At 61.3% G+C, this 107,650-nt stretch carries 87 protein-coding genes, 1 other RNA gene and 1 pseudogene (1 of these 89 running past the window's edge); 39 read left to right on the top strand and 50 right to left on the bottom strand.

Annotated features, from left to right (window positions below):
* The coding region (locus tag ACZYR5_RS28490; protein ID WP_489092529.1) for a hypothetical protein at nucleotides 1-217 on the bottom strand (217 nt) is incomplete at its 3' end.
* On the opposite strand from ACZYR5_RS28490, the gene recC reads away from it, so the two are divergent.
* The 6 genes from recC (at nucleotide 216) to yfiB (ending at nucleotide 11,879) form a co-directional block, all read left to right on the top strand.
* A complete protein-coding gene (gene recC, locus ACZYR5_RS28485) occupies nucleotides 216-3,665 on the top strand; it encodes an exodeoxyribonuclease V subunit gamma (protein ID WP_489092528.1) in 3,450 nt (1,149 codons plus the stop codon). The two genes, ACZYR5_RS28490 and recC, sit on opposite strands and share 2 nt — an antisense overlap.
* Nucleotides 3,665-7,354 carry an exodeoxyribonuclease V subunit beta gene (gene recB, locus ACZYR5_RS28480; RefSeq protein WP_489092527.1) on the top strand — a complete coding sequence of 1,230 codons (3,690 nt, stop codon included), beginning with the start codon at nucleotides 3,665-3,667 and terminating at the stop codon, nucleotides 7,352-7,354. Before recC ends, recB begins: the two co-directional genes overlap by 1 nt.
* Nucleotides 7,351-9,438 carry an exodeoxyribonuclease V subunit alpha gene (recD, locus tag ACZYR5_RS28475; RefSeq protein ID WP_489092526.1) on the top strand — a complete coding sequence of 696 codons (2,088 nt, stop codon included), beginning with the start codon at nucleotides 7,351-7,353 and terminating at the stop codon, nucleotides 9,436-9,438. Before recB ends, recD begins: the two co-directional genes overlap by 4 nt.
* A 90-nt stretch (nucleotides 9,439-9,528) precedes the next feature.
* Nucleotides 9,529-10,104 (top strand): regulatory sequestration protein YfiR, encoded by a 576-nt coding sequence (gene yfiR / locus ACZYR5_RS28470; protein ID WP_489092525.1) that lies wholly within the window; start codon nucleotides 9,529-9,531, stop codon nucleotides 10,102-10,104.
* Nucleotides 10,101-11,369, top strand: coding sequence for a diguanylate cyclase DgcN/YfiN (dgcN, locus tag ACZYR5_RS28465; protein ID WP_489092524.1), 1,269 nt, complete (start codon nucleotides 10,101-10,103; stop codon nucleotides 11,367-11,369). The genes yfiR and dgcN overlap by 4 nt, the downstream gene beginning before the upstream one ends.
* A 6-nt stretch (nucleotides 11,370-11,375) precedes the next feature.
* Nucleotides 11,376-11,879, top strand: a complete 504-nt coding sequence (yfiB, locus tag ACZYR5_RS28460) for an outer membrane lipoprotein YfiB (protein WP_489092523.1) — start codon at nucleotides 11,376-11,378, stop codon at nucleotides 11,877-11,879.
* Nucleotides 11,880-11,910: 31 nt separating this feature from the next.
* Here yfiB and ACZYR5_RS28455 read toward each other — a convergent pair whose 3' ends face one another.
* Both ACZYR5_RS28455 and ACZYR5_RS28450 read right to left on the bottom strand, forming a co-directional pair.
* Nucleotides 11,911-13,872, bottom strand: a complete 1,962-nt coding sequence (locus tag ACZYR5_RS28455) for a P-loop NTPase family protein (protein ID WP_489092522.1) — start codon at nucleotides 13,870-13,872, stop codon at nucleotides 11,911-11,913.
* A gap of 124 nt (nucleotides 13,873-13,996) precedes the next feature.
* Nucleotides 13,997-14,947: a LysR family transcriptional regulator gene (locus tag ACZYR5_RS28450; RefSeq protein ID WP_489092521.1), complete on the bottom strand. Its 951-nt coding sequence runs from the start codon at nucleotides 14,945-14,947 to the stop codon at nucleotides 13,997-13,999.
* Between the two features lie 149 nt (nucleotides 14,948-15,096).
* Here ACZYR5_RS28450 and ACZYR5_RS28445 point away from each other — a divergent pair, with 149 nt between their 5' ends.
* Together ACZYR5_RS28445 and mmsB are read left to right on the top strand one after the other, a co-directional pair.
* Nucleotides 15,097-16,623, top strand: coding sequence for a CoA-acylating methylmalonate-semialdehyde dehydrogenase (locus tag ACZYR5_RS28445; protein ID WP_489092520.1), 1,527 nt, complete (start codon nucleotides 15,097-15,099; stop codon nucleotides 16,621-16,623).
* 10 nt (nucleotides 16,624-16,633) lie between these two features.
* Nucleotides 16,634-17,521, top strand: a complete 888-nt coding sequence (gene mmsB, locus ACZYR5_RS28440) for a 3-hydroxyisobutyrate dehydrogenase (RefSeq protein ID WP_489092519.1) — start codon at nucleotides 16,634-16,636, stop codon at nucleotides 17,519-17,521.
* Between the two features lie 131 nt (nucleotides 17,522-17,652).
* On the opposite strand, the gene ACZYR5_RS28435 is transcribed toward mmsB, so the two are convergent.
* From ACZYR5_RS28435 to ACZYR5_RS28425, 3 genes are all read right to left on the bottom strand, one after another.
* The gene (locus ACZYR5_RS28435) at nucleotides 17,653-17,997 is read right to left on the bottom strand and encodes a cupin domain-containing protein (RefSeq protein WP_003177747.1); all 345 of its coding nucleotides are present in this window, start codon (nucleotides 17,995-17,997) and stop codon (nucleotides 17,653-17,655) included.
* 104 nt (nucleotides 17,998-18,101) lie between these two features.
* Nucleotides 18,102-18,473 carry a MerR family transcriptional regulator gene (locus tag ACZYR5_RS28430; protein WP_489092518.1) on the bottom strand — a complete coding sequence of 124 codons (372 nt, stop codon included), beginning with the start codon at nucleotides 18,471-18,473 and terminating at the stop codon, nucleotides 18,102-18,104.
* A gap of 46 nt (nucleotides 18,474-18,519) precedes the next feature.
* On the bottom strand, nucleotides 18,520-19,095 hold the full coding sequence (locus tag ACZYR5_RS28425; protein ID WP_489092517.1) for an NAD(P)H-dependent oxidoreductase: 576 nt from the start codon (nucleotides 19,093-19,095) through the stop codon (nucleotides 18,520-18,522).
* Between the two features lie 304 nt (nucleotides 19,096-19,399).
* Here ACZYR5_RS28425 and kynB point away from each other — a divergent pair, with 304 nt between their 5' ends.
* On the top strand, nucleotides 19,400-20,065 hold the full coding sequence (gene kynB / locus ACZYR5_RS28420; RefSeq protein ID WP_489092516.1) for an arylformamidase: 666 nt from the start codon (nucleotides 19,400-19,402) through the stop codon (nucleotides 20,063-20,065).
* Nucleotides 20,062-20,916 (top strand): tryptophan 2,3-dioxygenase, encoded by an 855-nt coding sequence (gene kynA, locus ACZYR5_RS28415; protein ID WP_027619287.1) that lies wholly within the window; start codon nucleotides 20,062-20,064, stop codon nucleotides 20,914-20,916. Before kynB ends, kynA begins: the two co-directional genes overlap by 4 nt.
* A 55-nt stretch (nucleotides 20,917-20,971) precedes the next feature.
* On the opposite strand, the gene ACZYR5_RS28410 is transcribed toward kynA, so the two are convergent.
* The 4 genes from ACZYR5_RS28410 to antA all read right to left on the bottom strand — a co-directional run bounded on the left by ACZYR5_RS28410 (nucleotide 20,972) and on the right by antA (nucleotide 25,370).
* Nucleotides 20,972-22,375: an amino acid permease gene (locus ACZYR5_RS28410; RefSeq protein ID WP_489092515.1), complete on the bottom strand. Its 1,404-nt coding sequence runs from the start codon at nucleotides 22,373-22,375 to the stop codon at nucleotides 20,972-20,974.
* 77 nt (nucleotides 22,376-22,452) lie between these two features.
* Entirely contained in the window at nucleotides 22,453-23,475 is a 1,023-nt protein-coding gene (antC, locus tag ACZYR5_RS28405; protein WP_489092514.1) for an anthranilate 1,2-dioxygenase electron transfer component AntC, read from the bottom strand.
* Nucleotides 23,476-23,487: 12 nt separating this feature from the next.
* The gene (antB, locus tag ACZYR5_RS28400; RefSeq protein ID WP_489092513.1) at nucleotides 23,488-23,979 is read right to left on the bottom strand and encodes an anthranilate 1,2-dioxygenase small subunit; all 492 of its coding nucleotides are present in this window, start codon (nucleotides 23,977-23,979) and stop codon (nucleotides 23,488-23,490) included.
* 2 nt (nucleotides 23,980-23,981) lie between these two features.
* A complete protein-coding gene (antA, locus tag ACZYR5_RS28395) occupies nucleotides 23,982-25,370 on the bottom strand; it encodes an anthranilate 1,2-dioxygenase large subunit (RefSeq protein WP_489092512.1) in 1,389 nt (462 codons plus the stop codon).
* Nucleotides 25,371-25,770: 400 nt separating this feature from the next.
* Here antA and ACZYR5_RS28390 point away from each other — a divergent pair, with 400 nt between their 5' ends.
* The gene (locus ACZYR5_RS28390) at nucleotides 25,771-26,778 is read left to right on the top strand and encodes an AraC family transcriptional regulator (protein WP_489092511.1); all 1,008 of its coding nucleotides are present in this window, start codon (nucleotides 25,771-25,773) and stop codon (nucleotides 26,776-26,778) included.
* Between the two features lie 139 nt (nucleotides 26,779-26,917).
* Here the strand turns inward: ACZYR5_RS28390 and ACZYR5_RS28385 are convergent, their stop codons facing one another.
* Nucleotides 26,918-27,391, bottom strand: coding sequence for an Lrp/AsnC family transcriptional regulator (locus ACZYR5_RS28385; protein ID WP_027619293.1), 474 nt, complete (start codon nucleotides 27,389-27,391; stop codon nucleotides 26,918-26,920).
* Nucleotides 27,392-27,578: 187 nt separating this feature from the next.
* On the opposite strand from ACZYR5_RS28385, the gene kynU reads away from it, so the two are divergent.
* The 3 genes from kynU (at nucleotide 27,579) to ACZYR5_RS28370 (ending at nucleotide 31,714) form a co-directional block, all read left to right on the top strand.
* The gene (gene kynU, locus ACZYR5_RS28380; RefSeq protein ID WP_489092510.1) at nucleotides 27,579-28,829 is read left to right on the top strand and encodes a kynureninase; all 1,251 of its coding nucleotides are present in this window, start codon (nucleotides 27,579-27,581) and stop codon (nucleotides 28,827-28,829) included.
* Nucleotides 28,830-28,931: 102 nt separating this feature from the next.
* The gene (locus ACZYR5_RS28375) at nucleotides 28,932-30,239 is read left to right on the top strand and encodes an OprD family porin (protein WP_489092509.1); all 1,308 of its coding nucleotides are present in this window, start codon (nucleotides 28,932-28,934) and stop codon (nucleotides 30,237-30,239) included.
* Nucleotides 30,240-30,301: 62 nt separating this feature from the next.
* The gene (locus tag ACZYR5_RS28370) at nucleotides 30,302-31,714 is read left to right on the top strand and encodes an amino acid permease (protein WP_489092508.1); all 1,413 of its coding nucleotides are present in this window, start codon (nucleotides 30,302-30,304) and stop codon (nucleotides 31,712-31,714) included.
* Between the two features lie 4 nt (nucleotides 31,715-31,718).
* Here the strand turns inward: ACZYR5_RS28370 and ACZYR5_RS28365 are convergent, their stop codons facing one another.
* Complete coding sequence (locus ACZYR5_RS28365; RefSeq protein WP_489092507.1) at nucleotides 31,719-32,612, bottom strand: LysR family transcriptional regulator; 894 nt, start codon at nucleotides 32,610-32,612, stop codon at nucleotides 31,719-31,721.
* A gap of 86 nt (nucleotides 32,613-32,698) precedes the next feature.
* On the opposite strand from ACZYR5_RS28365, the gene ACZYR5_RS28360 reads away from it, so the two are divergent.
* Nucleotides 32,699-33,463 carry a sulfite exporter TauE/SafE family protein gene (locus ACZYR5_RS28360; RefSeq protein WP_489092506.1) on the top strand — a complete coding sequence of 255 codons (765 nt, stop codon included), beginning with the start codon at nucleotides 32,699-32,701 and terminating at the stop codon, nucleotides 33,461-33,463.
* On the opposite strand, the gene ACZYR5_RS28355 is transcribed toward ACZYR5_RS28360, so the two are convergent.
* Nucleotides 33,453-33,767 (bottom strand): putative quinol monooxygenase, encoded by a 315-nt coding sequence (locus ACZYR5_RS28355; RefSeq protein WP_489092505.1) that lies wholly within the window; start codon nucleotides 33,765-33,767, stop codon nucleotides 33,453-33,455. The genes ACZYR5_RS28360 and ACZYR5_RS28355 overlap by 11 nt on opposite strands.
* Before the next feature lie 203 nt (nucleotides 33,768-33,970).
* Between ACZYR5_RS28355 and mdaB the strand changes: the two genes are divergently transcribed.
* Together mdaB and ACZYR5_RS28345 are read left to right on the top strand one after the other, a co-directional pair.
* Nucleotides 33,971-34,561, top strand: coding sequence for an NADPH:quinone oxidoreductase MdaB (gene mdaB, locus ACZYR5_RS28350; RefSeq protein ID WP_489092504.1), 591 nt, complete (start codon nucleotides 33,971-33,973; stop codon nucleotides 34,559-34,561).
* An 83-nt stretch (nucleotides 34,562-34,644) separates the two neighbouring features.
* Nucleotides 34,645-35,547 carry a LysR substrate-binding domain-containing protein gene (locus ACZYR5_RS28345; protein ID WP_489092503.1) on the top strand — a complete coding sequence of 301 codons (903 nt, stop codon included), beginning with the start codon at nucleotides 34,645-34,647 and terminating at the stop codon, nucleotides 35,545-35,547.
* Nucleotides 35,548-35,589: 42 nt separating this feature from the next.
* Here ACZYR5_RS28345 and ACZYR5_RS28340 read toward each other — a convergent pair whose 3' ends face one another.
* The 5 genes from ACZYR5_RS28340 to ACZYR5_RS28320 are packed head-to-tail and all read right to left on the bottom strand — an operon-like array spanning nucleotide 35,590 to nucleotide 39,521.
* Complete coding sequence (locus ACZYR5_RS28340; RefSeq protein WP_489092502.1) at nucleotides 35,590-36,210, bottom strand: hypothetical protein; 621 nt, start codon at nucleotides 36,208-36,210, stop codon at nucleotides 35,590-35,592.
* Nucleotides 36,207-36,827 (bottom strand): hypothetical protein, encoded by a 621-nt coding sequence (locus ACZYR5_RS28335; protein WP_489092501.1) that lies wholly within the window; start codon nucleotides 36,825-36,827, stop codon nucleotides 36,207-36,209. The genes ACZYR5_RS28340 and ACZYR5_RS28335 overlap by 4 nt, the downstream gene beginning before the upstream one ends.
* Nucleotides 36,824-37,444, bottom strand: a complete 621-nt coding sequence (locus ACZYR5_RS28330; RefSeq protein WP_489092500.1) for a hypothetical protein — start codon at nucleotides 37,442-37,444, stop codon at nucleotides 36,824-36,826. Before ACZYR5_RS28330 ends, ACZYR5_RS28335 begins: the two co-directional genes overlap by 4 nt.
* Nucleotides 37,441-38,061, bottom strand: coding sequence for a hypothetical protein (locus ACZYR5_RS28325; protein ID WP_489092499.1), 621 nt, complete (start codon nucleotides 38,059-38,061; stop codon nucleotides 37,441-37,443). The genes ACZYR5_RS28330 and ACZYR5_RS28325 overlap by 4 nt, the downstream gene beginning before the upstream one ends.
* Entirely contained in the window at nucleotides 38,058-39,521 is a 1,464-nt protein-coding gene (locus tag ACZYR5_RS28320) for a PAAR domain-containing protein (protein WP_489092498.1), read from the bottom strand. The genes ACZYR5_RS28325 and ACZYR5_RS28320 overlap by 4 nt, the downstream gene beginning before the upstream one ends.
* A gap of 260 nt (nucleotides 39,522-39,781) precedes the next feature.
* Between ACZYR5_RS28320 and ACZYR5_RS28315 the strand changes: the two genes are divergently transcribed.
* Genes ACZYR5_RS28315 through ACZYR5_RS28305 form a run of 3 tightly spaced genes read left to right on the top strand, consistent with a single transcriptional unit; the run spans nucleotide 39,782 to nucleotide 42,001 of the window.
* Complete coding sequence (locus tag ACZYR5_RS28315; RefSeq protein ID WP_489092497.1) at nucleotides 39,782-40,090, top strand: hypothetical protein; 309 nt, start codon at nucleotides 39,782-39,784, stop codon at nucleotides 40,088-40,090.
* Between the two features lie 26 nt (nucleotides 40,091-40,116).
* Nucleotides 40,117-41,577, top strand: a complete 1,461-nt coding sequence (locus ACZYR5_RS28310) for an N-acyl-D-amino-acid deacylase family protein (protein WP_489092496.1) — start codon at nucleotides 40,117-40,119, stop codon at nucleotides 41,575-41,577.
* 55 nt (nucleotides 41,578-41,632) lie between these two features.
* A complete protein-coding gene (locus ACZYR5_RS28305; protein WP_489092495.1) occupies nucleotides 41,633-42,001 on the top strand; it encodes a glyoxalase superfamily protein in 369 nt (122 codons plus the stop codon).
* Between the two features lie 649 nt (nucleotides 42,002-42,650).
* On the opposite strand, the gene gliR is transcribed toward ACZYR5_RS28305, so the two are convergent.
* Nucleotides 42,651-43,679 (bottom strand): AraC family transcriptional regulator GliR, encoded by a 1,029-nt coding sequence (gene gliR, locus ACZYR5_RS28300; protein ID WP_489092494.1) that lies wholly within the window; start codon nucleotides 43,677-43,679, stop codon nucleotides 42,651-42,653.
* Between the two features lie 211 nt (nucleotides 43,680-43,890).
* On the opposite strand from gliR, the gene ACZYR5_RS28295 reads away from it, so the two are divergent.
* The 6 genes from ACZYR5_RS28295 to ACZYR5_RS28270 all read left to right on the top strand — a co-directional run bounded on the left by ACZYR5_RS28295 (nucleotide 43,891) and on the right by ACZYR5_RS28270 (nucleotide 53,666).
* Nucleotides 43,891-45,486 (top strand): FAD-binding oxidoreductase, encoded by a 1,596-nt coding sequence (locus ACZYR5_RS28295; RefSeq protein WP_489092493.1) that lies wholly within the window; start codon nucleotides 43,891-43,893, stop codon nucleotides 45,484-45,486.
* Nucleotides 45,487-45,490: 4 nt separating this feature from the next.
* Nucleotides 45,491-47,083: a glycerol-3-phosphate dehydrogenase/oxidase gene (locus ACZYR5_RS28290; protein WP_489092492.1), complete on the top strand. Its 1,593-nt coding sequence runs from the start codon at nucleotides 45,491-45,493 to the stop codon at nucleotides 47,081-47,083.
* A gap of 21 nt (nucleotides 47,084-47,104) precedes the next feature.
* Nucleotides 47,105-48,673 (top strand): FGGY-family carbohydrate kinase, encoded by a 1,569-nt coding sequence (locus ACZYR5_RS28285; RefSeq protein ID WP_489092491.1) that lies wholly within the window; start codon nucleotides 47,105-47,107, stop codon nucleotides 48,671-48,673.
* Between the two features lie 123 nt (nucleotides 48,674-48,796).
* Complete coding sequence (locus tag ACZYR5_RS28280) at nucleotides 48,797-50,089, top strand: phospholipase (protein WP_489092490.1); 1,293 nt, start codon at nucleotides 48,797-48,799, stop codon at nucleotides 50,087-50,089.
* 187 nt (nucleotides 50,090-50,276) lie between these two features.
* Nucleotides 50,277-52,232, top strand: a complete 1,956-nt coding sequence (locus ACZYR5_RS28275; protein WP_489092489.1) for a DUF1302 domain-containing protein — start codon at nucleotides 50,277-50,279, stop codon at nucleotides 52,230-52,232.
* A 60-nt stretch (nucleotides 52,233-52,292) separates the two neighbouring features.
* Nucleotides 52,293-53,666: a DUF1329 domain-containing protein gene (locus ACZYR5_RS28270; protein ID WP_489092488.1), complete on the top strand. Its 1,374-nt coding sequence runs from the start codon at nucleotides 52,293-52,295 to the stop codon at nucleotides 53,664-53,666.
* 145 nt (nucleotides 53,667-53,811) lie between these two features.
* Here ACZYR5_RS28270 and ACZYR5_RS28265 read toward each other — a convergent pair whose 3' ends face one another.
* On the bottom strand, nucleotides 53,812-54,516 hold the full coding sequence (locus tag ACZYR5_RS28265; RefSeq protein ID WP_371920040.1) for a methyl-accepting chemotaxis protein: 705 nt from the start codon (nucleotides 54,514-54,516) through the stop codon (nucleotides 53,812-53,814).
* A 201-nt stretch (nucleotides 54,517-54,717) separates the two neighbouring features.
* Nucleotides 54,718-55,596, bottom strand: a pseudogene (locus ACZYR5_RS28260) (methyl-accepting chemotaxis protein); the annotation flags it as partial.
* Between the two features lie 422 nt (nucleotides 55,597-56,018).
* Between ACZYR5_RS28260 and pmrG the strand changes: the two are divergent.
* Nucleotides 56,019-56,711, top strand: coding sequence for a lipopolysaccharide core heptose(II)-phosphate phosphatase PmrG (gene pmrG, locus ACZYR5_RS28255; protein ID WP_489092487.1), 693 nt, complete (start codon nucleotides 56,019-56,021; stop codon nucleotides 56,709-56,711).
* Between the two features lie 8 nt (nucleotides 56,712-56,719).
* The gene (locus ACZYR5_RS28250; RefSeq protein WP_489092486.1) at nucleotides 56,720-57,553 is read left to right on the top strand and encodes a phosphatase PAP2 family protein; all 834 of its coding nucleotides are present in this window, start codon (nucleotides 56,720-56,722) and stop codon (nucleotides 57,551-57,553) included.
* Here ACZYR5_RS28250 and ACZYR5_RS28245 read toward each other — a convergent pair.
* The 3 genes from ACZYR5_RS28245 to ACZYR5_RS28235 all read right to left on the bottom strand — a co-directional run bounded on the left by ACZYR5_RS28245 (nucleotide 57,532) and on the right by ACZYR5_RS28235 (nucleotide 62,013).
* A complete protein-coding gene (locus tag ACZYR5_RS28245; RefSeq protein WP_489092532.1) occupies nucleotides 57,532-59,388 on the bottom strand; it encodes a CocE/NonD family hydrolase in 1,857 nt (618 codons plus the stop codon). The genes ACZYR5_RS28250 and ACZYR5_RS28245 overlap by 22 nt on opposite strands.
* Before the next feature lie 87 nt (nucleotides 59,389-59,475).
* Nucleotides 59,476-60,918 (bottom strand): YfcC family protein, encoded by a 1,443-nt coding sequence (locus tag ACZYR5_RS28240; protein WP_489092485.1) that lies wholly within the window; start codon nucleotides 60,916-60,918, stop codon nucleotides 59,476-59,478.
* A gap of 192 nt (nucleotides 60,919-61,110) precedes the next feature.
* The gene (locus ACZYR5_RS28235) at nucleotides 61,111-62,013 is read right to left on the bottom strand and encodes a LysR family transcriptional regulator (RefSeq protein ID WP_489092484.1); all 903 of its coding nucleotides are present in this window, start codon (nucleotides 62,011-62,013) and stop codon (nucleotides 61,111-61,113) included.
* Between the two features lie 229 nt (nucleotides 62,014-62,242).
* Between ACZYR5_RS28235 and ACZYR5_RS28230 the strand changes: the two genes are divergently transcribed.
* Nucleotides 62,243-63,463 carry an OprD family porin gene (locus ACZYR5_RS28230; RefSeq protein ID WP_489092483.1) on the top strand — a complete coding sequence of 407 codons (1,221 nt, stop codon included), beginning with the start codon at nucleotides 62,243-62,245 and terminating at the stop codon, nucleotides 63,461-63,463.
* Between the two features lie 3 nt (nucleotides 63,464-63,466).
* Here ACZYR5_RS28230 and ACZYR5_RS28225 read toward each other — a convergent pair whose 3' ends face one another.
* Together ACZYR5_RS28225 and ACZYR5_RS28220 are read right to left on the bottom strand one after the other, a co-directional pair.
* Entirely contained in the window at nucleotides 63,467-64,912 is a 1,446-nt protein-coding gene (locus ACZYR5_RS28225) for an ArnT family glycosyltransferase (protein ID WP_489092482.1), read from the bottom strand.
* Between the two features lie 105 nt (nucleotides 64,913-65,017).
* Nucleotides 65,018-66,427 (bottom strand): DUF2252 domain-containing protein, encoded by a 1,410-nt coding sequence (locus ACZYR5_RS28220; protein ID WP_489092481.1) that lies wholly within the window; start codon nucleotides 66,425-66,427, stop codon nucleotides 65,018-65,020.
* A gap of 156 nt (nucleotides 66,428-66,583) precedes the next feature.
* Here ACZYR5_RS28220 and ACZYR5_RS28215 point away from each other — a divergent pair, with 156 nt between their 5' ends.
* Complete coding sequence (locus tag ACZYR5_RS28215; protein WP_489092480.1) at nucleotides 66,584-67,015, top strand: YciI family protein; 432 nt, start codon at nucleotides 66,584-66,586, stop codon at nucleotides 67,013-67,015.
* A 145-nt stretch (nucleotides 67,016-67,160) separates the two neighbouring features.
* On the opposite strand, the gene ACZYR5_RS28210 is transcribed toward ACZYR5_RS28215, so the two are convergent.
* The 6 genes from ACZYR5_RS28210 to ACZYR5_RS28185 form a co-directional block, all read right to left on the bottom strand.
* Nucleotides 67,161-68,153 (bottom strand): LacI family DNA-binding transcriptional regulator, encoded by a 993-nt coding sequence (locus tag ACZYR5_RS28210; RefSeq protein ID WP_489092479.1) that lies wholly within the window; start codon nucleotides 68,151-68,153, stop codon nucleotides 67,161-67,163.
* Between the two features lie 75 nt (nucleotides 68,154-68,228).
* Complete coding sequence (locus tag ACZYR5_RS28205) at nucleotides 68,229-69,731, bottom strand: glycoside hydrolase family 32 protein (RefSeq protein ID WP_489092478.1); 1,503 nt, start codon at nucleotides 69,729-69,731, stop codon at nucleotides 68,229-68,231.
* Complete coding sequence (locus ACZYR5_RS28200) at nucleotides 69,728-70,873, bottom strand: ABC transporter ATP-binding protein (protein WP_489092477.1); 1,146 nt, start codon at nucleotides 70,871-70,873, stop codon at nucleotides 69,728-69,730. The genes ACZYR5_RS28205 and ACZYR5_RS28200 overlap by 4 nt, the downstream gene beginning before the upstream one ends.
* A gap of 27 nt (nucleotides 70,874-70,900) precedes the next feature.
* Nucleotides 70,901-71,743, bottom strand: coding sequence for a carbohydrate ABC transporter permease (locus tag ACZYR5_RS28195; protein WP_489092476.1), 843 nt, complete (start codon nucleotides 71,741-71,743; stop codon nucleotides 70,901-70,903).
* Entirely contained in the window at nucleotides 71,740-72,702 is a 963-nt protein-coding gene (locus tag ACZYR5_RS28190; protein ID WP_489092475.1) for a carbohydrate ABC transporter permease, read from the bottom strand. The genes ACZYR5_RS28195 and ACZYR5_RS28190 overlap by 4 nt, the downstream gene beginning before the upstream one ends.
* Nucleotides 72,703-72,723: 21 nt before the next feature.
* A complete protein-coding gene (locus ACZYR5_RS28185) occupies nucleotides 72,724-73,998 on the bottom strand; it encodes an ABC transporter substrate-binding protein (RefSeq protein WP_489092474.1) in 1,275 nt (424 codons plus the stop codon).
* A gap of 168 nt (nucleotides 73,999-74,166) precedes the next feature.
* Between ACZYR5_RS28185 and ACZYR5_RS28180 the strand changes: the two genes are divergently transcribed.
* Complete coding sequence (locus ACZYR5_RS28180; protein ID WP_489092473.1) at nucleotides 74,167-75,732, top strand: carbohydrate porin; 1,566 nt, start codon at nucleotides 74,167-74,169, stop codon at nucleotides 75,730-75,732.
* 112 nt (nucleotides 75,733-75,844) lie between these two features.
* Complete coding sequence (locus ACZYR5_RS28175) at nucleotides 75,845-76,753, top strand: carbohydrate kinase family protein (RefSeq protein WP_489092472.1); 909 nt, start codon at nucleotides 75,845-75,847, stop codon at nucleotides 76,751-76,753.
* A 187-nt stretch (nucleotides 76,754-76,940) separates the two neighbouring features.
* Here ACZYR5_RS28175 and ACZYR5_RS28170 read toward each other — a convergent pair whose 3' ends face one another.
* The 15 genes from ACZYR5_RS28170 to ACZYR5_RS28100 form a co-directional block, all read right to left on the bottom strand.
* Nucleotides 76,941-77,876 carry a restriction endonuclease gene (locus tag ACZYR5_RS28170; protein ID WP_489092471.1) on the bottom strand — a complete coding sequence of 312 codons (936 nt, stop codon included), beginning with the start codon at nucleotides 77,874-77,876 and terminating at the stop codon, nucleotides 76,941-76,943.
* A gap of 25 nt (nucleotides 77,877-77,901) precedes the next feature.
* Nucleotides 77,902-79,242 (bottom strand): restriction endonuclease subunit S, encoded by a 1,341-nt coding sequence (locus ACZYR5_RS28165; protein ID WP_489092470.1) that lies wholly within the window; start codon nucleotides 79,240-79,242, stop codon nucleotides 77,902-77,904.
* Entirely contained in the window at nucleotides 79,235-80,785 is a 1,551-nt protein-coding gene (locus ACZYR5_RS28160) for a class I SAM-dependent DNA methyltransferase (protein WP_489092469.1), read from the bottom strand. Before ACZYR5_RS28160 ends, ACZYR5_RS28165 begins: the two co-directional genes overlap by 8 nt.
* Before the next feature lie 342 nt (nucleotides 80,786-81,127).
* Complete coding sequence (hsdR, locus tag ACZYR5_RS28155; RefSeq protein WP_489092468.1) at nucleotides 81,128-84,604, bottom strand: type I restriction-modification system endonuclease; 3,477 nt, start codon at nucleotides 84,602-84,604, stop codon at nucleotides 81,128-81,130.
* A gap of 146 nt (nucleotides 84,605-84,750) precedes the next feature.
* Nucleotides 84,751-85,767, bottom strand: coding sequence for a hypothetical protein (locus tag ACZYR5_RS28150; protein ID WP_489092467.1), 1,017 nt, complete (start codon nucleotides 85,765-85,767; stop codon nucleotides 84,751-84,753).
* A gap of 276 nt (nucleotides 85,768-86,043) precedes the next feature.
* Nucleotides 86,044-86,310, bottom strand: a complete 267-nt coding sequence (locus tag ACZYR5_RS28145) for a hypothetical protein (protein ID WP_489092466.1) — start codon at nucleotides 86,308-86,310, stop codon at nucleotides 86,044-86,046.
* A complete protein-coding gene (locus tag ACZYR5_RS28140; protein ID WP_489092465.1) occupies nucleotides 86,307-87,287 on the bottom strand; it encodes an integrase domain-containing protein in 981 nt (326 codons plus the stop codon). Before ACZYR5_RS28140 ends, ACZYR5_RS28145 begins: the two co-directional genes overlap by 4 nt.
* A 951-nt stretch (nucleotides 87,288-88,238) precedes the next feature.
* Nucleotides 88,239-89,495: an integrase domain-containing protein gene (locus ACZYR5_RS28135; RefSeq protein WP_489092464.1), complete on the bottom strand. Its 1,257-nt coding sequence runs from the start codon at nucleotides 89,493-89,495 to the stop codon at nucleotides 88,239-88,241.
* Between the two features lie 187 nt (nucleotides 89,496-89,682).
* Nucleotides 89,683-90,080, bottom strand: a transfer-messenger RNA (tmRNA) gene (gene ssrA, locus ACZYR5_RS28130).
* 97 nt (nucleotides 90,081-90,177) lie between these two features.
* Nucleotides 90,178-90,450 carry a hypothetical protein gene (locus ACZYR5_RS28125; protein ID WP_489092463.1) on the bottom strand — a complete coding sequence of 91 codons (273 nt, stop codon included), beginning with the start codon at nucleotides 90,448-90,450 and terminating at the stop codon, nucleotides 90,178-90,180.
* 220 nt (nucleotides 90,451-90,670) lie between these two features.
* The gene (locus ACZYR5_RS28120; RefSeq protein WP_489092462.1) at nucleotides 90,671-93,511 is read right to left on the bottom strand and encodes an FAD-binding and (Fe-S)-binding domain-containing protein; all 2,841 of its coding nucleotides are present in this window, start codon (nucleotides 93,509-93,511) and stop codon (nucleotides 90,671-90,673) included.
* Nucleotides 93,508-94,179, bottom strand: a complete 672-nt coding sequence (locus ACZYR5_RS28115) for a LutC/YkgG family protein (protein WP_489092461.1) — start codon at nucleotides 94,177-94,179, stop codon at nucleotides 93,508-93,510. The genes ACZYR5_RS28120 and ACZYR5_RS28115 overlap by 4 nt, the downstream gene beginning before the upstream one ends.
* Nucleotides 94,179-95,633, bottom strand: coding sequence for a LutB/LldF family L-lactate oxidation iron-sulfur protein (locus ACZYR5_RS28110; protein ID WP_489092460.1), 1,455 nt, complete (start codon nucleotides 95,631-95,633; stop codon nucleotides 94,179-94,181). Before ACZYR5_RS28110 ends, ACZYR5_RS28115 begins: the two co-directional genes overlap by 1 nt.
* Complete coding sequence (locus tag ACZYR5_RS28105; RefSeq protein ID WP_489092459.1) at nucleotides 95,630-96,454, bottom strand: (Fe-S)-binding protein; 825 nt, start codon at nucleotides 96,452-96,454, stop codon at nucleotides 95,630-95,632. Before ACZYR5_RS28105 ends, ACZYR5_RS28110 begins: the two co-directional genes overlap by 4 nt.
* A 148-nt stretch (nucleotides 96,455-96,602) precedes the next feature.
* Nucleotides 96,603-98,297: a lactate permease LctP family transporter gene (locus ACZYR5_RS28100; protein WP_489092458.1), complete on the bottom strand. Its 1,695-nt coding sequence runs from the start codon at nucleotides 98,295-98,297 to the stop codon at nucleotides 96,603-96,605.
* A gap of 261 nt (nucleotides 98,298-98,558) precedes the next feature.
* Here ACZYR5_RS28100 and ACZYR5_RS28095 point away from each other — a divergent pair, with 261 nt between their 5' ends.
* Entirely contained in the window at nucleotides 98,559-99,326 is a 768-nt protein-coding gene (locus ACZYR5_RS28095; RefSeq protein ID WP_489092457.1) for a GntR family transcriptional regulator, read from the top strand.
* 51 nt (nucleotides 99,327-99,377) lie between these two features.
* On the opposite strand, the gene smpB is transcribed toward ACZYR5_RS28095, so the two are convergent.
* Complete coding sequence (smpB, locus tag ACZYR5_RS28090; protein ID WP_489092456.1) at nucleotides 99,378-99,860, bottom strand: SsrA-binding protein SmpB; 483 nt, start codon at nucleotides 99,858-99,860, stop codon at nucleotides 99,378-99,380.
* 118 nt (nucleotides 99,861-99,978) lie between these two features.
* Between smpB and ACZYR5_RS28085 the strand changes: the two genes are divergently transcribed.
* Genes ACZYR5_RS28085 through ACZYR5_RS28075 form a run of 3 tightly spaced genes read left to right on the top strand, consistent with a single transcriptional unit; the run spans nucleotide 99,979 to nucleotide 102,131 of the window.
* Nucleotides 99,979-101,382 carry a sodium-dependent transporter gene (locus ACZYR5_RS28085; RefSeq protein WP_489092455.1) on the top strand — a complete coding sequence of 468 codons (1,404 nt, stop codon included), beginning with the start codon at nucleotides 99,979-99,981 and terminating at the stop codon, nucleotides 101,380-101,382.
* Nucleotides 101,383-101,389: 7 nt separating this feature from the next.
* Nucleotides 101,390-101,824: a type II toxin-antitoxin system RatA family toxin gene (locus tag ACZYR5_RS28080; RefSeq protein ID WP_027619337.1), complete on the top strand. Its 435-nt coding sequence runs from the start codon at nucleotides 101,390-101,392 to the stop codon at nucleotides 101,822-101,824.
* Nucleotides 101,817-102,131, top strand: coding sequence for an RnfH family protein (locus ACZYR5_RS28075; RefSeq protein WP_489092454.1), 315 nt, complete (start codon nucleotides 101,817-101,819; stop codon nucleotides 102,129-102,131). The genes ACZYR5_RS28080 and ACZYR5_RS28075 overlap by 8 nt, the downstream gene beginning before the upstream one ends.
* Before the next feature lie 63 nt (nucleotides 102,132-102,194).
* On the opposite strand, the gene ACZYR5_RS28070 is transcribed toward ACZYR5_RS28075, so the two are convergent.
* Nucleotides 102,195-102,719: an outer membrane protein assembly factor BamE gene (locus ACZYR5_RS28070; protein ID WP_489092453.1), complete on the bottom strand. Its 525-nt coding sequence runs from the start codon at nucleotides 102,717-102,719 to the stop codon at nucleotides 102,195-102,197.
* A 97-nt stretch (nucleotides 102,720-102,816) separates the two neighbouring features.
* Here ACZYR5_RS28070 and fur point away from each other — a divergent pair, with 97 nt between their 5' ends.
* Nucleotides 102,817-103,221, top strand: a complete 405-nt coding sequence (fur, locus tag ACZYR5_RS28065) for a ferric iron uptake transcriptional regulator (RefSeq protein ID WP_489092452.1) — start codon at nucleotides 102,817-102,819, stop codon at nucleotides 103,219-103,221.
* Nucleotides 103,222-103,295: 74 nt separating this feature from the next.
* On the opposite strand, the gene recN is transcribed toward fur, so the two are convergent.
* Nucleotides 103,296-104,969 carry a DNA repair protein RecN gene (recN, locus tag ACZYR5_RS28060; protein WP_489092451.1) on the bottom strand — a complete coding sequence of 558 codons (1,674 nt, stop codon included), beginning with the start codon at nucleotides 104,967-104,969 and terminating at the stop codon, nucleotides 103,296-103,298.
* Between the two features lie 249 nt (nucleotides 104,970-105,218).
* Between recN and grpE the strand changes: the two genes are divergently transcribed.
* Together grpE and dnaK are read left to right on the top strand one after the other, a co-directional pair.
* Nucleotides 105,219-105,785 (top strand): nucleotide exchange factor GrpE, encoded by a 567-nt coding sequence (gene grpE, locus ACZYR5_RS28055; RefSeq protein WP_027619341.1) that lies wholly within the window; start codon nucleotides 105,219-105,221, stop codon nucleotides 105,783-105,785.
* Between the two features lie 102 nt (nucleotides 105,786-105,887).
* Nucleotides 105,888-107,650, top strand: the 5' portion of a protein-coding gene (dnaK, locus tag ACZYR5_RS28050) for a molecular chaperone DnaK (protein ID WP_489092450.1). Its footprint extends 154 nt past the window's final position; 1,763 of the gene's 1,917 nt are visible here — the first part of the coding sequence; the start codon lies at nucleotides 105,888-105,890; its stop codon lies off the right edge, out of view.

Genomic DNA, 107,650 nt, shown 5'->3' with positions numbered 1-107,650 from the left:
TCAGCAGTGAAACGATGCATCGCCGATGGTAGTGTGGGGTTTCCCCATGTGAGAGTAGGTCATCGTCAAGATTAAATTCCGAAACCCCTATCTGCGACTGCAGGTAGGGGTTTTGTTTTTGCGCGCGGGAAAGTTGCCGACTTCCTGCGCAGCCACAACCACCTGATAATGCTAAGGTTCGGCCCTGTCTTTGGCATTTCATCAAGGAAGCATTCATGGCGGACGCCTCGCGACTCAGTACTGGTTTCATGGTGGTTCACGGCAATCGCCTGGACGAACTGCGCAGCCTGGTGGTCAGTTGGATGCGGCGCTACCCGCTGGCGCCCCTGGAAAATGAAATTGCCCTGGTGCAGAGCAACGGCATCGCCCAGTGGCTGAAACTGGCCTTGGCCGAAGACCCCGAAGCCGACGACATGGGCGGCTGCGGTATCGCGGCGGCCATTGACGTGCAGTTACCCGGCAGTTTTATGTGGCAACTGTATCGACAGGTGCTGGGTCACGATGAAATTCCCGCCAAGTCCCTGCTCGACAAAGCACCGTTGACCTGGCGCCTGATGCGCCTGTTGCCGGAGTTGATCGACCAGCCGCACTTCGAACCCCTGCAGCGCTTCCTGACCCACGACAGTGACCTGCGCAAGCGCTATCAATTGGCCGAGCGACTGGCCGACCTGTTTGACCAATACCAGGTGTACCGCGCCGACTGGCTGGAAGACTGGGCAGCGGGACGCCATCAGCTGCGCAACGCACGGGGCGAAAGCAACGCCCTGACCCCGGCCAACTGCTGGCAAGCCGAACTGTGGCGCGCACTGCTGCTGGATGTCGGCGAACAAGGCATGGCGCAAAGTCGCGCCGGCGTGCATCAGCGCTTCATGGAAACCATCACTCGTCTCGATGTAGCGCCCGCAGGCTTGCCATCCCGAGTGATCGTTTTCGGGATTTCCTCGCTGCCGGCCCAGGCCCTGGAAGCGCTCGCCGGACTGGCACGTTTCAGTCAGGTGCTGCTCTGCGTGCACAACCCCTGCCGTCACCATTGGGCGGACATCGTCGCCGATAAAGACCTTTTAAGGCACCAATACAAGCGTCAGGCACGCAAAACCGGAATGCCGGTGGTACTCGACGCCGACACCCTGCACCAACACGCCCACCCACTCTTGGCCGCGTGGGGCAAGCAGGGTCGCGACTACATCAACCTGCTCGATAGCTATGACGATCCCAACAGCTACCGCTCGGCGTTTCGCGATGGTCGCATCGACCTGTTCAGCGACAGCCAGCCAGGTTCGATGCTCAACCAATTGCAGGACGACATTCTCGAACTACGGCCGCTGAACGAAACCCGCGAGACCTGGCCAGCGGTCGATCTCGCCAACGACCAGTCGATCCGTTTTCACATTGCCCACAGCGCCCAGCGCGAAGTGGAAATCCTCCATGACCAGTTGCTCGCACGCTTCAGTGCCAACCCGGAGCTGCGTCCGCGAGACGTCATCGTCATGGTCCCGGACGTCGACAGCTATGCGCCGCACATTCGCGCGGTGTTCGGGCAACTGACCCGTGACGACCCGCGCTTCATCCCCTTTACCCTGACCGACCAGGGTCAGCGCGGTCGAGATCCGCTGCTGATTGCCGTCGAGCATTTGCTCAAGCTGCCGGACAGCCGTTTTCCGGTCAGCGAAATTCTCGACCTGCTGGACGTGCCAGCGCTGCGTGCGCGTTTCGGCATCGAAGAACGCGACCTGCCGACCCTGCATCGCTGGATCGAAGGCGCCGGCATTCGCTGGGGCATGGATGCCGAGCAGCGCGCCGGCCTTGGTCTACCGCAGGCGCTGGAGCAGAACAGCTGGCGTTTCGGCTTGCGGCGCATGCTGCTTGGCTATGCGGTCGGCAGCGGACAGGCCTGTGACGGCATCGAGCCCTACGATGAAATCGGCGGCCTTGATGCAGCGTTGATCGGCCCTCTGGTGGCGCTGCTCGATGCCTTGCAGATTGCCCACGATGAACTCACTCAAGCGGCTTCGCCCGAACAATGGGGTCTGCGCCTGCAAGCACTGATGCAGGTATTTTTCCTCGCAAGCAACGAACACGACGACTACGTCCTCGCACAGCTCGAGCTATTAAGGGAAACCTGGCTGGAGACCTGCGAGGCGGTCGGGCTGCATGACGCACTGCCGCTGACCGTGGTCCGTGAAGCCTGGCTGGCCGGGCTCGACCAGGGCCGGCTGTCCCAGCGCTTCCTCGCCGGTGCGGTGAACTTCTGCACCTTGATGCCGATGCGCGCGATCCCGTTCAAGCTGGTGTGTCTACTGGGCATGAACGACGGTGACTACCCCCGTGCACAACCGCCGCTGGACTTCGACCTGATGGGCAGCGACTACCGCCCCGGTGATCGTTCGCGTCGCGAAGATGACCGCTACCTGCTCCTCGAAGCCCTGCTCTCGGCGCGCGACCAGCTCTACATCAGTTGGGTCGGCCGCAGCATTCGCGACAACAGTGAGCGTCCGGCCTCGGTGCTGATCGGGCAACTGCGTGACCACCTGGCCAACGGTTGGAAGCTGGCAGGCGAGACAGAAGGGCTGCTCGAGGCGATGACCCAGGAGCACCCGCTGCAACCCTTCAGCGCGCGCTATTTTCATGAAGGCGACCCGCTGTTCAGCTATGCCCGCGAGTGGCAGTTGCTGCATGAGCAACAGGAACACCCAGCACCCTCGACCCTGCTCGATCCCTACGTTCAGGAAGAACCCCTGAGCCTGGGGCAACTGCAGGATTTCCTGCGCCACCCGGTCCGGCACTTTTTCAGCCAACGGCTCAAGGTGTTTTTCGAAGCCGCGCAGGCGCCGCTGGCTGACGAGGAACCCTTCGTCCTCGATGCGCTGCAGCGCTATAGCCTGAGCGACAACCTACTGGCGGCCGCCCTCAGCGATCTCGACCAGGCCGAGCCGGTATTGCAGGCGCAAGCGCGGCGCCTGCAGGACAGCGGTTTGCTGCCCATGGCCGGTTTCGGGGAGTGCCTGCAACGCGAATTGATCGAGCCGCTGCCGGACCTCCTGCAGCGTTATCAGCAGTTGCTGGTGTTGTGGCCGACGCCGCAGACCAGCGCATTGCCCGTCTCCCTGCAACTGCACGGCGTGAGCCTGGAAGGCTGGATCGGTGGCCTGCATCAGCGCAGCGACGGCGGACTGCTGTCGGTCACCACCATTCCCAACAGCATCGGCTCGATCAAGAGCCGCAAGTGGCATCGCCTGATCCGTCCGTGGGTGAACCATCTGGTGGCCTGTGCCAGCGGCCTGTCATTGACCACCGGGTTGGTGGCCAGTGACGACACCCTGTTGCTCGACCCGCTGGACGAAAGCACCGCCACTCAGATTCTTGGCGACCTGATGCAAGCCTGGCAGGCCGGCATGCGCCAGCCCCTGCCGATCGCGGTGAAGACCGCCTTCGTCTGGCTCGGTCAGAGCGATCCGAACAAGGCCGATGCTGCCGCGCGCAAGGCCTACGACGGCGATGGCCAGAACAGCGAAGGCGAGCGCCGCGAAAGCCCGGCGTTGGCCCGCCAGTTCAGCGACTACAACGCGCTGATCGCCGATGAGACGTTTACCCTCTGGTGCGATGCCCTGTACCGTCCTTTGCACGCAGCGCCCTGGCGCTCATTGACCGGCGAGGAATCGCACTGATGACCGCGACGCTACCCCTGGCCCTGGCGTTTCCGCTGCGTGGCAGCCAACTGATCGAAGCCAGTGCCGGCACCGGCAAGACCTTCACCATTTCCGCGCTGTACCTTCGCCTGGTGTTGGGCCATGGCGACGCGAGCAGTGGCTTCGGGCGTGAATTGCTGCCGCCGCAGATCCTCGTGGTGACCTTCACTGATGCTGCAACCAAGGAGCTGCGCGAGCGCATCCGCACCCGATTGGCGGAAGCGGCACGCTATTTCCGCGACGAGACGCCAGCCCCCGATAGCCTGATTGCCGAGCTGCGCGACGAGTACCAAGCGCAGCACTGGCCTGGCTGCGCCAACCGCCTGGACATCGCTGCACAGTGGATGGACGAAGCCGCTGTTTCGACGATTCACAGTTGGTGCCAGCGCATGCTGCGCGAGCACGCATTCGACAGCGGCAGTCTGTTTACCCAATCGCTGGAGACCGATCACAGCGATTTGCTCGGCGAAGTGGTGCGCGACTATTGGCGCCTGTATTGCTACCCGATGCAGGGCGATGCGCTGAACTGGGTGCGCAATCATTGGGGTGGCCCGGCCGCCTTGTTGGGACGGGTGCGCGGTTTGTTCGACAGCGAGCGCGACAGCGTTGCAGGACGTGAGCCGGCCGAGTTGATCGACGAGTGCCTGCAGCAGCGCCGCGAGGCCCTGGTCTCCTTGAAAGCGCCCTGGACCGACTGGGCTCAGGAGCTGCGTGCGATCTGCCTGCAAGGCATCGCCGACAAGGCGGTCGACGGGCGCAAGATGCAAGCGCGCTACTGCGAGCCCTGGTTCGAGAAAATCAGTGCCTGGGCCGCGGATGAAAGCCTCGAGGAATTGGACATCGGCACCGGCTTCACCCGCCTGACCCCAGACGGCATGGCCGAGGCCTGGAAAGGCCAGGCCCCGGACCATCCGAGCCTGGAAGCGATGGCCGGACTCAAGGCCCGGCTCGACGCATTGCCGACCCCGGATGCGGCGGTGCTCAAGCATGCCGCGCAGTGGATCGGCGCGCGCTTCGAGGAAGAGAAACGCCGGCGTGCGGAAATGGGCTTCGATGACATGCTGCTGCGCCTGCGTGCGGCGTTGCAGGCCGAGGGCGGGGAACGCCTGGCGAGCCTGATCCGCGAGCAGTTCCCGGTGGCGCTGATCGACGAGTTCCAGGACACCGACCCGGTGCAGTACCGGATCTTCGAGAGCATCTACCGCATCGAGGACAACAACCCCGAATGCGGGCTGTTCCTGATCGGCGATCCGAAGCAGGCGATCTACGCGTTCCGTGGTGCCGATATCTACACCTACCTGCGCGCCCGCCAGGCCACCAGTGGCCGGTTGCACACCCTGGGCACCAACTTCCGTTCCAGCCACGGCATGGTCGAGGCGGTGAACCACGTGTTCCTTAGCGCCGAAGTGCGCGAGCAGGGGCGTGGTGCATTCCTGTTCCGCGAGCCGGACGGCGACAACCCGGTGCCCTTTGCCCCGGTGCAATCCCAGGGGCGCAAGGAAGTCCTGCAGATCAATGGCGCGGTCACACCGGCGCTGAACATCTGGCACCTGGCGAGTGAGCAAGCGCTCTCCGGCGCAGTCTATCGGCAACAACTGGCCGCCGCCTGCGCCAGTGAAATCACCGCCTTGCTCAACGCCGGCCAACAGGGCCGGGCCGGTTTTGTCCGTGACGCGCAACCACTCAAGGGCCTGCTGCCGGCGGACATTGCGATCCTGGTGCGCGACGGCAAGGAAGCCCAGGCGGTACGCAGCGAGTTGTCGGCGCGCGGGGTGCGCAGTGTCTATCTGTCGGACAAGGACTCGGTGTTCGCCGCCCAGGAGGCCCATGACCTGCTGAGCTGGCTCAAGGCGTGCGCGGAACCCGACGTCGAGCGGCCGTTGCGCGCAGCGTTGGCGAGCAACACCTTGAACCTGTCGCTGGTTGAACTGGAGCGCTTGAATCAGGACGAACTGGCCTGGGAATCCCGGGTCATGCAGTTCCGTGAATATCGCAGCCTGTGGCGCAGCCAGGGCGTGCTGCCGATGTTGCGCCGCCTGCTGCACGACTTCCGCTTGCCCCAGGCGTTGATCGCGCGCAGCGATGGCGAACGGGTGCTGACCAACCTGCTGCACCTCTCGGAACTGCTGCAACAGGCCGCCGCCGAACTGGATGGCGAACAGGCGCTGATCCGTCATTTGTCCGAGCACCTGGCGTTGTCGGGGCAGGCCGGTGAAGAGCAGATCCTGCGTCTGGAAAGCGACGAGCAACTGGTCAAGGTGGTGACCATCCACAAGTCCAAGGGCCTCGAATACCCGCTGGTGTTCCTGCCGTTCATCTGTTCGGCCAAGCCGGTGGATGGCAGCCGCCTGCCGCTGCATTACCACGATGAACAGGGCAAGGCCCAGGTCAGCCTGAACCCGACGCCCGAGCTGATTGCCCTGGCCGATCATGAGCGGCTGGCCGAAGACCTGCGCCTGCTCTACGTGGCCTTGACCCGTGCCCAGCATGCCTGCTGGCTGGGCGTCGCCGACCTCAAGCGTGGCAACAGCAACAGCTCGGTGCTGCACCTGTCGGCGTTGGGCTATGTGCTCGGCGGCGGTCAGGTGTTGGCTGAGTCGGCGCAGTTGCAACGCTGGCTGCTGGACCTGCAGCAAGGCTGCGCCGCCGTGCACCAGGGGCCGCTGCCGATTGCCACGGACGAGCGCTACCAGCCGCCGCGCAACACCGCGCAGTTGCTGGCGCCTTTGCTGCCAACACGGCGTGCTGCGGAAAACTGGTGGATCGCCTCCTACAGCGCGCTGCGCATCAGCGACAGCCTGGCCCCGGGCAGCGACGAAGCACCGGAAAGCCCGCAGGCGCAGAAACTCTTCGATGACGAACGACTTGACCCCGATGCGCCCCGTGAAATGCTCGCCAGCGGTGGCGATATTCATCGTTTTCCTCGCGGCCCCAACCCCGGGACCTTTCTTCACGGTCTGCTGGAATGGGCGGGCGAGGAACGCTTCAGTGCCGAGCCGAAGTTGATCGAGGATGCCATTGCCCGGCGCTGCAACCGTCGCGGTTGGCAGGGTTGGATCACCACCCTCAGCGACTGGCTGCAGCACCTGGTCCAGCTGCCGCTGCCGGTGGGCCGCGAGCAACCGCCGGTGGTGCTGGGGCAGTTGCGCGAGTACCGGGTCGAGATGGAGTTCTGGTTCGCCAGCCACAAGGTCGATGTGCTCAAGCTCGATGCACTGGTACGCCAGTACACCCACGCCGGCGTCGCCCGGGCGGGGGCCGAGTCGGTGCTGCTCAATGGCATGTTCAAGGGCTTTATCGACCTGACCTTCGAGCATGCCGGGCGCTACTACGTGGCCGACTACAAATCCAACTGGCTGGGCGCCGATGACTCGGCCTACAGCGAGCAGGCCATGGAGCAGTCGATCCTCGACCATCGCTACGACCTGCAGTACGTGTTGTACCTGCTGGCCTTGCACCGTCAGCTCAAGGCGCGGCTGGCCGACTACGACTACGACCGCCACGTCGGCGGCGCCCTGTACCTGTTCCTGCGTGGCACGCGCGCGCCGGGTCAGGGCGCCTGGTTTGCCCGTCCGCCACGGGAACTGATCGAACGCCTGGACCGGATGTTCCAGGGCCAACCAGAGCCCAGGGCCGAAGCCGCCTGGGTGCAGGGTGAACTGCTATGAAACGCTCCTTTGCTGACCTGTTACCGACGCCTTTGACCGACGACAGCCTGGCGCAACTGGCACCGCTGAGCAGCGCCCGGGATTTGTTGCGGCTGCTGGAACGCTGGGTCGAGCGCGGCTGGCTGCGGGCGCTGGACAAGGCCTTCGTCGGTTTCCTCCACGAGCGCGCCCCCGACGGCGATCCGCTGGTGCTGGTGGCGGCAGCGTTGACCAGCCACCAGTTGGGTCACGGTCACGTCTGCCTCGACCTGTTCGAAACCCTCAAGGAACCGGATTTCGCCCTGTCCCTGCCGCCGGAAGGCGACGCACAGAGCGGCGCCCAGTTACTGCCCTCGCAATTGCTCGAGGCGCTGGAAGGCGCGCACTGGTGCAAGGTCCTGGCGAGCAGTCCGTTGGTGGCATTGGCCGCCGATGCCAGCGCCGAAGCCGCGCAACGGCCGCTGATACTGTCCGGCAAGCGCCTGTACTTGCGGCGCTACTGGACCTACGAACGGCGCATCGATGATGCCTTGCGTCAGCGTCTATCAGCCGCTGAGCCGACACCGCCTGACCTGTCCGAGCGCCTTGCCGGACTGTTCGGCGCGGCGCGTGCCGGTGCACCGATCGACTGGCAAAAACTCGCCTGCGCCCTGGCCACCCGTGGTGCGTTCAGCATCATCACTGGCGGCCCCGGCACCGGCAAGACCACCACCGTGGTGCGGTTGCTGGCGCTGCTCCAGGGCCCTGCGGTGGAAGCCGGCACGCCGCTGCGCATTCGCCTCGCCGCACCGACGGGCAAGGCCGCCGCACGCCTCACCGAATCCATCAGTCAGCAAGTGCGCACCTTGCAAGTCGCCGCTGCAGTCAAGGACAAGATCCCCAGCGACGTGACCACCGTCCACCGTCTGTTGGGCAGCCGTCCCGGTACCCGGCATTTCCGTCACCACGCCGGCAATCGCCTGCCGCTGGATGTGCTGGTGGTCGACGAAGCGTCAATGATCGACCTGGAAATGATGGCCAACCTGCTGGACGCCTTGCCGCCCCATGCGCGGCTGGTGCTGTTGGGCGACAAGGATCAGTTGGCCTCGGTGGAAGCCGGTGCGGTGCTCGGTGATCTGTGTCGCGATGCCGAAGCCGGCTGGTACAACCCGCAGACCCGCGCCTGGCTGGAGGCGGTCAGCCACGAGTCATTGGCCGACAGTGGCCTGCACGAGGACCAGGACGGCACTCACCCGCTGGCCCAGCAAGTGGTGATGCTGCGTCACTCGCGGCGGTTTGGCGAAGGTAGCGGCATCGGCCAGCTGGCGCGTTGGGTCAACCAGCAGCAGGCCGATGAGGCACGCAAGTTGCTCGCCGCGCGCAGCCGCGCCGATCTGTTTTCCCTCGCGCTCAAGGGCGAACAGGATCGGGCGCTGGAGCGCCTGCTGCTGGACGGCCATGGCGAGGGGCCGCAAGGCTACCGGCATTACCTCAGTCGCCTGCGCAGCCAACGGCCTTCGGCCCAGGCCGCGGCTGACGACCCGTGCTGGGTCAACTGGGCGCGGGATGTGCTGCAGGCCTTCGACGCGTTCCAGTTGTTGTGCGCAGTGCGCAAGGGGCCCTGGGGCGTCGAAGGGCTCAACCAGCGGATTACCGCAGCGCTGCTCAAGGCCCGGCTGATCGACAGCGACCAGCAATGGTACGAAGGCCGTCCGGTGCTGATGACCCGCAACGACTACGGCCTGGGGCTGATGAACGGCGACATCGGCATCGCCCTGAAATTGCCCGAGCGCGACGCTGAACCGGCGGGGCGCCAGGTGCTGCGGGTGGCCTTCGCCCGCAACGATGGCCAGGGCGGCGTGCGTTTCGTGCTGCCGAGCCGGCTCAACGATGTGGAAACCGTGTACGCCATGACCGTGCACAAATCCCAGGGCTCGGAATTTGCCCACACCGCGCTGATCCTTCCGGATGCGCTGAACCCGGTGCTGACCAAGGAATTGATCTACACCGGCATCACCCGGGCCAAGGATTGGTTCAGCCTGATCGAGCCCCGTGGCGGGGTGTTCGAGGAGGCGGTCAGACGCAAGGTCAAGCGCTTGAGCGGGTTGATGTTGGAACTGCACTAGCCCGCGGAGCAAGCGGCGCAGCCTCGCCGCTGTTTCGGCGCTGTGCTATCGTTGCGGCATCATTTCGCAACGATCAACGAGAATGCCTGCATGAAGCTGACTGTCTTGATGACAGAGTGCATGGTCAGCTGTAGGCGATGGCTGCTGGCAGCCATTCTCTGTTTATCCAGCGTTGCCGCCTGCGCCGAGTCGCCCGCTCCAGTGAGCGTGGCCGAGCAACGTGCCGTGGCGGTCACCCAGGTGGTGCTCGGCATTCTCAGCTACGCCCGCTGGCCGGTTGAGCCTGCGCAACTGCGCCTGTGCGTGATCGGCCCCACCGAATACACCGACGACCTGGTCAAGGGCACGACCCAGGCCACCGGGCGTCCGGTGGTGGTACGACGTTTTCTCACCAGCCATCCGGCGATTGCCAGCGACTGCGAGGCGGTCTATATCGGCAAACTTTCCCCGCAGGAACGCGAGACATTGTTCTCCTCGCTGAGCGGGCATCCGGTGCTGAGCATCAGTGAGGCGGACGATGACTGTACGGTCGGCAGCCTGTTCTGCCTGCGAGTCAGCGACGCCCATGTGGCGTTCGACGTCAATCTCGACTCGGTGGCACGCAGTGGCGTGCGCATCCACCCGAGCGTCCTGCAACTCTCGCGTCGCAAAACGGCGGCGCCATGAAGCTATTCAACAAGGATGGCCGAGCGACGCTGCGTTCGGTGATTGGCCGCGGCAACCTGATGATTGCCCTGGTGGGTGTGACCATGACCAGCCTGTCCCTGACCCTGCTCGGGGTCCTGGCCTTGCGCGCCTACGCCGATCACAACCTGGAACTGATCGCCCGCTCGATCAACTACACCGTGGAAGCGGCGGTGGTGTTCAACGACAACGTGGCGGCGACTGAAGCACTGGCGTTGATCGCCTCGAATGAGGAAGTGGCGGACGCTCAGGTATTCGACAGGCGAGGGCAGTTGCTGGCGCGCTGGCAGCGTCCGGAAACCGGCTGGGTGTCGCAACTGGAGATGCAGTTGGCGCGGGCGGTGCTGGAAAAACCCATGCGCCTGCCCATCGTCCACGAGGGGCGTGAAGTCGGCAGCATCCTGGTGGTCGGCCACGGTGCGAGTCTGCTGCGCTTTCTGCTCAGCGGACTTGCCGGGATCATCGCCTGCGCCGCCATCAGTGCCTGGGTCGCGCTGTACCTGGCGCGTCATCAACTCAAAGGCATCACCGGCTCGCTGCGCCGGTTGGCGCAGGTGGCGCATGCGGTGCGCAGCGAACGGGCTTTCGATCAGCGCGTGCCACCGGCACGGATCGCCGAACTGGATAACCTGGGCAATGACTTCAATGCCCTGCTCGATGAACTCGAGTCGTGGCAGACCCACCTGCAAAGTGAAAACGAATCCCTCGCCCACCAGGCCAGCCACGACAGCCTGACCGGCCTGCCCAACCGGGCATTTTTTGAAGGCCGCCTGATGCGCACCCTGCGCACGGCGAAAAAGTATGACGAGCGAGTGGCGGTGTTGTTTCTCGACAGCGACCGCTTCAAGGCGATCAACGACCAGCATGGTCACGCCGCCGGTGACGCGGTGCTGATGGCGGTGGCGACTCGGGTGCGCGCGCAGTTGCGCGAGGAAGACCTGGTGGCGCGCCTGGGTGGCGATGAGTTCGCCGTGCTGCTGACGCCGCTGCACAAGCGCGAAGATGCCGAACGCATCGCCGACAAGATCATCAGCAGCATGCAGGCACCGGTGCAATTGGCCGACGGCCAGACGGTGCAGACCTCGCTGAGTGTGGGGATCGCGATCTTTCCGGATCACGGCGCCACACCCGGCGACCTGTTGCATGCCGCGGACGCGGCCATGTACCAGGCCAAACGCCTCTCTCGAGGCGGGCAATACACGGCAACGTCGGAGCACCTTGCCGCCCCTTTGAAAAACAGGAGCTAACCCCCCGTGTCCCCAGTTTCCCAGCGTTCCCTGCGCTTTTTCATGTTCTCCCTGTTCATGGCCATGCTCGCCCTGGGCGGCTGTCAGACCGCCCCGCAAAAAGGCCTCAGCCCCGCGCAGATCGCGGTGCTCAAACAGCAGGGCTTCGAGCTGACCGACGGAGGCTGGGAGTTCGGCTTGTCGGGCAAGGTGCTGTTCGGCAGTGACGACGACAGCCTCAATGCGCAGAGCAGTGCCATCGTCCAGCGCATCGGCAAGGCCCTGCTGGGTGTCGGCATCGATCGGGTGCGGATCGACGGCCACACCGATGCCTCGGGCAAGGAAGCCTACAACCAGCAGCTTTCGGTGCGCCGTGCCAAGAGCGTGAGCACTGTCCTGCAGCAGGTCGGCATGCGCGAAGAAAACATCCAGCTGCGCGGATTCGGCAGCAGCGTACCGGTCGCCACCAACAAGACCGCCACCGGCCGCTACGAAAACCGCCGGGTGGCGATCGTCGTCAGCAACGACTGAGGGGCAGCAACGCGGCCGGGCCTGAGCTCAATCAGTAGCCGTGGGACTCGCGGTATTTCTGGTAGTCGTGATACTCGACCCACTCGATCAGGTCAAAAGGAAGGTAGAGCTGTTGCCTGGCGCGAGAGATCGCGATGTACACCAGGCACAGACGCTCGTCGAACGCGTAGGCGTCCTTGAATTTACCGTTGCTGAGCAGTTCGGGGGTCAGTAGCACGCGGTCGAACTCCATGCCGCCAGCGTCCTCGGCCAGCATCAGCATGCAGCTCTTGCCGGGGCTGCCCACGACGCGATTCAAGCGCGTCACGTCGGCCATCTTGAAGCCTTTTTCCAGCACCGCCTCGACCCACAGGAACGCCTCGTCGAATTGATGGGCCTCACGCACCTGCTGCCAGTCGCTCAGTTCGCTGAAATCCCCATGTGACCCCAGCGTGCTGCTTTCGACACTGTAGTAGCGCGGGTTGAACAACATGACGGCGGTGGTCATGAACAGCTCGAGGTCCTGCTGCGCGGTTTTGTCCGGGAAACAGAACGCACAGCTGGCATCCTGCAACTCGATCATCCACTTCATCATGTCCCAGCGCGACGCGGCCAGCACCACGCAGCCCTCGGGGGGCACGAAGCCTGCCGGATAATGCTCGATGCTGACGTCAGCCTGTGAAGAGCCCTCGAACGGGACCTTGATTTTCTGCGAGTGCAGGCCGATCAGCGGGTTGACCAGGCGCTCGATATTGCGACCTGAGCGCACGCAATAGCTGATCGTGCTTTGCCGCACTTCGCGCGATCGCCTGGCCATTTCGCCACGCGCCTGCTGATACTCATCACCGAGGGTAATCAGCACCTGACGCCCGCGCTCGATGATCTGCAGCAGTGAGGCGGGAATGTCCTGGCTTTCGTCAATCAGCACATGGGTAAAACGATCAGGCACCCGGCAACCCGCCAGGCTCGCCCGCTTGATCAGCCATAGCGCTTCGAACCCGGTCTGCCCGGCCCAGGCCGGATTCGCCTCGAGGTAAGTCCAGAGACGGCTGGTGTATTCAAGGAGGACCTTGGCCTCCAGGCTGGACAGGGCCACCTTGAAATGCGGCAGGTGTTTGTTCGAGAAGCTGCTGTCTCTGGACTGACAGTAGTGCTTGAGCACCTTGAGGCACACCTCCAGTGTCGCCTGCCCGTCGTGGTCACGGAAACCGAGGATATTCAACTGCTGTGCCAGTGCGGGTTTGCCAGGCCCCTTGCCTGGCGGACGCACAGGCTGCGGTCGCGGACCGTGCAACAGCACTCGCGCAAAGTCACCGAAGGTCGTGCCTTTTTTCCTGTTGCCCGCCGTCCCCATACGCTGCCGAAGCTCGGCCAGCTTTTCCGGGGTGCGCGCCAGCACCAAGGTCCCTGCGGGCCGCAGGCATTCCATCAAGGTGCCGATCAGGTGGCTTTTGCCAATCCCGGCGTAACCCTGGACGTGCAGGTCTTCGTCGAGGTTGGCGCGGAAGGTCCTGACCAGCTTGTCTTGCGCATCACTCAGCCACCGTTCGCGATGAACGGGGGTGACCATCTGGCGGATAAAGGGATTGTTGCTGCTGTGCTGGCGGATCTTGAAATCGAAATCCCACTTGCCATCGGCCAGCAGGTAAGCGCGCGCCTGGACTTCCTCGGCAAGCAACAGGCGCAGGTGCAAAGGCTTGAGCGCTTCCAGGCCGAAGTACAGCTTGCGCGGATCAAACAGCCGTTGCGCCTCTGACAACAAACCCGTTGCCGTTGACTGCCGGGAGTCGACCGCCCACCCCAGGAGCCTGGCCAGGACCCGCTCGGCGGCAGCCGCGTTGAGGTCTTTTTCGGGCGCCTGGGCCAGATTCTGAATGACCAGCATCGCCGCCAGCTCGGGATCCGACAGACTGGCCAGGGTCGTTGCGCCATCGGCCAGCAACAGGCTCTCACAGCGTTCAGCTGTGATAGGCAGGAACACAGGGCTGGATAAATCAAAATGTTCCGGGTGCATAAAAACTCGCAATCAGGGGGCGACCCGCCACGGGATACTCGACGTCGCTGGGGGCAAGCATAAGCCATTGCGCCCATGGCCTCGACGCCGTCTGCGATTTCCTGCCCATGGGCTCTGGCATGAGCTAGGTGTCGGCAAAGTGCATCTCCCGCGTCTGTCCCATCAACAGCGCCTGATTCTGCTCGGTGACGCTGCGGATGTAGTCCCAGAGGAGGGTGATGCGCTTGAGCTTGCGCAGGTCTTCGCGGCAGTACATCCAGAACTGCCGGGTGATGTTGATTTCTTCCGGCAACACTGGCAGCAGGCGCGGATCCTGGGCCGCGAGGAAGCACGGCAGGATCGCCAGCGAGCGGCCTTGCTGGGCGGCGACGAACTGGGCGATGACGCTGGTGCTGCGCAGGTTGGCGCTGGCGCCGGGCAGGACGTTGGCCAGGTACAGCAGCTCCGAACTGAAGGCCAGGTCGTCGACGTAGCTGATGAATTGATGCCGGGCCAGGTCGGCCGGGCGGCGGATGGGTGGGTGTTGGTCGAGGTAGTCCTGGGTCGCGTACAGCTGCAGGCGGTAGTCGCAGAGTTTGCAGCACACGTACGGGCCGTGCTCCGGGCGTTCGAGGGCGATGACGATGTCGGCTTCGCGCTTGGACAGGCTGATGAAGTGCGGCAGCGGCAGGATGTCCACCGAGATCGCCGGGTAGGCGTCGACGAAGTGGCTCAGTTGCGGGGTGATGAAGAAGCTGCCAAAGCCTTCGGTGCAACCCATGCGTACGTGCCCGGATAAGGCCACGCCGGACCCCGACACCTGCTCGCAGGCCATGTGCAGGGTGCTTTCGATTGACTCGGCATAACCCAGCAGGCGCTGGCCCTCGGCGGTCAGCACGAAGCCGTTGGTCCGTGATTTCTCGAACAGCAAGGTGCCCAACGCGCCTTCCAGCGAACTGATGCGTCGCGACACCGTGGTGTAGTCCACCGCCAGGCGCTTGGCCGCGGTGCTGGCCTTGCGGGTGCGGGCCACTTCGAGGAAAAACTTCAGGTCGTCCCAATTCAGGGAGCCCAGGGATGTGATGTTTTTTTGCATGTTGGACCGGCTTTTATGTGCGTTCTTATTAGAAGTTTGCACATCTATACTCCAAAAACAGTCCGCTCACCAACCTGCGGCACACGCCTCATCTCAAGGCGACCTCTGCGCCTTGGCTCCCAGCATAACTATAAGTACCGGAGACCCACATGAACGCATCGCTCACGCCCAACGAAACCACCGTGCAAACGGCCAAATTGCTGATCGACGGTCAGTGGGTCGAGTCCCAGACCAGCGAGTGGCACGACATCGTCAATCCGGCGACCCAGCAAGTGCTGGCCAAGGTGCCGTTCGCCACTGCCGATGAAGTCAACGCCGCCATCGACGCTGCCCAGCGTGCCTTCCAGACCTGGAAACTGACCCCGATTGGCGCGCGGATGCGCATCATGCTCAAGCTCCAGGCGCTGATTCGCGAACACTCCAAGCGCATCGCCGTGGTCCTCAGTGCCGAGCAGGGCAAGACCATTGCCGACGCTGAAGGCGACATTTTCCGCGGCCTGGAAGTGGTCGAGCACGCCTGCTCCATCGGTACCCTGCAGATGGGCGAATTCGCCGAGAACGTCGCCGGCGGCGTCGACACCTACACCCTGCGCCAGCCGATCGGCGTCTGCGCCGGCATCACCCCGTTCAACTTCCCGGCGATGATTCCGCTGTGGATGTTCCCGATGGCCATCGCCTGCGGCAACACCTTCGTGCTCAAGCCGTCCGAGCAGGATCCGCTGTCGACCTTGCTGCTGGTGGAGCTGGCGATTGAAGCCGGGGTGCCGGCCGGTGTGCTCAACGTGGTGCACGGCGGCAAGGATGTGGTGGATGCGCTGTGCACCCACAAGGACATCAAGGCGGTGTCGTTCGTCGGTTCGACGGCGGTCGGCACCCACGTCTACGACCTCGCCGGCAAACACGGCAAGCGCGTGCAGTCGATGATGGGCGCGAAGAACCACGCGGTGCTGCTGCCCGATGCCAACCGCGAGCAAGCGCTGAATGCCCTGGTCGGTGCCGGTTTCGGTGCAGCCGGCCAGCGCTGCATGGCGACCTCGGTGGTGGTGCTGGTGGGCGCGGCCAAGCAGTGGCTGCCGGACCTCAAGGCGCTGGCGCAGAAACTCAAGGTCAATGCCGGCAGCGAGCCGGGGACCGATGTCGGCCCGGTGATTTCCAAGCGCGCCAAGGCGCGGATTCTCGAGCTGATCGAAAGCGGCATCAAGGAAGGCGCCACGCTCGAACTCGACGGTCGCGACATCAGCGTGCCGGGCTACGAGCAAGGCAACTTTGTCGGCCCGACCCTGTTCTCCGGGGTCACCACTGACATGCAGATCTACACCCAGGAAATCTTCGGCCCGGTGCTGGTGGTGCTGGAAGTCGACACCCTCGATCAGGCGATTGCCCTGGTCAACGCCAACCCGTTCGGCAACGGCACCGGCCTGTTCACCCAGAGTGGGGCGGCGGCGCGTAAATTCCAGAGCGAAATCGATGTGGGCCAGGTGGGTATCAACATCCCGATTCCGGTGCCAGTGCCGTTCTTCAGCTTCACCGGTTCCCGGGGTTCCAAGCTCGGCGACCTCGGCCCGTATGGCAAGCAAGTGGTGCAGTTCTACACTCAGACCAAGACCGTCACCGCCCGCTGGTTTGACGACAACAGCGTCAACGACGGTGTGAACACCACCATTAACCTGCGTTAAGGAAGCCGAGATGAAGATCGCGTTTATTGGTCTGGGCAACATGGGCGCGCCGATGGCGCGCAACCTGATCAAGGTCGGCCACGCGCTGAACCTGGTCGACCTGAACAAGGCGGTGCTGGCGGAGCTCGAGCAATTGGGCGGGCACATCAGCGGCTCGGCCAAGGAAGCTGCGCAGGGTGCCGAACTGGTGATCACCATGCTACCGGCCGCTGCGCACGTGCGCAGCGTCTGGCTGGGTGAGAACGGTGTGCTGGCGGGAATCGGCGAGGGTGTGCCGGCAGTCGATTGCAGCACCATCGATCCGCAGACGGCGCGGGATGTAGCCGCTGCGGCCGCGGCAAAAGGCGTGAGCCTGGCCGATGCGCCGGTATCCGGTGGGACCGGTGGCGCCGCTGCCGGGACCCTGACCTTCATGGTCGGCGCCACCCCAGAGCTGTTCGCTACCTTGCAGCCGGTGCTGGCGCAGATGGGTCGTAACATCGTGCATTGCGGCGCCGTCGGCACCGGACAGATCGCCAAGATCTGCAACAACCTGCTGCTGGGGATCTCCATGGTCGGCGTCAGCGAAGCCATGGCCCTGGGCGATGCGCTGGGGATCGACACCGGCGTATTGGCCGGGATCATCAACAGCTCCACCGGGCGTTGCTGGAGTTCGGACACCTACAACCCGTGGCCCGGCGTGATCGAAACCGCACCGGCCTCGCGCGGCTACACCGGCGGTTTCGGTGCCGAGCTGATGCTCAAGGATCTTGGGCTGGCGACTGAAGCGGCACGTCAGGCGCATCAGCCGGTGGTACTCGGCGCGGTGGCTCAGCAGCTGTACCAGGCGATGAGCTTGCGTGGCGAGGGTGGGCAGGATTTCTCGGCGATCGTTAACAGCTATCGCAAGCCGAAGTAAAAGCTTTTGTAGGAGCGAGCTTGCTCGCGAAGAACGTCAACGATGACGCGCGGTATCCTGAATACACGCGGCGCCAACAGGTTCTTCGCTGGCAAGCCAGCTCCTACAGGATTTTTTTGCAGGATCCGATATCAGGCAAACACGAAATACTTGCGCACCGTCTCCACCACTTCCCACGTCCCCTTCATACCGGGCTCGACGACGAAGATGTCACCCGCACGCAGGTGGATTGGCGCCATGCCGTCCGGGGTGATCACGCAGTAGCCTTCCTGGAAATGGCAGTACTCCCACTTCACATAATCCACGCGCCATTTGCCCGGCGTGCAGATCCAGGTGCCCATGATCTTGCTGCCATCTTCGCTGGTGTAGGCGTTGAGGTTGACGGTGTGCGGGTCGCCTTCGAGCTTTTCCCATTTGCAGGCATCGAGCACGGGCAGGGGATGGGTATCGCGAAGGACGGTAATCGGGGCGGTCATGCGGACTCCGGGCGTAGGGCAGGAATGAACCTGCACCCTATAGCGCCCGACCCCGGATCAGTTGTCTGGGGTCGACACTCAGCTGTCCAGAAACGCGCTTGCGCTCAGATCCGCTCCAGCGGGCAATCGCTCTGCACCTGGGCCAGGCTGGCCTGCAGTTCACTCAGTTGGCGGTGCTGACGGGTCATCTGCGCGATGCTGGCGCTGAGCTGCTTCTTCTTCTCGCTGATCGCCTGCTGTGCCAGATTCCACGGCATGGCCTGGCCGTGGTAGTCCTGGAACATCGCCTGCATTTCCTTGAGCTTGAAGCCCAATTGCTGGGCGCACTTGATGAAGCTCAGCAGCTCGACGCTCTGCTGGTCGTAGATGCGGTACTTGCCCTGGCGCTGGGCGGGTGGCAGCAGGCCGATGTCTTCGTAGTGACGAATGCTCTTGATGGTGGTGCCTGAAAGCTTCGCCGCTTTGCCGATGTACATGAAAAGTCCCTTTTTCGTGGTTGACGCGGCGGATTATCCCCGAGACTTACCCCACAGCGATAGCCTGGGCTTGCTTGAGCCAGGTTTCCCGCTGCCGTTCGGTCGAGCCGAGTATGGGGCCGAACGTCAGGGTCTTGCGTGGCTGGATGCCGCAGAAGGCCAGGGTGGTCTTGCGCATCTGATGCAGGCCGGGCATGCGGTACACCCAACGGTAGTACCAGGGCGGCGTGTCCATGGTTACCAGCAGGTCGGCGCTGCGCCCGCGCAGCAGCTGTTCCGGGAAGGCCTTGCCGGGGCGATACTTGAAGGCAAACCCGGGCAGGAACACCCGGTCGAAAAAACCCTTGAGCAGCGCCGGGATCGCGCCCCACCAGATCGGGTAGACGAACGTCAGGTGTTCGGCCCAGGTTATGTCCGCCTGGGCCTGCAGCAGATCGGTTTCCAGCGGCTGCACCTGGCGGTAGCCTTCGCGCAGGATCGGATCGAAATCCAGTGAGCCCAGGCGCAGCTCACGCACCTGGTGCCCCGCGTCCTTAGCGGCCTGCACGTAGCGCTCGGTGAGCGCGCCGCAAAAACTGTCGTGGGAGGGGTGACCGAGAATCACCAGGATGCGTTTGCTCATGGACGTATCACTCAAGGAAGAAACCTGTAGGAGCGAGCTTGCTCGCGATGAAGTTGATGCGGTGTAGCGGGTGGCCTCATCGCGAGCAGGCTCGCTCCCACAGAGGAAGCGAAGAATACCGAGGATAAAGTCGGCCCCATGGGGGAGAGTCAAGGGGCTCTTTCGGTGATTGAAATTTCCATCGCTCAAACCCGGGTTTTTTAGCAGTAAGTGCGAAACATTTGCCCGGCGGCGGAGTTTTTCGCAAGAAAGTTCAGGGGTTTCGCTCGTATCATTCAGGCGTGAGCAGGCCGAGATCAATCCAATGAAAACAACACCCTCCTGGTGGGACATCAGCCCACCCTTGAGTACCGCCACCCCCACGTGGCCGGGCGATACACCGTTTCAGGAAGAGCGCGTCTGGAGCTACGGGCCGCAGTGTCCGGTCAACGTCGGGCGCATCACCCTGTCGCCGCACACCGGCGCCCATGTCGACGCGCCGTTGCACTACAGCCCGGATGGCGCGCCCATCGGCGAAGTGTCGCTGGACACCTACATGGGCCCGTGCCGGGTCCTGCATTGCCTGGACAGCGGCGCACTGGTGGAGCCCGAGCAACTCGCCGGACGTCTCGGGCAGGTGCCCGAACGGGTGCTGTTGCGCACCTATCGCCAGGCCCCGCTGGCCACCTGGGACAGCGACTTCACCGCCGTGGCCAAGGCCACTGTCGACTTGCTGGCGGGCCTGGGCGTACGGCTGATCGGCATCGACACGCCGTCCCTCGACCCCCAGACCTCGAAAACCATGGATGCCCATAACGCGATCGCCCGGCACGGCATGGCGATCCTCGAAGGCATCGTCCTCGATGACGTGCCCGAAGGTGACTACGAGCTGATCGCCTTGCCGCTGCGCTTTGCCAACCTTGACGCCAGCCCGGTCCGGGCCATTTTGCGTCCCCTGAACAAATTGACACCCGAAGAGGCCGCCCAATGAGCCAATGTCCGTATTCCGCCGGTAACCAGAACGACGAATGGCATAATGCCGAACTGAATTTCTCCGACTCCATGAGCTACGGCGACTACCTGGACCTGGGGCGCATCCTCAGCGCCCAGCACCCGCTGTCGCCTGACCATAACGAAATGCTGTTCATCATCCAGCACCAGACATCCGAGCTGTGGATGAAGCTGATGCTGCACGAACTCAAGGCCGCGCGTGAGCACGTGCGCCTCGGCGAGTTGCCGCCGGCGTTCAAGATGCTGGCGCGGGTGTCGCGGATTTTCGACCAGTTGGTGCATGCCTGGACCGTGCTGGCGACCATGACCCCGACCGAATACCACGCGATCCGCCCGTTCCTCGGGCAGTCGTCGGGCTTCCAGTCGTTCCAGTACCGCGAGATCGAATTCATCCTCGGCAACAAGAGCGCGACCCTGCTGCGTCCTCACGCCCATCGTCCGGAACTGCTGGCCGAGCTGCAGAAATCGATCGCCACACCGTCGCTCTACGACGAAGCGATTCGCCTGATGATCAGCGCCGGCCTGGACATCGATCCGCAGCGCCTGAGCGTCGATCCGACCCTGCCGACCGCCCACGACGCCTCGGTCGAAGCGGCCTGGCGTGTGGTCTACAAGAACCCGACGCAGTATTGGGACCTGTACCAGTTGGCCGAGAAGTTCATCGACCTCGAAGACTCGTTCCGCCAGTGGCGTTTCCGCCATGTGACCACGGTCGAGCGGATCATCGGCTTCCAGCCAGGCACCGGCGGCACTGAAGGCGTGGGTTACCTGCGCAAGATGCTCGACACTGTGCTGTTCCCGGAACTGTGGCGCGTACGCTCCACGCTCTGAGGCAACAGGCATAAAAAAACCCCGGTATTCACCGGGGTTTTTTATGGGTTGAAGCTTACTGCGCGACCGATACATTCCCGGCGCGCGCCACCCGCACACGGTAGGCCAGGTACAGGATCGCGACCCACACTGGAATCGCATACACCGAGGCGTTGATGCCCGGGATCATCAACATCACGCAGATGATCATGAACATGAACGCCAGGCACAGGTAGTTGGTGAAGGGCGACCAGAAGGCCTTGAAGCCCGGCACCACACCCTTGTCTTTCATGGCTTTGCGGAATTTCAGGTGGGTCAGGCTGATCATCGCCCAGTTGATCATCAACGAAGCAACCACCAGCGCCATCAACAGTTCCAGCGCGCTATGCGGCGCCACATAGTTGACCACCACGCAGAGCAGGGTCACCAGAGCCGACACGCACAGGGCGCGGAACGGTACGCCGTTTTTCGTCAGCTTCATCAGCGACTTCGGCGCATCACCCTGTTCCGCCAGGCCGTACAGCATGCGGCTGTTGCAGTAGACGCCGCTGTTGTAGACCGACAGCGCCGCGGTCAGCACCACGAAGTTGAGGATCTGCGCGGCGGTGTCACTGCCGATCAGGGCAAAGATCTGCACGAACGGGCTGCTGCTGTAGGCATCGCCCGAGGCGCCGAGGGTCTGCAGCAGTTGGTCCCATGGGTACAACGACAGCAGCACGGTCAGGGCGCCGACGTAGAAGATCAGCACCCGGTAGACCACCTGGTTGATCGCCTTGGGGATTACTTTGCGTGGCTCGCTGGCTTCGGCCGCGGTGATGCCCACCAGCTCCAGGCCACCGAAGGAGAACATGATGAAGGCCATCGCCATCAGCAGGCCGGTGGTGCCATTGGGGAAGAACCCGCCGTGGTCCCACAGGTTGCTCACCGAGGCTTGCGGGCCGCCGGTGCCGCTGAACAGCATGTAGCAGCCGAGGACGATCATGCCGATGATGGCCACGACCTTGATGATCGCGAACCAGAACTCCGCTTCGCCGAACACCTTCACGTTCATGGTGTTGATCAGGTTGACCAGCACGAAGAACACCGCCGCGCTGACCCAGGTCGGCACCTCGGGCCACCAGAACTGGATGTACTTGCCGACCGCTGTCAGCTCCGCCATGCCCACCAGCACGTACAGCACCCAGTAGTTCCAGCCGGACAGAAAGCCGGCAAAACCACCCCAGTAATTGTGGGCAAAGTGACTGAAGGACCCGGCGACTGGTTCCTCGACAATCATTTCGCCGAGCTGGCGCATGATCAGGAAGGCGATGAACCCGGCAATCGCGTAGCCGAGAATCATCGACGGGCCTGCTGACTTCAGTACGCCAGCGGAGCCCAGGAACAATCCGGTCCCGATCGCACCCCCCAAGGCGATCAGCTGAATGTGTCGATTTTTCAGCCCCCGCTTGAGTTCGCCCTGTTGCTGTATTTGTTCCGCCATCTGCTTACCTTCTAGTTGTTTTGGTCCGGCTGTGTTGCACCCCGACAGCTTATTCAATTGGCGCCCGTTTGTGGCCGTCAGACGTTGCTTTCGGTGAACTTTTCGTAATAAAGCTGCACGTTTTGCAGATTTTGCGCGATCAACCAGCTCTTGATCGATTCGACCATCGGTGGAGGTCCGCACACGTACATGTCGGCAGCGGCATCGCGCAGTTCGCTGGCCTCGAAGTGTTCGGCGAGGTAGCCGCGCTTGCCGCTCCATTCTGGCGTCGGCTCGCTGACCACCTCGGTGTAGCGAAAGCCGGGAATGCGCTGGGCGTAGGCGAGGATGCGCTCGCGCTCGCACAGGTCGGCGGCATCGCGCACGCCGTAGTACAGGTGCACCGGCTGCTCGCAGCCACGCTCGGCCATTTCGTCGAGCATGCCGAGCATCGCCGACAGCCCGGTACCGCCGGCCACCAGCAGCAGTGGGCGAGTGATGTGGCGCAGGTAAAACGCCCCCAGTGGTGCCTCCAGATCAATCCGGTCACCGACCTGGCAGCGCTCGCGGATGTAGTTGCTCATGACGCCGTCGGGCAGCAGGCGAATCAGGAATTGTAGCTGGTTCGCCGCGCCGGGACGGTTGGCGAAGGAGTATGAGCGCTTGCTCTCGGTGCCGGGAATCAGCAGCCGGGCGTACTGCCCCGGGAGGAAGTCCAGCGCCGGGGTGTCCTTGCCCAGGTCCAGGTGCAGGATCGCCGTGCTCGCCGAGACCTGGGTGACCTGGCTCACCGTACCGCTGAGTTGCGCCGGCCCGGCGGCGTTGCACAGGCTGGACGCGAAATCGAAGTAGAACGCCGCGTCGGATTTGACCCGGGTCTGGCAGGTGAGGATTTTGCGCTGCTGCAGGTCGAGGCTGGAGAGGGCTTCCTCGTCCACATAGTCCTGGCTGTAATCGCCGGACTCGCAGCGACCCTGGCAGGTGCCGCACACGCCCTCACGGCAATCAAGGGGGATCTTGATGCCGTTGCGCAGGGCGGCATCGAGCAGTATTTCGTTGGCCTGCACCGCAAAGAACAGGGTCTTGCCGTCGGCAAAGCTGAACGCAACCTTGTGGTTCATGCGCCGGTCTCCTCAGAGGTGGTAGAAATCGAGCACCGAGTTGATGGTGTCGTTGAGCAGCAGCACATGCTTGCGGGCGATCAGCCAACTGCCGTCATGGGGCGTCAGGCGATAGGTGGCGGTGCCGTAGAACTGTTCGGAGGTGGCCAGGCGATAGAACAGCGTGTGCCAGTTCAAGCGCACGTCCAGCTCGCCCTGGGGCAGTTCGTTGATCCGCACGTTGTTGATCAAATGCAGGGTGCGCGGCAGCGGTGTGGCCGAGGCGGCCTTGCCGGTGCGCAGGCGGAACACTCGGTCTTCCAGGCCGGAACGGTTGGCGTAGTAGATCAGCGACATCTCGCGCTTGGGGTCCTGGGTGTAGACGTGTTCCGAGTCCCATTGCGGCAGGTGGAATTCGCTCTGCTCGGCGAACAGCGCGAGGTAGGCGTCCCACTCCTTGGCGTCGCACAGTTCGGATTTACGGTAGAAAAACTGTTCGATCTGATACTGCAATTGCGCATTCATGCTTACACCTCACGGAGTTTCAGGGATTTCGCGTCCAGGCCATCGAGCAGGAATTTCTGCCAGTTGGCGTGCTGGTTGACGTAAAGCCCCTCGTGGGTGAACTCGGTGCCGGTCATCGCCGGCTGAATGCCGATCGCCTCGCTGTTCGGCGTCGGGCCGGTTTCCCAGCGATGGCTGCCGCGGGAAATGTCGCTCCAGCGTTCCAGGCGGGCCTGGAAACCGCGCTGCGCTTCGCGAAACTCCACCAGGTCGTCCGGCGTACCGAGCCCGGAGACGTTGAAGAAATCCTCGAACTGGCGGATGCGGTTTTCGCGGTCGGCGGCCGACTCGTTTTTCACCCCCAGGCACTGGCTGATGATTTCGGTCTTGTTCCACGCCACCGGGCGAATAATGCGCAGCTGCGAGCTGATCTGGTCGAGGAAGAACAGGCTCGGGTAGATGTTCAGGTTGCGCAGGCGATGCATCATCCATTCGGCTTTCTGCTGGCCGTATTCTTCGATCAGGCGCGGCATGATGGTCGCGTAACCGGAGCGCACCGTGGGGTTGGGCATGTCGCTGAACAGCACACTGTGGCCGTTGTTGAAGGCGAACCAGCCGTCGTCGGTGTTGGCGTCGCCGGCCCCCAGTTTGCTGTAGTCCAGGGTGCTGCCGTTGCTGGTGCCGTTGTCGCTGTTGACCTGCTGGCGATGCTGCACGGTGGCCACGTAGTTATAGTGCACGGTGCTGACGTGGTAGCCGTCGAGGCCGTTTTCGTTCTGCAGTTTCCAGTTGCCGTCGTAGGTGTAGGCCGACTTGCCGGGCAGCACTTCAAGTTCACCGGTGGGCGACTGGGCGACCATCATGTCGAAGAACACTTTCGAGTCGCCGAGGAAGTCTTCCAGGCTGTTGTCGCCATGGACGTCGAGGCTGATGAAGACGAAGCCCTTGTAGCTTTCGATGCGGGCTTTTTTCAGGCCGCGAGTGGCCTTGTCGAAGCCTTCCGGGTATTCGCCCGGGGCCTTGACCTTGACCAGCCGGCCATCGCTTTTGTAGCACCAGGCGTGGAACGGGCAGGTGAAGGTCGACTGGTTGCCCTTGCCGACGCGGGTCAGGGTCGTGCCGCGATGCTGGCAGGCGTTGATCAGGGCGTTGAGCTGACCGTCACCGTCACGGGTGATGATCATCGGCTGGCGCCCGGCGCGCATGGTGATGAAGTCGTGATTGTTTGCCAGCTCGCTTTCGTGGCAGGCGTAGATCCAGTTCTTCTCGAAAATCAGTTCCATTTCCAGGTCGAACAGCTGCGGCTCGGTGAAGATGTCCCGGGCGATGCGGAACACGCCTTCGATCGGACGAAAGTCCAGGCAACCTTCGATAAATGTTTTCCATTGCTCGACGTTTTTTTCGCCACTCATGGGTGTGTGCCCCTTGTTTTTGTTCAGGCTAATCGGTGCGCCCATTAGAGAGAGTGGGGTGGGTGAGGGTCTATCCGCTTAGTCGGCGAAGGCAGTCCATAAAATTCACGGCGGCGAGCGTGAGCATTTTGGCGGGTAACACCCTGCGCATTTTCTGGGCGGCGAATACTCAATTTCCTGCGTCAGATGATGAACGGACGCACTGATGTCGCGCATTGATGTACTGTTTTGGCCAGTCTTGAGTGCGCGAGTCGGCATTGGGGCGTGGCGTTATCCACTTAGTCGGTGATTGCTATCCATCGGCTCAGCGCGCGCGTTTGCTGGTGTGGAATTTGCTCTGCTCAAGCCAGAGGTGCGCCGTCAGAGTGCACTGAAAAAATATTGCCGTGGGTGCGCCGTGATGAGTAGCAAAGCCGATCCGCAGAGTCGCGATATTCGTATCGATCACTATGACCTTGAAGGGGCCAGGACCTGGATGTCCGGTATCTGCGGCCCGCATCGCCTGGAAACCGCGACGCCGGAGCGGATTCGTTTTCACCACAGCGGCAACGTCTTCAAATCGATGGCCACCACCCTGGGCACCATCGAGTACGGCACTGATGTGGCCGTCGACATCGAGGACGCCGAGCACTTCAGCAGCTACAGCCTCAGCCTGCCGTTGGTGGGGGAGCAGGAGCTGCGCAAGAACGGCGCCTTGCTCAGGTCCGATCGCGATCTGGGGGTAATCATTTCGCCCAATGAAAACCAGGTGCTGGCGATCTCCGGGGATTGCCGCAAGGTCCAGGTGGTGATCACTCGCGCGGCCATGAGCGAATCCCTCGAAGGCATGCTGCAACGCCCGCTGGACGCGCCGCTGCGCTTCGAACCGTTGATGGATGCGGTGGACGGTGCCTCGGCGGCGTGGTGGCGGATGGCGCGCTATTTCATCGCCGAGCTGGAGCACAACAGCGCGCTGTTCGACCAGGTGACCTTCACCCGCGACATCGAAAGCTCGCTGATCAAGGGCCTGATTCTTGCCCAGCCGAACAACTACTCCGATGAGCTGCGCGACGTGCTCGGGGTCAAGGTGCCGCACTACCTGGTGCGCGCCAAGCAGTACATCCACGACAACGCCCGCGAGGCGCTGTGCCTGGAAGATATCGAAATGGCGGCGGGGGTTTCCCGGTTCAAGCTGTTCGAGGCGTTCCGCAAATACTTCGCGCTGTCGCCGATGGCCTATCTGAAGAAACACCGCTTGAATGCGGTGCGCCAGGACCTGCTGGAACACGGCCAGGCCCGCAACATCTCGGAAATCGCCATGGCCTGGGGCTTCACCCACATGGGCCGGTTCTCGGCCGAATACCGCAAGTTGTTTGAAGAGTCGCCCAGCGCCACGGTGCAGCGCAACGAGTCGCGGCGGATGCGGTGAGTGCTATTCCCGCTGAACTCCTGTAGGAGCTGGCTTGCCAGCGAAGGGGCCCATAGCCCCACCCTCATTGGTGACTGACCCACCGCCTTCGCTGGCAAGCCAGCTCCTACTGGTCCACGCACAATTGTAGGAGTTGGCTCTATTTACGCACCACCAAATCCAGCAAATCATCGCGCTCCTTGATCTTCTGCAGGACGATTTCCGAGCGGATATCAGTCACCCCCGCCGTGCGATTCAGCTTGCCGACGATGAAGTCCGAGAAGTGCTTGAGGTTGCGCGCCTGGACCCGCAGCACATAGTTGCTGGCGCCAGTCACCACATAGGCGGTGGCGACTTCCGGCCATGACTGGACCTTCTTGATAAAGGTCTCGTGCCAGTCATCCACATCCTGGCGCAGGGACACATGAACGATCGCCTCCAGCTCCACGCCGAGGCGCTCGGCGCTCAGTTCGGCGCGATAGCCGGTGATGATTCCCTCACTCTCCAGCAAGCGCAAACGGCGCAGGCAGGCCGAGGGTGACAGCGAAACCTTCTCCGCCAATTCCTGGTTACTGATGCGGCCGTCCTGCTGCAGAAAGTGCAGGATCCGCAGGTCTGTCGAGTCGAGTGTCATGGTTTGAATAAATCCGCGTTTTTGTCGGTGGAATTCGAATTTTCTTCGAGATAACTACTATACGGCCCTGCACTTTGCACGAAAATTCTCCATTGCTTCGTTCATTATTTGCTCATCGTGCTGATGCTTGAACGCCCGTAGATACGGCGTGCACCGGCCGCATGACATTCAAAGAACAGGACCGACAATGACCACAAGAAACGATTGCCTGGCGCTCGATGCACAGGACACCCAGGCCCCTCTGCGTGATCAGTTCGCGCTGCCCGAAGGGGTGATCTACCTCGACGGCAACTCCCTCGGTGCTCGTCCGAAGGCGTCCCTCGAGCGTGCGCAGGCGGTGATCGCCGAGGAGTGGGGCAACGGTCTGATTCGCAGCTGGAACAGCGCCGGCTGGCGCGACCTGCCACAGCGTCTGGGCGATCGTCTGGCCAGTTTGATCGGTGCCGGTAACGACGAAGTGGTGGTCACCGACACCACCTCGATCAACCTGTTCAAGGTCCTCGGCGCCGCCCTGCGGGTGCAGGCCGAACGTGCGCCGCAGCGCAAGATCATTGTCAGCGAGTCGAGCAACTTCCCCACCGACCTGTACATCGCCCAGGGCCTGATGGACCTGCTGCAGCAGGGCTACAGCCTGCGCCTGGTGGACGCCCCCGAAGAGCTGACCGAGGCCATCGACCAGGACGTCGCCGTGGTGATGCTGACCCACGTCAACTACAAGACCGGCTACATGCACGACATGCAGGCCATGACCCAGTTGATCCACGAGTGCGGCGCCCTGACCATCTGGGACCTCGCCCACTCCGCAGGCGCAGTGCCGGTGGACCTGCGTGGGGCCGATGCCGATTACGCCATCGGCTGCACCTACAAATACCTCAACGGTGGCCCGGGCTCGCAAGCCTTCGCCTGGGTCTCGCCGAAGCTTTGCAACCTGGTCGCGCAACCGCTGGCCGGCTGGTTCGGGCACACCCGTCAGTTCGCGATGGAGTCGGCCTACGAGCCAAGCCAGGGCATCGTGCGCTACCTGTGCGGCACCCAGCCGATCACCTCGCTGGCGATGGTCGAATGCGGCCTGGATATCTTCGCCCAGACCGACATGCAGAGCCTGCGTCGCAAGTCCCTGGCCCTGACCGATCTGTTCATCGAACTGGTCGAACAGCGCTGCGCCGCCCACGACCTCAAACTGGTGACTCCGCGTGAGCACGCCAAGCGTGGCAGCCATGTCAGCTTCGAACATCCCGAAGGTTATGCGGTGATCCAGGCACTGATCGCCCGGGGCGTGATCGGTGATTACCGCGAACCGCGCATCATGCGTTTCGGCTTTACCCCGCTGTACACCAGCTTCACCGAGGTCTTCGATGCGGTGCAGATCCTCGGCGAAATCCTCGACCAGAAAACCTGGGCGCAGGCGCAATTCCAGGTTCGCCACAGCGTGACCTGATACCCCCCGGATGCCTCGATCCCGTTGCCGCTTTTGCCGGCAGCGGGATCTTGTCGTCTGAACAAAAGTTCTGTGCAAACACAATAATAAGGAGCACGCAGAATGAAATTGTCCCCTTGGTTCGCCTTGCTCGCCATCAGCAGTAGCCTTGGTCAATTGGCCTATGCCGCCGACAGCGGTTTTGTCGAAGACAGCAGCCTGACCCTGACCAACCGCAACTTCTATTTCTACCGCAACAACCTCAACAACCCCGGGGGCCAGAACTACCGGGAAGAGTGGGCCCACGGGATCATGCTCGACTACAGCTCCGGCTACACCCAGGGCAGCGTCGGCTTTGGTATCGATGCCTATGCGCAGTTGGGCCTCAAGCTCGACAGCGGCCGTGGACGCACCGGCACCGGCTTGTTGCCGGTCGACTCCGATGGCCGTCCCGAGGATGAGTACTCCGAGGCGGGCGGTGCAGTGAAAGCGCGTATCTCGCAGACCGAACTCAAGTACGGCAACCTGACCCCGCTCAACCCGGTGTTCGGCACCGGCAACGCGCGGCTGTTCACCCAGCATGCCAACGGCTTTCAACTGACCAGCCAGGAACTGCAAGGGCTGCTGCTCGACAGCGGGCATTTCACCTCGGCCAGCGACAGCAATTCGACCAACCACAATGGCGCGCTCAAGGCCTTGTATGCCGGGGTCGAGACCCGCAGCGTCGACTACCTCGGTGGTCGTTATGCACTGAGCGACCAACTGAGCGTCAGCCTCTACGGTTCGGAATTCAAGGACATCTGGCGGCAGTACTACGTCAACACCAACTACAGTTTTGCGCCCGGCGAAAGCCAGTCGCTGAACCTCGATTTCAACCTGTACCGCACCGACGACAGCGGGCAGAGCCTGGCCGGGAAAATCGACAACACCACCTGGTCGCTGGCCGCTGCCTATCAGCTCGGCGCGCAACGCCTGACCCTGGCCTACCAGCAGGTCGACGGTAACGAGCCGTTCGACTACCTGGGCTTCGATCGGCAGCCGGGCACCTCGATCTTCCTCGCCAACTCGATCCAGATCGTCGACTTCAACGCGCCCAACGAGCGCTCCTGGCAACTGCGTTATGACCTCGACATGGCCGCCTTCGGCGTGCCGGGCCTGAGCTTCATGTCGCGTTACGTCAACGGTGATCACATCGACGACAGCCATTACGATGGCGGCCCCAACGGCGCCTATGGGCGCTACGGCAGCGATGGCAAGCGCTGGGAGCGCGACATCGAGGCGCGTTACGTCGTGCAGTCCGGCAAGGCCAAGGACCTGTCGGTGCGGATCCGCCAGGCCAGCCTGCGCTCCAGCGCCCAGGTGGCCCAGGCCGACACCACCGACAACAACGAAGTACGGGTGATCATTGAATATCCACTGAATATTCTCTGACCCAGGCACTACTCCCAAGGATTGGCTCTCTCCAAAAAAGACAACATGCAGAGGCGTGAACGATGAGCGACAACCGCGGTTTCGAAACGATCTCCAACCGTGAGCAGGGCCTCAGGCGCCAGCTCACGTCGGGGCAGATGAGCATGATCGCCATTGGCGGGGCGATCGGTACCGGGCTGTTCATGGGCAGCGCTTATGCCATCGGTTACGCCGGGCCGAGCGTGCTGCTGAGCTACGCGATCGGCGCGATCATCACCTTGCTGCTGATGGGCTGCCTGGCGGAAATGACCGTGGCGCACTCCACCTCCGGTTCGTTCGGTGCCTACGCCGAGTTCTACGTCAGTCCGCTGGCCGGCTTCCTGGTGCGCTACGCCTATTGGGCGGCGATTGTGCTGGCGGTCGGCACTGAAGTGACGGCGGTGGCGATGTACATGAAGTACTGGTTCGCCAACGTGCCGGAATGGATCTGGATCGTCTCGTTCTCCAGCGTGCTGATCGTGCTCAACGCGATCAGCGTCAAGACCTTCGGCACCTTCGAGTACTGGTTCTCGACCATCAAGATCGGCGCGATTGTCGGCTTCATCATTCTCGCGGTGTACGTGGTGTTCGGCTCCGGCAACCCGGAGTACGGGGTGCAGAACTACACGGCTCACGGCGGCTTTTTCCCCAACGGCCTGAGCGGCATGTGGGTGGCGGTGATCGTCTCGATCTTCAGCTACCTCAGCGTGGAAATGATTGCAGTGGCTGCCGGTGAAGCCGAGGATCCGGAGCGCGCGGTGAAGAAAGCCTTTCGCGCGACCATCGTGCGCCTGGTGGTGTTTTACCTGCTGACCCTGGCGCTGATGCTGGCGATCGTGCCGTGGATTCAGGCCGGCAAGGCGCAGAGTCCGTTCGTCACGGTGATGCAGACCATCGGCATTCCCGGGGCCACCGGGGTGATGAACTTCGTGATCCTGATCGCCGCCTTGTCGGCGATGAACAGCCAGCTCTACATCACCACGCGGATGATGTTCAGCCTGTCACGCGGCGGTTACGCGCCGAAGTCCATGGGCGTGCTGAGCAAGAGCGGCATCCCGCTCAACGCCTTGCTGCTGTCGAGTTCAGGGATCGCCCTGGCGACGCTGTTGAACGTCATGTACCCGGAGAGCTCGTTCACCCTGATGATGGCGATCTCGATGTTCGGCGCGATCTTCACCTGGTTCATGATCTTCCTCACCCACTACTGCTTCCGCCGTTACCACCAGCGTCATGGCGAGAAAAAACTGTCGTTTCGCATGCGCTTTTTTCCCTACACCACGCTGTTGGGCCTGGTGCTGATGGCGGCGGTGATGATCACCACCTACTTCACCGACGCGTTCAAGATGACCCTGGTGTTTGGCGTGCCGTTCCTGTTGATCCTGTCGCTGGTCTACGCGCTGTTTTTCCGCAAGGCCAAGGCCGGTGCAGCGCTGGGGCCGGTGCCTGAGGAGGCGTGATCGGCTAACAATCCTGCTGCGGCTGCAAGGCGTGCAGCAGGGCCTGGGCGTAGCGCGGCAGGGCGTCGAAGTCGCGGGCGCAGAGCAGTAATCTGCGCTGGGCCCAGGGCTCCTGCAGGGCGAAAGATGTGAACGGCCGTGGTGCAGCGCAACGTTGCACCGCCGCCAGCGGCACAATCGCCAATCCCGCACCGTGGGCGACCATGCGCAGCACCGCGTCGAAGCCGTCGGCGCGAATTCGTATCGGCATGCGCAACCCGGCGTGCAACGCCTGTTCCTCCAGATAAATCGCCAGCGCGCTGTGGGCATTCAAACCGACATAGTCGTGGGCCAGGCTGTGGCTGAAGGTTACGGATTGAGCCTCGGCCAGCGGGTGATCGTGGGCGCAGACCAGCACCAGCGGGTCATCGCGAAATGCCCGGGTCTGCAGGCCCCGGGTGTCCACCGCATCGGAGACGATGCCCAGCTCGGCGGCGCCCTCGCGCAGGGCGTGGGTGATGCGTTGGCTCGGCAGCTCCTGCAAGTCGATGTCGAGGTTGGGTTGTTCGCGCAGAAAGTCGGCGAGCAGTTCTGGCAGGTATTCGCTGATCGCCGTGGTGTTGCACAGCAGGCGCACCTGACCTTTGACGCCCTTGGCGTACTCCGCCAGATCCTGCTGCAGGCGTTCGGCTTGCAGCAGCATCAGACGCGCATGCCGGGCCAGTGCCTTGCCGGCTGGAGTCGGGCTGACGCCACGGCGACCGCGATCGAGCAGGGTGATCCCCAACGAGCCTTCCATCGCCCGGATCCGTGCACTGGCGGCGGCCAGCGACAAGTGGCTGCGCAGCGCACCGGCGGTGATATTGCCGGCTTCCAGGGTGTTCAGGTACAGCCGCAGGTCTATCAAGTCGAAGTGCATGGAGGGTTCCTGGCTCTGGCAAAACAAGAGGCAGGCTCAGTATATGGCGTATTTTCAGCACACCGGCAAAGCCTGAGAATGGCGCCATGAATACTCTCCTGGCGTTTTATCAAGACCTCGGTCCAGCCCTGTCGTTGCTGGTGATGGGTACATTCCTGGTGGCGGGGACGGTCAAGGGCGTGATCGGTCTTGGCCTGCCGACCATTGCCATGGGCTTGCTTGGCCTGGCTATGGCGCCGGTGCAGGCAGCGGCTTTGTTGATCATTCCGTCGACCCTGACCAACCTTTGGCAACTGGCATTCGGCGGCCACCTGCAGGCGCTGCTCACGCGGTTGTGGCCGATGCTCCTGGCGATTTTTCTTGGTACCGGCGCCGGCACCCTGTGGCTGGGCATCGACGGCGGGCAATGGGTGGTGCGCGCCTTGGGTGCGGCGCTGGTGCTGTATGCCTTGAGCGGGTTATTCCTGCCGACGCTGCGGGTCGGCAGTCGCCGCGAGCGCTGGCTGGGGCCGTTGTGCGGGGGGCTGACGGGCGTCATCACCTCGGCCACCGGGGTCTTCGTGATTCCGGCGGTGCCGTACCTGCAGGCGCTGGGGCTGGGCAAGGATCAACTGGTGCAGGCGCTGGGCCTGTCGTTCAGCGTGTCGACCCTGGCCCTCGCCGGCGGCCTGATGTGGCGCGGCGCCCTGAGCGGCGGCGAACTCGGCGCTTCGATGCTGGCGCTGATCCCCGCCGTGCTCGGCATGCTGCTGGGGCAATGGCTGCGCCAACGGATCAGCGCGGCGCTGTTCAAGCGGGTATTTTTCATCGGCCTGGGCCTGCTCGGCGGCCATCTGCTGATCAGCGGCTAGCGGACGACGGGCTGAGCATGTCGATGCGGCGGATCTCGAAGGCGCGCTCCAGGTAATCCATGCGCTTGTCGAAGAACGCTTTCATATGCGGCAGGTTCGAGTGCGTGTCGAGATGCGCCTGGGATTCCCAGATTTCATAGAAGATGAACAGGCTCGGGTCCTGCTGGTCGCGCAGCATGTGGTACTCGATACAGCCAGGTTCGGCTCGACTCGGTTCGACGTAGGCGCGGAACAGTGCCTCGAACGCGTCGGATTGTTCCGGGCGGGTCTTGGCCTGCAGGATGAAGCCGTGTTGCTGAGTCATGGGAATTCCTCGGAAGGGGTGTGAGAAAATTCTACGGCAACAATAAGTGCTTCATTCGTGCGTATAGGTCAAATGTGATTTGCCGGTTCGTGGCTTATTCAGCCGGCCCTCCCTCGATATTCTGCTCGCCATCGAAACACACCTTCTTGATCCCGCGACTGATCCACATCGCGGCGCATTCAATCCAGATGACGAGGCACTCCATGAAAAAAGTTCTGTTGCTCAACGGTGGCAAGCAATTCGCTCACTCCGACGGTCGCTACAACGCCACCCTGCACGACGCGGCGCTGGCGGTGCTGGATCGCGGCGGCATCGACGTCAAGGTCACTCACATCGACGCGGGTTATGACATCGCCGAAGAAGTGGCCAAGTTCCTCTGGGCCGATGTGATCATCTACCAGATGCCGGGCTGGTGGATGGGCGCACCCTGGACCGTGAAAAAGTACATCGACGAAGTCTTCACCGAAGGCCACGGCAGCCTCTACGCCAGCGATGGACGGACCCGTTCCGACGCCTCGCAGAAATACGGCAGCGGCGGCCTGATCCAGGGCAAGCAGTACATGCTGTCGCTGACCTGGAACGCACCCCAGCAAGCGTTCGACGACCCGAGTGATTTCTTCGAAGCCCGTGGTGTTGACGCCGTGTACTTCCCATTCCACAAGGCTAACCAGTTTCTCGGCATGACGGCCTTGCCGACCTTCCTCTGTGTCGACGTGATGAAGCGGCCGAACATCGAAGGCGACGTGGCGCGCTACGAGCAGCACCTCAAGAGCGTGTTCAACCTGCCGGCCTGACCTGCGCCGCGCCGCGTATCGAGCTACTATCGACGCCTTGGCCCGGGCTTCAGCGCCGGGCGGGTTCGACAGCGAGGGCAGCGGTGAAGGCCAGATCCGATGAGTTGCAGATTTTCGTCTGCGTGATTGAGTGCGGTTCGATTTCCGCTGCCGCCGAACAGGTCGGGCAAACGCCCTCGGCGGTCAGCCGCACGCTGTCGCGCCTGGAAGCCAAGCTCGACACCACCCTGATCAACCGCACCACGCGGCGCATGGACCTGACCGAGGAGGGCAAATACTTCTTCGAGCAGGCCAAGCGCATTCTCGATCAGATGGAAGAACTGGAAGAGCGCCTGACCTCGCGCCAGCAAACGCCTTCCGGACGGCTGCGGATCAACGCCGCGTCGCCGTTCATGCTGCACGCCATCGTGCCCTACATCGACGAATTCCGCAGGCTCTACCCGGACATCCAGCTCGAACTCAACAGCAACGACCTGATCATCGACCTGCTGGAACAAAGCACCGACATCGCCATTCGCATCGGCGCCCTGGCCGACTCGACCCTGCACGCCCGCCCGCTGGGCTGCAGCCCGCTGCACATCCTCGCCAGCCCGGCCTACCTGAAACAACACGGCACCCCACTGAGCGTCGCCGAACTGGCCGGGCACACGCTGCTCGGTTTTACCCAGACCGAAACCCTCAACCACTGGCCGCTGCGCCACGCCCATGGTGATCGCTGGACGATTCAGCCGAGCCTCAGCGCCTCCAGCGGCGAAACCCTGCGCCAGCTGGCACTGGAAGGCCAGGGCATCACCTGCCTGTCAGACTTCATGACCGCCGCCGACATCCACTCCGGCCGCCTCATCCCATTGCTGGCCGAGGCCAACAGCGGCTACCGCCAGCCGATCAACGCGGTGTACTACCGCAACTCGCAGCTGGCGCTGCGGATTCAGTGTTTTCTGGATTTTATTCAGGGGAAGTTGGTGGGGTATGCGGGGGAGGGGTGATGGGGGGACGCTGGGCCAAAGCCGTGAAGTAACGATGTGGATTCATGGCATGCCATCCGACTCGTGAAGCCCCAGGGTAATCAGGTAGCGCTCTTCCGTGGGGCGTTTATCGTCGCGGAAGCGGTGCAGCAGGAGCAGCGTCTGATACTTGTCTCCCGCCCGCCAGTAAACGGTGCCGCCTTTGTTCACGTCCCGCAATTGGGCACGCCATTCGGGCGTGTCGGCGAAGGCTGGATAGCTGTTGGCTCGCCTGAGTGTCCAGCCGCCCCGGCGCCATTGCTCCTGCAAATCGAGGACGACGGCGAGGGCGTCGTCGAGCAGGAGCGGTTCGATTTGTGGGGACATGCGTACACCGTCGACTAACTCATCATTGAAGTTGATGGTGAAGAAGCGGGCCAGTGGCGTGACGAAGCCGTATCGAGGATCGACCAAACGCAGGCGGGCGTCAGATTTTGGCATCTGAAACCAGATACGATTGGGCACCGCAGGACCAATGCTCGCGCTGGAGCGTTTGCGCATGTCTTCCCAGGGTTCACCGATCACCAGCGCAATCTCAGGCTCACCCGACTCGGCCCATAGACGAATCAGCGCCAATGCCAACAACACAATAACCAGCTGAATTAGCCTGTGGCGCCACCAGCTGACATCGACGAGCGGATTCATTGCACGCCTCGCGATTTATGAATCCCCAGGGTGATCAGGTAGCGCTCTTCCGTGGGACGTTTGTCGTCGCCGAAGCGATGCAGCACAAGCATTGCCTGATACTTGTCTCCCGCCCCCCAGTAAACTTTCCCGCCTTTGTTCACGTCCCGCAATTGGGCGCGCCATTCGGGTGTGTCAGCGAAGGCTGGATAGCTGTTGGCGCGCCTGAGTGTCCAGCCGCTCCGGCGCCATTGCTCCTGCAAATCGAGGACCACGGCGAGGGCTTCGTCGAGCAGGAGCGGTTCGATTTGTGGGGACATGCGCACGCCGTCGACTAGCTCATCTTTGAAGTTGACCGTGAAGAAACGAGCCAGTGGTGTGACGAAGCCGTATTGCGTATCGCTGAAACGCAGGCGGGCGTCGGACTGGGGCATGTGGAACCAGATGCGGTTGGGCACTGCTGGACCGATGCTCGCGCTGGAGCGTTGGCGCATGTCTTCCCAGGGTTCACCAATCACCAATGCGATCTCAGGCTCGCCCGACTCGGCCCATAGGCGAATCAGCGCCAATGCCAACAACACCATGACCAGCTGAATCAGCCGATAGCGCCACCAACTGACATCGACGAGTCGATTCATGGCATGCCATCCGACTCGTGAAGCCCCAAGGTAATCAGGTAGCGCTCTTCCGTGGGGCGTTTATCGTCGCGGAAGCGGTGCAGCAGGAGCAGCGTCTGATACTTGTCTCCCGCCCGCCAGTAAGTTGTCCCTCCTTTGTTCACGTCCCGCAATTGGGCACGCCATTCGGGCGTGTCGGCGAAGGCTGGATAGCTGTTGGCGCGCCTGAGTGTCCAACCGCCGCGGCGCCATTGCTCCTGCAAGTCGAGGACGACGGCGAGGGCTTCGTCGAGTAAGAGCGGTTCGATTTGTGGGGACATGCGCACACCGTCGACTAACTCATCATTGAAGTTGATGGTGAAGAAGCGGGCCAGTGGCGTGACGAAGCCGTATCGAGGATCGACCAAACGCAGGCGGGCGTCAGATTTTGGCATCTGAAACCAGATACGATTGGGCACCGCAGGACCAATGCTCGCGCTGGAGCGTTTGCGCATGTCTTCCCAGGGTTCACCGATCACCAGCGCAATCTCAGGCTCACCCGACTCGACCCATAGACGAATCAGCGCCAATGCCAACAACACAATAACCAGCTGAATTAGCCTGTGGCGCCACCAGCTGACATCGACGAGCGGATTCATTGCACGCCTCGCGATTTATGAATCCCTAGGGTGATCAGGTAGCGCTCTTCCGTGGGACGTTTGTCGTCGCCGAAGCGATGCAGCACAAGCATTGCCTGATACTTGTCTCCCGCCCCCCAGTAAACTTTCCCGCCTTTGTTCACGTCCCGCAATTGGGCGCGCCATTCGGGTGTGTCAGCGAAGGCTGGATAGCTGTTGGCGCGCCTGAGTGTCCAGCCGCTCCGGCGCCATTGCTCCTGCAAATCGAGGACGACGGCGAGGGCTTCGTCGAGCAAGAGCGGTTCGATTTGTGGGGACATGCGTACGCCGTCGACTAGCTCATCTTTGAAGTTGACCGTGAAGAAACGAGCCAGTGGTGTGACGAAGCCGTACTGCGGATCGATGAACCGCAGGCGGGCGTCGGACTGGGGCATGTGAAACCAGACTCGATTGGGTACTGCTGGACCAATGCTCGCGCTGGAGCGTTTGCGCATGTCTTCCCAGGGTTCACCAATCACCAATGCGATCTCAGGTTCACCCGACTCGGCCCATAGGCGAATCAGCGCCAATGCCAACAACACCATAACTAGCTGAATCAGCCGATAGCGCCACCAACTGACATCGACTAGCCGACTCAATGCACGCCTCGCCCGGCCGCAATGTCCTCAATGGCTCGTTCAATTCTGTGGCGGCTGGCACTGGACAGTAGTTCGTTGAATTGTGCTGCTGCCCTCAAGACAAACGCCATGCGCTGATCGAGATTGGACAGGTCGGCGAAGTGCGCGTCGCTAAAACCAATGGTGCGCCCGTCGTCCATAGGCCTGCACTGACTGGCCAGGGTCAACTCGATGGCTTGCGCCGCTCCGGACGGAAAACCTGTGACATAGGACAGATGATTGGCACGTAACAATGCGACCAGTAGCGCGTCACTGTACATCGTCGGTTGAAGGATGTTTTGTTGTTCGTGCCGAGCAAGAAAGACAACGCTTTGCGCGATGTTACCGGCCTCAATGGCCCTGAAAGCATGCAAAATTTCCTGCTGGTCGACCCCAAACTTCAGCTTCTCCGGAGCGACAGGCCACAACACCGGATGTCTCGCATCCCCAAATATTCCCTTGCGAGCAGACAAACACGTCTCCAACGCCCACATCCCCCGATCGCCGTAGAAAGCGTGTAATGGATACACGTCCAGAAACAGCGTGGTATTGCCCAACGCCAGCATCTCGTACACATGCTGGAAGGTCTGTTGCGTGAGCGACAACGGCTCGCCTTCACGCCTGATGTCGATGTTCGGCAGCGGGTTGTCGCGACGAGCCTGCTCCTCTTCCCGCTGTTTGTTCTTGAAGTCTTCAACGGCCGCCTTGCGTTCGCCGGCACTGCGACTGAACAACCCCCAAAAGCCCTTCCTGCCGCTCTGCGCCAATTGCTGCCCGGCGTCATGGCTGGCCTGGATCTTTTCGATCGACTGCGCCGCGTGCAACAAACCGCAGCCCACCTGTTTCGAGGCGAAGGCCGCAAGCCCCGCCCACTGGAAGCGCTGATCATGCCGCCAAAGGCGAGCGTAGGCGGCGTTGATCGCCCGATTGCGTGCCCTCGGGTCGGCAATCAATACGCCGCCTGGGGCGACGATGGATTCGGCATTTTCCTGATACATCCGCCAGATGTTCTGACAGACCACTTCCGGCTGTGGGACAAAGCTGGATGCGGAGCGGTTCGAGGTCGGTGCTGCATGGGCAGAACCGCTCGCTTGCGCGTTCTGGGGAGCGGCGCTTGCAGCCGGCGGGGCAGAGTTTCGCGTTGCTCTTGGCGGCGCATCGGGGTCGATGCCGTAAGCGTGTGTGGTCAATGAATGGATCAATGTGGCCCTGCATGGGCAGCCGCTGACGCTGTGCAGGGTCCCGGCGAAAGCACGACCATCGCTGATCATGGTCGGAATGCCTCCCGCGATGGTGTAGGTTTTCTTGTTCTTTCCACAGGAGACCCGATCTCCCTCGCGCGCCTGGTGGCCACCCATCCTGGAAATGGTCTCCTGGCCTTCCAGCACAGTGCCACCACACGAAGTCTTGTCGTCCTTGCGAATAAAATAACCGGTCGTCATAGCCTGAACTCCTTCCTGGCAAGCGTCCCGTGTAGCGGGGACGTCTCGGCCTCAAATAGGCCGAGTCAACGCACCGTACTGGCTCAGAAATGTCATGCAAGATGGCGGGATACGAACAGGAAAGATCCCACGCGATTTTCGGAAGAGTCGTCAAAACGGGAGGATCCTGCTGCTATCCGAGTGATCAATCGTCACGCCCATCAAGGGCTGTATAGGCAATTCACGCCTATGGAACACTGGGTTCGTCTGGCCGTGTTGGGGTGAATCAGTGTAAAGAGGGCAGGGTCGGGGCGTTTTCTTCACCGCGCCAGAGTGAGGTGCAGGAACTTGCTGTTTCTGCTTTTGAGTTTGCGCTCGATCACATCGATACTTTGACCGGTTTCAATCGCGGTCGAACTGGCGATGGCGCGAAAAATGGTGTCGGCATCGGGTTTTTTATTGTTGCGACGTGCCTCGGCCATAAAAGCAGCTCAGTGAAGGATAATCTGATAAGCATAGCGCCAATCGTTTCGCTCAACCCCGTTGAAAATACTCCTGTGCATCTCGTCAAAGGGGTTATCCGTGAGTGACCATCCTTCGCCGCCGGGAGACTGACATGCAGTACCACACCCTGATCCGCAACGCCTCGATCATCGACGGCAGCAACCGTCCGGCGTACTCGGCTGACGTCGGCATTCTGAACGGGCGGATCGAGCGCATCGGTGACTTGTCGGCCGACAGCGGCGACGAGGTGATCAACGCTCGCGGCCGGGTGCTGGCGCCGGGTTTTATCGATGTGCACACCCACGACGACACGGTGGTGATCCGTCAGCCGCAGATGTTGCCCAAGCTCAGCCAGGGGGTGACCACGGTGATCGTCGGCAACTGCGGCATTAGCGCCTCGCCGGTGAGCCTGCGCGGCGATCCGCCGGATCCGATGAACCTGCTCGGCACCTCGGCGGCCTTTGTCTATCCGCGCTTCAGCGACTATCGCGCGGCGGTCGAGGCGGCTCGGCCGACGCTGAATGTCGCGGCGTTGGTGGGGCACACGGCGCTGCGCAGCAACCATCTGGATGACCTGCAGCGCACCGCCAGCGCCGCTGAAATCAGTGCCATGCGCGCGCAACTGCGCGACAGTCTGCAGGCCGGTGCGTTGGGGCTGTCCACCGGTCTGGCCTATGCCAATGCCTTTGCTGCATCCACCGATGAAGTGGTGCAACTGGCCACCGAGTTGGCGGCGTTTGGTGCGGTCTACACCACCCATTTACGCAGTGAGTTCGAACCGGTGCTGGAAGCGATGGATGAGGCGTTCCACATCGGTCGCCAGGCCAACAGCCCGGTGATCATTTCCCACCTCAAATGCGCTGGCGCCGGCAATTGGGGGCGCAGTCCGCAACTGCTGGCGGCGCTGGAGCAGGCGGCGCAGGGCCATCCGGTCGGCTGCGATTGCTATCCCTATGCCGCCAGTTCTTCGACGTTGGACCTCAAGCAGGTCACCGATGCCCATCGCATCACCATCACCTGGTCGACTCCCCATCCGCAGGTCAGCGGTCGCGATTTGATCGATATTGCCGCCGAGTGGGGCCTGTCGCTGGAAGATGCGGCGCGGCGTCTGCAGCCGGCGGGTGCGGTGTATTACGGCATGGACGAGGCGGATGTCCGGCGGATCCTCGCGCATCCGCTGTCGATGGTCGGCTCCGATGGCCTGCCGGAAGACCCGTTCCCCCATCCACGGCTGTGGGGCGCCTTTCCGCGGGTGCTCGGGCACTTCAGTCGCGACCTCGGCTTGTTCCCGTTGCACACTGCGGTGCACAAGATGACCGGGCTGTCGGCGGCGCGTTTTGGCTTGAAACAGCGAGGCGAGATTCGCCAGGGCTATTGGGCCGACCTGGTGCTGTTCGACCCGGCGACGGTGCGCGATGTCGCGGACTTCAACGATCCTCAGCGTTCGGCCGAGGGCATCGACGGGGTGTGGGTCAACGGGGTGCGCAGTTACGTCGATGGCCAGGCCAACGGTCAGCGGCATGGGCGGTTCCTGGCGCGGGAGGGCGATTTGCGCGCCAACTTTAACGCCTGATACCTGACTGCATGGATTGTCTATGATGCTCTGCATTCAATCAGGGAGCATCACCATGGGTTTTGGAAAAATCACCCCGATCCTGCGGATCTTCGACGAGGCCAAGGCGCTGGAATTCTACGTCGATTTCCTTGGTTTCAGCCTCGATTGGCAGCACCGCTTCGAGGCCAATTACCCGCTCTATCTGCAAGTCTCGCGCGACGGTTGTGTGCTTCACCTGTCCGAACACCACGGCGACGCCTCGCCGGGTGCAGCGCTGCGGATCGAGACCGATGCGCTGGATGCCTTGCACCAGGAGCTGCTGGCAAAAAACTACCGCTATGCCCACCCTGGCATCGAAGACACGCCTTGGGAGAGTCGGGAAATGAGCGTCAAGGATCCGTTTGGGAATCGGTTGGTGTTTGTCAGCACAGGGACTGAATGAAACCGAGGCCGGCAATGACGATTCTGTGGCCCGGAGAGGAATGTTTCGACGGTTTTTGCGGGTTGTGCTCATTGCCGGCCGCGGGTAGTTTTGCTTGCCCTCTCACTTGATGGCGGCTGTGTGTGGGGCACCCTAGTGTGCGCCGGGTTCCTTGATCCTCGGTCTGTCAACCTGCCCACAGCTGCCACCCCCTTCCCAGCTCCCTGCGGGGGCGTCGGTACGCCACATAGCCGCCATCGCGAGCAGGCTCGTTCCTACAGGGACCTGAGGTGTTTGCGATATGTGTGGCATGCCACAAATGCGGCGTCCGCGATATCTGCGGCGTGGCACAGAATCTGTAGGAGCCGGCTTGCCGGCGAAGGCGGTGGGTCTGATGTACCGGGGCGTCTGGTTCGCTGGCAAGCCAGCTCCTACAGGGATCTGCGGTGTCTGCTATATCTGCGGCGTGGCATAGAATCTGTAGCGAAGGCGGTGGGTCTGATGTACCGGGGCGTCTGGTTCGCTGGCAAGCCAGCTCTTACAGGGATCTGCGGGGTTCGCGAAAGGTATGGAGTGTCGCAAAAAACCTGTGGGAGCAGCCCGGGCGGCGCTCCGCTGCTGGCGATGAGGCCATCCGCGACATCGTAGCGTCAGCCAACCCACCGTAACTTCAACCCTCATCCCCCTGCCGATGGATCTGTCGAAACTCCCCCGGTGGCATGCCGCGGCGGCTTTTGAAGGTGCGGTGGAAGGAGCGGGGTTCGGTGAAGCCCAGGTACTGGGCGATGTCCTGGATCGGCAGGGTGCTGTTGAGCAAATAGTGCTCGGCCAGTTCCTGGCGCAGGTCGTCGAGGATTTGCTGGTAGGTGGTGCCGGCCTGGTGCAATTGGCGTTGCAGGGTGCGCACCGAGACGGCGAATTGTTCGGCGACCTGTTCCTTGCGCGGCAATCCTTCCTTGAGCAACTGACGCAGGCAGCTTTTCACCCGCTGCTCCAGCGACGCGTCTTCCAGCGTCGCCATCAACCCCAGAGCATGTTCCTCCAGGGTGCGCAGCAACTGCGCATCGGCCTGGCGCAACGGCAGTTGCAGATAAGGCAGCGGCACGATCAGCGCCGAGTAGGGCTGATCAAACAGCACCGGGCAATCGAAAAATGCCTGGTACTGCGCCAGCTCGGTGTTGGCCGGCAGCGGATGTTCGAACCACACCGCATCCGGTGACAGCTGCTTATCGGCAATCCAGCGCGCGTATTGCAGCCAGGAACCCAGCACGTTTTCCACCAGATGGCGGCGGATGCGCGGGCGCTGGTGGCGGCAGGTCCAGATCAGGTGCACCTGTTGCCCATGCAGTTCGGCACGGCTGACGCCCATGTCGCCGACCAATTTTTCGAACGGCATGATCCGATTCATCGCGTCGCCCAGGGTCGCGCAGTTCATGGTGATGTAGCCCAGCACGCTCCAGGAATTGGGCAAGACGAAGCGCGCCGAATTCAGCCCGAACAGCGCATCGCCCGAGTGTTCGCAGAAGTAGTCGAGCAGACGTTCATGGGCTTCCCCCGACACCCGCAGGCTGTTGTCGCTCAATTGCTGCGCCTGCAATCCGGCGGCGGCCAACGCCGGCTCGATGCTCATCCCCAGCTGCTCGGCATGGCGCACGTATTTGAGCAGCGGCGGAACCGAGGTGAAGCCGAGGGATTGCATGATCGGGGTCCTTTGAACGGGGCAGGCGGGCACAGCGCAAGACCCTGAAAGGTAAATTGAAACCGCAGCTAAAGTAAATGGCTGGGAGCGGCGGCGCGGCTTGACTCAATTGGCTACTCGAACTGGCCCGATGCGACCGTGACAGGTTTTGCCGGCTGGCTAGTATAGGCGCCTGAAATGTCACCTATAAGAACCGCAAAAGGACACACGCATGCGACGCTGGAACGGCTGGGGAGATGCAAGCACGGTGGTCGAACTGCCGGCGCAGGGCGCAGGATTTCTCGAGGCACGGGTTGGCGCCGGTCGCGCGCTGCCCGATGCCAGCCTCGAGTCGGCCCTGGCCCGTGTCCCGGCCTCGCGCCTGCCGCAACATTCGCTGTACAGCATCGACCCCCTGGACCGCCTGATGCACGCCCGTGGCCAGAGCCTGGCGGACTGGCTGGCCCTACGCGAAGGCGCGCCGGGGATTTATCCCGATGCCGTCGCCTTCCCGCAAAGCGCCGAGCAGATCCGCAAGCTGCTGGCCCTCGCCGAGGAACGCGACCTGTGCCTGATTCCTTACGGCGGCGGCACCTCGGTAGCGGGGCACATCAACCCGCTGGACTCCGAGCGACCGGTGCTGACCGTCTCCCTGGCCCACATGAATCGCCTGCTCGACCTCGACGAGCAGAGCCTGCTGGCCACCTTCGGCCCCGGCGCCTGCGGTCCGCAAGTGGAAAGCCAGCTGCGCGCCCGCGGCTACACCCTGGGGCACTTCCCGCAGTCCTGGGAGCTGTCGACCCTCGGCGGCTGGGTCGCCAGCCGTTCCAGCGGCCAGCAGTCACTGCGCTACGGGCGCATCGAGCAGATGTTTGCCGGCGGCACCCTGGAAACCTTCGCCGGCCCGCTGCAGATTCCGACCTTCCCGGCCTCGGCCGCCGGGCCGGATCTGCGCGAAGTGGTGCTCGGTTGCGAAGGGCGCTTCGGGATCATTTCCGAGGTCAAGGTGCGGGTCACGCCGCTGCCGGCCGATGAACGTTTTTATGGGGTGTTCCTGCCCAATTGGGACCAGGCTCTGCAAGCCATCCGCCAGTTGGCCCAGGCCTGTGTGCCGCTGTCGATGCTGCGCCTGTCGAACGCGGTGGAGACCGAAACCCAGCTCGCCCTGGCCGGCCATCCGCAGCAGATCGCCTGGCTGGAAAAGTATCTGGCCTTGCGCGGTGCCGGCGCCGGCAAGTGCATGCTGACCTTCGGCGTCACCGGCAACCGCCGGCAGAATGCGCTGTCCCTGAGTCAGGCACGCAAGCACCTGAAAGCCTTTGGCGGGGTGTTCACCGGCACTTTGCTGGGCAACAAGTGGGCGCAGAACCGCTTTCGCTTTCCCTACCTGCGCGAGAACCTGTGGAACGCCGGCTACGTGGTCGACACCCTGGAAACCGCCACCGACTGGAGCAACGTCGACAACCTGCTGACGCGCATCGAAAGCAGCCTGCGCGACGGTCTGGCGGCGCAGGGCGAGCGGGTGCACGTGTTCACCCACTTGTCCCACGTCTATGGCGAAGGCTCGAGCATCTACACCACCTACGTGTTTCGCCCGGCCGCCGACTATCCGGCGACCCTGGCGCGCTGGCAGGCGCTCAAGCACGCGGCCAGCCAGACCATCGTCGATAACCACGGCACCATCAGCCACCAGCACGGCGTCGGCAAGGACCACGCGCCGTACCTGCTGCGCGAGAAAGGCGCGCTGGCGATGGACACCTTGCAGGCGCTGAGCCGGCACTTCGACCCGGCCGGGCGCCTGAACCCCGGCACGTTGTTGCAGGAGTGACGGCATGAGCCTGGACTGGAATGCCGCCTGGCGACAGCAGCAGCTGCCGAGCCTGGCCGCCGAGACCTGGGACCTGATCGTCATCGGCGGCGGCATCAGCGGTGCCGGGATCCTGCGCGAAGCGGCCCGACGCGGCTGGCGCTGCCTGTTGCTGGAGCAGCGCGACTTCGCCTGGGGCACCTCCAGCCGCTCCTCGAAGATGGTCCACGGCGGGTTGCGCTACATCGCCAAGGGCCAATGGCGGCTGACCCGTGACTCGGTCCACGAGCGCCAGCGCCTGCTCGACGAAGCGCCGGGGCTGGTGGAACCGATGAGTTTCATGATGCCGCACTACCGTGGCGGCTTTCCCGGTCCGCGGCTGTTCGGCGGCCTGCTGACGGTCTACGACTACCTCGCCGGACGGCGCAGTCACCAATTCCATGATGCGCAGCAACTGCGTTTTCTGGCGCCGGGTCTCAAGGACGAAGGGCTGCTCGGTGGCACCTGTTTTGTCGATGCGCTGACCGATGATGCGCGCCTGGTGCTGCGTGTCTTGAGTGAGGCGAGGGCCGATGGCGCGGTGGCGCTCAATGGTCTGCGGGTCGAGCAATTGCTTCGTGAGAACGGGCGGGTCTGCGGGGTTCAGGTGCACGACAGCGAGGGCGGCGAAACCTTGCAGTTGCGCTGTGGCGTGCTCGCCGTGGCCACCGGCGCCTGGGCTGAACGTCTGCGGCCGAGCGATGCCGTGCGCCAGTTGCGTCCGTTGCGTGGCAGTCATTTGCTGTTGCCGGGCTGGCGCCTGCCGGTGGCGCAAGCCTTCACTTTTCTGCACAGCCGCGACCGGCGCCCGGTGTTCGTCTTCCCTTGGGAAGGCGCGACGGTGGTCGGCACCACAGACCTCGATCATCAGGCCGATTTGGACATCAGCGCGAGCATCAGCGGCGAAGAACTCGACTACTTGCTGGCCGCCTGCGCCCAGCAATTTCCCCACGCCCAGGTGGTGGCCGATGACGTGCTCTCGACCTGGTCAGGCGTGCGTCCGGTGGTCGGTTCGAGCGGCGCGCAACAGGGCCAGCCGTCCAACGAAACCCGCGAGCACGTGCTGTGGCAGGAGCCCGGATGCGTGACCCTGGCGGGCGGCAAGCTGACCACTTTTCGTCCGCAAGCCATCGAAGTGCTCCAGGCCTGCGCAGCGATGCTCGGGCGTGAACTCAGCGACGACGGCGCGCCGGTGTTCGCCGCCGTCGAGCCGCTGCCCATTGCCGGCCTCAGTGCCAGCCAATGGCGACGCCTGGCCGGACGGCATGGCCGCGACCTGCCGCGCGTGGCGCAGTTGGTCGAGCAACTGGGCGGCGACAGCGTCGGCGCCACCGACACGTTATGGGTGGAACTGGCCCTGGCCTGCGATGCGGAAATGGTCCTGCATCTGGACGACTTGCTGCTGCGGCGTACCCGACTTGGGCTGCTGCTGGCCGAGGGTGGGGCGCACTATCTGCCGGCAATCCGTCGCCTGTGCCAGCCGCGACTGGGCTGGAACGACGCGCGTTGGGAAGAAGAAGAGCAACGTTATCGGGCGCTGTGGCAGCGCCATCATGGTTTGCCGGATGCCACGCAATGAAGGCCCATCGAAGAGAGCTCCATGGATAACCACAAGAATAAGCGCTACCTGCTGGCCATCGACAACGGCACCCAGAGCGTGCGCGCATTGCTGTTCGATCTGCAGGGCAATCTGTTGGGCAAAGGCAAGGTCGAACTGCAGGCCTACTACTCGACACAACCGGGCTGGGCCGAGCAGGACCCGGAGTATTACTGGACCAAACTCGGTGAGGCCTGCGAGTTGTTGTGGCAGCAGACCGGTATCGATCGCACGCAGATCGCCGGCGTGTCGCTGACTACCCAGCGCGGCACCCTGATCAATGTTGATGCCCAGGGCAAGCCGCTGCGTCCGGCGATTCTCTGGCTCGATCAGCGCCAGACCGAAGTCGAGGGCGGGATCAAGGGGCCCTGGGGCTGGCTGTTCAAACTGGTAGGCGCCCAGGCCACGGTGGACTACTTCCGGGCTCAGGCCGAGGCCAACTGGATTGCCCGGCACCAACCCGACGTGTGGGCCGCCACCGACAAATTGCTGCTGCTCTCGGGCTTCCTCACCCATCGCCTGTGCGGGCGTTTTGTCGACTCGGTGGGCGCCTGCGTCGGCTACCTGCCGTTCGATTTCAAGCGCCTGCGCTGGGCCGCGCCGTCGGACTGGAAATGGCAGGCGCTGGCGGTGCGCGCCGAGCAATTGCCGAGCCTGCTCAAGCCCGGCGAAACCCTCGGCCACATCAGCGCCGAGGCCAGCCGCCATACCGGGATTCCCGAAGGCGTGCCGCTGATTGCTGCTGGCGCCGATAAAGCCTGCGAGGTGCTCGGCGCCGGGGTGGTCGATGAGTCGACGGTGTGCCTGTCCTACGGCACCACCGCGACCATCACCACCACCCGCCAGCGCTACCTGGAAATCGTCCCGCTGATCCCGCCGTATCCGGCGGCGGTGCCCGATCAGTTCAACTGCGAAGTGATGATCTATCGCGGCTACTGGATGGTCAGCTGGTTCAAGAACGAGTTCGGCCTGCGCGAGATGCAGCAGGCCAAAGAGCAGGGCATCGAGCCTGAGCAGTTGTTCGATGCGCTGGTCAACGCGGTGCCGCCGGGGTCCATGGGGCTGATGCTGCAACCCTACTGGTCGCCGGGGATTCGCGACCCCGGCGTCGAGGCCAAGGGCGCGATGATCGGTTTTGGCGACGTGCACACCCGCGCGCACATTTACCGGGCGATCCTCGAAGGCCTGGCCTATGCCTTGCGCCAGGGCAAGGAGCGCATCGAGCAGCGTTCCGGGCAGTCGATCCAGCGTTTGCGGGTGGCGGGCGGCGGGTCGCAAAGCGACGCGGCAATGCAACTGACGGCGGACATTTTCGGCCTGCCGGCGGAGCGTCCCCACGTCTATGAAGCATCCGGCCTGGGCGCGGCGATCTGCTGTGCGGTGGGCCTGGGCCTGCATGCCGATTTCCCGGCGGCCATCGCCGCGATGACTCGGGTCGGCACGGTGTTCACCCCGCAGCCGCAGGCGCAGCAGGTCTATCAGCGCCTGTACCAGGAGGTTTACCTGCGCATGTATCGCCAGCTCAAACCGCTGTACCAGAGCATTCGGCAGATCACCGGTTACCCGGCCTGAGGCGCCGGCTGACGCACCTCGCTGGCGCTATTTGAGAGTTTTTATGGCGAGATTGGACAGTGTCAGGGGCGGGGTCGCTCTGTAGGCTCGTCCCTACAAGACCTCCAATAAGAACCTCGAGCAATGAAGCTGACGTCACTCCTGTTGCTGCTCTGCGCCGTCGCCCCGACGGCCTGGGGTTGGTCCAACCACACGGTGGGCAGCTACCTGGCATTGCAGGCGTTGCCCGAGGTGCAGGACGCGCCGCAGGTCGCTGTCGAACCGCTGGAAACCTTCCTCGGCGCGCAATATCCGGCGATCGTCTCGCTGCTGGAGCAACAGGAAACCTTCGCCCGTCAGCACTTTGCCCAATACCCGCCGCGGCCTGACAGCCTGAAGTTGCCGGTCGTGCCGGGGGACAATCTGCGCCATGCCTTCCTCATGGCGCTGCGGGTCAATCCACAGATTCACCTGGCGATGGTCATCCAGCCGTTGCCTGGGCAGGACCTGCCACAACGCGAACACCTCAAGGCCGACCAGGTAATGGTCGCGCAGACCCTGTCACCGTGGAATCGCCAGCGCTTCATCGCCCTGGCGGACGGCGAACAAGTCAGCGCCCTCGCGGTACTGGCCAGCGCCGCCGACGAGCCGGACTACGGGCACGACATCAACCTGTTCAGCGACAACCCGGGGGAGGTCGCGGCGCTCTATGGCTTCGGTCCGCAGTCGTTCGGCGACGAGCGTTTCGAGTACAGCTCCCAGGCGCCGTTTCACATGGGCTTCTTCCACGAGAACCCGGTGGTGTATGCCGCCGCCGGATTCCTCGAGCGCAGTTGGCCGGACTGGCGCGCCTATCAATACCTGGGCCTGGCACGCCTGGCCTTCGCCACCGGGCATCCGTATTGGGGCTACCGCTTTCTCGGCTGGGGCCTGCACCACGTCCAGGACCTGACCCAGCCCTACCACGCCAAACCGCTGCCCGGCGTCGAGCTGGCAAGCATGTTGTTGATGGAGGGCAAGGCCCTGGCCGGGTATGGCGACGACAAGCGGGCGGCAGTCGAGCGCGTCGCCACCCGGCACATGGAAGTCGAGAAATACCAGGCGGCCTGGCTGTATCGCCTGCTGCGCGGCGGGGAGCAGGTGCACCCGATGCTCCAGGCCTACGTTGAGACCGCCGAGGATGGGGTCTATCCGCCGTACTCGGTGGACTACCTGCGTGAAGTGGTCAGCGCCCAGTCCGCTGCGGCGGGTGCAACGTTCGACGAGGCCATCGGGCAGTGGTTGGCCACGGCACCGGCGACCAACAATTTCAGCGCCGGCAATCAGGTGCAGCGCGAAGACTACGACCATCCGTTGCTCAACCAGCAACTGTTCACGCTGCTGGGGCATTTCGGTGCGCATAGCCGCAATTTTGTGCGGGCTGGGTTGGCTGAATGATGCCCGTTCGGTTGGCTGAATGATGCCTCCCTGTAGGAGCGAGCTTGCTCGCGAAGGACGTCAACGATAACGCGGACATTCTGGATAAGCGCGGCGCTCTCAGGTTTTTCGCGAGCAAGCTCGCTCCTACAAAATCGGGGCCGCGCGCAGACAAAAACAACAAGATCAGGGAAGGGAGGAACACCGCATGAACATTCGACTACGCCAGTCTGGCGCAGCGATTTCCGGGGTAGGGCTGGTGGGGCTGTTGCAACTGTGCGCGGTCGAGGGCGTGCAGGCGGCCGAGTTCAAGGTGCTGGACAATCAGGTCACCGGCTCGTTCGACAGCACGTTGTCCTATGGCCGTTTGTGGCGGGTGCAGGGTCGCGACAAGAGCAACGATGACGTCAACACCAACGACGGCAATCGCAACTTCGACACCGGCTTGGTTTCCGAGGTGTACAAGATCACCTCGGAACTGGAAGCCAATTACCAGAACTACGGCGTGTTCATGCGCGGCACTGCGTTCTACGACACCCAGTTGATGGACAAGCGCAACGACTACTACCGCAACAACAACCCGTCGCAGCCGAGCCAGAGCAACCCCCACGACGACCATTTCACCGAGCAGACCCGCGACATCGCCGGCAGCCGCATCGAGATGCTCGATGCCTATGTCTATGGCAACTGGGACGTGGCGCAAATGCCGGTGACTGCGCGGCTGGGGCGCCAGGTGTTCAACTGGGGTGAGGGGATTTTCTATCGCGGCGGGGTCAACACCACCAACCCGGTGGACGCGGCCAAATACCGCTTGCCGGGCGCCGAGGTCAAGGAAGTGCTGATGCCGGTGGAGGCGGTCAGTTTCAACATCGGCCTCACCGATAACCTGACCATGGAAAGTTTCTACCAGACCAACTGGAAAGAAACCCGCATCGACCCGGTCGGCACCTTCTACTCGCAGACCGACCTGTTCGCCGACGGTGGCAACACCGCCTACAACGACTTCACCGGCACCGCCCTCGACACCCCGGTACCGGGCTTCGGCAATGTCATCGACCTGTACGGCGCGCTGGGCAACAACCCGCTCCTCAAGCAGGCGCTGGGCACCACCGGCTTGTACGCCAACGGCGTGACGCCGGCGTTTGGCAACACCCTCAAGGTGGCCTCGGTGGGCAAGGACTACAACGCCCGCAACGATGGCCAGTTCGGCTTTGCCTTTCGCTACATCGCCGAAGAGCTCAACAGCACCGAGTTCGGCCTGTACATGGTCAACTACCACGCCAAGGAACCGACCATTTCCGCTGACCTCGGCGGTTACCAGGGCGTCGACATCGATGCCCTGACCAACCTGTTGAGCGGTGTCGCCGGCAGTCAGGCCGGAGCCTTGGCCAACGGCCTGGTCACCGCCGACGTGATGGGCAACATCCAGGCGCACCGGCGCTACGCCGAAGATATCCGCATGTACGGCTTCAGCTTCAACACCACCCTCGGCCAGGCCTCGGTGTTCGGTGAAGTGGCGTACCGGCCGAATCTGCCAATCGGTGTCGCGGCCACCAACGACCTGATCGGCGACCTGGCCAACGGCGCTGCCGCTGCGGCCTCCGGCAAGACCATCAACATCGGCGGGCAGATGGTCCAGCTCGACAGCCAGATCAACAACGCCGAGCGCGTCGAAGCCTTCAACACCTCGCTGGGCAGCATCTACAACTTCGGCCCGAGCCTGTCGTTCGACTCGATGTTCGGGGTCTTCGAACTGGCCTCCGAGCACTTGCGCGGCAGCAGCCTGCAATACACCGCCTACGACGGCAGCCGCCGTTACTACGCGGGTACCGGTAACTACTCCTATGTGTCCGGTGGCGATCGGGGTGACCAGGTCAATCGCAACTCCTACAGCTACACCGCGATGTTCAACGGCACCTGGAACGACGTGTACGCCGGGGTCAACGTCTCGCCGTACGTGGTCTACAAGGACGACTTCAAGGGCAACAGCTACCAGGCCGGCAACACCATCGAAGGGCGCAAGGCCTACACCCTGGGAATCAAGGCCAACTACCAGAACCGTATGGAAGCCGAGCTGCAGTACACCGAGTTCTACGGCGGCGGCCAGAACAACGGCATTCGCGACCGCGACAACATCGGCTTCAACCTCAAGTATTTCTTGTAGGCCTCGAATCGCCCGGGCGCCGCTGTGCCCGGGCAGTTGGCTCTATTTCGGAGAACCGCAATGCTGCACTCACCACGATTGATCAAGACCTCCCTGGCGCTGGTCCTCAGCCTCGCTGCGGGTAGCGCACTGGCGGCGTTGACGCCCCAGGAAGCCCAGCAACTGAAAACCAGCCTGACCCCGCTCGGCGCCGAGCGCGCCGGCAACGCTGCCGGGACGATTCCGGCGTGGGACGGCGGCATCACCCAGGCCCCGGCCGGCTACGTCAAAGGCAAGCATCATGTGGACCCGTTCCCCGGCGACAAGCCGCTGTTCACCATCACCAAGACCAATCTGGAGCAGTACAAGGGCCAGCTGACGGCGGGGCAAATCGCCCTGTTCAACAGCTACCCCGACAGCTTCCAGATGCCGATCTACACCAGCCGCCGCTCCGGTTCGGCGCCGCAGTGGCTGTATGACAACACCCTGAAAAACGCCACCTCGGCGAAGCTGCTCGATGGCGGCAACGGTTTCTCCGATGCCTACGGTGGCGTGCCATTCCCGGTGCCGAAAAGCGGGGTCGAGGCGCTGTGGAACCACATCACCCGTTATCGCGGGATCTACGTGGTGCGACGTGCCTCCGAGGCGCCGGTGCAGCGCAACGGCAGCTTTGCCCTGGTGACGTCGCAGCAGGAAGGGCTGTTCACCTACTACCGCCCGGGCGGCCAGTTCGCCGACCTGAAGAACATCCTGTTCTATTACCTGGCCTTCGTGAAAAGCCCGGCGCGCCTGGCCGGGGGCGCAGCGCTGGTGCACGAGACCCTGGATCAGATCAAGGATCCGCGCCAGGCCTGGGTCTACGACGCCGGTCAACGCCGGGTGCGGCGTGCGCCGAACCTGGCGTATGACACACCGATCGCTTCGTCCGACGGCCTGCGCACGGCGGACGACACCGACCTGTTCAACGGCTCGCCGGATCGCTACGACTGGAAGCTGCTGGGCAAGAAGGAAATGTACATTCCGTACAACAACTACAAGGTCTCCAGCCCCGAGGTGAAGTACGCCGAGCTGCTGACGCCGGGGCACCTCAACCCCAAGTACACCCGTTATGAGCTGCACCGGGTGTGGGTGGTCGAGGGCACGCTGAAGCCCGGGGCGCGGCATATCTATTCCAAGCGCACGCTGTTCCTCGATGAGGACAGCTGGGGCGCTGCGGTGGTCGATCAGTACGACGGGCGCGGGGAGTTGTGGCGGGTATCGATGGGCTACCTGAAAAACTTCTACGACCTGCCCACCACCTGGAGTGCGCTGGACGTGTTCCACGACCTGCAGGCGCGGCGGTACTACGTGCAGAACCTCGACAACGAAGAAGCCGACACCGTGGACTTCGCCCAGCCGGTGCCGGAAGACGCCTACTTCATGCCATCGGCATTGCGCCAGCGCGGGACGCGGTAGACCTGGCGCAAAACCCTGTAGGAGCTGGCTTGCCAGCGAACCAGACGACTCGGTGTATCAGACACGCCGCGTTCGCTGCGATGCGGCGGCCCGACAAGCCAGCTCCTACAAGGGCACATGCCGCATCAACCATCGGCCGTCCGGGTCAAACCCGGAAATGGCTGACCATCATCTGCAACTGATTGCCCAACCGCGCCAACTCGATGCTGGAGGCGGCGGTTTCGTCGCTGGCGGCGGCGGTCTGTTCGGAGACGTCGCGCACGTTGACGATGCTGCGGCTGATCTCTTCGGCCACTGCACTCTGCTGCTCGGCAGCGGCGGCGATCTGCTGGTTCATCGACTGGATGTTCGACACCGTGCGGGTGATGTTCTCCAGGGATAGCCCGGCCTTGCGCGTCAGCTCGACGCTGCTGTCGGTCAGGCTGCGGCTGTTGCCCATCACCGTCGCCACCTGCTGGGTGCCGTTCTGCAAGGCAGCCACCAGGCCTTCGATTTCCTCGGTGGACTTCTGCGTGCGCTGGGCCAGGCCGCGCACTTCGTCGGCGACCACGGCGAAACCACGACCGGCTTCACCGGCGCGTGCGGCTTCAATCGCGGCGTTCAGCGCCAGCAGGTTGGTCTGTTCGGCAACGGCCTTGATCACGTCCATCACGCTGCCGATCTTGTCGCTTTCCTTCTGCAGCACGCTCATGGCTTCGGTGGAACGCGCCACTTCGTCGGCCAGGCGTTCGATCTGGGTGATTGCTTCATTGACCACCCGATCGCCTTGACGGGCTTCGCCATCGGCGGCCGCAGCCGCTTGCGAAGCTTGCTCGGCGTTGCGCGCGACTTCCTGCACGGTGGCAGTCATTTCGTGCATGGCGGTGGCGACCTGATCGGTCTCGACCTTCTGGCTGTTGACCCCGGCGCTGGTTTCTTCGGTCACCGCCGAAAGCTCTTCCGCGGCACTGGCGATCTGCGTCACCCCGTCGCGGATGCCGCTGATCAAATCACGCAAGGTCACGCCCATGCGCGCGATGCCTTGCTGCAACACACCCAATTCGTCGCGACGGGTGACGCGAATATTCTGCGTCAGGTCGCCACCGGCAATGCGTTCGACCACCGCCAGGGTTTCGCGCAGCGGGCGGGTGATCTGCCGTGTGATGAGCACGGCGGCGAGTACACCGACCAACAGCGCCAGCAGGGTGCTGATCAACTGCAGGGTGCGGGCCTGGGCGCTTTCGCTGTCGCGGCGATCCAGCTGGATCTTATACAGCGCGTCGCTGCGGGTGACGATGTCGCTGCCTTGCACGGTCATTTCCTGGCGCGCGGTGATCGCTTCGCCGTTCGCCGCTTTAAAGGCCTGCACCGCACTGCGGTAGCGGGTCAGCGCTTGCTCGAGCTGGCGCAGGGCGTCGGCCTGGCTGTCGAAGAAATGGCTGTTCAGCGACTTCAGGCTGGCCAGCGCCGCCTCCAGTTGCGCCGCGGCTTTTTGCTCGGTGGCCGGATTGCTGTCGGCGAGGTAGCCACGCACTTCATAACGGGCGAGCAGGAATTGCTCCTTGGCCTCGGAGACAGCCTGGAACTGCTCGAAGCGCTGATCGCTCAACGGCATCTGGCGCACGCGGTTGCTGAAATCGTTGATCAGGCTGTTGGCGCTTTCGGCGTTGTCGGCCATGGCCTGGCGCGCACTGCTCGCGGTGCGGTAGGCATTGCGCATTTTGTTCAGCGACTGCTGGTAGGCGTCGATGACCACGGCCTGCTCCCGGAGCAACTTGAGGTTGTCCGGGCTCTTGAAGGTCGCCAGCAGCGACTGCTGTTGGGCCTTGAACTCGTCGAGGGAGGTCTGCACGGTCTGCGCCACGGTTTCGTCGCCGTTGGCCAGCATGTATTGCAGGCGGGTGATGCGCAGCTTGGTCAGGCCGGCGTTGAGCTGGGTGATGTCGCTCATCCAGTTGCTGCGGTCGATCAACCCGCCCAGGCTGGTCCAGCCGGTGAGGGCGAGGATGCAGGTCAGGGCGAGGACCAGGCCGAACCCCAGGCCCAGCTTGAGGTTGACGCTGATATTGGCGAACCAGCTATTCATAAACAATTCCTCCAGGAACGTTGCGCTTCTTGATCGTCGGTGGGCTGGAAGATTGTTGTTATTGGGCGCCAGCAAGGGTGTAGATCGCCTGTATCGGCAGCCGGGGCGATAGCTGAAACGGTTTTTGTCACGGGCCGCCGGGCGGTTGGCGGGGCCGATCGGCCTTTACGTTTTTTTTCACATTCATTTCACCGACCCTCTACCTGCCTGTCTTTATTGTCCGGGCACACTGGCGTCACACAGACGTTGGCTTTTCAACGTGGCGCAGCGACAGAGGCGATAAGGGCGTGGCATCAAGAATCGAAGCGGTCAGTGCTCGGCCGAGCGTTGGGCTGTCGGACATCCGACGTTACAAAAACACCCTGATGACCCTGCTGCTGGCGCTGTGCGTGCTGGCGGCAACGGTCTACCTGACGCGCCCGGCTGCAGTAGTCAACCTGGGCCAGGGCAATCCATCGGGGCTGGCACAGTTGCGGGCGGATTGGGCCGCGGGCGGGATGATCGTGCTGGTACGGCATGTCGAGCGCTGCGACCACTCCAACGCCGCCTGCCTGAATGCCGCCGATGGCATCACCGAGCGCGCGCGCAGCGTGGCCGTGGGCCTGGGCGCGCAATTCGAGCACCTGGGGCTGGCCCATACCGATATCTACAACAGCCCGGTGCTGCGTGCCGTGCAGACCTCCAGCTACATGTTCAACACGACCACCGCCAACCAGGACTGGCTGTTCAACTGCAAGGGCACGCTGCTGCGCGATGCCCTGGCGCACAAGGTTGCCGGGCGCAATCTGGTGCTGGTGACCCATAGCGAGTGCATGGCCGAGCTGGAAAAACAATTGAAGGTGTCGAACTCGGACTTCGGTTACGGCTCGGCACTGTTCCTCTCTACGGCCAAAGGCAACGCCCGCTCGCAACTGGTGGGTTACCTCGACGCCTCGGATTGGCGCGCGGTGTTCAACCCATCATCAACCCCCCTCAAATGAGAAACTCGATGCAGACCTTTGCGCGCCAGCGATTCTATTGGGTGAATTTCGGTATACCGCTGCTATGTGCAGCGGTGGTGTTCCTGCTGTTCGACATGACCCGTATCGACATTGCGTTCAGCAACCTGTTGTTCGATCCGGTGAATCAGATATTCCCCATCGATCACATCCGCATCTTCGAGCAGTTCACCCACAAGTGGGCGCGGATCGTGCCGAACTGGACCGCGGAGATTGCCCTGATCGGCGGTCTGCTGTCCTTCGTCTGGCCACGCATCAAGCCGCACAAGCACCCGCGCCTGGGCAATTTTCTGGAGCGCAGCAAGGCTGCTCCGGTGCTGCGTTTCACCCATGAGCATCGTCGCGACTTCTGGTTTGTGGTGTTTGCCTTCGCCATCTGCACCGGGGTAATCCACTTCCTCAAGGCCCACACCAGCGTCTATTGCCCGATCGAAACCACCCTGTACGGTGGCCAACTCCCGCACATCGAGTGGTACAACAACTTCCAGTTGTTCCACGAAGCCGGCGAAGGCCGCTGCTGGCCCGGCGGCCACGCCTCGGGCGGGTTCACCATGCTGGCCCTGTACTTCGTCGCCCGCCGTCATCAATGGCGCTTCGCCAAGGCGATCCTCTGGGGTTCTCTGCTGCTGGGCTTCATCTACGGCACCACGCGCGTCCTGCAAGGCTGGCACTACATTTCCCACACCTTCTGGGCGGGGATCTTCGTATGGTTGTCGTGCCTGCTGACGGCGCTGGCGTTTTATGGTCGGGCGCGGCTGGATGTGCCGGTGCTGCAGCGGGCGGCAGCACCGGGTGCGGCGGTTCAGTCGCCGGTGGCCGGCTGAAAGGTCAGGGCGTGGGCCGGGACGGTGGTCAGTACCAGGCGTGAGGCGTAGTCGGCGCTCAGGTGCACGGTGTTGCGGGCGATCCGCTTGTGGCGCGCCTGACCCTCGGCTTCGCCGCTGTTGGGGTTGACGTCGAAGTGCGGGAAGTTGCTGCTGGCGATGTCCAGGCGCAGGCGATGGCCGGCCTTGAACAGGTTGCAGGTGGCGAAGGGTTCGATGATCACCTTGACCCGCTCGCCCGCAACCAGCGGCTGTGGATGGTCCCAGGACTGGCGATAGCGGCAGCGTTGAATGCCATCGGTGATGTTCATCGCGAAGCCTTCGGGGTAATCGGCGCTGGCCGGATACACGTCGACCAGCTTGGCGGTGAAGTCGGTGTCGAGGCCGTCGCTTTCAATCCACAGTTCGATGCGCAACGGCCCGGCGACAATCAAATCTTCGCTCAGTGGCGCCGTTGCAAAACTCAATACATCAGGGCGTTCGGCCAAGGGCCGATTGTTGCCCTGGGTGGCGAAGAAATCCGCTCGCTCGCGTTGATCGAAGGCGCCACCGACGAACACCGGCGCGCCGGAGGTCAGCGCACCGCCGATGGTCGGCACCGGATGCTCGGGGTCGGCGTGGTAGCTCAGTTGGCCATCTTGCTCACGCGGAGGCAGGGGGCTCAGGGTTCGTGCCTGATGCAGGTACAGGTCGAGGGTCTGGCTCCCGGGCAACGGCCATTGCTGGCTGTGCAGCCAGCGCCCGCCGTGGCGCAATCGCTGGTTTTCGTCACGCGTGCCGGCGCCGCCGCCCATCAAAAACACCTGCACCGACGGCGCGGGCGTTGCCTCATCCGTCGGGTCCTTGAGCGAGCGCTCGAACCAGTCGAGCCGGCAGTCCAGCCAGTTCTTGGCGACCTGCCCGTCGAAAGCCGCCTGGGCGCCGAAGTCGACGTCACCGCTGTGGCAAATGTTGCGATCACCGTGCAGCCAGGGGCCCATGATCAGGTGCTGGCGGGCGCCGGTGTGGCGGCTGAACGCGCGGTAGTTGGCCAGGGTCGAACTGACGTAGGCGTCGTACCAACTGGACATGAACAGCACCGGAATATCCGGCAGGTTGTGGTAGTGACCGGCGGCGTAGATCCCGGGCTTTTGCCAATAGGGCCCGAAGCTGCCCTGGGCCCATTGTTCCAGCAGGTAGGCTTCGTATTCCGGCACATGGCGGATTGGTGATTCGCCCGGCTGCCAGGGCATGCGGCCGAACCACTGATGAATATCTTCCTGCTCCAGTGCCTCGCGAATCCGTGGATCCGCCAGCGCTGCCGGGCTTTCCTTGGCCTGGCGAAACGCCCAGGTCGCCTGTTTCAGTTCAAAGGCGCCGCCCTGGCGGATCCCGCATTCGTAGGCGCTGGAAAAACCGCCGGAGTCCAGCACCATGCTGCTCAGGCCGGGCGGGTGCAGGCAGGCCATCGCCAGTTGGGTGTGGGCGGCGTAGGACAAACCCATGCTGCCGATCCGGCCGTTGCACCAAGGTTGTTCGACGATCCAGGCCAGGGTGTCGAAACCGTCCTCGCCTTCGGCGGTGTACTTGGTGAAGACGCCCTCGGAGGCATAGCGTCCGCGGCAATCCTGGAAGATCGCGACAAAGCCGTGGTCGGTAAAACGCGCGGCCATGGCCTCGCGGGAAATGTGCTGGCCGTCGAGCTGCTTCTCCGAGCGCGACGGCTTGCACTTGTCATAAGGGGTGCGCTCGATGACCACCGGCAACGCCTGGACAGGACCTGCGGGCAGGTAAATATCGGTGGCCAGGCGTACGCCGTCACGCATGGGGACCATTTGGTTGCGCAGAATCTGCATGGCAGGTAAGGCTCGTTCGGAAAGAAAAGTCATGGCAAAAACCTGATCCAGCCGGCGCCTGCGATTGCCTCGCAGGCGCCGCGCCCCTCAGTAACCGGTGGACACCGCCACCGCCAGCAAGACCATCGCCAGCACGGTGTAGATCAGGAACAGCGGCAGGATGTAGCGAGCCCACTGACCCCATCCCACCTGCGCGGTGGCCAGCAGCACCAGCAGGCCGCTGGAGGTCGGGGTGATCATGTTGGTCAGGCCGTTGCCCAGCAGGAAGGCATAGACCGTGGTCTGCGGGCTGACCCCAGACAACTGGCCGAGCGGGCCGAAGATCGGCATGGTTACCGCCGCCTGGCCGGAAGTGGAGGGGATCAGCACATCGAGCCCGAGCTGCGCGAAGAACATGCCGTAGGCCGACACTACCGGTCCGTGATCGCTGACCACACTGGCCAGGGCGTTGACGATGGTGTCCAGCACCTGGCCGGTGCTGAGGATGATCTCCACAGCCGTCGCCAAGCCGATCAGCACACCGGCGATCAAAACTTTTTTCATGCCGTCGACAAAGGCACTGGCAGCCACGCTGGCGGCCATGCCGGCAATGATCGCGAAGCACACACTGAGCAGCAGGTAGAACGCCGACAGCTCGTGGTATTTCCAGCCCCAGCGATTGGAGGCGTAGACCATGAAACCGACGCCGAAACCCAGCACCAACAGGTTCAGCAGGTGGCGAGTGCTCAGTGGCTTGTGTTCGAAGGCGATGCTGGCGCTGGCGTCAAAGCCGCTTTTGCGGATGCTCCACAGCACGAACAGGATGCCGACGGCGAGGAACAAGGCGTAGGCGGCGACGCGCATGCTCATGCCGCTGAAGATCGGCAGGCCGACCATCGGTTGCGCCACGGACAGCGCCACCGGGTTGGTGATCGACGCCAGGTAACCGATCTTCACCGAGATGCAGACAATCGCCAGGCCGATCAGATTCGACAGCCCGAGACGATTGGCCATGGCCACCATCAACGGCACGATCAGGATGAATTCCTTGGCCAGGCCCATGAAGGTGCTGCCGGCGGAGAACACCAGCATCAGGGTCGGCACCAGCACGTAGATATTGCCCCGGGTCATGCCCTGCAGGCGCTCCAGCCCGGCGTCGATGGCCCCGGCCTTGTTCAGCACACCGAACATGCCGCCGATGAACAGCACCATGAAAATCAGCGCCGCACGTTTCTCGATGCCCTGCGGGATCGCCATGAAACCTTCGATCAGCGACACCGGACGGGCGACCGCATCCTTGGCCGAGCGTGGCTCGATGACGAACAACTGGCTCAACGAATGGTTCTTCTCCTGCACCTGATAGGAGCCCGGCACCACCAGGCCGTTCTCACGCTGGAACTTGCCGGAATTGACCGCATAGGTGAAGGCGACTGCGAGCAGGACGATGCTCAGCAAAATGATCGCCGGGTTGATCTGCTTGCGTTGGCCAGGCTGTTTGGCGGCGGTCGGCGCGGCACTCGGCTGGCTGATGGTGATCTGCGATTCAGTCATGACAGCTGCCCTGGCCGGCGACGAGGCGGGCATCGAATGGAGTCTTGGCGAGCATGGCGGGTAGGCCCTCGGGGTTATTGTTGTTGGGTGTCGGCGCTTGGACGGGGCCGACACTAGGGCAAACGCTGGAGGGCGACAACGTTATGCGCGATACGGGTTGGGCTATGCGTTTTGCTGCGGTGTGCGGCGCGATCAGGGTTGCTGGATCGATTCGCCGAGGCGCTGTTTCAGGTGTTCGGCGAAGCTGGTTACCACGGCAGGGCGGGCTTCATCCGGGCGAAACGCCAGGCCGAAGGTGTAGGGCAGCATCGGGCGGAACGGCCGGGTGACAATCGGCAAATGGGCGAAATGGCTGGCCAGCAGGCCGTTGACGATCGACACGCCCAGGCCCTCGGCGACGAAGCTGCAGGCCGCGCCCACCGAGTGCACTTCGATGCGCACCTGCGGCGACAGGTTGGCGGCGCGGAACACCTGATTGAGTTCGGCGCGCAACGCGCGTTGCCGGCCCAGCAGCACCAACGGTACGTCGCGCAGGTGCTGGACATCGATCACCGCGTGGCGGCTCAGCGGATGGTTGGCTGGCATCACGCAGACCCCCTCGGTCTGCAGCACCGGCTCGATGTCGAAATCCGGCAGCTCGGTGGGCAGGCGCACGAAACCGAGGTCGGCGGAGCGATCGAGCACCGCGCGCTCGATCATGTCGTAGGAGCCGGTCAGCAGCTCGATGACGATGTCTTCATGGCCCTTGAGAAACTCGGCGACGATCCTCGGCAGCAGCTCCTGGGTCATGCTGGTGGGCACGCTGATCTTCAGCAGGCGCTTGCGTGAATGGCCGATGCGCAACTCGTCGGCCAGGCGCTGGATGCGCTGCATGCCGTCCACCAGCCCGGCGACCTCGGCGAGCAGTTCGTCGGCCTCCGGCGTCGCCATCAAGCGGCCCTTCTTGCGCAGGAACAAGGCGAAGCCAAGCGTCTCTTCGAGCTGGGTCAGCAGGCGGCTGACAGCCGACTGCGAGAGCCCCATGCGGGTGGCGGCACCGATGGTCGAACCGGTGGACATGATTGCCTTGAAGGCTTCGAGTTGCTTGAGATTCACGCGGTGATTTCCTGGATTCTGGCGCTGCCCGGCAGGCTGGAAAAGCAACTTGCGCATAGCCTGATGCGCTTCTCGCATAACGTTGTCGATGGGCTTTCGAGCCGTTAGTGTCCGCCCCAATGCGCTGCCAAGTCCAGCGCAACGCCGCCATGGCTGAGCGACAAAACCCCGCAGCGGGGCCTTTGCAACTGCCCATAAAATCGACAATACGGCACTGAGGAAAATAACAATGCGTGAGCTGTTCACGAGAGGCACGGTGGTGTCCGCAGGCATTTTGGCGAGCGTGTCGCCAGCGCTGATGGCGCAAGGTTTTATCGACGATGCCCAGGGCAAGCTGACCTTGCGCAATTACTACTTCAACGACGGTTATCGCGACGGTGGCGAGGACCGCAAGGAGTGGGCCCAGGGCTTTTTGCTCAACCTGCAATCGGGCTTCACCCAAGGCACCGTCGGCTTCGGCCTGGACGCATTGGGACTGGCCGGGTTCAAGCTCGACTCCAGCCCGACCCACGCCGGCACCGGCCTGCTGCCGGTAGGCGACAGTGGGCGTGCCGCCGATGAATTTTCCAGCCTGGGCGTCACCGCAAAAATGCGCATCGGCGAGGCGCTGGTGAAAACCGGCACCCTGTTGCCGAAAATCCCGGTGCTGGTCTACAACGACGGCCGCCTGCTGCCGCAGACGTTCCAGGGCACCCAGATCGAGTACAAGGGCATTCGCAACCTGTACTTGCACAGCGGACACCTGGACAAATTCAAGCAACGCAACTCGAGCAACAGCGTCGATATCTTCCCGCAAGGCTACAGCGGCAAAGGCACGGACTTCGATTTTGCCGGCGCCACCTACAGCTTCACGCCGACCCTGAGTGGCACCTGGTACTACGGCGAAATGCGCGATTTCTATCGCCAGCAGTTCCTCGGACTGGTGCACAAATTGCCGGTGGGGCCGGGCAGCCTGACCAGTGACTTGCGTTATTTCATCAGTGGCGAGGCCGGTGAGGCGCGCAATGGCCCGGTGGATGCCGATATGTTCAGCGGCCTGTTCACTTACCGCGTCGGCCCGCAGGCGCTGGGCATCGGTTATCAGAAAGTCAGTGGCGATACCGCCTTGCCCTACACCAGTGTTTCGACGGTGTATTCCTTCAGCAATGCCGGTGTCGGAAAATTCATCCAGGCCGGTGAGCAGACCTGGATGCTGCGCTATGACTATGACTTCGCTGCCGTACTTCCCGGCCTGAGCTTCATGACCCGCTACTACAAGGGCGAGAACGGCGACTTCAAAGGCCGCGAAGCGCGCGAGTGGGAGTCGGACACCAACCTGCGCTACGTCATCCAGGACAGCGCGTTCAAGGGCGTCGGCGTTGAAGTGCGCAAGGCCACCTACCGTTCGACCTACGCCAGCGACCGCGACAACTACCGCCTGTACCTGACCTACGACCTTGCCCTCTGGTAAGGGCTATTTTTTGCCACTGACGAAGTAATACGCCTGACGCCCCACCCTCATCTGCTTCAACACTTTCAACGGCGGCGCCGGTTCGCTATCACTGGCAATCAGCGCCAGGTGAGTCGGCGAAGCGGCGAGGAAGCGCTTGAGCTCGTCGTCAGTCTGCAAGTCCTTGAGCAGGCTGTGGGTGTAGAACACCGTCGCCCCGGCCGTGCGCTCGTTGGCCTGGAACAACGCGACTTCCTTGCCTTCGGCTTGCAGCGTCTGGATCTGCTCGGTCAAGGGCAGGAACGACAGCTTGCGATCGGCCCGGGGTGCGGCCCACTGGGCAGCGGCGAGGTAGGCGACGACGACCAGGCTGAGCAGCGCGATGGCCAGGTGGCGTCGGTGGCGCGCGATCCGGCCAAGGATCCCGGAGCTTTGTGTGTGCTGGCGCAAGCGCTCATAGAGCAGCGCGGCATATTCCGCGGCGATCACCGCCGCCGCGGGTGTCAGCGACATCAGGTACACCGTGCGCTTGCTCGACGCCAGCGACAGCATGACGAATTCGGCCAGCAGCCAAACGCTGAAAAACAGCAGGTAGCGGTTGTTCGCCAGCTGTTTGCGAAAGTGCCACAGCCCCAGGTACACCAGAATGTTCCATGGCAGGAAGGCTTCCGGCAGTTTTGCCAGGTAGTAGTAGAAGGGCTCGTAGTGCCCGGCCTCGACGAACGAACCGTCGAACCGTCCGATGCTATTGGTCAGCAGCACCTCCGCCACCGCCGCCGAGCCGCCGCGCTGATAAAGCACCAGCAACCAGATCAGCAGGGGAATCAGCCCCAGCAGCGTCAGCAGTCCAGGGCGCAGCCAGTCGCCGGGCTTGATGCGTTTATCGAGCAAGCTTGTACACACTAGATAAACGAAGATCACCACCCCCGGCATCGCCAGGCCGAGCACGCCTTTGCTCAAGGTGGCAATGGCGATACCGCCGACAAACAGCGCAGCACTGCCCAGCGTCGGCCGGCGATGCCCTTGAAAAAACGCCAGCAGCGCCATGCTCACACCCAGCGCCAGCAAAGCGTCTTCACCGACGCTGCGCGAGTTGACCCAGTAACTGGCCATGGTCGCCAGCAGGATCCCGGCGGTCCAGGCGATCTCCTTGGGCCTGCCGAAGCGCCGCAGCATGGCGTACAGCAGCATCACGCTGAACAACCCGGCAAACGCCGAGGCCAGGCGCACCGCCCAGGGCGTGCCGCCGAACGCCCGGATGGCGCCGGCATCGAGCCATAGGCTCAGCGGTGGTTTTTCCAGGAAAGGTTGGCCGAACAGACGTGGAGTCACCCAGTCATTGTCCAGGTGCATCTGCATGGCGATGCCGGCCACTCGGGCCTCGGTGGAGCCTTGCAGTTGGTGGTTGCCGAGGGCGAAGAAAAACAGCAGGGCAGCGAGCAGGAACAGCAGCGGGGCAGGGCGCGTCATGTGCTTGGGGCTACCGGAGGCGGGGGCGGGAGGGCTGCAAGTATAGGGCGGCGAATCTGAACAAATAGTGAACGCCTTGTGACAGCTCGCCTTTCGCCGTCGGGATCAGGGCAGATGGTCGGCGGCGAAATCGGCTTCCGAGCGCGCCAGCAAACGGCCGGTGCGGCAGGCGTTCTGGAAACGCTCGAAATCCCGCTCGTTCTGATCGCTATAGGACTGGGCGTACTTGAACAGCGCGTCGGCGAGGGTGTCGCTCTTGCCGATGTAGCCGCTGATCAACGCGGCTTGCCCGGAGGCCTTGGCGTGGGCCCGGGCCAGCGCGCGGCCGCAGGTGCGCGCGTAAGCGGAAAAGGTCTCGGCATCGAAGGTCTCCAGCTCCGCCGAAATTTTCATGTCGCGCAACTGGCGCAGGTAAAAGTGCCGGCCGTGAGGGCCGCTGGTCCAACCGAGGAACAGGTCGCTGGCGGACTGCATCAAGCGCTGGCCCTCCACCACCCGCTGACCGTTGTGGCGCACCCGGGATTTGCTTTTCACATAGTCCGCCAGCACCGAGCGCCGCGCCTCCTTGATCTGCAGAAACAGCGGACGCTCCTGATTGTCAGTGAGCAACGCCACCATGCAGCGTGTGCCGACACTGCCGACGCCGACCACCTTGAACGCCAGGTCCTGCACCTCGAAACGCGCCAGCAACTCCCGGCGATCCCCGGCCAGCGTCCCGCGATAATCGCGCATCAGGGTGTCGTACAACGGCCGCCAATCGGCCAGGCGCAACCATTCATCCTCGGCATCGAGCAAGGTGGTGGTGTTATGCAGATGAAAAATCTCCGGCAGGTCGTCACGAATCAACAACCGACCCTGGGCATCCCGCTCGCAAATCTTCGGCAGCAACTCGGCATGAGTGCGCCGCGCCGCCTTGTCGACGGCACGCTGCACGTGCTGCAAGGTGGTCTCCGACTGCGCCCGCTGCAGCAGATCTTCATAGCTGATGGAGTCGTACCAGATCTCCAGCGCACTCTGCTCGGCACAGGTCGCCATGCTGCGCTGATAGGCACCGATCAGCTCCCGGCACACCGCTTCCTCCACCGTCGTGCCATGGCGCAAATCCCGCGCAGCAATCAGAAAACTCGCCACCAGCCGCTTCAAATCCCACTCCCAGGGCCCGGGATGCACCTCGTCGAAATCGTTCACGCTGAACAACAGATTGCGCTCCGGCGTGGCAAACCCGCCGAAATTCATCAAATGACAATCCCCACAAATAATCGAACGCAGCCCCATATCCGGCGTCTTCGACAAATCGTGGGCCTGCAGCAAGGCGTTGCCGCGATAAAAGGTAAAAGGCGACACCAGCATCCGCCCATACCGCAAAGCCACCAACGACTGCACCCGCCCCTCACTCGACGCCTCGATCAACGGAATCGGATCGCGCGCGCTTTTGGCGTGCAGCGCCTGGGAACTGCGCGGGCAGTCTTTGCGGGCTTCCTTGCCTTGTTTCAGGCGGTCTTTGAGGGTGGTCATGGTGGCCCTGCGTGGCGTGCTGGAGTGAGTGAAACGCTAGCAGGGATCCGAGGGTTAGCCAGAGGGCGGCGGGTAGGGGCGGAAAGAATTTTCAGGTGGATTGTCGATTGCCGCCCCGCTCATTCGACTAACCCGCAAACCACAGGAGATACCGCCATGCGCTTCATGATCATTATCAAAGCCAGCCCCGACTCCGAAGCCGGAAAAATGCCCAGCGAGGCGTTGTTGACGGCCATGGGTAACTACAACGAAGAACTGCATAAAGCGGGCGTACTGCTCGCGGGAGAAGGCTTGCAGCCGAGCAGCAAAGGGGCGCGGGTGCGGTTTAGTGGGGGTGGGCATACGGTAATTGATGGGCCGTTTGCCGAGACCAAGGAGTTGATTGCGGGGTTTTGGCTGTGGCAGGTCAGCTCGAAGGAAGAGGCGATTGAGTGGGTGAAGCGGTGTCCGAATCCGATGCCGGGGACGGAGGCGGAGATCGAGATTCGGCAGGTGTTTGAGGTTGAGGATTTTGGCGCGGAGTTGACGGAGGAGGCAAGGGAGCAGGAGGAGAGGGTGTTTGGGGAGTCGCGGGGGAAAGGGTGCTGAAAAAGGCAGGGTCCAGATGCAACAAAACCCGCGGTTGGCGGGTTTTGGATTGCTTAGAGTTTGGTGGGCCAAGATGGAATGCTGACGGCGTGAGTTCGCACCCGGTAACCGCAAACGGGCGTGCGATCACCCAATTATCTCATTCTTATAGTGATGACCTGACCACCAATGGACAATCAACCGGCTGGGTTCCCGATACCTCAAGGGTCTCGATCAGGTGCAGGGCAGCCTTGCGGCCAACCTCATAATAGGGCAGTTGCACCGTGGTCAGCGGTGGGATGAACAGCTCGGCGATACCGATCATATTGTCGTAGCCGAGGACGGCGACATCGTCGGGAATTTTCAGGCCACGGCCGAATAACAGCTGATAGGCACAAAAGGCGATGCGGTCGTTGCCACAGATCAGAATATCAAATTGGGGGCGACCATCAATGAGGTGCCGGTCGAGGATGGCTGCTGTTTCACCATAGGCATCATGATCGGAAAGGTCGTATTGCAAGAGTGCGTCAGGCGCCAGTCCGAATGCCTGGCAGGCACGCTGCAGGCCTCTTTGTCGCAGGCCCCAGGCCAGACTCTGCCTGGGAAGATTGATACACAGGGGGCGCTTGTAACCGAGGCTCAACGCGTGGTGTACGGCCCGGTACTGCCCCATTTCGTCGTCTGGCACATAACTGACCAGCCGACTGTCATCCGCCAGGCAGTTGGCGAGTACCAGTGGCTTGCTCTTCAATCGCTCGGGAATGCACACCTGGCGAAACCCCATGGCGCTGAAGATCAACCCGTCGGGACGGTGCGACAACATCAGGTCGATGTTCTGGTCGGTGGGCGGGTTGCTCAGCAGGTTGAGGATAAACACGTTCCAGCCGGCTTGCTGCGCGGTCTGCTCGATCGACAGCAGCAGCTCGACCGCGAATGGTGTGGTCGCGGTGTCCAGCGCGAACACACCGATGGTTCGCGACTGGAGGTTATCGCCACGCATCTTGCGCGCCGACAGGCTCGGTACGAATTGCAGCTCATCAATGGCACGACGCACCCGTACAAGGGTTTCGGGGCTCAGTTTTTCCGGGGTGTTGAGCGCTCGAGACACCGTCATCAGGGACACGCCGGCCAGCTGTGCAACGTCTTTCACTGAAGTCATGCGAAGTGAGACCGGTCAGGTTGACGCGGAATCATGACACATGGCCCGGGCCTCTCGCGACCGCAATGACGCCCCTCATAGCCATCCCGAGTCGAGAGGCCAGGCCTTGGGAATCGACACACGCCCGCCACTCCCGCTTGCCAGAAGCTTCACGCCCAGACTGTCGGGCCGCGGATAGAGGCGGCTGCTGAGGCTGAAGCGGCCGTTTTCGTCGAACACCTCGATAGACGAGCGATCGAGAAACACGCGCAGTTCCAGTCGCTCTTGTGTCGGGTCTATCGGTACGCTGCGCTGGCCTGTGACTTGCGCACCCGAGCGGCTACGGTCAAGCACCAGGCGCTGCAACACCGCATCGTAGTAGAGCAGGGTCTGTTCATGACCATCGTCGCTGCAGCGCAACGCGACGCCCAGATGACCGTCGGTGCAGCCGAGTAAATCGAGGTGCACATGAATTTCGAGCATATCGCCACTCACTTCCGGCACCCACCGGGTTCCCGACTCGTCCCACCATGGCGTGCCAGCCAACGGCGTCAGTCGCAGAGCGTTGAGCTCCCGTGCCGGCCGCACGCAAAGGCGATCTGCACACAGTTCAAGCTCGCGTGGCACACCGAGCATGCCGCACCAGTGATGGGCCTGGCTCGGCATCGGGCTTTCCCACATGTCGAGCCATGCCCACACCAGGCGCCGACCGTCTGCGGCCAGGAGCGTTTGCGCGGCATAGAAATCGTGGCCGCTATCCAGCTCGATGAAAGGCCCGCCGGTGAAGTGCCATTCGCTGTCGAGGCGGCCCACTCGATAACCGGTCTGATACTTGTTGAGCCGTTCGTAACCCTCGGGTTGCATGCCCTGAGGGGAGTACAGCAGCACATCGCGTCCATTCAACTGAAACAGGTCCGGGCATTCCCACATATAGCCGTCGCCCTCGCTGCCGCTGGACACATAGTCGAGAAACTCCCAGCTCTGCAGATCGGAGGATCGGTACAGCGGGAGCAACGGCACATCGTCCAGGCGTGCGCCGGCAATCAGGTACCAGCAGTCACCCTCCTGCCATACCTTGGGGTCACGAAAGTGCATGATCCTGTCCTGCGGCGCGGTCTCGATGACAGCGCCATGCTTGATGAACCGGATGCCGTCGTTGCTGGTGGCCAGGCACTGGACCTGGCGGATTGAGCGCTCGTCCCCCACCTCCCCCAGCCAGGTGTGCCCGGTGTAGATCAGTGCCAGGGTGTCGCCACACACCACCGCGCTACCAGAAAAACATCCGTCACGGTCGAAGTCACCGCCAGGTGCCAGCGCAATGGGCAGGTGCTGCCAATGAACCAGATCGGCACTCTTGGCGTGGCCCCAATACATCGGGCCCCATTTCGCGTCGAACGGGTAATGCTGATAGAAAACGTGATATTCGCCACGAAAGTACACGACCCCGTTTGGGTCGTTCATCCAGCCTGCCGGAGGGGAAATATGATAACCGGGTCGATAGTCCTGGATGACTCGAGACGCGCTGTCATCCAGTGCACGCTGGGCAATGGCAAGGGAGGAAGTCATTGGAACGCTCATGGTATTCAAGGGTAAGGTCATAGGGCGCGCGCTCGGGCTGAGCGAACAGAAACGTCGTCGGGCAAGCTTTCAATGGCTGCCGGGTGGCGCCCCACAGCCGCGCCGTCGGCGTCGAACAGGTGCAGGTTGTCCATGTCCAGATAGAGTTCGACCCGATCGCCTGCCTGCCATCCGGCGTTGACCTCACAACGACAGATCAGTGGTTCGTCCTGACCGATATCCAGGTGCACATAGGTTTCACTGCCCAGGTATTCGACCCCGCTGACGACCACGCCGGCAGCTCCCTGCGCCGCCCTGAGCGACATGTGTTCCGGGCGAATGCCCAGGCTCAGCGGGGCGTCGGCCGCCAGGTTCGAGCTGTCGAAGGGCAGGGAGGTCATACCCAAAACGGCAGTGTCGACCAGGCTGGTTTCGCCCGGCACATGCAGGCGCGCCGCCAGAAAGTTCATCTTGGGCGAACCGAGAAAACCGGCGACAAAGCGGCTCGCCGGACGCTCATAGAGTTCGCGTGGTGAGCCGACCTGCTCCACGCGACCGCCATTGAGCACGACAATCTTGTCGGCCAGGGTCATCGCTTCCACTTGGTCGTGAGTGACGTAGATCATCGTCGAGCCAAGTCGATCATGCAGCCGGGCGATTTCGTTGCGCATCTGCACCCGCAAGGATGCATCCAAATTGGAGAGAGGCTCATCGAACAACAAAATGTCCGGCTCACGAGCCATGGCTCGGCCCATTGCCACGCGCTGGCGCTGCCCGCCGGACAGTTCTTTCGGCTTGCGTTGCAGCAGTTTGTCCAATTGAAGGATTTGCGCTGTTTTCAGCACGCGCTCATGCAGGCTGCTTTTTTCAGTTCTGGCCAGTTTGAGACCAAAGCTGATGTTGTCGTACACGCTCATGTGCGGGTACAGCGCGTAAGACTGAAACACCATGCCGACGCCACGCTCGCGCGGCTCCAGGTCGTTGACTCGGCGCCCGTCGATCAGTAGGTCGCCGCCGCATATCGAATCCAGTCCGGCAATCAGTCGCAGCAGGGTCGACTTTCCGCAGCCCGAAGGGCCAACGAAGACGACGAATTCACCCGCGGCGATCTGCAGGCTGACGTCGCGAAGAATCCGCACGCCGCCCAATTGTTTGTTCACGTTGTCCAGCTGCAATTTGATCAAGATACGGTTCCTTGTAGTTGTCGGGCATCAACCCTTTAACGCGCCTGCAGTGAGGCCGGAGACGATTCGGCGCTGGAAGATCAGCACCAGAATCACCAGTGGGACGGTGACCACCACCGATGCGGCCATCAGCAGCCCCCAAGGCAGCTCATGGGGACTTCCGCCGGAGATCAAGGCGATGGCGACCGGTACCGTGCGTTGCGTGTCGGTGAGGGTGAAGGTCAGGGCAAACAGGAACTCATTCCACGCCGCGATGAAGGCCAACAAGCCAGTGGTGACCAGTGCGGGCCAAAGCAGGGGCAACAGCACGCGGGTCAGCGTGACCCAGGGCGAAGCGCCATCCATGATCGCCGCTTCTTCCAGTTCATGTGGCAGTTGCCCCATGAAGGTGGTCAGCACCCAGACGGTGAAGGGCAGGGTGAAAATCGTGTAGCTCAGGATCAACGCCAGGGACGTGTTGTACAGGCCCAAGGCGCGTATCACTTCAAATAGCCCCGACAGTACAGCGACCTGGGGAAACATCGAGACGCCAAGCACGATCATCAACACCGTGCCACGCCCCCGGAACTTCACCCGGCCCAAGGCGTAGGCGGCGGTCAGGCTGAGGAATAGCGCCAGCGCCACCACGCAGAGCGCAACGATCAGCGAGTTGCCGATGGCTCTCAAGAATGAGGATTGATGGAGGACAGCCGCATAATTTGAGAAGTCGGGGCTCTCGATCCAATAGCTCACCTCGAACAGGGCGCTGGATGGCTTCAGAGAGGTCACGATGGCGTAATAGAAAGGGAAGACCGCATACAGCAGCAAGATCCCGATCAAACACCAAAAGCCGATGCGCAACAGCGCTTTTTTGATTGAGCGCTGGTTCATGGGCGAACCTCCAGATGACGACGTCCGAGGTAGAGATAAAGCATGGCGATCACCGCAACGACCAGGAACAGCAGGGTCGAGGCCGCGCTGCCATAGCCAACGTCCTGGAACTCCACCAGGTGCTGGCGGGCATAGACCGACATACTCATGGTGCTCGAAGAGTTCGAGGTCAGCACATAGATGACGTCGAATACCCGCAAAGAGTCGAGAATGCGGAAGATCGCCGCCACCAGCAGCGCGGGCATTAGCAGGGGAAGCGTCACACGCCAGAACACTTTCAGCGGATGAATGCCGTCGACCCTTGCCGCTTCGTAGCAATCACTCGGCAACATCTGCAACGCCGCCAGCATCAACAGCGTGACAAAAGGAACGGTCTTCCAGACGTCGACGATGATGACTGCCCACATCGACAGATCCGCATCTGCCGTCCAGGCCAGCGTGGCGTCAATCAGTCCGAGGCTCAGCATCAAGTGATTGATGATGCCGAACTGGTCGTTGAGCATCCATGACCAGATCTTTGCCGAGACGATGGTAGGAATCGCCCAGGGAATCAGGATCATCGCACGCACCAGGGAACGGCCTGTGAATTTGATGTTCAGCAGCAGTGCCACCAGCAGCCCCAGGACGACTTCGAGTCCCACCGACACCACGGTGAAATGCAACGTGTTACGCACAGCGTTCCACCATTGCGGATCGACCAGGATGCCCGACCAACTGGAACCGTTGTGGAATAGGTAATTGCTCAAGCCGACGAAGGATCCGCCACCGGTGTCCGCCAGGCTGGCATCAGTCAGGCTGAACCAGAATGTCCGCAGTAGCGGCCAGGCCGCCACCAGGGCCAGACACACCAACATGGGTGTCAAAAACAGCCAGGCAGCACGTACTCGACGACGCTGCACGGGAGTGTCCCTGGTGAGCAGGAGCTCGTCACGGGGGGCATGGGTAGTAGAGACAGACATGGTGATTTCCTTCCTTGTGGCTTACCAGTTCCGGCGTTTGATGCGCGTGAGTTCGCTTTCCAGTTCGGTCAGCGCCTGATCGACTGGCAACTCGCCCGCCAGCACACCATGCACTCGATCGAAGAACGCATTGGAGACCCTTGGATAGCGGTCGGCGGTGATTGCGGCGGGGCGCATCACCCCATCGTTGAGAATGCTTTGGAGCTGACTGTAATAAGGCATTGCCGCGAGCAGTTCGGGATCCTGATACAGCGACTCGATCACTGGGTTATAGGCGGCAGCCAGAGCACGATGTTTTTGCTGTTGGGCGCTGGTCAGGTAGCCCACCAACTCGGCGGCAAGTTTTGGATGGGCGCTGTAGCGCGAGACCGCCAGGCCCCACCCACCGAGAGTGGATGCATGGTTGCCGTTTTCGCCGCCCCGGGGCAGGGGAGCGACTCCAACCTGGTCTTTTACAGCGCTGTCCTGGCTTTGCACCAGGGCCCAGACATAAGGCCAGTTACGCATGAACAGCGCATTTCCCGACTGGAATACGCCACGGCCTTCTTCCTCGGTGTAATTGAGTACGCCCCGTGGGGAGATGTCTCCCACCCAGCTCTTCGCCAGGGTCAAGGCCGTTCTCGAGGCCTGACTGTTGATCACGATGTCGCCTCGTGGATTGACCAGTCCGCCTTCCGGTTGGCTGCTGATCCACTCCAGCGCATTGCACGTCAGGCCCTCGTAGGCGCGCCCTTGAAAGATGTAGCCCCAGGCATTGGGGTTCCCGGCAGTGCGTTCGGCCTGTTGAATATGCCTGGCGGTAGCGGTCATTTCCTCCCACGTCTGAGGCACCTGCCGGTCGTACTTCTCAAGCAAGTCCTTGCGGTAATACAGCAGGCCCGAGTCGGTAAACCACGGCATCGTCACCAGCCGTCCGTTCACCGTGGCGTTATCCACCTGTGCCTGGAAGTAGCCTTGGGTGGCGTTGGCGGGAAGCACCTCGCGCAGATCCATCAGGTGTTTGGCCAGCATACCCGGCCACACCATATCGATTTGAATGATGTCGATGTCAGTGGACTGCGCACTGAGGATCTGTTGGTAGAACGACAACCTCTCGGTCGCCGAGTTAGGCGTGGAAACCACCTCGACGGTGTTGCCGGTCTGTTTCGACCACGCCTCGACCGCCTCCTTGCAGAGTTGTAACTCCGCACCCACCGCACCGCACGAGATCGTCAGATCCGCTGCGCTCGATAGAGATGGAAGGCTGACGCAGAGGGTGAGTAGTGCGACTGGAAGCAGAGATTTCAGCGGATTCATAAAGCCTCTTTATTTTTGTTTTTAGAAAAGTTAACGTTAACAACGCCAAATGTATCAGCGTATTTGCGATGAGACATCATTTTTTTCGTCGATGTGACAATTCATCATTGACGAAAAATTGCTCCGTCGCGGCAACAAAAAACAATAAAAACAAAACAGGGAATCCACATGCAGAAAGCATCAGGCTGGCTACTCGCAGGTGTGCTTGGCACCTCGGTGGCAACCTCTCAGGCCGCAACTCTGGAACAACGCATGGCTGCGTTTGAAGCCCGTGCCAGCGCAGCGGAAAAACGTGCCGCCGCCGCCGAACAGCAAACTCAGGCACTTGCCAGAGAACTGCAACAGATCAAACTGGCCACTCCCGCCTTGCAGCCGGCAGCGTCTGCTACCGCAGCCGTTTCGGTGCCTGCTTTGGACACCCGACTGGCAAAACTCGAAGCCCGTCAGCAAAGCATGGAAAAGCAGGGCAGCAGTGGGCACCTCACTGACGGCTTCAGCTTCAAGGGGTACGCCCGCTCCGGATTACTGATCAACGATGGGCTGGGGGGGGGGCGTGGCGGTCCGTATACAACCCCGGCCGGCTCAGTCGGTGGTGCAGTCGGACGACTCGGCAACGAAGACGACACCTACATGCGCATCGACCTGTCGAAAGAGGCCTATGCGCAAAACGGCACCCGCGCCAAATTCACCGTGTCCATCGCCGACGGCGTGGAGAGTTCCAATGACTGGACGGCCGACGAGAGCAACCTGAACGTGCGTCAGGTCTTCACTGAACTCGATCAGCTCGCCGCCTTCAAGGGCAACACAGTGTTCGAGAACGCCACTTTGTGGGCCGGCAAGCGATTTGATAGGGATAACTTCGATATCCACTGGCTGGACTCGGACGTGGTCTTTCTGGCCGGCACCGGAGGTGGAATCTACGATGTGCAGATGAACAAGGGCTGGCGCTCGAATTACTCCTTGATCGGCCGTAACTACGGGGATTTCAGTGAGGGCGGTATCAATGCCGATGTGGAAAGCTACATCCTGACCTCCAACCAGTTCTTCGACAGCGGTACGTGGCAGTGGATGTTCAATGCCATTGGTTCAAAGAAAAACGACATCGGCAGCCGCAGCAATGAGGCGGGTCTGACGCCTGCAGATTCCGGTTTGCACAGCATGCTGGCCAATCACCAGAAGGACTTTTTCGGCAGGGAAGGCTTCTTCAAAACGGCACTGCTCTACGGACAAGGTCTGGGGGCAGAGGTCAAGAACATCGGCTCGGATGGCGAGTTGATCGACGACGCTCGCGCTCTGCGTCTGGCGGTTTATGGCGAGACACCCATAGCGCCAAGCTGGCGCATCGGCCCCAGCGTGTTGGCCGAGCAAAGCAAGGACAGGTACGTCAAGGGTGACGATTACCGCTGGATGACCCTGAACGTTCGGTTGGCCAATGAAATCAACCGCAATTTCGAGATGGCCTACGAAATGAGCTGGCAAACCATGGATCTCGACCCCAAGGGCTACCTGCAACGTAATGCGGTTGATGGTAACTTCTGGAAATTCACGATCGCCCCGACATTCAAGCCTGATGTGGGCGACCTGCTCACACGCCCCGAACTGCGAGTGTTCGCAAGCCTCATGGACTGGTCTTCGGACCTGGACAGCTACAGCACCTATGACTCCTTCGGCAAGTCGGACTTCAATGCTGGAGGCGTGTGGCAGTACGGCATACAGATGGAAACCTGGTTTTGATAGTTGAACGCGTCCGGCCAACACCAAGGCGCCAAGGCGTATTGAGTAAGTGATTACAGGTCGAAGCTGATTAGCCAGCAGTGACCCACGACACAGTATTGAGGAAATGACGATGGTATTGCCTCGCGCAGTAGTATTTGGCGAAGCGCTGACCGACCTTGTCCAAGGCACTCCTGGACAGTGGAAGGGCTACCCGGGTGGTGCTCCCTGGAACGTTGCACGAGCGCTAAGTCGCTTGGGTGTTGGCTGCGCTTTTGCCGGGTCGGTGAGCATGGATTCACTGGGTGACGAGATAGTTTCGCAGTCGGAGGCGGCAGCGTTGGATATGAGGTTTATCCAACGGGTAGACCGAACGCCTTTGGTCGCCATCGTTCCATCAACCAGTCCTCCAAAATACTTTTTTGCTGGAGAGGCCGATCAGTTTTTTGATCCCGATCTGATGCCCGAGGGATGGATCAATCACGCAGAACTGTGTCATTTCAGCTGCATCAGTTTGGCTCGACAGCCACTCGCAGGCAGGCTGGTCAGAATTGCTCAGCAGGTAAAAGAGGCTGGTAAACGGATTAGCTATGATCCGAACTGGCGCAATTTAATGGATAGCCATTATCGGGAGCATACCTTCCCGACGATGACCGCCCTTGCTGACATGATTAAGCTGTCCGACGAAGACCTTCGGCATATTTATCCAGGGCTTACCGAACACCAGGCAATGGACGAGCTTCGCGCGCTCAACCCTCAGGCGCATATCCTGTTTACCCGAGGGGAGCACGGGATGATGCTCCACACCCCGGACAGCCAACTCGAGCAACCGGCTATTGCCGTGAAAGTGCAAGACACGGTTGGAGCAGGAGACGCTTGTATGGCGGGTTGGTTGGCGGCGGACTTGCTGGGGATCTCAGACTTGAGCGCACGCCTGCGATTTTCAGCGGCCTGCGCCTCCGTATCGTGCCGCTATCCCGGGGGCTATGCTCCAGCGCTAACTGAGGTGGAAGGTTTGCTGCGGGTGATAGCACGTATCTGATCATGGATTTCGGGCACAAAAAAAGACGTCGTGGGCGTCTTTTTTCGTTGATTTGGTGGGCCGGGGTGAGCTGAAACCAGTTGGTATCTATCTGTTTTTGCTAGTAAATAATTGTTTGTTCAACTTGCCTGGAATACCAGTTGGAACGCTGCATGGCCTGGATTCCGATGGACGGTGATTTTTGAGCTCAGCCAAGCGATTCATCAAAGTAGTCGCTGTCGAGCCTTGGCACCTTGTAAAGCTGCGAGCTGACTCCGACCTCGTGATCCAACATCAGATTGACCAAGCGTTTACCGTCGACCAGTACAAGCCCTTCGACCGATAGCGCGAACTCAACTGCTTGGGCGGTGAAGCCAGAGGTAGTTATGAATACGCCGCGTTTTGCTTTCTGTCCTGCCAGGGCGCCATAGAACGCCTGCAAATCGGGGCGGCCTACAGTGTTCTGCCAGCGCTTGGCCTGCACGTAGACTTTCTCCAGACCCAGCGCGTCGAGCGAGATCACGCCGTCGATTCCGCCGTCGCCACTACCGCCGACCTGCTGTAGTGCCTGACGGTTCGCTCCGTAGCCCAAGCTGTGCAGGACGTCGAGTACGATGTGCTCGAAGCGCGTCGGGCTCGCTTGCAACAGGCTGTCCAGCAAATCGCCCGCGACGCTGGTGCGCAGTTCTAGGATCGCCTGATTCAGGCGCTCCTGCGGGCTGCTAGTTGCGAGGTCAGTCTTGGTAATAGGCGCTGGCGCGTCATTGCCTTCATCCAGCGAGGCGGCATCCGGCGCTGTCTTCAGCTTTACGCTCATGAAGTTCACTGCTAGATGCTCGACCTGCTCTGGGCTCAACGGGGCCGGATTGGCTTGGGCGAATACGCGGCCGGTGTCGGTTAGCTGCCAGTAGCCACGCTTTGCGCTGCTGGAATAGCCCGCGCGCTTGAGCCGATCATGCGCCCAGCCGGAGCGGTTCTTGTAAGTAGCCTGGCCGCTGGCGATGGTCTCCTGCCGCTGTACCTCGCTCAGACCAAGTGTCAAGGCAGCTGCTTCATGGGCCTCGCCCGCGATGGCACCCTCCGGGTGGGCGGCGAGAAAACGCAGGATGGGCTCTATGAACTGGTCGTAGGTCGGGACAGGCATGGTTCGCTTCTTCCTGATGAAAGGCTTAGCTCGGCGTAGCAGCTCGACGCCTTTGCTTGGCCTGGGGCGCGGCAGTGCGCTGGGTTTTGATGCGTTTCAGTAAAGCGCTGGCGGGTTCGTCGTTCGGGTCTTGGGGGACCAATTCACCGCGGAAGGCTTTGGCCAAGATACTTTGAGTCAGCTGGTCAATACGACTCTTAGCCAAAGCGACTTTGGCTTCCAGTTGGTCGGCGAAGGCAAAGAGTTGATCGACATTTCGGACTATTTCTGTTTGCTCATCAATTGAAGGGAAATTTAGCATTATGCCTCTAATGGTTTTGGCATTAATGTTTGGTTGTGCAGTGGTGGTTATTCCGAGGCCTAGTTTTTCTTGACCCTCGGGTGAAGTCAAATAGGTGTATATAAAGTCCACGGATACTGACTGCTTAAATCTAAATCTGATTAAGTACGCACTGGGGATGGCTTCATAGTTTCCGCGGAACACTGCCATTGTCCCAATGCTACCGGTTCTGGTTACGAGCAAGTCACCATTGCAAATCTTGAGGTTTTCTATTTTTTCTTTTGGAACGTTTACTCGAGGTGTTGTACTTGTGATGAGGATCTCACCTTTGGGGGTCATGTCTGTTGTCCGGATTGTTGGTAATCCGTCTGTTACATAGTCCCCTTTTCCGAAGCGTGGTCCATAGAAAGAGCTTGCACATACAGAGTCGATGCTTGCTTCTTTCCATTCAATATTTTGCTCTTGAAGTGCCCGCCACTTTTCTGTCAAAACCCCAGAAACCGCTGCAGCTAGTACGGATTGGCGGAAGCGTTTGAGCAGCGCAGGGATGCCGTTGATGCGGGCTTTCAGAGTATCGGCCTGAGCCAGCAGTTCGTCGAGCTTGGCGGCGATACGGGTTTGTTCGGCGAGCGGCGGGAGTCCGATCTCATGGGATTTTATGACGGCTTGCGAAATATTCGGCTGAGCCCCACCTTTGCCTTTTTCAATGAAAGCTGCCTTTTCATTTTGAAGAAGTCTATACAGGTATTCTTTTTCGATAAGACCTTCAACAGGTACACCAACTGCGCACGCTTGGTTGGTAGACGCATCGATGCCGAGGATGGCCGTTTTACCAATAGTCGCCCCATACATGGCGATGGCCACGGAGCCCGCAGGAAAAATCTTCGCACTCGAGGATTTTATAGCGGTTTCTGTAATATATTCTTCTGTCGTTGTTATGTAGTGGCTATTGAGCTCTCCACTTTTTATCCATGGGATTCCCCCGCCGTAAAAACTTGATTCGCTGCGAGATGGAGTTCCTCCTGATCCCCAATCGGCAATGGTTCCAAGAGTTGTGCGTGCCCATCCACTTGGCAGCTCACTCATTGCCATTCTCCTCAGCAACAGCTAGCCCCATCACCTCAGCCATCAACTGTCTCTGCGCCAATACTTCATCTCCCGCTCCCAGTGCCTTCATCAACTCTTCCAACTCACGCAGCGCCTCGGTTAGTTCAGCCATGGCCTCACCCGCCAGCACCTCCGGCGCGGGCAGATCGGCGGCATTCAGGCTGCTTTCGTCCTTAAGCCAACTGATGTCCAGCGAGTCACCACGTTCATTGTGGATATAATCGCGGGTAAAGCAGCGGAAGCGGCTGGTTTCACCAATACCCTCGACGTTCTCGGCTCGCGAGCTATTGCCGTTAGGCTCGACGCCATAGGCATCTTCGAACGGCTTGAGGTGCGTGGGGCCGAAAGGGGTACGCTTGCCGAAACTGGGCATGTTGCTGCGCAGGTCATAGATCCATACACGCTTGGTGCAGTCTTCCTCTTGGCGCGGGTTTTCCACACTGCCTTTTTGAAAGAACAGTACGTTGGTCTTCACGCCTTGCGCGTAGAAGATACCGGTAGGTAGACGCAGGATAGTGTGCAGGTTGCACTTGTCCATTAGGTCACGACGAACCTCAGTACCGACCCCCACCTCGAACAATACGTTATCCGGCAGCACCACGGCGGCGCGGCCACCGGGCTTCAGGCCGCGGTAGATGTGCTGCAGGAATGCCAGCTGCTTGTTGCTGGTACGGTAGGTTAGGTCGTCGCGGGTGGGCCCGCCGCCGCCCTTGGCAGTGCCGAACGGCGGGTTGGAGAGGATGACGTCAACCTTGGGCAGGCTAGCACCTGTCTGACCAAGGGCATTACCCAGGTGCACCACACCCTCTTCGTCGCCTTCCATGCCATGCAGTAGCGTATTCATTAGCGCCAGACGACGGGTGCCTGGGACGAGTTCTACACCAACAAAGGCGCGGTTACGCTGGAAGGTCCTGGCCTTGGCGTCGAGGTTGTAGTGCTGATCAGTCTTGCTTTTTATGTAGGCGTCAGCAGCAATCAAAAAGCCCGCAGTCCCGGCGGCCGGGTCCTGTATGGTCTCACCAGGCTGCGGTTGGATGCAGCGAATGATGCTATCGATCAACGGGCGTGGCGTGAAGTACTGGCCAGCCCCGGATTTTGTTTCACTGGCATTCTTTTCCAGCAGACCCTCGTAAAGGTCGCCAAGGCCGTCCTTGCGGGCGCTGAACCAGTCGATGCCATCCAGGCTTCTGATGAGTTGCTCCAGATGGCGCGGCTCCTTGAGCCGGGTCTGGGCATCGGCATAGATGGCGGCGATCAGTGGATCACTGTTCTTGCCCAGGTCCAGCAGCATTTGCCGGTAATGGTTGAGCAGAGTGAGCCCGGATTTACCTGCCAGGTCCGGCCAGCGAGCGCCTTCAGGTAGCTTGTGGCTGAAGTTGTCGTTGTTCTGAACCTGCTCGTATTCCATCTTGATGAACAGCAGCAACACCAGTTCGGTAACGTAATCGCTGTAGTTGATACCATCGTCGCGCAGTACGTCGCACAGGTTCCAGAGTTTCTGGACGATGTCGGAGTTGGTCATGGTAACTCTCAAAAAATTTTGGGGGGCGTTGAGGAGCGCCAGATGCGAAGGAAAGTTGAGAGCAGGCGTACTGACAGCTTAGGGCTCAAAAACTACCGGGCAAAAAAAAACCGCTCAATATGCCTGTAGCTGCCGAAGCAACCATAGGCATGGCGGGTGTATTGCGTGGGAGGATATGCACGGCTGAACCGATTAGCAAGTTTCCTCGCGTTGCATGGAGGTGCCGGGAGGCGATTGCGCGGGCCGAATCGGGAGCGGGCGCAGAAAGCGAACTGCCCGGATTTTTATCACGCTCGAGGATTGGGGCCAGGGCTCGTAGAACGAGCCCAGAGTGATCAAATATCATCCAGCCGCCGACCAAAGATTATCGTTCAACGCTTCCAGCACTACATCCAGGTTGCCACCAAGGTTACGGTCCAGACCTTTCATACCGCCGTCCTCGCGGAAGGCGTCATTGACTTGCTGTGCGTCGAGCACAACCTCATGCACCAATTGCCTGGCAAGGCGGTCCAGCCAGCTCCGTTGCGCATGTGTCCAGGCCTGCATAGCGTAAATTCGTCTCATGGCATCTCCCACGCGTTGATCGAACGGCAGTAATGCCTCACCGATCGCTGCTTGCCGAATGTACCCAAGGATGCTGGCTGCTATTTCGTAGTTGGTCTGGTTGCGCCAGGCACTTTTCAGGTTGGCTTCGCTGAAACCGTTCTGATCGAGCAGCAACCGCACTTCGCGCAAGTGTTCGCGAGTCAAATCCTTGGGGCGGTTGACCACGACGCTCAGCGCAACTGACTGGTTCAGTTGCTTGTGAATGAACTCGTTGAAGCTTTCCAGAAAGTCGGCAGGTTTCTGGTTCTTGCCATAGCTTTGCTCGCGCAAGGTGAGTTTGTCATCGTGCGTAGAAATGATCGGGAATCTCTCCGATCCGAGTAGGGCGCTGACAGCCGCCAGTTGCTCGATCAGTTGACTGTGTTGACGAACGAAGCCAGCAGCCTGTTGTGGTCCGAGCCCGTGTAAATGGGTATGCAGCTTGCCAGGTTCGACTCCCCAGGCATCCTGCAACTCCTCGAGTTTCTGCTTGATAGCCGGATTGCTCTCGGCTTTGTGCTCGGCTTTGCGAAGAATGCGCATGACCTTTTGGCTCAATTGGTCAAGCACATCATGTGCGTGGCTGGTGTCTTCCTGGTTGCCCGGGGCGCTGTGGCTGGCATCGTCGGTTAGCTCACCTACCAGTTGCTCCAGGGAGATATTCGGGTTCTTCACCAATGGCTTCATGGTGTCGACCTCTTCCAGGCTGGCATAGAGGTCGACGGGGTCATAGATGCGGAATACTGTTTTACCTATCTCGTCACAGCGCCGGGTGGCTCGGCCCTTCATCTGCTCATAGAGGATCCGCGAGCGTATACGACGCATGAATACCAGATTGCAGATAGTAGGTACGTCGATGCCGGTTGTCAGCAGGTCAACGGTGATGGCGATGTTGGGGTATTTTTCGTTCTTGTAACGGCTAATCAATTGTTCAACGTTGTCGCTCTGGCCGGTAATGATACGCACTGACGTTTCATTATATTGCTGTCCGTATGCGTCCTTGAAAGCATCATCCAGCAGGTTCTTCACCCGCACGGCGTGAGCTTGGTTGACGCAAAAGATCATGGTCTTTTCTTCGCCGAATGGATATAGCTCTTTGACCAGCTCATCGCAGATGACCTTGTCGAAGGCCGGTGTAATGACGCTGCGGTTGAAGGATTCGGTCCTGAAGTTGAGCTCGTCTTCCAGTTCCGCAGTATCGACTTCCCCCGTCTGGGTATTGATGACACTGACCGAATCACCTTTTTCAAAATGAATGCCATTTTCAGTAAGCTGGGTTTCGTAGCGAATCGGTGGCTCGTGGTCTATCAGCCAGTCGTCGGCCACGGCCTCCCGGTAGCTGTAAGTGAATACCGGTTTGCCAAAAATTTCGCTGGTCTGTTTTGCCGGTGTGGCAGTAAGGCCGATGCGGCACGCGTCGAAATAGTCAAGTACGCGACGGTACTGCGAAAGGTATTGGCTAGCATCACGTATGGCCAATTCTCCCTCGGTCATCTCTTGGTCGAGCGTATACCCTCGGTGGGCTTCGTCGACGATGATGCAGTCAAACTCCCCTACGGGTGGTGGGTTATCCGAGCGGAAGATCCGGCTAACCATGGCCTGGACGGTTGCTACCTGGATGCGGGTTTCCGCTGCGGCAGCCATATCGGCCAACCCGTTGATATCGTAGATCTGCGCCAGTGTGTGATTCTGCTCCAGCTTAGCGTCGTTGAATGAGTCAATCGCCTGCTGGCCCAAGGCGCTGCGGTCGACCAGAAAGAGAATCCGTTTAAAACGCTCGGCCTTGAGAAAACGGTACATCAGACCAATGATGGTGCGGGTCTTACCTGTGCCTGTCGCCATTGCCAGCAAGCACTTACGTTGATTGCGAGCCAGTGCCTGCTCAACGGCCATGATGGCTTTCTCTTGGTAGCCGCGCAATTTCAGGTAGCCAAAACCTTCCTTTGCCAGTTTTTCCTCGGCCTCAGCCTTGCTACGTTTAAGCAGGTCGAGGAGATCGCCAGGTGTGTGGAAGTTGTGCAGTGCCCGGCGAGTGTTTGCCGGGCTGCGTAAATCGCGGAACCAGGTACCGGACTTTTCTTCCAGTTGCTTGATGTAAGGGCGGCTATTGCAGGCGAAGGCAAAGGGCACCTTGAAGTGGCTGCCACTTCCATCATTCCATGGCTGGTTTTGGCCATCCAGCGGCCAGGGTTGCAGATGTTCGACGTCTAGCCGGAAGTTGCGGGCGTACCGCTCTGCTTGGGTAATTCGGTCGGCAACATCAATGCTTTCCCGTTTTGCTTCGACGATCGCGATGGGTATCAGGCCGGCGAACAAAACATAGTCAGCGCTGGCTTTTGCGCTACTTGTGGGCCATTCAGAGATAGCCTTGTTTTTCCCCTTTTCAGGGCGCGCACCTTTGCTGTAAGTAAGCTCCAAGGAGTCGGCTACCCACCCAGCATCGTTCAACAGTTGGTCAATAAGAATCCGGGTCAGGTCTTCCGACAGTTGGAACTTGCTGCTGGCCCTCTTGGTTTTCTGCGTAACGTCTTTGCCAGCCTGCGGCTGTGCGGCGAGCTGCTGTTGCAGTGTCTTGAGGTTTTGATCATGTTCTGCACGCAGTTTGATCAATGCTGCTTCGTGCTCTGCCGCCAACTGCTTGTGGTTTCGCGACTCGGCATCCATCTGCTCGGCGAGTACTGCGTACTCCTCTGCTTCGCGTTGGAGCAAGGTGGCCAGTTGCTGGTTGGTTTCCAACTGCTGGCTAGATTCGCTGAGCTGCGCCTTTAGCTGTTCAATCTGGCCTTGCAGGTCGCGAAGCGACGCGCTTGGGTCACTGGGTGTGACGAAAGGGCCTGGTTTGAAGGTGCGTTTGCCTGCTCCAAACGACTGGTGATACCAGATGGCCAGGGCACGACCCACTTTTAGCCCATCCATGGCCTCGCGATGCAGCGTACGAAACTCGTGGGTAGCTTTGTTGCCTTCCACGCGCAAGGTATGGAATAGGCTGCGAATATTCTGATCCAGTTCGATCTCGCGGCTTAGCTTGTACAGCAAGTCGGACTGGGAGGTGCGGGCATCAAACTCGACACCCGCGCGGCTGGCCAGATCCTGAGCCAGTGCTTCGCCAAATTGGCGCAACTTGATCAGAGTGGTGTTTGGGTCGCTCGCGAATGCTTGCTCGGCCATGCGCGCCAGCTGAAGGAAAACAGGGTCGTGTTCCTGGAGAAAGGCAAAGTTGCTGCAGGCTACCATGGTCGTTCCTTCGTTTGCTTGGCCACTCAATGCGCACATCCCGCAGTGCGGATGCGTAAGTAACGGTAGCTTAACCAAGGTGAGGCGGTTTTGACCATGGCAGAAGGCCAGTCAGTGAGCTTGCAACGGGCGTACCGCCGGCCCAGCTAATAAAAGCCGTCTCCATCGCCATCACGGCGCTCGTTGTAAAACGTAAACAGAACCAGCTCTTCTTCCGGCTCATAAAACATCATGATCAGATCAGCGCCCCAGCTCTGGTAATGATGCGCAGGCACACTGGCTATGTGGTGAAACGGACGGCCAGCAGGGCTGATCGGGTATCCAGCAGTGATACTGCCGTTTTCGATCGGCGCATAGCCCAGCGTAAGGCTGGAAATGGGGAATTTCGAGAAATCGGCCACGCCGCCGACTTGCTCAACAAACGCCATTCGTTCGAGCTTGTACAGTGGGTAGTTCTCTGCCAGTTCTGATGGAGAGAAAAGCCGCCCCGACTCGGAATACATTTTTTTGGCCGCCGCGTAAGCAGCTCTTTGATCTGCATACAGCGACTCTAGGCGCTCGCGAGCTTCAACATATGGATCTTCCAGATGCTCGTTATCCCTATTCAGGAAAAAATAGCGTGGGTCACCCATCAGGCGGTATCGCCCTTCCTCTACCTTGAAGCCAATCCAGTTCGTGTGCAAAAGAATGGAGTGGTAATCAGTATCCTCGGTCGCTTCTCCCACGTTCTCATGCTCTGTCGGCTCCAGCGGTCCCAGCATGGTCAGATATCCATGCCAATCCGGGTTTACCAGGTTGAGATCGATACCAAAAAAAGGCTGGAAATGCTCGCTAAGCTCGGCCTGATCCGGCACGAAGATGGTGTCAGGATTCGGAAACGGGTATATCCCGTCAGGCGCATCCAGGTAGTCCGGCCAGTGCTCTTTGATTTCAGTAATCACCCCCCTGGCTTCCCAGTTCCTTTCAAAATCATCCTTGAACACGCCTATCAAGGCTTGCGCTGCTTCAAAGTGTTCTGGGCTGAGTTCACTCAGGTCGGCTGCTGTCACCGCATACCTATCAGGGCTATTCATCGACAGAACGATTGACCGCAGGCATTTTGCGGAGGCGCTGTGCTCGCTGACGAGCATGTCCTTGTATCTGAGGAAAGGGGATTCGCTCATTTCTGATCTTCCGTGGCCTTGATTCAGGAAACACTGCACATTGTTAGTGGTGCTTGTGGAGGGACTTTACGTCTCTTGAGATCGCGGCGGCAACCACGAGCATCTTGGTGGGTCATCTTTCCTGAGTCCAGATGGCACTGGGGGTACGGTCCTGGATGCCCTGCTCCTCCGGAAGGGCGCCAGAGGCTTTTTGAGTTAGCGCTTTAATATGGCTGCGCTCAACAAGACAGAGTAATGAGATCAAATTACTGTTCTCAATGCCCTTGCCTATCATTTTCATACCCATGACTTTTCTAAGCGACGAGCTAGCAGTCGCAATGTTAGGAGGTAGTAATACCGCGTTGCGTTGCTGCGTCGGGCTAGGCGCTTCTCGAGAAACCAAATCACATGCTTCTGCTGCCAAGCCCAAGGTGTTTGTCGCTGCCAGCGCTCTGCAATCTCGGCCTGTATGATTTTCGCCTGTCGCACATGGCGTTGCCGAGTTGCGTGCGAGCCCGTCAACACCGTAGACAAGAACAGCTCCATGTCGAATGACCTGCTCATGCGCGCCCTCCAATGTAGGCAGCGACCACGTCGATCCGCCCGTGCCCCAGCTCATAGCTGATTTGTCGTCGGGCCTCTCGATCAAGGTTCCTGTCTACCTGGCAACATTGGCCGCCATTGATTGGCGCGGGGTATTGGGTTATGTGCTCGTAGCGCTCACATGCGTACGCCGCTCGTAGCTCATGGAAGCCTTTGAGGTTGTGTGCATGCAGGATGTCTCGGGCAGGGCGGATGATTTCTTGCAGAACATTCAGGTAGCTTTCATGTGACGCAATCAGGTTGCGGCTAGTTCCGGGCGACACCCGCTGTGCAAATCCAAGTGCGCTTTGAACATGTTCGTCCACCGCAATCCAGCGAGGTGCCGAGGCACCGGCGCGGCCACCTTTGGTGCCGTCCTGGATGTTGATCCTGCCTAGGTCGTTAGCCTCACGGCTTAGCCGTGGCAGGTCTGCCAAGATGGCTTCACGTAAACGCATGCCAGTGGCTCGTGCCAACAGAACGATCGCGGCGGCGCGTAGATGATGTTGGCTGCAAAGCGCATCGACTATCTGCTTCACATGCTCGCGATCCTGGCCCTGCGGCACTGACTGTCGAACCCCAGTGCGCAGCATACCCAACGCATTGCTCGGACTTGGCAACTTCACGCACTGATCACCGCGAAGCGCCGCCATAGTCCTGTTAACGCTGGATAGTCGATTTTGAGCGGTGCTGACGGCGAGGTCACCGCGCCTAACCACGTCGCGTAGATACGCCGCGTAGTCGGCTAACACCTTCCGATCAATTTGCCGCGCATCATTGATGCCGGGCCCCTGTTCGGAGCGGCACCACTTCACGAATGCCTGCCACCGATCACTGTGCGCCCTGACCGTGCCGTAGTGGCCTCCGCCAAACAGGTCTTTCAGCGCTTGCGGCCCTGCGTAGCTCAATTGCCTGCCATAGCCGAAATTACGACCATCTCGTCTACCCACCAATGCCATGTTGGTCACCTCATTTGCCGTTCTCCAATCCTCGCCCCACGTCATCCCGCCAAGAATGCTGAGTGTTATCAGGGATCAAGGCCCCTGCGACCTGTGGGGAATGTCCTCTACGCGGGACTGGCGGCTCCTTACGTCCGGGAGCAAGGGCATCTCATGATCTGGCCTCCTCAACACCGTTGCCGGTGGGCGGGTGGAGGCAGTGCTGGCTGACTAAACCAGCGCCTGAAGATCCTGAGCCGGGTGAACGCAGCAATGCGATGACCGGGGCATGCCTGACTGTCAGTCAGGTGCAGTCCATTCCGTGGTCTGCGGCACCACCATCTACATGGCTGTTGCTGGTGACATCGGCGTTTGTCACGCCGATTGTCACGAGGGGGATTGCCGCAAAGCCATGTGCGATCAGGGCTGCAGCAGTGGTAGAAGTGCCCGTCTCTTTCCAGGAGAAAGAGACGGGCACAGGTTGGCGCAAGATTCGGCCAAGCGAATAGGTTGCTGCAGGGCAGCGAAGTAGGAGGTGTTGTCTGGCGCACGAGGGCCATGAAATGTAGTTGGCATCCATCACCGGGGAGGTGACCGGGCGAGCTGCCGGATGCGAATCGCCCTTGGGGAGAACCACCGTGGGAGCGGCGTGACCTTTAAGGTTCGGGTCACCTGGGGTGCTGTCATCGACAGCGCTTGCACGGCCAGTTCTACGCCTGTGGATAAACCCGGTCAAGGGCCGAAATTCAGTGCTCTTGGGGACGTGAAAAGCGGTTATCCATTGGCGGAGTTCCGTGGTAAATCCCGGACAACGTCGTGGCTTATAGCTCTTCAAAGTGAGGTCCATCCAAACAGGGCGGCTTTGCAGCCCTGTTTGGATGGACCCGCGCTGACAAGCGGATAAACGAGGCTGCTTTCCCTGAATCTTGAACGCTCAGTTGTTGTCGTTGCCGTTATTGCGCGTGCATAGCGCTAGCGAATCGGCACCACGTTCTTGTCTCTGACTTGGCCGTATGCTGAGGCGAGCAGGCTTCCGGTGGCGGCTTTCTGGATGTACTCACTCCACCAAGCCATCATCGGACGCCGGCGCTCGATGTAGTCGGCTCGGTTGTAAGCGCTGCGCACTTCATCCTTGTCGACATGCGCCAGGGCGACCTCAATGAGTTCCGGGTCCCACCCATGTTCATTCAAGATGGTACTGGCCATCGAGCGCATGCCGTGGCTGACCAAGCGATCTTGGAAGCCCATGCGCTTCAACGCCATGTTGGCCGTTTGGCTATTGGCGTGGGTGCGTGGATTTCTGTCTGCCGGGAAGACGTATTCGCGATGGCCGCTGTGAGTCTTCAGTGACTCCAACAAAGCGACGGCGTGATCACTCAACGGGATGCTATGTGGGCGGCGCTTCTTCATCCGCTCCGGTGGGATGGTCCAGACACGCCTTTCAAAGTCGATGTCAGCCCAGCGAGTAGTCGCTGCCTCGGCAGGACGAGTCATGGTGTGCAACTGCCATTCGATCAGGCAGCGGGTAGTGCGTTTGATGCTGGCGTTCGCTATCTCCAGCATGAGCTCGGGGAGTTCTTCGGGCGGAAGCGCAGCCATGTTCTCTTTCTTGGGCTTCTTGAATACTGCCCGAATGCCGGTGAGCGGGTTAGCGAAGATCAGGCCGGAGTTGACGCCGTAGGTCATGATCTCGTTTAGTCGCTGGCTAAGACGTTTGACCGTTTCCAAGCTGCCTTTCGCTTCGATTGGACGAAGCAATGCGATCACCATCGGCGCGGTGATTTTCGCGAGTGGGGTCGTCTTCAAATCGGGGAACACGTGCAGCGTGAGCGACCGCCAAATGTCCTCGGCGTAGGCCGGGGTAACCGAGTCTTTTTTTAGCTCGAACCAGGCGGTAGCCACGTTCTCGAAAGTGTGTTCCGTCTCAGCACGCTTGGCTTCATTCAGCGTATTGCGCTGCACCTTCGGATCAATGCCCTGGGCGAGCAGCTCGCGGGCTTCGACTGCCTTCTTTCGTGCGTTCGCCAGTGACAGTTCGGGGTAGGTCCCGAAGCCGATGTTGATGCGCTTCTTGGTCACCGGTTCGCGGTAGTTGAAATTCCACAGCAACGAGCCGTTGCTGCGTACGCGGAGCTGCAAACCGTCACCGTCCGTGAGGACGTAATCCTTGGACGCGGGTTTGACTCCCTTGAGTTGTCGATCGGAGAGGCGGAGGTTTTGAGCAGGCATGAGATTGTCCTCAGGCACTGGTTCGGTATTCCAAAGATTAGCACCGGATGAGCTGGAATACCTTCTGGAATACCCGAACGGCCGGAACTCAAAAACTCTTCAAAGACCGCAAAAGCGCTGGAGGCCGCGTAGTTGCTAGGTTGCAGGCACAAAAAAAGACGTCCGTGGACGTCTTTGATTGATCATTTGGTGGAGCCGGGGGGATTTGAACCCCCGTCCGCCAGTACTCCGCTGTCGGTACTACATGCGTAGCCGTGTCTATTAAGTTAACCCTCAGCGACCCGACGGGCAGGGTGCTTTGGGCGAGTTGTGTAAGTTTTAGCCGCTTCGTCCACAACGTACTGCACGGCGATTCTGTTCTATATGACAATCACTTTGGGTTTACAGACATCCCCTGGTGATTGCTGGACCCGAAGGTACCAGAAGCTCAGGATCTAAGGCTGCTTACGCAGCGATAGCGAATTCCTGGCCGTAGTTATCGTCATTGGCAACTATAAGTAGTTGCAACAGTGGATTTACGAGTTCTGTTACCAACTCGGCATGCACCTAAAGTTTCGCAACCAGCGTCGAATCCAAAACGGCCCCGAGCCTGCTGCTCTGCGAAACATTTTGAGCAGCAAGCCTGCGTAGTGTACGCCAGTGATGGCGATAAGGCCAACCCGAAGGTTGGCCTGTGTGTGCATCAGCCTTTGCTCGGTTCGCGGAGCTGGATTTTTTGCAGCATGCCGGTGGAGATGGCGATGCAGTCCTTGTCGTTGCCGGAGGCCTGGGCTGCCTTGGCTTTGTCCAGGGCGGCCTTGATGTTGTCGAGGGAGTTTTCACCCACGGCCAGGCCTTTGTCGACAGTGTCCTGAAGTGATTGGATGTTGGTGGCGCACAGATCTTCCGCAGCAAACACCGGTGAGGCCAACAGTGCCGCGGTGATGAACATTCCAGCCAGTGCAGAGTGCTTCATGGGTATCTCCTTGTGCATGAGGGCTCGGTGCTGCCGGTCGATGGGGCTGCTGGCCGAGGGGGGCTTCAAGCTCTTTGGCAGGGCTTAGCTAAATGACTATAGCCGGGCGTAGGAATTCGGTTTTTTTTTGATTGTTTGATGGGGGGAGGGGGTGAGCTGCTGGCGAAGAACGTCAATGGGGGGGCGTTATCGTTGACGTTCTTCGCTGGCAAGCCAGCTCCTACAGAGGTAGAGCGTGGGGGTTGGTTGGAGGTAGAGGGCTGGCTTGGGTGACGCGGTCTACGAGGTAGACCAGGCTGTGGTAGTCGATGCCGCCGTGTTGGGTCAGGCCGATTTCGCAGGTGCGGCTGGTGGAGAGGCCTTCGCTGCAATGCTGCACGGCGTCCTTGAGGGTGCGCAGGGCGTGGGCGTTGAGTTGCGGGGTGGTGAAGCCTTTGTCGCCGGCGAAGCCGCAGCAGTGGATGCCTTCGGGGATGACGACGTTGTTGCTGCAGCGGCGGGCGATGTCGATCAGCGCCTGGCTTTCGCCCAGGTGTTGGGTGCTGCAGGTCACGTGGACGGCAATCGGCGCGTCCTGCGGGGTGAAGTCCAGGCGCTGCAGCAGGTGGGTGCGGATGAAGCGCACCGGGTCGTACAGATCGAGGCGAACATCGCCGAGGTCCTGGACCAGGCGCAGGGTGCAGGGGCTGGTGTCGCAGTAGATCGGGTCGAGCCCGCCGCGGCTGGCGTGGAGCAGTGCGCCGAGCAGTTCCTGGCGTTTGTGTTCGGCCTGTTCCGCGTAGCCTTTGGAAGCGAACGGCTGGCCGCAGCACAGGCTGTCGAGGTTGTCCGGGAGGACTACCTGATAACCGGCTTTTTCCAGCAGGCCACGGGTTTTGTCGTACAGCGACATCTGCTCTTTATCACCCACCGCCGGGCCCATGGCCCGTGACACGCAGGCTGGCAGGTAGACCACGCGCGGGCGTTGGTCATTGACCGTAGGACTGAAGCGAATGGCGCGCTCCGGTTGCGGCATGGCGTTGGTCCACAGGGGAATTTGGCCCTTGGATAGTTTGTTCAGGCTGGCCGTCAGCTTGCTCAGGCGTGGCGCCCCGAGGAGCATGCGCGCCCCGTTGGCGACGTGCAGGGTGAAACGCGCGCCTTGCAGGGCAGTGGCGAAATTGCCTTCAAGCCAGTTAGCGGTTTTCTGATGGGTAGCGCTGCGCGCCCGCAGTTTTTTCACCAGCTCGCCGGTGTTGATGCCGACCGGGCAGCGTTGCGCACAGAGGCCGGTGGCGGCGCAGGTGTCGAGGCCCTGGTATTCGTAGGCCTGTTCCAGCTCCCGGGTGTCGATGCCGGCACGTTTTTTCGCCTGGATGTCACGCCAGATCACGATGCGCTGGCGCGGGCTCAAGGTCAGGCCTTTGGACGGGCAGACCGGCTCGCAGAAGCCGCATTCGATGCACTTGTCGACGATTTCGTCGGCAGCCGGCAAGGGTTTCAGGTGCTTGAGGTGAATCTGCGGATCTTCGCTGAGGACCACGTCCGGGTTGAGGATGCCGTTGGGGTCGAGCAGGCGCTTGAGTTGCCACATCAACTGGTAGGCATCGCTGCCCCATTCCAGTTCGACGAAGGGCGCCATGTTGCGGCCGGTGCCGTGCTCGGCTTTCAGCGAGCCGCCAAACTCCACGGCCACCAGTTGTGCGACGTCGTCCATGAACGCCTGGTAGCGTGCGACTTCTTCCGGGTTGTTGAAGCCTTGGGTGAAGACGAAGTGCAGATTGCCTTCCAGGGCGTGTCCGAACAGGATCGCTTCGTCGTAGTGGTGTTTGTCGAACAGCTCGATCAGGCGGTTGACGCCGATGGCCAGTTGTTCCACCGGGAAGGTCACGTCTTCGATGATCACCGTGGTCCCGGTCTTGCGCACTGCGCCAACGGCCGGAAAGGTGTCTTTGCGGATCGCCCAGAGTCGGGCGTTTTCTGCCGGGTCTTCGCTGAAGTCGACTTGCTTCTCCACTGGAAACGCGGCCAGCGAAGCCATGATCTGCGCCAGTTGTTCGTGCAGCAGCGCCGACGATGCGGCGCGGGATTCGATCAGCAGCGCGCAGGCGTTGTTCGACAGTTCGCGGACGAAGGCCGGCATCCCGGGTTTGTCCTGCACCGAGCGCAGGCTGCGGCGGTCGAGCAGTTCGACGGCAGACACCGGTTGGCTTTTCAGCACGGACACGGCGTTGCAGCAGGTTTCCACGTCCGGGAAGACGATCAGCGCTGACGCCTTGTTGGGGTGGTCGAGCACGGTGTCGTAGGTCACCGCGCTGATGAAGCCCAGGGTGCCTTCGGAGCCGACCAGCAGGTGGCTCAAGATATCCACAGGCTCGTCGTAATCCACCAGGGCATTGAGTGACAGGCCGGTGGTATTTTTCAGACGGTATTTGTGGCGAATTTTCGCCGCGAGATCAGTGTTGGCGCGGGTTTCGCGGCCCAGTGTCGCCAGGCGCTCCAGCAGCTCGGCGTGGCTGCTGCGGAAGGCGGCGACGCTGTTGGGGTCTTCGGTGTCGAGGCGGCTGCCATCGGCCAGCACCAGGCGAATCCCGGCCAGGGTGTGGTAGGTATTTTGCGCCGTGCCGCAGCACATGCCGCTGGCGTTGTTGGCGACGATGCCGCCGATTTTGCAGGCGTTGATCGACGCGGGATCCGGGCCGATCTTGCGCCCGAACGGCGCCAGCCAGGCGTTGGCCTGCGCGCCGATGACGCCCGGTTGCAGGCGGATCTGCGTGCCCTGGGCACGAATCTCGCGGCCGTTCCAGTTATCGCCGAGGACGATCAGTACCGAGTCGCTGATGGCCTGGCCGGAGAGGCTGGTGCCGGCGGCGCGAAAGGTCACGGGGACGCGGTCGCGCTGGGCCAGGTGCAGCAGGGCGACCACTTCGTCTTCGGATTCGACGCGGATCACCAGCTGCGGAATCAGCCGGTAGAAGCTGGCGTCGGTGCCGAAGGCCAGGGTCGAGAGCGGGTCGTCGAAGCGTCGCTCTTGGGGAATCAGTTGCTGCGCATCACGCAGGAAAGCCGCCGGTAAGGTCATTGGTCCTCCAGGATCAGCACCACCAGGTCTTTCGGGCCATGGGCGCCGTAAGCCAGGACTTGTTCGATGTCAGCGGTTTTCGACGGGCCGGACACCAGCAAGGCGTTGGTTGGCATGCCTTGGGCCCAGTTGAATTGCTGCTGCACCTGATAGAAGTTGTCGCGGATTTCGCTGGCCTTGAGCAGGGCGAAATGCACCGGCGGCACCAGGCTCATCAGGCGCGGTTCTTCGCGGGTCGGCCAGATGATCAGGCTGCCGGTGGCGGCGATGGCGCCGAGGGTGGTGGTGAGGCTGGCCGGGGTGTCGTTGAACAGTTCGGCTTTCCATTCTTCCACGGGGCGGTCGTAGGCTTTCAGCGTCGGCAGGGCAGGTTGGTTCGCCCAATGCTGTACGACACGTTGTCCATGGGGCGTGCTGGGTGCGATCAACAGGCTGGGAATCTGCCGTTCCAGCAGCAATTGCCCGAGCAGTTGTGGCCAGTTGGCGCCGGAGGTCAGGTGGATTTCGGTATGCACCGCTTCCATCAGCTTGCGCAGCTGTGGGATGCGTTGCTCGGCGGTGTAGGTGTACGGCTCGGTCACCAGCGCTTCGTCGAAATTGTCGGCGACCGGTGTCGTGCCGGTGAGGCTGTTGCGCAGCTTGGCGAGGATGTTCTGTTTGGCGCTCATCAACGGTCTCCCTGTTTAGCCAGATGCTCGCGGGCCATGTCGTGCAGTGAACGAGCGGCGGGTTTCGGCGCGCTGTGGTTTTGCGTCCAGGGCCCGACATTGTTCGGCGCGAGGGCGCGCAGGCGCGTGGCGAGTACAGTGAACAGGCGATACAGCTTCGGCGAGCTGTTAAGCCGCGCCCAGGCGTTCCACATCAGGCGTTCCTTGCGCGAATACTTGCTGCCCTGGCCGCGCATGACCTGATGCGGGCTGTCCGGGGCCTTGACGTTTTCTTCGCGCAGGCGCCGCAGCAGGGCCGGGATCGGAATTTTCACCGGACACACTTCGCCGCAGGCGCCGCACAGCGACGAGGCGCTCGGATGGTCCGGGACTTTCGCCAGGCCGACCATGTGCGGGGTGATGATCTTGCCGATGGGGCCCGGGTAGACCTCGCCATAGGCGTGGCCGCCGATGCGGGTGTAGACCGGGCAGTGGTTCATGCAGGCGCCGCAGCGGATGCAGTTGAGGGTCTGGCGCAGTTCGCTGTCGGCAAACGCCTGGCTGCGACCGTTGTCCAGCAGCACCAGGTGCACTTCTTGCGGGCCGTCGAGCTCGTCGGCCTTGCGCGGGCCGGAGATCATGTTGACGTAGGTGGTGATCGGCTGGCCGAGGGCCGAGCGCGTCAGCAAGGACAGCAGCGGCACCACGTCGCGCAGGTTTTCCACGACTTTTTCAATGCCGGTGACCGCGATATGCACCGGTGGCACGGTGGTTGACATGCGGCCGTTGCCTTCGTTTTCCACCAGCAGCAGGGTGCCGGTTTCGGCCACCGCGAAGTTGACGCCGGAGACGCCGATGTCAGCTTCGAAGAACTTCTGTCGCAAGACCGTGCGACCGATCTGAATGAGTTGGTCAACGTCCTTGGTGTATTCCACGCCAAGTTTGTCGTGGAACAAGGACGCGACCTGACCGGCATTCTTGTGGATCGCCGGCATAATGATGTGTGAAGGCTTCTCGTGGTCGAGCTGGACGATGAACTCGCCCATGTCCGATTCCAGGCATTCAATGCCCTGTTCAGCGAGGACATGGTTCATTTCCATCTCTTCGCTGACCATCGATTTGCCCTTGATCACTTGCCGCGCCTCGTGAGCGCGGATGATCGAAAGGACGATGCCATTGGCCTCGTCCACCGTTTCCGCCCAGTGCACGGTCACACCGTTGCGGGTCAGGTTCTGTTCCAGTTGCTCGAGCAGGTCGGGCAGCTTGGAGAGCGCGCGGGCCCTGACAGCATTGCCTAGGACGCGCAGGTGTTCTCTTTCGTGGGCATCGCTGAACGATGTTGCCCGCTTGGTCATCAGTGAATCCATGGCACTGCGAAAGTTGTTGCGCAGTTGCTGGTCACCCAGGGCGGTGTGGGCCCGGGTGCGAAAATCCTCCTCGACGGCAACCGTCGGGATCAAGGCCGGGGCGCTCATCGGGCACCTCCGGTACGTTGCCAGATGAAACTGGCCAGGTGTTGGCCACGCAACGCTTGCTGCTGTTTTTCCAGGGCGCCATTGATGTTCATCAGGCAGCCGCAATCGGCACTCAGCACCTGGTGTGCGCCGGATTCCTTCAGGGCGCGGGTCTTGTCGGCGACCATCGCTCCGGAAATGTCTGGCATACGGACGCTGAAAGTCCCACCGAAGCCACAGCATTCGCTTTCATGGCTGTGCTCAACCCGCTCCACGTTGTCCAGTTGCGCCAATAGCTCGCGACCGTGCAGGTGGGTGTTCATTTCCCGGCGCGCCGAGCACGAGGTGTGCAGGGCGACTTTGACCGGTTCACCGCTGTCCTTGAGCTGCACCTTGCAGACAAACAGCAGGAACTCCGCCAGTTCATAGGTCCGGGCCGCGAGGGCCTGGACTTGTTGCAGGGTGTCCGGCTCGTCCTTGAACAAGTCGGCGTAATGTTCGCGCAGCATGCCGGCGCAGGAACCCGACGGCACTACCACCGGATAGTCCCCGGCAAACAATGCCAGTTGCGAGCGCGCCACGGTCCGTGCCTGCTCGGTGTAACCCGAGGTGTAGGCCGGTTGTCCGCAGCAGCTTTGCCCTTGCGGGTACTCCACGCGAATGCCTTCGCGTTCCAGCAGGTGAATCGCGTCCATCCCGGCTTCGGGATAGAACAGGTCGACCACGCAGGTGCCGAACAGGTAGACCCGCGGCGGTTTTTCGCTGGGGTACTGACGCGGTTCGCGCAGGGGCGGGGCGACACGGGTCGCATTGGGCACGGCGTTGTAGAAAAGCTCGCTCATCAGGCGTGTCTCCGGGTGGTCCCGGTTATCCGTCGGCGGCGGTTGCTGACTGTAAAGCGACAAGCTTTCAGCAACCTTGCAGACCGGGTGGTGAGTCGCAGACGCCGGGATCGTGGCCCGGCGTCGGTTCTTTCGTGTTGCGTGCTGCTTAGTGCACCAGCATGCCAGTGAACCAGTAGGCCTGGGCCAGGGTGATCAGGCCGACGATGGTTGCAAAGAATAGGCTGTGCTTGAGGGTGAAGCGGAACAGATCCGATTCCTTGCCCACCAGACCGGTGGCGGCGCAGGCCACGGCGATCGATTGGGGCGAGATCATTTTTCCGGTCACGCCACCGCTGGTGTTGGCGGCCACCAGCAAGGTGTCGTTGACGCCGATCTGGTGCGCAGTGGTGGCTTGCAGCGAGCTGAACAGGGCGTTGGACGAGGTGTCCGAGCCAGTCAGGAACACGCCCAGCCAGCCAAGGAATGGCGAGAAGAACGGGAAGGCTGCGCCGGTGCCGGCCAGTACCAGGGCCATGGTCGACGACATGCCCGAGTAGTTGGTGACGAAGGCGAAGGCCAGCACCATGCCGATCGACAGGATCGGCCAGCGCAGTTCGTAGAAGGTCTCTTTCAAAGTGGTCAGACCAGTTTTGAGGTTGATCTTCAGGACCAGCATGGAGATCAGCGCGGAGAAGAAAATCGCCGTGCCGGTGGCCGAGATCGGGTCCAGCTTGAACACTGCCGGGATCGCGGTCGGGTTGGTGACGATTGGCGCGACCTTGATCACCATTTGATCGAGGTGCGGGATCGCAAAGTTGAACACCCAGCTGTACATCGAGCCGCCGGCGGCGAACATCGCCTTGAAGGGCTTGAGGGTCCAGATGGTCACCAGCACGGTGAGGATCAGGAACGGCGACCAGGCCTTGATGATTTCACCCAGGCTGTAAGGCGAAACCAGGGTCGCGCGTTTCAGGCCGAAACCACCGGCGCTCGCGGTGACCACGGCGTCCGAGGTGACGCCGGCGATCTGCGCGCCAGCGGTACGTTTTGGCTGCCACACTTTGAGGAACAGGGTCAGGGAGATCAGGCTGGCCAGGGCCGAGGTGATGTCCGGCAGTTCCGGGCCGATGAAGTTCGAGGTGAAGTACTGGGTGATGGCAAAGCTCAGGCCGGCCACCAGGGCCGCGGGCCAGGTTTCACGCACGCCGCGCAGGCCGTCCATCATGAACACCAGCCAGAATGGCACGAACAGCGACAGCAACGGCAGCTGACGGCCGGTCATGGCGCCGATCTTGAAGGCGTCGATGCCGGTGACCTGGCCGGCGACGATGATCGGGATGCCCAGTGCGCCGAACGCGACGGGCGCGGTGTTGGCAATCAGGCACAGGCCGGCGGCGTACAGCGGGTTGAAGCCCAGGCCCACCAGCAGCGCAGCGGTGATGGCCACTGGCGCGCCGAAGCCGGCGGCACCTTCCAGAAACGCACCGAAGCAGAAGCCGATCAGCAGCACCTGCAGGCGCTGGTCGTCGGTGATCGACAGTACCGAGCTGCGGATCACTTCGAACTGGCCACTCTTGACCGTCAGTTTGTAGAGGAACACGGCGGCGACGATGATCCAGGCGATCGGCCACAGTCCGTAGGCAAATCCATAGCCCGCGGCAGCGAAGGCCATGTCGACCGGCATCTGGAAGGCGAAGATCGCGACCAGGATCGACAGCGCCAGGGTAATGCTCCCGGCGACGTGACCCTTGAGGCGGAACACGGCCAAGGCCAGGAAGAAAAATACGATGGGGATGACGGCCGCGAGAGCGGACAAGCCGAGACTGCCGAGAGGGCTGTAGAGCTGTTGCCAGGTTTGCATATGGGGTGGCCCCTAATTGTTGTTGGTCAGGCACTGCATAGCGGTCTTGGATAATTGGTAAGACCAATTTACAATCGCTGTGGGCTAGGTTAAAAGCCTTGTGGGCGGTGTGTCAATTTGCCGCCCTAAAACTTTTGTCGAATGAGCGGTACAGGGGTCATCTGATCCGATCGATCAAATGCGTCCTGATAGGTGCTGGCGCGGCGCCAATGGGCCAGAATAGAGAGCCCGGCGAGGTGTCGGGATGGTGGAGAACGAGTGATGGGTTTTGATCAGGTGCGTCAGCGCCGTTTGTCCGACGATATTGTCGAGCAGCTTGAAGGCATGATTCTGGAGGGCACGTTGAAGTCCGGCGAACGCTTGCCGGCAGAGCGCGCCCTGGCCGAGCAATTCGGTGTGTCACGGCCTTCGTTGCGCGAGGCGATCCAGAAGCTGACGGCCAAGGGGCTGCTGGTCAGTCGTCAGGGCGGCGGCAACTATGTGGTTGAATCACTGGGCTCGACCTTCAGCGATCCACTGCTGCATTTGCTGGAAAGCAATCCTGAAGCCCAGCGTGATCTGCTGGAGTTTCGCCACACCCTGGAAGCGTCCTGCGCCTATTACGCAGCACTGCGTGCCACCGATGTCGATCGCGAGCGCTTGAGCGCGGCTTTCAACGAGCTGCAGGATTGCTACACCCGCCACGATGAAGTGAGTCGGGCGGAGGAGGGCGCGGCGGACGCGAAGTTTCACCTGGCGATTGCCGAGGCCAGTCATAACGCGGTGCTGCTGCATACGATTCGCGGGCTGTTCGATCTGCTCAAGCGCAACGTGGTGACCAACATTGGCGGGATGTACAAGCAGCGCACGGAAACCCGCGACATGCTGATTACCCAGCACCGGGAGCTGTACCTGGCGATTATCGAAGGGCGCGCCGAGCAGGCACGCGAGGTTTCCAGCCGGCATATCCTGTATGTGCAGGAAGTGCTGGAAGAGGTGCGTCAGGAAGTGCAGCGCATGGCTCGGGCGGAGCGGCGCAAGGGGATCTAGCGGTATTTGCCGACTGTTCCCACCGCGGAGTGGGAACAGTCAACAGGCAAGTCAGTCTTCCTTGCCCTTGTTGCGAACTGCGCGCTGCAGCTCGCGACCGGCGTCGCGTTCGCGCTCGGTGTCTCGCTTGTCGTATTCCTTCTTGCCTTTGCCCAGGGCAATCTCGCACTTGACCATGTGCTTGCTCCAGTACCAGGACAGGCAGACGCAGGCATAGCCTTTCTGCTGGACGGCGGCCGAGAGCTTCTCGATCTCGCGCCGGTTGAGCAGCAGCTTGCGGGTGCGCACCGGGTCGGCAATGACGTGGGTGCTGGCGGTGGTCAATGGCGTGATGTGACTGCCGAGCAGCCAGGCCTCGCCATCCTTGAGCAGCACGTAACTGTCGACCAGTTGCAGCTTGCTTGCCCGCAGACTTTTTACTTCCCAGCCGGCCAGGACCAGACCAGCCTCGAACCGATGTTCGATGAAGTAATCGTGTCGCGCCTTTTTATTCTGCGCGATGGTCCCTGTTGGGTGTTTCTTCTGTTTAGCCATAGGGGCGGCATTATAGGCAGTTGCGCGTCAGTCGGCTACGGGGTTGCTGCGTGCTTGAGCGCTTTGGATGAATCCCGGACAATGCGCGCACTTTTTTACTGGGTTGGACGTGGTAACGATGTCGTCAGACAAGGTTTCAGTCCACGGCAGTTGGGCCAGCCGCTGGGTATTCATCTTCGCGGCGACCGGTTCTGCCGTGGGCTTGGGGAGTATCTGGAAATTCCCCTACATGGTCGGCGTCTACGGCGGCGGTGCGTTTGTTTTGGTGTTTCTGGCGTGTATCGCGCTGATCGGCTTGCCGGTGATGTTGGCGGAAACCTTGATTGGCCGGCGTGCCCGCCAGGCTCCAGCGAATGCCTTGAAGGTGCTGGCGCTGGAAGCCGGGCATTCGGCGAAATGGTCCTGGGGCGCCTTTGCCGGGATGATCACCGCGTTGTTGATTCTGTCTTTCTATAGTGTGGTCGGCGGCTGGTCGCTGGATTACATCATCAGCATGGGGCGTGGTCAGTTTCAGGGGGTGGCGGCCGATCAGGTCGGTGCCTGGTTTGACGGGGTGATTGCCGATCCCTGGCGCCTGACGCTGTGGCATACCCTGTTCATGTTGCTGTCGGCCGCAGTCATCGCCAAGGGCGTGGTGGCGGGGCTGGAGCGCAGCTTGCGGATCATGATGCCGTTGTTGTTCGTGATGTTGCTGGTGCTGCTGGGCTACAGCATGACCACCGGGCACTTCATGCAAGGCGTGCATTTCATGTTCGACTTCGACTCCTCTAAAGTCCTCGGCGGCTTGTTGCCGGCCATGGGCCACGCGTTTTTTTCTTTGAGCGTGGGTGTCGGTTCCATCATGATTTATGGCGCTTACATGCCTAAGGATTCGTCGATTTCCGGCACTGTAGTCGGCGTCGCGTTGCTCGATACCTTTGTCTCGCTGCTGGCGGGCCTGGCGTTGTTTCCGATTGTCTTTGCGGGTGGTTTGAACCCCAGCGAAGGACCGGGCCTGATGTTTGTCAGCCTGCCATTTGCCTTTGGTAACGTCGCCTTCGGCCAGTTGATGGGCGTGGTGTTTTTCGTGCTGGTGGCGATTGCCGCCTGGAGTTCGGCGATTTCCTTGCTTGAGCCGATGGTGGCGTATCTGGTCGAACGAACCCGCGTCAGCCGGGGTTGGGTGACGTTCTGGCTGGCCTTCAGTTGCTGGTTCGTTGGCCTGGGCACGGTGTTTTCCTTCAATATCTGGAAGCAGGCCAGGTTTTTTGTGAACGATGGCGCCGGGTTTCACCTCTACCAGTGGGGCGCGAGCAGCGGGCTGGACTTCTTTGGCGTGATCGATTTCTTCACCTCGCGGATCATGTTGCCGCTCGGTGGTTTGTGTTTTGTGGTGTTTGCGGGTTGGGTGATGAACCGGGAAGCGGTGCGCGACGAGTTGTCGATCCGCAGCCCGATGCTGTTCGGCCTGACCTTGTTTTTGATGCGCTATGTGGCGCCCCTCGGCATTCTCGTAGTGTTTGCCGCCCAGCTTTGGAAGTGACGCTGAAATGACGACACACATTCAACGTTCGGCCCTGTTGCCGTATCCGGCTCAAGCGCTTTACGACCTGGTCAATGACGTGGCGCGTTATCCGGAGTTCCTCCCCTGGTGTTCCGATGCCAAGGTCATCGAGAGCTCTGCCGAGCACATGCGCGCCAGCGTCGGGGTGGCCAAGGGTGGCTTGAGCCAGCATTTCGTCACGCGCAACACCCTGGTACCGGGGCATTCGATTGAGATGAACCTGGAAGAGGGGCCATTCACCCAGTTGCATGGCGTCTGGGTATTCAAGCCGTTGGGCGAGAAGGCCTGCAAGATCAGCCTGGACCTGACCTTCGACTATGCCGGGCCGATCATTCGCGCGACCCTGGGGCCGTTGTTCAATCAGGCGGCCAATACCCTGGTCGATGCGTTCTGTCAGCGCGCCAAGCAACTGCATGTCTGAGCCAATGATCGAGGTCGAGGTGGTGCATGCCGCCGTCGATCGCCAGGTGTTGCTCAAGGTCCTGGTGCCCAGGGGTTCTACGGTGCGTGGGGCCTTGTTGCGTTCGGGGATCGCCGAGCAGTTCCCGGAGCTGGACCTGGCGAACTGCGCCGTCGGGATCTTCGCCAAAGCCGTGGCGGATCCGGATAGCTGCGAGGTCCGGGCCGGCGATCGCATCGAGCTCTACCGCCCGTTGCTGGCCGACCCCAAAGAAGTCCGGCGGTTGCGCGCGGCCAAGGCGGTACAGGCGAAAGCGCGGGAACAGTAGTCTTGCCTTCAGGCAGGCATGAAAAAGCCCGGCGTGCCGGGCTTTTTTTCGTCTCGCAAAAAATTATTGCGTGGTGTCGAGCGGTTCTGGGGTTGGCACCGGAACGGTCTCGACGCCGTCGACGTCTTTCTGGATCTGGTCGAGCAGCGAACCCGGCTTGACCGGTTTCTCTGGTTTGGGTTGCTCGACCTTTTCCACAGGCGCGCTCACCGAAGTGCCGCTTTCCTTGCCCATCAGGGCTTCGTCACGGCTCACGCCGGGCATGAAGTCGCCCGACAGGCCGATCAGTTGGTCGTCAGGGCTGAAGGTTACGCTGATGCGTTCCTGCTGGCGTTCACCGCCACCTGGTTGCAAGCTGTACAGGTAATCCCAGCGATTGGCATGGAATGTGTCGGTCAGCAGAGGGTTGCCCATGATAAACCGTACTTGCCGACGGGTCATTCCCGGGCGTAACTGGTCTATCATGTCCTGCGTGACGACATTGCCCTGCTGGATGTCGATTTTGTAAACCCCGGGGAATGAACAACCGGCGAGTGCGAGCAGTCCCACGAAGGTGAAACTGGTTAGCAAGAGCTTGGTGTTTTGCATCGGTGGGCGACTTCCACTATCTTGGCTGGGACAACGTAAACGCCGATCATACCCGCATTAAGAGAAGCTGCGAAGCAGCATCGCGAGAAAGCTGACCATGGTTGAAAATAGCGAACTACGCAAAGCCGGCCTCAAAGTGACCCTGCCACGGGTCAAGATTCTGCAAATGCTCGACTCCACCGAGCAGCGTCACATGAGTGCAGAAGATGTCTACAAGGCCCTGATGGAAGCTGGTGAGGACGTTGGCCTGGCCACGGTTTACCGTGTCCTGACCCAGTTCGAAGCGGCTGGTCTTGTGGTCCGTCACAACTTCGACGGCGGCCATGCGGTCTTCGAATTGGCTGACGGCGGTCACCACGACCATATGGTCAACGTGGATTCCGGTGAAGTGATCGAATTCTTCGACGAAGAGATCGAAAAACTTCAGAAGGCGATCGTCGAGAAGCATGGCTACGAGATGGTCGATCACAACCTGGTGCTGTACGTACGCGCCAAGAAGTAAGCATGTCGCGCGGATCCAGGTCCGCGAAACGAACGAAGGCGACCCAAGGGTCGCCTTCGTGCTGTCTGGCGCCTTCAAATTTTTGCAGTGACGACCATTTTTTTCGCGTGAGCCAGGGATTCCTTGGTCAGGTCGATGCCGCCCAGCATCCGCGCCACTTCTTCTATTCGCTCGGTTTTGCTCAGTTTGGACACCGCGGTGCGCGTGGCTTCCTCTTCGCGAACCTTGTGCACGAACAGGTGCTGATGCCCTTGGGAGGCCACTTGCGGCAAGTGGGTGACTGTCAGTACCTGGCCTCGCTCGCCAAGGCGACGCAGGAGTTGGCCGACAATTTCTGCAGTCGGCCCGCCGATGCCCACATCCACTTCATCGAACACCAGGGTCGGAATGCGCGAGGTTTGCGCGGTGATCACCTGGATCGCCAGGCTGATACGCGACAACTCGCCACCGGAAGCCACTTTGGCCAGGGCCTTGAGGGGCTGGCCGGGGTTGGCGCTGACCAGTAGTTCGACCTGCTCCAGGCCGTTGGGCAGTAGCTCGGCGCTGGTGTTGGGGCGCAACTCGATGGTGAAGCGGCCGCCGGGCATGCCCAGGCGCTGGATTTCCTGTTCGACGGCGTGGGCCAGGCTGGAGGAAGCCTGATGGCGCAGGTCGCTCAGCTCGCGGGCTTTTTCCTGGTAATGGCGGGCAAATGCCCCCAACTCTTCGCTGAGGCGTTCGATGGACTCATCGTTGGCGTTCAGGGTTTCGATTTCGTCCAGCAGTCGTTGCTGCAGCTCGGCGACCTCGGTGGGCTGGATCCGGTGTTTGCGCGCCAGGGTATAGATGGTGTCCAGGCGTTCTTCAAGTTGTTGCAGGCGCGCCGGGTCGGCGTCGAAGTGGTCGAGGAAGCGATTCAGTTCTCCGACGGCTTCTTCGACCTGGATCTGTGCACTGGTCAGCAGGTTGGTGGCCTCGCCCAGAGCGTTGGACGAGCCGTTGACGCTGGACAGGCGATTGAGGCTGGCGGTCAGTGCATTCAGGACGTTGCCCGAATCACTCTCGCTGCACTGCTCGACGACCTGGCGGCAGATGCCCAGCAGGGTTTCGGCGTTGGTCAGGTTCTTGTGCTCTAGCTCAAGCTGCTCCAGCTCGTTGTCGCCGAGGGCAAGGTTTTCCAGCTCTTCGAGTTGATAGCTGAGCAACTGGTGGCGGGCGCGCTGCTCGTCACCGGAGTTGGACAGGCGCTCCAGTTCCTGGCGGGTCTGGCGCCAGCGCTGGGCGGCCAGTTGCACCTGGCGGGCAAGGTCGGTGGCGCCGGCGTATTCGTCGAGCAGTCGGCGATGGGTCTCGGTTTTCAGCAGCGACTGGTGTTCATGCTGGCTGTGAATGTCGATCAGCAGTTCGCCCAGGGCTTTGAGATCTCCCAGCGGACAGGTGGTGCCATTGATGTAGCCGCGCGAACGGCCCTCGGCGGTAATCACCCGGCGCAGGATGCACGGGCCGTCGCTGTCGAGGTCGCGCTCGGCCAGCCAGGCGCGGGCTTCGGGGATGTCCACCAGGTCGAAGGTGGCGAGGATGTCGGCCTTTTCGGCGCCCGGGCGAACCACGCCGCTGTCGGCGCGATCGCCCAGGGTCAGGCCCAGGGCGTCGAGCATGATCGACTTGCCGGCGCCGGTTTCGCCTGTGATCACGCTCATCCCGCGATCCAGTTCCAGATCGAGATGTTCAACGATGGCGTAGTTGTGTACCGACAGGTGCACCAGCATAAAAGGCCGCTCCCAAGCGAAATGTCTGGTTATTTATACAGTAGTTTATTTGCGCCTGACAATGCCCCTGTTTAGCTCGATTTGCTTGGAGCTGGCGGTTTTTTACAACCGGCCAAGGACAAAGCACGGCTTTTTATGTGGGTAATGCAATTGCGCGCACGACGAGCCCTTGAACCGGCGAATTGCGACCCCATATACCGGGACAGAAGCGCGAGTCGAGATCGCGCACGATTTTGAAAGGAGAAATCTATGGCTGACGAACAGACACTGGATACGCAAAACCCAGACGCCAATCAGGCTTCCCAAGCATCGGGTGAAGACCTGGTGGCTCGTGTACAAGTGCTCGAGGAGCAACTGGCTGGCGCTCAGGATCAAGCTTTGCGTGTTGCGGCTGATCTGCAGAACGTCCGCCGTCGCGCCGAGCAGGATGTAGAAAAAGCGCACAAATTCGCCCTGGAAAAATTCGCCGGCGACCTGCTGCCGATCATCGACAGCCTGGAGCGCGGCCTGGAGTTGTCCAACCCGGACGACGAAAGCATTCGCCCAATGCGCGAAGGGATCGAGCTGACCCTGAAAATGTTCCAGGACACCCTGAAGCGTTATCAGCTGGAAGCGATCGATCCTGAAGGCGAGCCGTTCAATGCCGAGCACCACCAGGCAATGGCCATGCAGGAAAGCGCCGACATGGAGCCCAACAGCGTGTTGAAGGTGTTCCAGAAGGGCTACGTGCTCAACGGCCGCCTGCTGCGCCCGGCCATGGTTGTGGTCAGCAAGGCGCCTGCGCCGGTTTCGCCTTCGATTGACGAGCAGGCTTGAAATCCGCCGCAAGGCCCCCATTTATAAGTCAAGCGTTTAAGTATTACCGCAGTTAGCCACCACTGCTGCGGCAACCAAATCCAAAGTTTCGGGAGAGTGAACATGGGCAAAATTATCGGTATCGACCTGGGGACCACCAACTCCTGCGTCTCCATTCTTGAAAACGGCAACGTCAAAGTTATCGAAAACGCCGAAGGCGCGCGCACCACGCCGTCGATCATCGCGTACGCCAACGATGGCGAAATCCTGGTTGGCCAGTCGGCCAAGCGTCAGGCAGTGACCAATCCGCACAACACCCTGTACGCGGTGAAGCGTCTGATCGGTCGTCGCTTCGAAGAAGAAGTGGTACAGAAAGACATCCAGATGGTCCCTTACAAGATCGTCAAGGCGGACAACGCCGACGCCTGGGTAGAAGTGAACGGCCATAAAATGTCGCCGCCACAGATCTCGGCTGAAATCCTGAAGAAAATGAAGAAAACCGCCGAAGATTACCTCGGCGAAGCAGTGACTGAAGCGGTGATCACCGTTCCTGCTTACTTCAACGACAGCCAGCGCCAGGCGACCAAAGACGCCGGACGTATTGCTGGTCTTGACGTGAAACGTATCATCAACGAACCAACCGCAGCCGCTCTGGCTTACGGTATGGACAAGGCCAAGGGCGATCACACCGTGATCGTTTATGACCTGGGTGGCGGTACCTTCGACGTATCCGTGATCGAAATCGCTGAAGTCGATGGCGAGCACCAGTTCGAAGTATTGGCAACCAACGGTGACACGTTCCTCGGCGGTGAAGACTTCGACATTCGTCTGATCGACTACCTCGTCGACGAATTCAAGAAAGAAAGCGGCATGAACCTCAAAGGTGACCCGCTGGCGATGCAGCGCCTGAAAGAAGCCGCTGAAAAAGCCAAGATCGAGCTGTCTTCGAGCCTGCAGACCGACGTCAACCTGCCGTACATCACTGCAGATGCGACCGGTCCTAAGCACTTGAACGTGAAAATCTCCCGCGCCAAGCTGGAAGCGCTGGTGGAAGACCTGGTTCAACGCACCATCGAGCCTTGCCGCATCGCGCTGAAAGACTCGGGTATCGACGTTGGCGCGATCAACGACGTGATCCTGGTCGGTGGCCAGACTCGTATGCCGCTGGTACAGAAAGCAGTAACCGATTTCTTCGGTAAAGAAGCACGTAAAGACGTGAACCCGGACGAAGCAGTGGCCATGGGTGCTGCTATCCAGGGCGCGGTACTGGCCGGTGACGTGAAAGACGTCCTGCTGCTCGACGTCAGCCCGCTGACCCTGGGTATCGAAACCATGGGCGGCGTGATGACTGCGCTGATCGAGAAAAACACCACGATTCCGACCAAGAAATCGCAAGTGTTCTCGACTGCCGATGACAACCAGGGCGCTGTGACCATTCACGTGCTGCAAGGTGAGCGTAAGCAAGCGGCGCAGAACAAGTCTCTGGGCAAGTTCGACCTGGCCGAGATTCCACCAGCACCACGTGGCGTGCCACAAATTGAAGTGACCTTCGACATCGACGCCAACGGCATTCTGCACGTAGGCGCCAAGGACAAGGCCACCGGCAAGACTCAGTCGATCGTGATCAAGGCCAACTCCGGTCTGTCCGAGGAAGAAATTCAGCAAATGATTCGCGATGCTGAAACCAACGCCGACGAAGACCGCAAGTTCGAAGAGCTGGCCTCTGCCCGTAACCAGGGTGATGCGCTGGTCCACTCGACTCGCAAGATGATCGCCGATGCTGGCGACAAGGTGAGCGCTGAAGAGAAGACTGCAATCGAAGCGGCAGTGGTTGCCCTGGAAGCCGCCGTCAAAGGCGACGACAAGGCTGCCATCGAAGCCAAGGT

It is taken from the genome of Pseudomonas sp. F007 (assembly GCF_057814275.1).
This window is presented reverse-complemented; position numbering and strand designations above follow the sequence as displayed.

What these genes read in the sequence shown, in the direction of transcription:
- recC (WP_489092528.1), top strand. Translation starts at nt 216, where the DNA reads ATGGCGGACGCCTCGCGACTCAGTACTGGTTTCATGGTGGTTCACGGC.
- recB (WP_489092527.1), top strand. Translation starts at nt 3,665, where the DNA reads ATGACCGCGACGCTACCCCTGGCCCTGGCGTTTCCGCTGCGTGGCAGC.
- recD (WP_489092526.1), top strand. Translation starts at nt 7,351, where the DNA reads ATGAAACGCTCCTTTGCTGACCTGTTACCGACGCCTTTGACCGACGAC.
- yfiR (WP_489092525.1), top strand. Translation starts at nt 9,529, where the DNA reads ATGAAGCTGACTGTCTTGATGACAGAGTGCATGGTCAGCTGTAGGCGA.
- dgcN (WP_489092524.1), top strand. Translation starts at nt 10,101, where the DNA reads ATGAAGCTATTCAACAAGGATGGCCGAGCGACGCTGCGTTCGGTGATT.
- ACZYR5_RS28455 (WP_489092522.1), bottom strand. Translation starts at nt 13,872, where the DNA reads ATGCACCCGGAACATTTTGATTTATCCAGCCCTGTGTTCCTGCCTATC.
- ACZYR5_RS28450 (WP_489092521.1), bottom strand. Translation starts at nt 14,947, where the DNA reads ATGCAAAAAAACATCACATCCCTGGGCTCCCTGAATTGGGACGACCTG.
- ACZYR5_RS28445 (WP_489092520.1), top strand. Translation starts at nt 15,097, where the DNA reads ATGAACGCATCGCTCACGCCCAACGAAACCACCGTGCAAACGGCCAAA.
- mmsB (WP_489092519.1), top strand. Translation starts at nt 16,634, where the DNA reads ATGAAGATCGCGTTTATTGGTCTGGGCAACATGGGCGCGCCGATGGCG.
- ACZYR5_RS28435 (WP_003177747.1), bottom strand. Translation starts at nt 17,997, where the DNA reads ATGACCGCCCCGATTACCGTCCTTCGCGATACCCATCCCCTGCCCGTG.
- ACZYR5_RS28430 (WP_489092518.1), bottom strand. Translation starts at nt 18,473, where the DNA reads ATGTACATCGGCAAAGCGGCGAAGCTTTCAGGCACCACCATCAAGAGC.
- ACZYR5_RS28425 (WP_489092517.1), bottom strand. Translation starts at nt 19,095, where the DNA reads ATGAGCAAACGCATCCTGGTGATTCTCGGTCACCCCTCCCACGACAGT.
- kynB (WP_489092516.1), top strand. Translation starts at nt 19,400, where the DNA reads ATGAAAACAACACCCTCCTGGTGGGACATCAGCCCACCCTTGAGTACC.
- kynA (WP_027619287.1), top strand. Translation starts at nt 20,062, where the DNA reads ATGAGCCAATGTCCGTATTCCGCCGGTAACCAGAACGACGAATGGCAT.
- ACZYR5_RS28410 (WP_489092515.1), bottom strand. Translation starts at nt 22,375, where the DNA reads ATGGCGGAACAAATACAGCAACAGGGCGAACTCAAGCGGGGGCTGAAA.
- antC (WP_489092514.1), bottom strand. Translation starts at nt 23,475, where the DNA reads ATGAACCACAAGGTTGCGTTCAGCTTTGCCGACGGCAAGACCCTGTTC.
- antB (WP_489092513.1), bottom strand. Translation starts at nt 23,979, where the DNA reads ATGAATGCGCAATTGCAGTATCAGATCGAACAGTTTTTCTACCGTAAA.
- antA (WP_489092512.1), bottom strand. Translation starts at nt 25,370, where the DNA reads ATGAGTGGCGAAAAAAACGTCGAGCAATGGAAAACATTTATCGAAGGT.
- ACZYR5_RS28390 (WP_489092511.1), top strand. Translation starts at nt 25,771, where the DNA reads ATGAGTAGCAAAGCCGATCCGCAGAGTCGCGATATTCGTATCGATCAC.
- ACZYR5_RS28385 (WP_027619293.1), bottom strand. Translation starts at nt 27,391, where the DNA reads ATGACACTCGACTCGACAGACCTGCGGATCCTGCACTTTCTGCAGCAG.
- kynU (WP_489092510.1), top strand. Translation starts at nt 27,579, where the DNA reads ATGACCACAAGAAACGATTGCCTGGCGCTCGATGCACAGGACACCCAG.
- ACZYR5_RS28375 (WP_489092509.1), top strand. Translation starts at nt 28,932, where the DNA reads ATGAAATTGTCCCCTTGGTTCGCCTTGCTCGCCATCAGCAGTAGCCTT.
- ACZYR5_RS28370 (WP_489092508.1), top strand. Translation starts at nt 30,302, where the DNA reads ATGAGCGACAACCGCGGTTTCGAAACGATCTCCAACCGTGAGCAGGGC.
- ACZYR5_RS28365 (WP_489092507.1), bottom strand. Translation starts at nt 32,612, where the DNA reads ATGCACTTCGACTTGATAGACCTGCGGCTGTACCTGAACACCCTGGAA.
- ACZYR5_RS28360 (WP_489092506.1), top strand. Translation starts at nt 32,699, where the DNA reads ATGAATACTCTCCTGGCGTTTTATCAAGACCTCGGTCCAGCCCTGTCG.
- ACZYR5_RS28355 (WP_489092505.1), bottom strand. Translation starts at nt 33,767, where the DNA reads ATGACTCAGCAACACGGCTTCATCCTGCAGGCCAAGACCCGCCCGGAA.
- mdaB (WP_489092504.1), top strand. Translation starts at nt 33,971, where the DNA reads ATGAAAAAAGTTCTGTTGCTCAACGGTGGCAAGCAATTCGCTCACTCC.
- ACZYR5_RS28340 (WP_489092502.1), bottom strand. Translation starts at nt 36,210, where the DNA reads ATGAATCCGCTCGTCGATGTCAGCTGGTGGCGCCACAGGCTAATTCAG.
- ACZYR5_RS28335 (WP_489092501.1), bottom strand. Translation starts at nt 36,827, where the DNA reads ATGAATCGACTCGTCGATGTCAGTTGGTGGCGCTATCGGCTGATTCAG.
- ACZYR5_RS28330 (WP_489092500.1), bottom strand. Translation starts at nt 37,444, where the DNA reads ATGAATCCGCTCGTCGATGTCAGCTGGTGGCGCCACAGGCTAATTCAG.
- ACZYR5_RS28320 (WP_489092498.1), bottom strand. Translation starts at nt 39,521, where the DNA reads ATGACGACCGGTTATTTTATTCGCAAGGACGACAAGACTTCGTGTGGT.
- ACZYR5_RS28310 (WP_489092496.1), top strand. Translation starts at nt 40,117, where the DNA reads ATGCAGTACCACACCCTGATCCGCAACGCCTCGATCATCGACGGCAGC.
- ACZYR5_RS28305 (WP_489092495.1), top strand. Translation starts at nt 41,633, where the DNA reads ATGGGTTTTGGAAAAATCACCCCGATCCTGCGGATCTTCGACGAGGCC.
- gliR (WP_489092494.1), bottom strand. Translation starts at nt 43,679, where the DNA reads ATGCAATCCCTCGGCTTCACCTCGGTTCCGCCGCTGCTCAAATACGTG.
- ACZYR5_RS28295 (WP_489092493.1), top strand. Translation starts at nt 43,891, where the DNA reads ATGCGACGCTGGAACGGCTGGGGAGATGCAAGCACGGTGGTCGAACTG.
- ACZYR5_RS28290 (WP_489092492.1), top strand. Translation starts at nt 45,491, where the DNA reads ATGAGCCTGGACTGGAATGCCGCCTGGCGACAGCAGCAGCTGCCGAGC.
- ACZYR5_RS28285 (WP_489092491.1), top strand. Translation starts at nt 47,105, where the DNA reads ATGGATAACCACAAGAATAAGCGCTACCTGCTGGCCATCGACAACGGC.
- ACZYR5_RS28280 (WP_489092490.1), top strand. Translation starts at nt 48,797, where the DNA reads ATGAAGCTGACGTCACTCCTGTTGCTGCTCTGCGCCGTCGCCCCGACG.
- ACZYR5_RS28275 (WP_489092489.1), top strand. Translation starts at nt 50,277, where the DNA reads ATGAACATTCGACTACGCCAGTCTGGCGCAGCGATTTCCGGGGTAGGG.
- ACZYR5_RS28270 (WP_489092488.1), top strand. Translation starts at nt 52,293, where the DNA reads ATGCTGCACTCACCACGATTGATCAAGACCTCCCTGGCGCTGGTCCTC.
- ACZYR5_RS28265 (WP_371920040.1), bottom strand. Translation starts at nt 54,516, where the DNA reads ATGACTGCCACCGTGCAGGAAGTCGCGCGCAACGCCGAGCAAGCTTCG.
- ACZYR5_RS28250 (WP_489092486.1), top strand. Translation starts at nt 56,720, where the DNA reads ATGCAGACCTTTGCGCGCCAGCGATTCTATTGGGTGAATTTCGGTATA.
- ACZYR5_RS28245 (WP_489092532.1), bottom strand. Translation starts at nt 59,388, where the DNA reads ATGCAGATTCTGCGCAACCAAATGGTCCCCATGCGTGACGGCGTACGC.
- ACZYR5_RS28240 (WP_489092485.1), bottom strand. Translation starts at nt 60,918, where the DNA reads ATGACTGAATCGCAGATCACCATCAGCCAGCCGAGTGCCGCGCCGACC.
- ACZYR5_RS28230 (WP_489092483.1), top strand. Translation starts at nt 62,243, where the DNA reads ATGCGTGAGCTGTTCACGAGAGGCACGGTGGTGTCCGCAGGCATTTTG.
- ACZYR5_RS28225 (WP_489092482.1), bottom strand. Translation starts at nt 64,912, where the DNA reads ATGACGCGCCCTGCCCCGCTGCTGTTCCTGCTCGCTGCCCTGCTGTTT.
- ACZYR5_RS28220 (WP_489092481.1), bottom strand. Translation starts at nt 66,427, where the DNA reads ATGACCACCCTCAAAGACCGCCTGAAACAAGGCAAGGAAGCCCGCAAA.
- ACZYR5_RS28215 (WP_489092480.1), top strand. Translation starts at nt 66,584, where the DNA reads ATGCGCTTCATGATCATTATCAAAGCCAGCCCCGACTCCGAAGCCGGA.
- ACZYR5_RS28210 (WP_489092479.1), bottom strand. Translation starts at nt 68,153, where the DNA reads ATGACTTCAGTGAAAGACGTTGCACAGCTGGCCGGCGTGTCCCTGATG.
- ACZYR5_RS28205 (WP_489092478.1), bottom strand. Translation starts at nt 69,731, where the DNA reads ATGACCTTACCCTTGAATACCATGAGCGTTCCAATGACTTCCTCCCTT.
- ACZYR5_RS28195 (WP_489092476.1), bottom strand. Translation starts at nt 71,743, where the DNA reads ATGAACCAGCGCTCAATCAAAAAAGCGCTGTTGCGCATCGGCTTTTGG.
- ACZYR5_RS28190 (WP_489092475.1), bottom strand. Translation starts at nt 72,702, where the DNA reads ATGTCTGTCTCTACTACCCATGCCCCCCGTGACGAGCTCCTGCTCACC.
- ACZYR5_RS28185 (WP_489092474.1), bottom strand. Translation starts at nt 73,998, where the DNA reads ATGAATCCGCTGAAATCTCTGCTTCCAGTCGCACTACTCACCCTCTGC.
- ACZYR5_RS28180 (WP_489092473.1), top strand. Translation starts at nt 74,167, where the DNA reads ATGCAGAAAGCATCAGGCTGGCTACTCGCAGGTGTGCTTGGCACCTCG.
- ACZYR5_RS28175 (WP_489092472.1), top strand. Translation starts at nt 75,845, where the DNA reads ATGGTATTGCCTCGCGCAGTAGTATTTGGCGAAGCGCTGACCGACCTT.
- ACZYR5_RS28170 (WP_489092471.1), bottom strand. Translation starts at nt 77,876, where the DNA reads ATGCCTGTCCCGACCTACGACCAGTTCATAGAGCCCATCCTGCGTTTT.
- ACZYR5_RS28165 (WP_489092470.1), bottom strand. Translation starts at nt 79,242, where the DNA reads ATGAGTGAGCTGCCAAGTGGATGGGCACGCACAACTCTTGGAACCATT.
- ACZYR5_RS28160 (WP_489092469.1), bottom strand. Translation starts at nt 80,785, where the DNA reads ATGACCAACTCCGACATCGTCCAGAAACTCTGGAACCTGTGCGACGTA.
- hsdR (WP_489092468.1), bottom strand. Translation starts at nt 84,604, where the DNA reads ATGGTAGCCTGCAGCAACTTTGCCTTTCTCCAGGAACACGACCCTGTT.
- ACZYR5_RS28150 (WP_489092467.1), bottom strand. Translation starts at nt 85,767, where the DNA reads ATGAGCGAATCCCCTTTCCTCAGATACAAGGACATGCTCGTCAGCGAG.
- ACZYR5_RS28145 (WP_489092466.1), bottom strand. Translation starts at nt 86,310, where the DNA reads ATGAGCAGGTCATTCGACATGGAGCTGTTCTTGTCTACGGTGTTGACG.
- ACZYR5_RS28140 (WP_489092465.1), bottom strand. Translation starts at nt 87,287, where the DNA reads ATGGCATTGGTGGGTAGACGAGATGGTCGTAATTTCGGCTATGGCAGG.
- ACZYR5_RS28135 (WP_489092464.1), bottom strand. Translation starts at nt 89,495, where the DNA reads ATGCCTGCTCAAAACCTCCGCCTCTCCGATCGACAACTCAAGGGAGTC.
- ACZYR5_RS28125 (WP_489092463.1), bottom strand. Translation starts at nt 90,450, where the DNA reads ATGAAGCACTCTGCACTGGCTGGAATGTTCATCACCGCGGCACTGTTG.
- ACZYR5_RS28120 (WP_489092462.1), bottom strand. Translation starts at nt 93,511, where the DNA reads ATGACCTTACCGGCGGCTTTCCTGCGTGATGCGCAGCAACTGATTCCC.
- ACZYR5_RS28115 (WP_489092461.1), bottom strand. Translation starts at nt 94,179, where the DNA reads ATGAGCGCCAAACAGAACATCCTCGCCAAGCTGCGCAACAGCCTCACC.
- ACZYR5_RS28110 (WP_489092460.1), bottom strand. Translation starts at nt 95,633, where the DNA reads ATGAGCGCCCCGGCCTTGATCCCGACGGTTGCCGTCGAGGAGGATTTT.
- ACZYR5_RS28105 (WP_489092459.1), bottom strand. Translation starts at nt 96,454, where the DNA reads ATGAGCGAGCTTTTCTACAACGCCGTGCCCAATGCGACCCGTGTCGCC.
- ACZYR5_RS28100 (WP_489092458.1), bottom strand. Translation starts at nt 98,297, where the DNA reads ATGCAAACCTGGCAACAGCTCTACAGCCCTCTCGGCAGTCTCGGCTTG.
- ACZYR5_RS28095 (WP_489092457.1), top strand. Translation starts at nt 98,559, where the DNA reads ATGGGTTTTGATCAGGTGCGTCAGCGCCGTTTGTCCGACGATATTGTC.
- smpB (WP_489092456.1), bottom strand. Translation starts at nt 99,860, where the DNA reads ATGGCTAAACAGAAGAAACACCCAACAGGGACCATCGCGCAGAATAAA.
- ACZYR5_RS28085 (WP_489092455.1), top strand. Translation starts at nt 99,979, where the DNA reads ATGTCGTCAGACAAGGTTTCAGTCCACGGCAGTTGGGCCAGCCGCTGG.
- ACZYR5_RS28080 (WP_027619337.1), top strand. Translation starts at nt 101,390, where the DNA reads ATGACGACACACATTCAACGTTCGGCCCTGTTGCCGTATCCGGCTCAA.
- ACZYR5_RS28075 (WP_489092454.1), top strand. Translation starts at nt 101,817, where the DNA reads ATGTCTGAGCCAATGATCGAGGTCGAGGTGGTGCATGCCGCCGTCGAT.
- ACZYR5_RS28070 (WP_489092453.1), bottom strand. Translation starts at nt 102,719, where the DNA reads ATGCAAAACACCAAGCTCTTGCTAACCAGTTTCACCTTCGTGGGACTG.
- fur (WP_489092452.1), top strand. Translation starts at nt 102,817, where the DNA reads ATGGTTGAAAATAGCGAACTACGCAAAGCCGGCCTCAAAGTGACCCTG.
- recN (WP_489092451.1), bottom strand. Translation starts at nt 104,969, where the DNA reads ATGCTGGTGCACCTGTCGGTACACAACTACGCCATCGTTGAACATCTC.
- grpE (WP_027619341.1), top strand. Translation starts at nt 105,219, where the DNA reads ATGGCTGACGAACAGACACTGGATACGCAAAACCCAGACGCCAATCAG.